At 67.4% G+C, this 109234-nt stretch carries 107 protein-coding genes, 3 tRNA genes and 3 pseudogenes (2 of these 113 only partly in view); 74 read left to right on the forward strand and 39 right to left on the reverse strand.

All coding sequences use genetic code 11. The annotated features are described in order from the left end of the window. A protein-coding gene (locus tag ACY5J6_RS02035) for an MFS transporter (RefSeq protein ID WP_462845741.1) crosses the window boundary here: on the reverse strand, positions 1 to 560 show its 5' portion. It extends 634 nt beyond the left edge of the window; 560 of the gene's 1194 nt are visible here — the first part of the coding sequence; the start codon lies at positions 558 to 560; the stop codon falls past the left edge of the window. A gap of 43 nt (positions 561 to 603) precedes the next feature. Beyond that, a complete protein-coding gene (locus ACY5J6_RS02040; protein WP_462845742.1) occupies positions 604 to 2316 on the reverse strand; it encodes a hypothetical protein in 1713 nt (570 codons plus the stop codon). 25 nt (positions 2317 to 2341) lie between these two features. Between ACY5J6_RS02040 and ACY5J6_RS02045 the strand changes: the two genes are divergently transcribed. The 8 genes from ACY5J6_RS02045 to ACY5J6_RS02080 all read left to right on the forward strand — a co-directional run bounded on the left by ACY5J6_RS02045 (position 2342) and on the right by ACY5J6_RS02080 (position 13018). Further along, positions 2342 to 3097 carry a PP2C family protein-serine/threonine phosphatase gene (locus ACY5J6_RS02045; protein ID WP_462845743.1) on the forward strand — a complete coding sequence of 252 codons (756 nt, stop codon included), beginning with the start codon at positions 2342 to 2344 and terminating at the stop codon, positions 3095 to 3097. Further along, positions 3097 to 5052, forward strand: coding sequence for a protein kinase domain-containing protein (locus tag ACY5J6_RS02050; RefSeq protein ID WP_462845744.1), 1956 nt, complete (start codon positions 3097 to 3099; stop codon positions 5050 to 5052). The genes ACY5J6_RS02045 and ACY5J6_RS02050 overlap by 1 nt, the downstream gene beginning before the upstream one ends. Continuing rightward, entirely contained in the window at positions 5049 to 5693 is a 645-nt protein-coding gene (locus ACY5J6_RS02055) for a response regulator transcription factor (RefSeq protein ID WP_462845745.1), read from the forward strand. Before ACY5J6_RS02050 ends, ACY5J6_RS02055 begins: the two co-directional genes overlap by 4 nt. Next, the gene (locus ACY5J6_RS02060) at positions 5668 to 6969 is read left to right on the forward strand and encodes a sensor histidine kinase (protein ID WP_462845746.1); all 1302 of its coding nucleotides are present in this window, start codon (positions 5668 to 5670) and stop codon (positions 6967 to 6969) included. Before ACY5J6_RS02055 ends, ACY5J6_RS02060 begins: the two co-directional genes overlap by 26 nt. 25 nt (positions 6970 to 6994) lie before the next feature. Then, positions 6995 to 7543, forward strand: coding sequence for a hypothetical protein (locus ACY5J6_RS02065; protein ID WP_462845747.1), 549 nt, complete (start codon positions 6995 to 6997; stop codon positions 7541 to 7543). A 79-nt stretch (positions 7544 to 7622) separates the two neighbouring features. Next, positions 7623 to 8030 (forward strand): hypothetical protein, encoded by a 408-nt coding sequence (locus tag ACY5J6_RS02070; RefSeq protein WP_462845748.1) that lies wholly within the window; start codon positions 7623 to 7625, stop codon positions 8028 to 8030. A 147-nt stretch (positions 8031 to 8177) separates the two neighbouring features. Further along, positions 8178 to 10406, forward strand: coding sequence for a PD-(D/E)XK nuclease family protein (locus ACY5J6_RS02075; protein ID WP_462845749.1), 2229 nt, complete (start codon positions 8178 to 8180; stop codon positions 10404 to 10406). Further along, positions 10403 to 13018 (forward strand): UvrD-helicase domain-containing protein, encoded by a 2616-nt coding sequence (locus ACY5J6_RS02080; RefSeq protein ID WP_462845750.1) that lies wholly within the window; start codon positions 10403 to 10405, stop codon positions 13016 to 13018. The genes ACY5J6_RS02075 and ACY5J6_RS02080 overlap by 4 nt, the downstream gene beginning before the upstream one ends. On the opposite strand, the gene rpsI is transcribed toward ACY5J6_RS02080, so the two are convergent. Together rpsI and rplM are read right to left on the reverse strand one after the other, a co-directional pair. Beyond that, entirely contained in the window at positions 13015 to 13401 is a 387-nt protein-coding gene (rpsI, locus tag ACY5J6_RS02085) for a 30S ribosomal protein S9 (RefSeq protein WP_462845751.1), read from the reverse strand. The two genes, ACY5J6_RS02080 and rpsI, sit on opposite strands and share 4 nt — an antisense overlap. Continuing rightward, a complete protein-coding gene (rplM, locus tag ACY5J6_RS02090; RefSeq protein ID WP_462845752.1) occupies positions 13401 to 13826 on the reverse strand; it encodes a 50S ribosomal protein L13 in 426 nt (141 codons plus the stop codon). The genes rpsI and rplM overlap by 1 nt, the downstream gene beginning before the upstream one ends. Positions 13827 to 13955: 129 nt before the next feature. Here rplM and ACY5J6_RS02095 point away from each other — a divergent pair, with 129 nt between their 5' ends. The 3 genes from ACY5J6_RS02095 (at position 13956) to ACY5J6_RS02105 (ending at position 16745) form a co-directional block, all read left to right on the forward strand. Next, positions 13956 to 15605 (forward strand): CTP synthase, encoded by a 1650-nt coding sequence (locus ACY5J6_RS02095; RefSeq protein ID WP_462845753.1) that lies wholly within the window; start codon positions 13956 to 13958, stop codon positions 15603 to 15605. 234 nt (positions 15606 to 15839) lie between these two features. After that, positions 15840 to 15965: a hypothetical protein gene (locus ACY5J6_RS02100; protein WP_462846480.1), complete on the forward strand. Its 126-nt coding sequence runs from the start codon at positions 15840 to 15842 to the stop codon at positions 15963 to 15965. A 141-nt stretch (positions 15966 to 16106) separates the two neighbouring features. Continuing rightward, entirely contained in the window at positions 16107 to 16745 is a 639-nt protein-coding gene (locus ACY5J6_RS02105) for a dihydrofolate reductase family protein (RefSeq protein ID WP_462845754.1), read from the forward strand. 43 nt (positions 16746 to 16788) lie between these two features. Here the strand turns inward: ACY5J6_RS02105 and ACY5J6_RS02110 are convergent, their stop codons facing one another. The 6 genes and pseudogenes from ACY5J6_RS02110 to cycA form a co-directional block, all read right to left on the reverse strand. Beyond that, on the reverse strand, positions 16789 to 17814 hold the full coding sequence (locus tag ACY5J6_RS02110) for a DUF815 domain-containing protein (protein WP_462845755.1): 1026 nt from the start codon (positions 17812 to 17814) through the stop codon (positions 16789 to 16791). Positions 17815 to 17858: 44 nt separating this feature from the next. Further along, positions 17859 to 17934, reverse strand: a tRNA-Lys gene (locus tag ACY5J6_RS02115). A gap of 72 nt (positions 17935 to 18006) precedes the next feature. Next, positions 18007 to 19097 (reverse strand): annotated as a pseudogene (locus tag ACY5J6_RS02120) (ISAs1 family transposase). A 32-nt stretch (positions 19098 to 19129) separates the two neighbouring features. Then, positions 19130 to 19738, reverse strand: a complete 609-nt coding sequence (locus ACY5J6_RS02125) for a thiamine diphosphokinase (RefSeq protein ID WP_462845756.1) — start codon at positions 19736 to 19738, stop codon at positions 19130 to 19132. Next, on the reverse strand, positions 19735 to 20766 hold the full coding sequence (locus tag ACY5J6_RS02130) for an ABC transporter ATP-binding protein (protein WP_462845757.1): 1032 nt from the start codon (positions 20764 to 20766) through the stop codon (positions 19735 to 19737). The genes ACY5J6_RS02125 and ACY5J6_RS02130 overlap by 4 nt, the downstream gene beginning before the upstream one ends. A 57-nt stretch (positions 20767 to 20823) precedes the next feature. Next, on the reverse strand, positions 20824 to 21270 hold the full coding sequence (gene cycA / locus ACY5J6_RS02135; protein ID WP_462845758.1) for a cytochrome C-552: 447 nt from the start codon (positions 21268 to 21270) through the stop codon (positions 20824 to 20826). A gap of 229 nt (positions 21271 to 21499) precedes the next feature. Between cycA and ACY5J6_RS02140 the strand changes: the two genes are divergently transcribed. From ACY5J6_RS02140 to ACY5J6_RS02250, 23 genes are all read left to right on the forward strand, one after another. After that, positions 21500 to 21928 carry a SoxW family protein gene (locus tag ACY5J6_RS02140; RefSeq protein WP_462845759.1) on the forward strand — a complete coding sequence of 143 codons (429 nt, stop codon included), beginning with the start codon at positions 21500 to 21502 and terminating at the stop codon, positions 21926 to 21928. Next, positions 21921 to 22373 carry a thiosulfate oxidation carrier protein SoxY gene (soxY, locus tag ACY5J6_RS02145; RefSeq protein WP_462845760.1) on the forward strand — a complete coding sequence of 151 codons (453 nt, stop codon included), beginning with the start codon at positions 21921 to 21923 and terminating at the stop codon, positions 22371 to 22373. The genes ACY5J6_RS02140 and soxY overlap by 8 nt, the downstream gene beginning before the upstream one ends. A gap of 11 nt (positions 22374 to 22384) precedes the next feature. After that, complete coding sequence (gene soxZ, locus ACY5J6_RS02150; protein WP_462845761.1) at positions 22385 to 22711, forward strand: thiosulfate oxidation carrier complex protein SoxZ; 327 nt, start codon at positions 22385 to 22387, stop codon at positions 22709 to 22711. Positions 22712 to 22755: 44 nt separating this feature from the next. After that, positions 22756 to 23529, forward strand: coding sequence for a sulfur oxidation c-type cytochrome SoxA (gene soxA, locus ACY5J6_RS02155; protein ID WP_462845762.1), 774 nt, complete (start codon positions 22756 to 22758; stop codon positions 23527 to 23529). A gap of 9 nt (positions 23530 to 23538) precedes the next feature. Continuing rightward, positions 23539 to 24111 (forward strand): sulfur oxidation c-type cytochrome SoxX, encoded by a 573-nt coding sequence (soxX, locus tag ACY5J6_RS02160; RefSeq protein WP_462845763.1) that lies wholly within the window; start codon positions 23539 to 23541, stop codon positions 24109 to 24111. Further along, complete coding sequence (gene soxB / locus ACY5J6_RS02165; protein ID WP_462845764.1) at positions 24108 to 25829, forward strand: thiosulfohydrolase SoxB; 1722 nt, start codon at positions 24108 to 24110, stop codon at positions 25827 to 25829. Before soxX (ACY5J6_RS02160) ends, soxB begins: the two co-directional genes overlap by 4 nt. Further along, on the forward strand, positions 25826 to 26380 hold the full coding sequence (soxX, locus tag ACY5J6_RS02170) for a sulfur oxidation c-type cytochrome SoxX (protein ID WP_462845765.1): 555 nt from the start codon (positions 25826 to 25828) through the stop codon (positions 26378 to 26380). Before soxB ends, soxX (ACY5J6_RS02170) begins: the two co-directional genes overlap by 4 nt. 3 nt (positions 26381 to 26383) lie before the next feature. Then, positions 26384 to 27178: a sulfur oxidation c-type cytochrome SoxA gene (soxA, locus tag ACY5J6_RS02175; RefSeq protein WP_462845766.1), complete on the forward strand. Its 795-nt coding sequence runs from the start codon at positions 26384 to 26386 to the stop codon at positions 27176 to 27178. A 2-nt stretch (positions 27179 to 27180) separates the two neighbouring features. Further along, a complete protein-coding gene (locus ACY5J6_RS02180) occupies positions 27181 to 27612 on the forward strand; it encodes a rhodanese-like domain-containing protein (protein WP_462845767.1) in 432 nt (143 codons plus the stop codon). After that, a complete protein-coding gene (locus ACY5J6_RS02185) occupies positions 27609 to 28463 on the forward strand; it encodes a translation initiation factor 2 (protein ID WP_462845768.1) in 855 nt (284 codons plus the stop codon). The genes ACY5J6_RS02180 and ACY5J6_RS02185 overlap by 4 nt, the downstream gene beginning before the upstream one ends. Positions 28464 to 28472: 9 nt before the next feature. Further along, positions 28473 to 29762: an FAD-dependent oxidoreductase gene (locus tag ACY5J6_RS02190; RefSeq protein WP_462845769.1), complete on the forward strand. Its 1290-nt coding sequence runs from the start codon at positions 28473 to 28475 to the stop codon at positions 29760 to 29762. Between the two features lie 69 nt (positions 29763 to 29831). After that, a complete protein-coding gene (gene soxC, locus ACY5J6_RS02195; RefSeq protein WP_462845770.1) occupies positions 29832 to 31115 on the forward strand; it encodes a sulfite dehydrogenase in 1284 nt (427 codons plus the stop codon). Continuing rightward, a complete protein-coding gene (locus ACY5J6_RS02200) occupies positions 31108 to 31656 on the forward strand; it encodes a c-type cytochrome (RefSeq protein ID WP_462845771.1) in 549 nt (182 codons plus the stop codon). The genes soxC and ACY5J6_RS02200 overlap by 8 nt, the downstream gene beginning before the upstream one ends. Positions 31657 to 31665: 9 nt before the next feature. Continuing rightward, positions 31666 to 32334 carry a cytochrome c biogenesis protein CcdA gene (gene ccdA, locus ACY5J6_RS02205; RefSeq protein WP_462845772.1) on the forward strand — a complete coding sequence of 223 codons (669 nt, stop codon included), beginning with the start codon at positions 31666 to 31668 and terminating at the stop codon, positions 32332 to 32334. A 51-nt stretch (positions 32335 to 32385) separates the two neighbouring features. Next, positions 32386 to 32955: an ABC transporter ATP-binding protein gene (locus ACY5J6_RS02210; RefSeq protein ID WP_462845773.1), complete on the forward strand. Its 570-nt coding sequence runs from the start codon at positions 32386 to 32388 to the stop codon at positions 32953 to 32955. A 32-nt stretch (positions 32956 to 32987) separates the two neighbouring features. Beyond that, on the forward strand, positions 32988 to 33653 hold the full coding sequence (locus ACY5J6_RS02215) for a heme exporter protein CcmB (protein WP_462845774.1): 666 nt from the start codon (positions 32988 to 32990) through the stop codon (positions 33651 to 33653). Between the two features lie 52 nt (positions 33654 to 33705). After that, positions 33706 to 34392, forward strand: a complete 687-nt coding sequence (gene ccsA, locus ACY5J6_RS02220; RefSeq protein ID WP_462845775.1) for a cytochrome c biogenesis protein CcsA — start codon at positions 33706 to 33708, stop codon at positions 34390 to 34392. Positions 34393 to 34483: 91 nt separating this feature from the next. Continuing rightward, positions 34484 to 34912, forward strand: a complete 429-nt coding sequence (ccmE, locus tag ACY5J6_RS02225; protein WP_462845776.1) for a cytochrome c maturation protein CcmE — start codon at positions 34484 to 34486, stop codon at positions 34910 to 34912. Then, positions 34909 to 36840, forward strand: coding sequence for a heme lyase CcmF/NrfE family subunit (locus tag ACY5J6_RS02230; protein ID WP_462845777.1), 1932 nt, complete (start codon positions 34909 to 34911; stop codon positions 36838 to 36840). The genes ccmE and ACY5J6_RS02230 overlap by 4 nt, the downstream gene beginning before the upstream one ends. Beyond that, positions 36837 to 37373, forward strand: a complete 537-nt coding sequence (locus tag ACY5J6_RS02235; RefSeq protein ID WP_462845778.1) for a TlpA family protein disulfide reductase — start codon at positions 36837 to 36839, stop codon at positions 37371 to 37373. The genes ACY5J6_RS02230 and ACY5J6_RS02235 overlap by 4 nt, the downstream gene beginning before the upstream one ends. Continuing rightward, positions 37370 to 37789 carry a cytochrome c-type biogenesis protein CcmH gene (locus tag ACY5J6_RS02240; RefSeq protein ID WP_054638077.1) on the forward strand — a complete coding sequence of 140 codons (420 nt, stop codon included), beginning with the start codon at positions 37370 to 37372 and terminating at the stop codon, positions 37787 to 37789. The genes ACY5J6_RS02235 and ACY5J6_RS02240 overlap by 4 nt, the downstream gene beginning before the upstream one ends. Beyond that, the gene (locus ACY5J6_RS02245; protein WP_462845779.1) at positions 37786 to 38766 is read left to right on the forward strand and encodes a c-type cytochrome; all 981 of its coding nucleotides are present in this window, start codon (positions 37786 to 37788) and stop codon (positions 38764 to 38766) included. The genes ACY5J6_RS02240 and ACY5J6_RS02245 overlap by 4 nt, the downstream gene beginning before the upstream one ends. Positions 38767 to 38768: 2 nt before the next feature. Further along, positions 38769 to 39323 carry a Rieske 2Fe-2S domain-containing protein gene (locus ACY5J6_RS02250; RefSeq protein WP_462845780.1) on the forward strand — a complete coding sequence of 185 codons (555 nt, stop codon included), beginning with the start codon at positions 38769 to 38771 and terminating at the stop codon, positions 39321 to 39323. On the opposite strand, the gene tyrS is transcribed toward ACY5J6_RS02250, so the two are convergent. After that, on the reverse strand, positions 39320 to 40618 hold the full coding sequence (gene tyrS, locus ACY5J6_RS02255) for a tyrosine--tRNA ligase (protein ID WP_462845781.1): 1299 nt from the start codon (positions 40616 to 40618) through the stop codon (positions 39320 to 39322). The genes ACY5J6_RS02250 and tyrS overlap by 4 nt on opposite strands. Positions 40619 to 40640: 22 nt before the next feature. Here tyrS and ACY5J6_RS02260 point away from each other — a divergent pair, with 22 nt between their 5' ends. Genes ACY5J6_RS02260 through ACY5J6_RS02270 form a run of 3 tightly spaced genes read left to right on the forward strand, consistent with a single transcriptional unit; the run spans position 40641 to position 41471 of the window. Next, positions 40641 to 41018, forward strand: a complete 378-nt coding sequence (locus ACY5J6_RS02260) for a hypothetical protein (protein ID WP_462845782.1) — start codon at positions 40641 to 40643, stop codon at positions 41016 to 41018. Between the two features lie 58 nt (positions 41019 to 41076). Further along, positions 41077 to 41376: a 30S ribosomal protein S20 gene (gene rpsT, locus ACY5J6_RS02265; RefSeq protein ID WP_054638082.1), complete on the forward strand. Its 300-nt coding sequence runs from the start codon at positions 41077 to 41079 to the stop codon at positions 41374 to 41376. An 11-nt stretch (positions 41377 to 41387) separates the two neighbouring features. Further along, positions 41388 to 41471, forward strand: a complete 84-nt coding sequence (locus tag ACY5J6_RS02270) for a 30S ribosomal protein THX (protein ID WP_008632889.1) — start codon at positions 41388 to 41390, stop codon at positions 41469 to 41471. Between the two features lie 68 nt (positions 41472 to 41539). Here ACY5J6_RS02270 and ACY5J6_RS02275 read toward each other — a convergent pair whose 3' ends face one another. From ACY5J6_RS02275 to ACY5J6_RS02285, 3 genes are all read right to left on the reverse strand, one after another. Next, positions 41540 to 42280: a DUF4388 domain-containing protein gene (locus ACY5J6_RS02275; protein ID WP_462845783.1), complete on the reverse strand. Its 741-nt coding sequence runs from the start codon at positions 42278 to 42280 to the stop codon at positions 41540 to 41542. Beyond that, positions 42265 to 43143 carry a homoserine kinase gene (gene thrB / locus ACY5J6_RS02280; RefSeq protein ID WP_462845784.1) on the reverse strand — a complete coding sequence of 293 codons (879 nt, stop codon included), beginning with the start codon at positions 43141 to 43143 and terminating at the stop codon, positions 42265 to 42267. The genes ACY5J6_RS02275 and thrB overlap by 16 nt, the downstream gene beginning before the upstream one ends. Positions 43144 to 43210: 67 nt before the next feature. Next, the gene (locus ACY5J6_RS02285; protein WP_462845785.1) at positions 43211 to 44659 is read right to left on the reverse strand and encodes an NAD(P)H-hydrate dehydratase; all 1449 of its coding nucleotides are present in this window, start codon (positions 44657 to 44659) and stop codon (positions 43211 to 43213) included. A 22-nt stretch (positions 44660 to 44681) separates the two neighbouring features. On the opposite strand from ACY5J6_RS02285, the gene ACY5J6_RS02290 reads away from it, so the two are divergent. Further along, positions 44682 to 45446, forward strand: coding sequence for an SIR2 family NAD-dependent protein deacylase (locus tag ACY5J6_RS02290; RefSeq protein WP_462845786.1), 765 nt, complete (start codon positions 44682 to 44684; stop codon positions 45444 to 45446). Here ACY5J6_RS02290 and der read toward each other — a convergent pair. After that, a complete protein-coding gene (der, locus tag ACY5J6_RS02295; protein WP_462845787.1) occupies positions 45399 to 46691 on the reverse strand; it encodes a ribosome biogenesis GTPase Der in 1293 nt (430 codons plus the stop codon). The genes ACY5J6_RS02290 and der overlap by 48 nt on opposite strands. A 78-nt stretch (positions 46692 to 46769) precedes the next feature. Here der and ACY5J6_RS02300 point away from each other — a divergent pair, with 78 nt between their 5' ends. Next, a complete protein-coding gene (locus ACY5J6_RS02300) occupies positions 46770 to 47339 on the forward strand; it encodes a lysophospholipid acyltransferase family protein (protein ID WP_462845788.1) in 570 nt (189 codons plus the stop codon). After that, positions 47339 to 47710 (forward strand): DUF4870 domain-containing protein, encoded by a 372-nt coding sequence (locus ACY5J6_RS02305; RefSeq protein ID WP_462845789.1) that lies wholly within the window; start codon positions 47339 to 47341, stop codon positions 47708 to 47710. Before ACY5J6_RS02300 ends, ACY5J6_RS02305 begins: the two co-directional genes overlap by 1 nt. Here the strand turns inward: ACY5J6_RS02305 and ACY5J6_RS02310 are convergent. Beyond that, positions 47688 to 48065: a 4'-phosphopantetheinyl transferase superfamily protein gene (locus ACY5J6_RS02310; RefSeq protein WP_462840491.1), complete on the reverse strand. Its 378-nt coding sequence runs from the start codon at positions 48063 to 48065 to the stop codon at positions 47688 to 47690. The genes ACY5J6_RS02305 and ACY5J6_RS02310 overlap by 23 nt on opposite strands. Before the next feature lie 52 nt (positions 48066 to 48117). On the opposite strand from ACY5J6_RS02310, the gene rsmF reads away from it, so the two are divergent. Further along, complete coding sequence (rsmF, locus tag ACY5J6_RS02315) at positions 48118 to 49488, forward strand: 16S rRNA (cytosine(1407)-C(5))-methyltransferase RsmF (protein WP_462845790.1); 1371 nt, start codon at positions 48118 to 48120, stop codon at positions 49486 to 49488. 144 nt (positions 49489 to 49632) lie between these two features. On the opposite strand, the gene ACY5J6_RS02320 is transcribed toward rsmF, so the two are convergent. From ACY5J6_RS02320 to ACY5J6_RS02370, 11 genes are all read right to left on the reverse strand, one after another. Beyond that, positions 49633 to 50679, reverse strand: coding sequence for a 3-dehydroquinate synthase (locus ACY5J6_RS02320; RefSeq protein ID WP_462845791.1), 1047 nt, complete (start codon positions 50677 to 50679; stop codon positions 49633 to 49635). Further along, entirely contained in the window at positions 50657 to 51211 is a 555-nt protein-coding gene (locus ACY5J6_RS02325; RefSeq protein ID WP_462845792.1) for a shikimate kinase, read from the reverse strand. The genes ACY5J6_RS02320 and ACY5J6_RS02325 overlap by 23 nt, the downstream gene beginning before the upstream one ends. A 4-nt stretch (positions 51212 to 51215) precedes the next feature. Continuing rightward, the gene (aroC, locus tag ACY5J6_RS02330) at positions 51216 to 52367 is read right to left on the reverse strand and encodes a chorismate synthase (protein WP_462845793.1); all 1152 of its coding nucleotides are present in this window, start codon (positions 52365 to 52367) and stop codon (positions 51216 to 51218) included. Between the two features lie 62 nt (positions 52368 to 52429). Next, positions 52430 to 54694 carry a secretin N-terminal domain-containing protein gene (locus ACY5J6_RS02335; protein WP_462845794.1) on the reverse strand — a complete coding sequence of 755 codons (2265 nt, stop codon included), beginning with the start codon at positions 54692 to 54694 and terminating at the stop codon, positions 52430 to 52432. Beyond that, positions 54691 to 55614 carry a competence protein gene (locus ACY5J6_RS02340; protein WP_462845795.1) on the reverse strand — a complete coding sequence of 308 codons (924 nt, stop codon included), beginning with the start codon at positions 55612 to 55614 and terminating at the stop codon, positions 54691 to 54693. Before ACY5J6_RS02340 ends, ACY5J6_RS02335 begins: the two co-directional genes overlap by 4 nt. Beyond that, positions 55611 to 56198, reverse strand: coding sequence for a type IV pilus inner membrane component PilO (locus ACY5J6_RS02345; RefSeq protein WP_462845796.1), 588 nt, complete (start codon positions 56196 to 56198; stop codon positions 55611 to 55613). Before ACY5J6_RS02345 ends, ACY5J6_RS02340 begins: the two co-directional genes overlap by 4 nt. Further along, positions 56188 to 56811 (reverse strand): flagellar protein FliT, encoded by a 624-nt coding sequence (locus tag ACY5J6_RS02350; protein ID WP_462845797.1) that lies wholly within the window; start codon positions 56809 to 56811, stop codon positions 56188 to 56190. Before ACY5J6_RS02350 ends, ACY5J6_RS02345 begins: the two co-directional genes overlap by 11 nt. Beyond that, positions 56804 to 57937 carry a type IV pilus assembly protein PilM gene (pilM, locus tag ACY5J6_RS02355; RefSeq protein ID WP_462845798.1) on the reverse strand — a complete coding sequence of 378 codons (1134 nt, stop codon included), beginning with the start codon at positions 57935 to 57937 and terminating at the stop codon, positions 56804 to 56806. Before pilM ends, ACY5J6_RS02350 begins: the two co-directional genes overlap by 8 nt. Positions 57938 to 58141: 204 nt before the next feature. Then, positions 58142 to 59146, reverse strand: coding sequence for a homoisocitrate dehydrogenase (locus tag ACY5J6_RS02360; protein WP_462845799.1), 1005 nt, complete (start codon positions 59144 to 59146; stop codon positions 58142 to 58144). Between the two features lie 64 nt (positions 59147 to 59210). Beyond that, complete coding sequence (locus ACY5J6_RS02365) at positions 59211 to 59705, reverse strand: DUF5317 domain-containing protein (protein WP_462846481.1); 495 nt, start codon at positions 59703 to 59705, stop codon at positions 59211 to 59213. Positions 59706 to 59755: 50 nt separating this feature from the next. Further along, positions 59756 to 61168: an HD-GYP domain-containing protein gene (locus tag ACY5J6_RS02370; protein ID WP_462845800.1), complete on the reverse strand. Its 1413-nt coding sequence runs from the start codon at positions 61166 to 61168 to the stop codon at positions 59756 to 59758. Between the two features lie 691 nt (positions 61169 to 61859). Here ACY5J6_RS02370 and guaB point away from each other — a divergent pair. After that, complete coding sequence (gene guaB / locus ACY5J6_RS02375; protein WP_462845801.1) at positions 61860 to 63344, forward strand: IMP dehydrogenase; 1485 nt, start codon at positions 61860 to 61862, stop codon at positions 63342 to 63344. A 5-nt stretch (positions 63345 to 63349) separates the two neighbouring features. Here the strand turns inward: guaB and ACY5J6_RS02380 are convergent, their stop codons facing one another. Continuing rightward, entirely contained in the window at positions 63350 to 63586 is a 237-nt protein-coding gene (locus ACY5J6_RS02380; RefSeq protein WP_054638280.1) for a hypothetical protein, read from the reverse strand. A gap of 39 nt (positions 63587 to 63625) precedes the next feature. Between ACY5J6_RS02380 and ACY5J6_RS02385 the strand changes: the two genes are divergently transcribed. Continuing rightward, on the forward strand, positions 63626 to 64084 hold the full coding sequence (locus ACY5J6_RS02385; RefSeq protein WP_054638279.1) for a hypothetical protein: 459 nt from the start codon (positions 63626 to 63628) through the stop codon (positions 64082 to 64084). Positions 64085 to 64407: 323 nt separating this feature from the next. Further along, positions 64408 to 67797: a helicase-related protein gene (locus tag ACY5J6_RS02390; RefSeq protein ID WP_018110568.1), complete on the forward strand. Its 3390-nt coding sequence runs from the start codon at positions 64408 to 64410 to the stop codon at positions 67795 to 67797. Between the two features lie 163 nt (positions 67798 to 67960). Here the strand turns inward: ACY5J6_RS02390 and ACY5J6_RS02395 are convergent. Then, a protein-coding gene (locus tag ACY5J6_RS02395; RefSeq protein ID WP_244346638.1) for an IS5 family transposase occupies positions 67961 to 68802 on the reverse strand; the annotation gives its coding sequence in 2 pieces (ribosomal slippage) (positions 67961 to 68439 and positions 68439 to 68802; 843 coding nt in all). Beyond that, positions 68792 to 70066, reverse strand: coding sequence for an IS256 family transposase (locus tag ACY5J6_RS02400; RefSeq protein WP_462845802.1), 1275 nt, complete (start codon positions 70064 to 70066; stop codon positions 68792 to 68794). The genes ACY5J6_RS02395 and ACY5J6_RS02400 overlap by 11 nt, the downstream gene beginning before the upstream one ends. Positions 70067 to 70078: 12 nt before the next feature. On the opposite strand from ACY5J6_RS02400, the gene ACY5J6_RS02405 reads away from it, so the two are divergent. The 7 genes from ACY5J6_RS02405 (at position 70079) to ACY5J6_RS02435 (ending at position 77950) form a co-directional block, all read left to right on the forward strand. Then, complete coding sequence (locus ACY5J6_RS02405; protein ID WP_126164695.1) at positions 70079 to 70915, forward strand: transposase; 837 nt, start codon at positions 70079 to 70081, stop codon at positions 70913 to 70915. 333 nt (positions 70916 to 71248) lie between these two features. Beyond that, positions 71249 to 72517: an RNA-guided endonuclease InsQ/TnpB family protein gene (locus tag ACY5J6_RS02410; protein WP_231291389.1), complete on the forward strand. Its 1269-nt coding sequence runs from the start codon at positions 71249 to 71251 to the stop codon at positions 72515 to 72517. Then, positions 72465 to 72704 (forward strand): helix-turn-helix domain-containing protein, encoded by a 240-nt coding sequence (locus tag ACY5J6_RS02415; protein WP_014516141.1) that lies wholly within the window; start codon positions 72465 to 72467, stop codon positions 72702 to 72704. The genes ACY5J6_RS02410 and ACY5J6_RS02415 overlap by 53 nt, the downstream gene beginning before the upstream one ends. 97 nt (positions 72705 to 72801) lie before the next feature. After that, positions 72802 to 74286: a hypothetical protein gene (locus ACY5J6_RS02420; RefSeq protein WP_014516140.1), complete on the forward strand. Its 1485-nt coding sequence runs from the start codon at positions 72802 to 72804 to the stop codon at positions 74284 to 74286. 265 nt (positions 74287 to 74551) lie between these two features. Then, positions 74552 to 76027 (forward strand): radical SAM protein, encoded by a 1476-nt coding sequence (locus ACY5J6_RS02425; RefSeq protein ID WP_014632236.1) that lies wholly within the window; start codon positions 74552 to 74554, stop codon positions 76025 to 76027. Continuing rightward, a complete protein-coding gene (locus ACY5J6_RS02430; protein WP_003043751.1) occupies positions 76020 to 77216 on the forward strand; it encodes an MFS transporter in 1197 nt (398 codons plus the stop codon). Before ACY5J6_RS02425 ends, ACY5J6_RS02430 begins: the two co-directional genes overlap by 8 nt. Before the next feature lie 200 nt (positions 77217 to 77416). After that, entirely contained in the window at positions 77417 to 77950 is a 534-nt protein-coding gene (locus ACY5J6_RS02435) for a hypothetical protein (protein ID WP_014516139.1), read from the forward strand. 373 nt (positions 77951 to 78323) lie between these two features. On the opposite strand, the gene ACY5J6_RS02440 is transcribed toward ACY5J6_RS02435, so the two are convergent. After that, positions 78324 to 80054 carry a family 1 glycosylhydrolase gene (locus ACY5J6_RS02440; RefSeq protein WP_245537212.1) on the reverse strand — a complete coding sequence of 577 codons (1731 nt, stop codon included), beginning with the start codon at positions 80052 to 80054 and terminating at the stop codon, positions 78324 to 78326. A gap of 200 nt (positions 80055 to 80254) precedes the next feature. Here ACY5J6_RS02440 and ACY5J6_RS02445 point away from each other — a divergent pair, with 200 nt between their 5' ends. Beyond that, positions 80255 to 81379 carry a transposase gene (locus ACY5J6_RS02445; protein ID WP_008632315.1) on the forward strand — a complete coding sequence of 375 codons (1125 nt, stop codon included), beginning with the start codon at positions 80255 to 80257 and terminating at the stop codon, positions 81377 to 81379. 6 nt (positions 81380 to 81385) lie between these two features. Here ACY5J6_RS02445 and ACY5J6_RS02450 read toward each other — a convergent pair. Then, positions 81386 to 82624 (reverse strand): annotated as a pseudogene (locus ACY5J6_RS02450) (IS256 family transposase); the annotation flags it as partial. 35 nt (positions 82625 to 82659) lie between these two features. On the opposite strand from ACY5J6_RS02450, the gene ACY5J6_RS02455 reads away from it, so the two are divergent. The 8 genes from ACY5J6_RS02455 (at position 82660) to ACY5J6_RS02490 (ending at position 92078) form a co-directional block, all read left to right on the forward strand. Further along, positions 82660 to 83595 (forward strand): DUF1156 domain-containing protein, encoded by a 936-nt coding sequence (locus ACY5J6_RS02455; protein ID WP_462845803.1) that lies wholly within the window; start codon positions 82660 to 82662, stop codon positions 83593 to 83595. After that, complete coding sequence (locus ACY5J6_RS02460; protein ID WP_462844384.1) at positions 83576 to 84586, forward strand: transposase; 1011 nt, start codon at positions 83576 to 83578, stop codon at positions 84584 to 84586. Before ACY5J6_RS02455 ends, ACY5J6_RS02460 begins: the two co-directional genes overlap by 20 nt. 127 nt (positions 84587 to 84713) lie before the next feature. Then, complete coding sequence (locus ACY5J6_RS02465; RefSeq protein WP_462845804.1) at positions 84714 to 86687, forward strand: DUF1156 domain-containing protein; 1974 nt, start codon at positions 84714 to 84716, stop codon at positions 86685 to 86687. A 42-nt stretch (positions 86688 to 86729) separates the two neighbouring features. Beyond that, positions 86730 to 87092, forward strand: a complete 363-nt coding sequence (locus ACY5J6_RS02470; RefSeq protein WP_018110665.1) for a type II toxin-antitoxin system RelE/ParE family toxin — start codon at positions 86730 to 86732, stop codon at positions 87090 to 87092. A 14-nt stretch (positions 87093 to 87106) separates the two neighbouring features. Further along, entirely contained in the window at positions 87107 to 87520 is a 414-nt protein-coding gene (locus ACY5J6_RS02475; protein ID WP_018110666.1) for a helix-turn-helix domain-containing protein, read from the forward strand. Positions 87521 to 87524: 4 nt separating this feature from the next. Then, complete coding sequence (locus ACY5J6_RS02480; RefSeq protein ID WP_018110667.1) at positions 87525 to 88076, forward strand: helix-turn-helix domain-containing protein; 552 nt, start codon at positions 87525 to 87527, stop codon at positions 88074 to 88076. A 56-nt stretch (positions 88077 to 88132) separates the two neighbouring features. Further along, entirely contained in the window at positions 88133 to 91420 is a 3288-nt protein-coding gene (locus ACY5J6_RS02485) for a Swt1 family HEPN domain-containing protein (RefSeq protein WP_028494585.1), read from the forward strand. Then, a complete protein-coding gene (locus ACY5J6_RS02490; RefSeq protein ID WP_018110669.1) occupies positions 91401 to 92078 on the forward strand; it encodes an HlyD family secretion protein in 678 nt (225 codons plus the stop codon). The genes ACY5J6_RS02485 and ACY5J6_RS02490 overlap by 20 nt, the downstream gene beginning before the upstream one ends. Here ACY5J6_RS02490 and ACY5J6_RS02495 read toward each other — a convergent pair. Then, the gene (locus ACY5J6_RS02495; RefSeq protein WP_018110670.1) at positions 92075 to 92767 is read right to left on the reverse strand and encodes a thermonuclease family protein; all 693 of its coding nucleotides are present in this window, start codon (positions 92765 to 92767) and stop codon (positions 92075 to 92077) included. The two genes, ACY5J6_RS02490 and ACY5J6_RS02495, sit on opposite strands and share 4 nt — an antisense overlap. Positions 92768 to 92797: 30 nt before the next feature. Continuing rightward, positions 92798 to 93112, reverse strand: coding sequence for a helix-turn-helix domain-containing protein (locus tag ACY5J6_RS02500; RefSeq protein WP_211207069.1), 315 nt, complete (start codon positions 93110 to 93112; stop codon positions 92798 to 92800). A gap of 422 nt (positions 93113 to 93534) precedes the next feature. On the opposite strand from ACY5J6_RS02500, the gene ACY5J6_RS02505 reads away from it, so the two are divergent. From ACY5J6_RS02505 to ACY5J6_RS02520, 4 genes are all read left to right on the forward strand, one after another. After that, complete coding sequence (locus ACY5J6_RS02505) at positions 93535 to 93795, forward strand: bifunctional DNA primase/polymerase (RefSeq protein WP_026174959.1); 261 nt, start codon at positions 93535 to 93537, stop codon at positions 93793 to 93795. Between the two features lie 112 nt (positions 93796 to 93907). Then, on the forward strand, positions 93908 to 94831 hold the full coding sequence (locus tag ACY5J6_RS02510) for a DNA primase (protein WP_244922446.1): 924 nt from the start codon (positions 93908 to 93910) through the stop codon (positions 94829 to 94831). Continuing rightward, positions 94822 to 95985, forward strand: coding sequence for an AAA family ATPase (locus ACY5J6_RS02515; protein ID WP_018110672.1), 1164 nt, complete (start codon positions 94822 to 94824; stop codon positions 95983 to 95985). Before ACY5J6_RS02510 ends, ACY5J6_RS02515 begins: the two co-directional genes overlap by 10 nt. After that, complete coding sequence (locus tag ACY5J6_RS02520) at positions 95973 to 96560, forward strand: hypothetical protein (protein WP_018110673.1); 588 nt, start codon at positions 95973 to 95975, stop codon at positions 96558 to 96560. Before ACY5J6_RS02515 ends, ACY5J6_RS02520 begins: the two co-directional genes overlap by 13 nt. Positions 96561 to 96755: 195 nt before the next feature. Here ACY5J6_RS02520 and ACY5J6_RS02525 read toward each other — a convergent pair whose 3' ends face one another. Both ACY5J6_RS02525 and ACY5J6_RS02530 read right to left on the reverse strand, forming a co-directional pair. After that, complete coding sequence (locus ACY5J6_RS02525) at positions 96756 to 97262, reverse strand: hypothetical protein (protein ID WP_462845806.1); 507 nt, start codon at positions 97260 to 97262, stop codon at positions 96756 to 96758. After that, positions 97263 to 98045, reverse strand: a complete 783-nt coding sequence (locus ACY5J6_RS02530; RefSeq protein WP_460376775.1) for a ParB N-terminal domain-containing protein — start codon at positions 98043 to 98045, stop codon at positions 97263 to 97265. Positions 98046 to 98442: 397 nt separating this feature from the next. Here ACY5J6_RS02530 and ACY5J6_RS02535 point away from each other — a divergent pair, with 397 nt between their 5' ends. Beyond that, positions 98443 to 99618, forward strand: a complete 1176-nt coding sequence (locus ACY5J6_RS02535; RefSeq protein ID WP_018110676.1) for a tyrosine-type recombinase/integrase — start codon at positions 98443 to 98445, stop codon at positions 99616 to 99618. Positions 99619 to 99694: 76 nt separating this feature from the next. Here ACY5J6_RS02535 and ACY5J6_RS02540 read toward each other — a convergent pair. Next, positions 99695 to 99771, reverse strand: a tRNA-Ile gene (locus tag ACY5J6_RS02540). A 99-nt stretch (positions 99772 to 99870) separates the two neighbouring features. Further along, a tRNA-Pro gene (locus ACY5J6_RS02545) sits at positions 99871 to 99947 on the reverse strand. A gap of 89 nt (positions 99948 to 100036) precedes the next feature. Here ACY5J6_RS02545 and ACY5J6_RS02550 point away from each other — a divergent pair. Then, positions 100037 to 101047 carry a transposase gene (locus ACY5J6_RS02550; RefSeq protein WP_462844384.1) on the forward strand — a complete coding sequence of 337 codons (1011 nt, stop codon included), beginning with the start codon at positions 100037 to 100039 and terminating at the stop codon, positions 101045 to 101047. 164 nt (positions 101048 to 101211) lie between these two features. On the opposite strand, the pseudogene ACY5J6_RS02555 reads toward ACY5J6_RS02550, so the two are convergent. Further along, positions 101212 to 102302 (reverse strand): annotated as a pseudogene (locus tag ACY5J6_RS02555) (ISAs1 family transposase). A gap of 46 nt (positions 102303 to 102348) precedes the next feature. Here ACY5J6_RS02555 and ACY5J6_RS02560 point away from each other — a divergent pair. The 8 genes from ACY5J6_RS02560 to ACY5J6_RS02595 form a co-directional block, all read left to right on the forward strand. Beyond that, positions 102349 to 102666 (forward strand): cupin domain-containing protein, encoded by a 318-nt coding sequence (locus ACY5J6_RS02560; protein WP_462845807.1) that lies wholly within the window; start codon positions 102349 to 102351, stop codon positions 102664 to 102666. 42 nt (positions 102667 to 102708) lie between these two features. Continuing rightward, positions 102709 to 103482, forward strand: a complete 774-nt coding sequence (locus ACY5J6_RS02565) for a sensor histidine kinase (RefSeq protein ID WP_462845808.1) — start codon at positions 102709 to 102711, stop codon at positions 103480 to 103482. Further along, the gene (locus ACY5J6_RS02570) at positions 103403 to 104872 is read left to right on the forward strand and encodes a tetratricopeptide repeat protein (RefSeq protein ID WP_462846482.1); all 1470 of its coding nucleotides are present in this window, start codon (positions 103403 to 103405) and stop codon (positions 104870 to 104872) included. The genes ACY5J6_RS02565 and ACY5J6_RS02570 overlap by 80 nt, the downstream gene beginning before the upstream one ends. A 5-nt stretch (positions 104873 to 104877) precedes the next feature. Beyond that, a complete protein-coding gene (locus ACY5J6_RS02575; protein ID WP_462845809.1) occupies positions 104878 to 105081 on the forward strand; it encodes a response regulator in 204 nt (67 codons plus the stop codon). Between the two features lie 21 nt (positions 105082 to 105102). Next, positions 105103 to 106275, forward strand: coding sequence for a HEAT repeat domain-containing protein (locus tag ACY5J6_RS02580; protein ID WP_462845810.1), 1173 nt, complete (start codon positions 105103 to 105105; stop codon positions 106273 to 106275). Then, a complete protein-coding gene (locus ACY5J6_RS02585; RefSeq protein WP_462845811.1) occupies positions 106272 to 107687 on the forward strand; it encodes a glycosyltransferase family 2 protein in 1416 nt (471 codons plus the stop codon). The genes ACY5J6_RS02580 and ACY5J6_RS02585 overlap by 4 nt, the downstream gene beginning before the upstream one ends. A 72-nt stretch (positions 107688 to 107759) precedes the next feature. Further along, positions 107760 to 108614 carry an NAD(P)H-dependent flavin oxidoreductase gene (locus ACY5J6_RS02590; protein ID WP_462845812.1) on the forward strand — a complete coding sequence of 285 codons (855 nt, stop codon included), beginning with the start codon at positions 107760 to 107762 and terminating at the stop codon, positions 108612 to 108614. Between the two features lie 199 nt (positions 108615 to 108813). Then, a protein-coding gene (locus ACY5J6_RS02595; protein WP_462845813.1) for a hypothetical protein crosses the window boundary here: on the forward strand, positions 108814 to 109234 show its 5' portion. 74 nt of this gene lie beyond the right edge of the window; only the first 421 of its 495 coding nucleotides appear in the window; its start codon is at positions 108814 to 108816; the stop codon falls past the right edge of the window.

Raw genomic sequence — 109234 nt, forward strand, 5'->3', positions numbered from 1 at the left:
CTTAGGGAGGGGAGGCCGGTGAGGAGGAGGCCTGAGGCCAGGTAGGTGGCGGCGTCCAGGTAGAAGGCGAAGGCCGGCCCCACCGCCGCCACCAAAACCCCGGCCGCCCCCACGAAGAGGACCTCCGAAAGGCGGTCGGCCAGGAGGATGAGGCTGTTGGCCTCGTCCACCTCCTCCTTGGGCACCAGGTCGGGGACCACGGCGTTCTGGATGGGGTCGTGGAGGTCGCGGAGAAGCTCCATGAGGAAGACGAGGAGGAGGAGGACGGGGAGGCTCTTGGCGCCCAGGAGGGGGATCAGGGCCACCAGGGGCGCCCTGAGGAGGTCGGACCAGACGAGAAGGCGCTTGCGGTCCTGGGTGTCGGCCCAGGCGGAGAGAAGGGGGGAGAAGACCACGGTGCTGAGGAGCTGGACCCCCAGGACCAAGGAAACCCAGAGGGCCTTTTCCGTAAGGAGGTAGACCAAAACCAACAAGGCCACCCGGTGGACCCTGCTTCCCGCCTGGGACACCAGGTAGGAAAGGATGAGGCGGGCGAAGGCTGGGTGTCTTAGGGCCTTCATAGGAATCTCCTTGGGGAGGATTTTACCCAAAGAGGTTCCAGCGTCAAGGGTTTCCCACCACCAGGTAGGCCACCCTGCGCCCTTCCCGGGCGAGCACCAGGGTGCCCTCGGGGAGGCGGTAGAGGAGGAGGTCCCTGAGGCGCCGGGGCACCTCCCCCGCTTGGCCCACATAGGCCGCGTCCTCCCTCAGGCGGAGGGAAAGGACGCTGTGGCCCACCTTTAGGGCCTGGGGTTCGGGGGAGAGGGAGAGGAGGTGCACCTCGGCCCCCAGGGTTTCCCGGGTGGGGGGGCGGCGGCCCAGGTATTCCCGCAGGGCCTCGGCCAGGGCCTGGGCTTCCTCGTTTAGGTCCAGGGCCCGGCCCACCTCCAGGAGGAAGGGGAGGGGATCGGCGGGCCCCAGGCGCTTTAGGGTCAGCTCCAGGCCCTTGCGGGCGAAGTCCAAGAGGGCCTCTTCCGGGGCCTGGCGGTACTTTTCCGCCAGGGCGGGGCCGAAAGCCTCGGGCTGGAACTCCCCCTTGAGCCTGGCGGAGAGGGCCCGGAGGAGGCGGAGGTGGGCGTAGCCCTTCTCCGGGGAGAGGAGCCGGGCCAGCACCCTTCCTTCCGAGAGGAGCTCGTAGAGCCGGGGGGCGCTCCGGGCCTCGAGGCGGAGGTGGAGAAGGTTCCCCTCCCGCACCGCCCAGACCTCCAGGTCTTCCCAGGGGAGGACCAGGGTTTCCTCCAGGGGGTGGTCCTCCCCGGCGAGGCCCAGGTGCCAGACGCCTTCCGCCTGGCTCAGGGTGAGGGAGAGAGGCCCGAGCTGGACCCGGCCGGGCCTCAGGGGTAGGGTGGCCAGGTGCTCCCGGACCTCCCCCGGAGGGGGCACCTCGGGCCAGGGGGTTTCCCCCTGGGGGGTGGGGAGGAGGTTGAGGAGGGCGAGCACCTTTTCCAGGGCCACCCGGAAGCGGCGCCTCTCCTCCTCCAGGAGAAGCTCCCGCCGCCTCTCCTCCAGGGCCTCCTTCTTGAGGCGCTCTTCCAGGCGGGCCATCTCCTGGGGGCTCGCGCCAAGCCTTTTGGCCTCCTCCAGGGCCCGCCGTAAGGCGGCGAGGTCCCGCCGGGGGGGGAGGCCGTAGGCCCCGTCCCACTCCAGGAGGCGGTTGAGGAAGCGGCGCAGGTAGGTGCGGGTCTCCTCCGGGGGCAGGGGGAGGTCCTGGGGCAGGTGGAGGGCGGTTTCCAGGTACTCCAGGAGGAGGGCCTCCGCCACCTTGGGGTCCTCGAGGTCCAAGAGGGTATCGGAAAGGGAAGGGATGGGGTGGCTCGGGGCGAAGCGGGAAAGGTTGAAGTCGCGCCGGAAGCCCTCCGTTTCCCGGTAGGCCTGGTAATTTTGCAAAAAGGCATGGATAAGCCTGAGCTCTTCCCGCCTTCCGGAGAGAAACTCCTTGGCCTTGGCCCGGGTCTCCCGGAGGGCCAGGAGGCGCCAGACCTTGAGGGCCAGGTTCTTAAGGTCCAGGGGCTTTTCCTCGGGCTCCGAAGGGGCGGCCTCCTCCAGGAGGGGAGGGAGGTCCAGGGGGGGCGCCTCGGAGGGCTTCCCGCCCCTAAGGGACCGGAAGCGTGCGTCCGCCTGGCGGAAGCGCTTGGCGAGGGGAGCGGGGAGCCGGCTTTGGGCGAGGAGGGAGCGGAGCTCCAGGAGGGCCCGTTTGCCTCCCTTGGGGGTGCGGCCTTGGAGGAGGTCCTCCACCCGGTACTCGTAGAGGTCCACCAGGTCGGCCAGGCGTTCCACCCCTTCATCCTATACAATGGGGCCGATGCGCCTTGCTCCCCGCCTTCAGGTGGCCGCCGTTTCCCACGTGGGGCGCCGCCAGAACAACGAGGACTTCCACCGGGTCCTCCGCCTCGAGGTTCCCCCGGGCCACCTCTTCCTCCTGGCGGTGGCCGACGGCATGGGGGGAATGGAGGCGGGGGAGTGGGCGAGCAAGGTGGCCATAGAGGCCCTCTCCGAGGCGGTGCGGGCCTACGCGGAGCACCTCAAGGGGGGGCGCCCCGCTGTGGGGCTTCCCCGGGTGATGGAAAAGGCCTTCGCCCTGGCCCAGAGGCGGGTGGAGAAGGAGGCGGAAAAGCCGGGCCGGCGGGGGATGGGCACCACCCTCACCGCCTTCCTCTACGCCGACTGGCTCAAGGAGGGCGTGGTGGGGCACATCGGCGACTCCCGGGCCTACCTCCTGGGCAGGGGGGGGCTTCGCCGCCTCACCGAGGACCACTCCTGGGTGGCGGAGCGCCTCAAGGAGGGGGTGTTGACCCCCACCGAGGCGGAGCGCCACCCTTACCGCCACGTCCTTACCCGGGCCTTGGGCCTGCCTGAGGCCCGCTTTGACCTTTTCCCGGTACGCCTCGCGCCCGGGGAGGGGGTCCTCCTAGTGACCGACGGCCTCTACGGCCTGGTTCCCGAGGAGGAGTGGAGGCTGGAAAGGGATCTGCAAGGAAGCCTCGAGGCCCTTCTCTCCGAGGCCTTGCGCCGGGGCGGGGACGACAACATCACCGCCGTGGCCCTGAGGGTGGAGTGATGCCCCTGCTTTTGGCCTTCCTCTTGGTTCTCCTCACCGCCGCCCTGGCGGTGCGCCTTTCCCCCTGGCCCTTGGCCTTCCTCCTCGCCCTCCTTTCCGGGGCCGGGGTGGCCCTGGGGGTGAGGCTCGAGGTGGCCCTTCCCTGGCTTCTCCTGGCCGTGGGGGCCCTGGCGGCGCCCCGGGTGTACCTGGGTCCGAGGCGTAGGCCCCCCCGGCGGAGGCCCGCCCGGGAGAAAAACCCCACCCACACCAGGACCACGGAGGAAGAGCAGGTCCTCTCCCAGCGTTACGAGATCCTGGAAAAGGTGGGGATCGGGGGGATGGCCACCGTCTACAAGGCGAAGGACAAGAAGACGGGCCGCCTGGTGGCCCTAAAGGTGCCTCAGGAGCGCTTTGTGGGCGACCCCCGCTTCGTGCGCCGCTTCCACCGTGAGGCCGAGGTGCTGGCCAAGATGGACCACCCCAACATCGTCAAGGTCTACGACCACGGCCAGGTGGAGGGGGTCCACTTCATCGCCATGGAGTTCCTGGAGGGGGAGGGCCTGGACAAGCTCATCGAGGAAAGGCGCCTCAACCTCAGGCAGGCGGCCTCCGTCCTCGCCCGGGTGGCGGATGCCCTCCGGCACATCCACGCCCAGGGCATCGTCCACCGGGACATCAAGCCGGGAAACATCATGGTCCTCAAGGGGGCCTTGAGGGAGGGGGGGGTGGACCCCCGGGGGGTGCGCCTCATGGACTTCGGCATCGCCGCGGGGAAGGTCCTCACCCGCCTCACCATCACCGGGGCCCGGATCGGCACCCCCGTGTACATGAGCCCCGAGCAGGCCAAGGGGCAGAAGCTGGACCACCGCTCGGACATCTACTCCCTGGGCATCGTCCTCTACGAGGCCCTCACCGGCCAGCCTCCCTTCACCGGGGGATACGAGACCGTGATCCACCAGCAGATCTTCCAGATGCCCACCCCTCCCAAGCAGCTCCGGCCGGAGATCCCCCAGGCCCTCTCCGACCTGGTGCTCAAGATGCTGGAGAAGGACCCGGCCAAGCGGCCGGCCCTGGAGGAGGTCATCCGGGTCCTGGAAGGCCCCTGGGACGAGGAGCGGGGCCTGCCCCACCCCCACTACCTCCTCCTGGGGGTGGAGGCCAAGAAGGGCACGGTGCGCCTCCTGGACCTGGAGGGCACCCCGGCCCGCCTCCTTTCCGGCATCGGCTCGGCCCCCGGCCACTTCCCCGCCCCGCCCCTGGCGGTGGCCGCCGACCCCGAGGGGGGGATCTGGGTCTCCGTCTTTGAGCACGGGGCCAAGCTGCTCCACCGCTTCTCCCCCGAAGGGGCCCTTCTCCTTTCCACCGGTCCTTACGGGATGAAGCCCGGGGAGTTCCTCTTCCCCCTGGGCCTAGCCGTGGCCGACGGCGCCCTCTTCGTCCTGGACGGGGAGACGGCCACCATCACCCGCCTGGACCTCGAGGGCCGCTACCAGGCCCGCTTCGGGGGGCACGGCCCGGGCCGAGGGAGCTTCCAAGACCCCAAGGCCTTGGTGGCCTCGGGGGAGTTTCTCTTCGTCCTGGACTACGGCAACCGCCAGGTGCAGCGCCTTTCCCTGGACGGGCGCTACCTTTCCCGCTACGCCTTCCGCCGCCATAGGGAAAGCGAGGAGCTCAGGCTCCTGGGGGGCGTGGGGGCGGCGGGGGAGAGGCTTTACCTTTACGACACCGAGGCGGGCAAGGTGCGGGAGCTGGACCTTTCCGGAAACCTTTTGGGGTCCTACGCCCTACCCCTTCTGGAAGGGGAGGACCGCATGAGCCTGGTGGAGCTTCTTCCCTTCGGGGGCATCCTCTACGCCGCCCGGCGGGGAAGCCCCCGGGTGCACCGCATTGACCTGAGGACCGGGGAGGCCCTCGCCCCCCTGGAGGCCTACGCCCCGGTGCGGGCCCTGGCCCTTTGGCGGAATCCGGCATGAGGGTGCTTGTGGTGGAGGACGATCCCGGGGTGCGGGAGGCCTTGGAGCTAGGCCTCTCCCTGGAAGGGCACCAGGTGCGGGCCGTGGACCGGCCCAAGGAGGCCCTGGAGCTTCTCCCTTGGGCCGAGGCGGTGGTCCTGGACATCCTCCTGCCCGAGGGGGACGGGTTTTCCCTCCTCAAGGAGATCCGCGCTCGCTCGGAGGTGCCGGTCCTGGTCCTCACCGCCTTGGAAGAGGTGGAGTGGCGGGTGAAGGGCCTAAGGGAGGGGGCGGACGACTACCTGGTGAAGCCCTACAGCCTCCAGGAGCTCCTCGCCCGCCTCGAGGCCCTGGCCCGCCGGGCCCGCCGCGAAGGGGAGGTCCTGGCTTATAAGGACCTCCGCCTTTACCCAAGGCGCATGGAGGCCTACCGCGGGGAAAGGCGCCTTTCTCTCACCCCCAAGGCCTTCCTCCTCCTCAAGGCCTTTCTGGAGAGCCCGGAGGAGGTGATCCCCAAGGAGGCCCTGATGCGGAAGGTTTGGGGAGAGGTGGTGGAGCCCGCCACCCTCGAGGTCCACCTTTCCGCCCTCCGCAAGGCCCTGGGGGAGCCCAGCCCCATCCAGACGGTGCGCGGGTATGGCTACCGCCTTTCCCTCCCTTAAGGGGAGGCTTCTCGCCCTCCTCCTCCTTTCCCTCTGGCTCTTCCTCCTCCCCTTGGCCTGGCTTTCCGTTCGGGAGGCCGAACGGGCGGCCAGCGAGGACCTCAGGCGGGCCCTCTTCACCCGGCTTTATCTCCTCAGGGAGGAGGCTTTCCCGGAGGAGGCCCTTCTTCCGGAGCTTTTTCGCCTGGTCCAGCTCTTCGGGGGAGGGGTGGGGTTCGTGGTTCAGGGGGAGGAGGCCCGCTTCACCCAGCTTGCCCCCTGGCCCTTGCCCCAGGAGCTCTTCCAGGCCCTGAAGGAGGGGCGGCCTTACCAGGGGGTCTGGCGGGGGAGCCTCTACGTGGCCCTTCCCGGGAGGGGGCTCGCCTTGGGGGTGGCGGTGCCTTTGGAGGGGGTTTCCGCCTTGGGGCGGAGGCTTTCCCTCCTCTACGCCACCTGGGGCGGAGGGCTTCTCCTCCTGGTCTTCCTCCTCGCCGCCTGGGGCTTCTCCCTGGCCCTGCGTCCTCTGGGGCGCCTGGAGAGGCTTCTAAAGGAGCGCTCCCCGGAGGACCTTAGCCCCCTCCCCGACCCCGGCCTGGCCGAGCTTCGCCCAGTGGTGGCCGCCCTCAACGCCCTCCTTTCCCGGGTGGAGGGGCTTTTGGCCGAGCTTTCCGAGAAGGAGACCCTGGCCCGGCGCTTCGCCCGCCACGCCTCCCACGAGCTCAGAACCCCCCTGGCCGCCCTCAGGGGCTACCTGGAGGTCCTCAGGCGCAAGCCGGAGCCCAAGGCCCTGGAAGGGGCCCTTCGGGAGGCGGAGCGCCTGCAAGGGCGGCTTACCGGCCTTCTGCGCCTTTCCCGCCTCGAGGCCGCTCCCCTTTCCCCAAGGCCCCTGGACCTAGGGGCTTTCCTGCGGGAAAGGGGAGTGGAGGTGGAGGGGGAGGGGGTGGTCCTGGCCGATCCCGAGCTTCTGGCCCTGGCGGTGGAGAACATCCTGGAAAACGCCAGGCTCCACGGCAAGCCCCCCGTGCGGGCGCAGCTTTTGCGGGAGGGGGAAGGGGTGTGGCTCTGGCTCACCGATGCGGGGCCTGGCTTCCCCCAGGACCTCCTGCCCCGGGTCTTTGAGCCCTTCGTCCACGGGGGGAGGGGCACGGGGCTCGGCCTCGCCCTGGTGGCCGGGGTGGCCCGGGCCCACGGGGGAAAGGTGCGGGCGGAGAACCGCCCGGGGGCGGCGGTGGGGCTTTTCCTGCCTTTGGGTTCCCTTAAGGTTTCCCCCGGTGCGCCCTTTGGGGAAGGGGGCTAGCCTAGGTCTTTGGAGGTGATCGGGGATGAGGAAAGCCTTGGTGGGCGTGCTGGCTTTGGTGGCGGGCCTCTCTTTGGCCCAGCAGGTGGACTACCGGGAAGCGGCCCGCTCGGCGGCGGCCCTGGCGCGCCTAGAGAGCGTGGCCCAGGGGGCCACGGGGGAGGAAAAGCTCCTCGGGTGGGCCCAGGCGGTGAAGGCCCGGGCGGAGAAGAGCTACCAGGCCAAGGACCACTTCAGGGCTCTGCGGGAGGCCCAGGCGGCCCTTCTCCTCTACCGGGCGGCCCCGGGGGAGCCCCAGTTCCGGGCCCGGTCCCAGGTCCGCATGGGCTTCCACCACGGCTTCGGCCCCAGGGGCTGGGGTGGGAAAGGCGTGGACCTTTCGGCCCGCCTCAAGGCTCGGGCCCAGGCCGCCCTGGACCGGGCGGAGAAGGAGCTCGCCTACTACCGGGGCCAAGACCCCTTGGTGAAGGACCTGGTGGCCGAGGCCAAGAACCGGCTGGAAAAGGAGCCCGGCCGGGCCTGGATGCTGTCCCGGGCGGCCTTGGCCTTGATCTCGGCGGAGCGGGGCTTCTAAGTACCCCGCCGCGGCTTTCGCCGCGGTGGGGCACTTAGCTTGCGCCAGCATGGGAGCCCCGAAGGGTAAAGTTTAAGCCGTGCGCTGGCCTATGCTCCTCCTCCCTTTCCTGGGGTTGGCCCTGGGGGAGGAGCCTAGGCCGTTTTCGGGGGAGGCCGTGCTCCTCCGCTGCGCCCAGGTGGTGCGGACCCTCGAGGTCCTGGCCCTTTACCAGGAGGGGCGGGCTACCCTGGTCCTCCTGGGGCGGGAGAGCCCCCTTCTTCTTCTGGCGCTGGAGGAGGGGCGGCCCTACCCCCATCTGGGCCCTCCCCGGGGCAGGCCCCTTCCCCGGAGGCCCCTGCCTTTCCTGAGGGAACTCTCCCTGGCCCGGCGGGTGGTGGCGTTGCCGGGGGAGTACCGCTGCTTCGTTCTCCACCGGGGGCGGGTGGTGGGGGTGGTGCGCCTGGGGGAGGACCTCCGTCCCCTACCCCTGCCCCCGGGCCCTTGATACCACCCCATGCTGGCCCAAGCCGGCATGGGGGCCCCGGCCCAAAAGGCCCGCAGGGCTTCCGTACCTGGGCTTGGGCGGAGGATTCACGCCAAAGGGGTATGAGGGGAACCCTGGGGCGGCTTCCCGGCGTACAATGCCCCTCGTATGAAGCCCGCTTTGGGGCCCGGACTCTATCCCCTTTGCGGCCCGCCCGCCTCGGGGAAGACCCGGCTGGCCCTAACCTACGCCCTGGAGGTCCTCCGGGAGCGGGGACGGGTGTGGTGGGTGGGCCTGCCCCACCAGCGCGTTTACGTTCTGGAGCTTTTCGGCAGGGAAGGGGCCTTTTTGGGCCTGGAGTACCTCTCCTTCCAGGCCCTCTACTACCGGGCGCTGGCCGAGGCGGGGCGCCTTGGGCCCCTCCTGCCGGGGGCGGGGCGGGTGGCTCTGGTGGCCGAGGCCCTGCGGGAGCTTTACGGTCCCGGCGTGGCCCCCGGGGAGGCCCGGCTTTTCGCCCGGGCCATCGCCGAGCTCAAGCGCTTTGGTCTTTCCCCTTTCGCCCTGCCCAAGGAGGGGGAGGCGGGGAGGCTGAGGCGGGTCTACCTGATGTATGAGCGCCTGAAGCGGGGAAGCCTGGACTACGACGACTTCCGCCGCCTGGCCCTGAAGGTCCCCTTGCGCTTCTTCCCGCGGCCCCACCTGGTGGTGGTGGACGGCTTCCGGGAGGTGGGTCCCCTGGATTTGGCCTTCCTCCGCCGCCTGGCCCAGGAGGTGCCCGTGCTCCTTACCCTCGAGGTCCTGCCCCCAGGCCTGAAGTCCTGGGAAACCCTTCCCCCCAGGCCCCTCCGCAAGGAGGTGTGGCGCCTGGCCAACCCCGTGGAGGAGGCCCGCCACCTCCTCCGGGCCCTGAAGCAGGCCCTGGCTCCCCGGGAGCTTGGAGGGGAGGGCCTGGCCCCGGAGGAGGTGCTGGTGGTGGCCCCGGAGGAGCGCATCGGAGGGCTCCTCCTCCTCAAGGAGGAATACGGCCTCCCTCTGGAGGACGGCCGGGAGCAGGCCCTGGCGGATACCGAGGACGGGGAAAGGGTCCTGGCCCTCCTGAGCCCCTTTCCCACGGGGCGGGACCTCCTGGCCCTGGGGTTCGCCGCCCTGGGCCGAAGGGCCCTGCGCTTAGGGCTTGCGGGGGAGGAGGCCCTTGGGGCCCTGGCCGAGCGGGAGGGCCTCCTGGCGGAGTGGGAGGCCTTCCGGGCCCTGCGCACCCCGGGGCCGGACCCCTTGGCCTGGGCGGAGGAGGCCTTGGAAAGGGTGGGGGTTTCCGCCAAGGAGCCCTTCCTTTCCCGGCTCCGCTTGGCCCTCCGGGTGGACCGGGAAAACCCCCTCGCCTGGTGGCGGAGCCTCCTCCTGGACGAGGCCCTGCCTCCGGGAGTGGGCCGGGGCATCCCCCTCCTCCCCCCCTTGCGGGCGATGGGGGTGCGGGCCAGGAGGGCTTACGTGCTGGACTGGGTGGCGGGGCGGTACACCCTGGGGGAGGGGGAGGACTACTTCCTCCTGGAGGAGCTCAGGGAGCGAGGGCTTCTTTCGCGGCTTCCCCGGCGCCTCCGGGGCCTGGACCCCCTCTTCTGGGAGGAGGTGGCCAGCCGGGGGGAGGAGGTCTTCCTCCTCTACCCGGAGGCCGGGCCCTCCGGCCTCTACCCTCCCATGGAGGCGGGAAGGAGGCCCGACCCCCTGCCCCCGGCGAGCCGCCTCGAGGCCCTCCCCCACACCCCCTTCCGGCCCCCTTGGCCCTCGGGAAGGGGAGGGACCCCCTTCCTGGAAACCCTGAGGCGCCTTCTGGAGTGCCCCTTCCGGGCCTATATGGAGCGCTTCCCCTTGCGGGAGGAAGAGGACGGCCCCTGGGGATGGTCCCTTCTGGCCCAGGGGGGGGAAGGGCTTTGGGGCCACCCGGAGGTGGGGCCCTGGCTTGAGCGGCACCGGGGCCACCTGGAGGGGATGCGCTTCTTCGTCCTCTGGGAGCGGGAAAGGTACCGGCTACGCCTGGACGGGGTGCGGCGGGAAGGGGAGGCCCTGCACCTCTACCGCTTGTTGCCGGCGGGGGCCGAGCCCCAAAGGGATTTGGGGAGGCGCTGGACGGAATGGAAGGCTGTGGAGGAGCTCCTTAAGGGCAGGTTCAAGACCAAGGTGGAGGAGGTGCACCTCTGGGCCTGGCCCTGGCTGGGGGAGCCCGTCCCCTACCGCAGGCGTCCCTTCCGCCGAGGGGAGAGGCTTGGGCCCCTGGAGGCCATCGGGCCCAGGCTGGAAGAGGCCCTGGCCCTATGGCAAGAGGGCCCTTACCTTCCTAGCCCCGGGAGCCACTGCCACCCCTGCCCCTACAAGGACGTCTGCCGGAAGGAGGAGCTGTGAGGCTTTACGTGGCCTCGGCGGGCACGGGCAAGACCCACACCTTGGTGGAGGAGCTGTTGGCCCTGGTGAAAAGGGGGGTTCCCCTAAGGCGCATCGCCGCCGTCACCTTCACCCGTAAGGCGGCGGAGGAGCTCAGGGCCCGGGCCAAGGGGGGGGTGGAAAAGCTCCTAGAGGCCGAGCCCTGCGAGGAGGCCCGGCGGGAGGTGCACGGGGCGGTCTTCACCACCATCCATGGCTTCTTGGCCGAGGCCCTCCGCCACGTGGCCCCCATGTTCTCCTTGGACCCGGACTTCGCCCTTTGGGACGAGCTGGTGGCCGAAGCCCTTTTCCTAGAGGAGGCGAGGAGCCTCCTCTACCTCCGGGGCCTGGACCCGGACCCGTGGACCGAGGTCCTCCACGCCCTTTACCAAAAGCGTTCCCTGGCCGAGGGGTTCACCCCCCTCCCAGGGGCGGAGGAGGCGGTGGGTCTTTTCCAGGAGGTTTGGGAGCGGTACCGCCGCCGCAGCGGGGAAGCCCTGGGGCCGGGGGACCTGGAGGCCTGGGCCCTCCGCCTCCTGGACCATCCCGGGGCCCTTAAGCGGGTGGTGGAGCGCTTTCCCCATGTTCTCGTGGACGAGTACCAGGACCTGAACCCCCTGCAGGGCCGCTTCTTCCAGGCCCTGGAGGAGGCGGGGGCGGAGGTGGTGGCCGTGGGGGACCCCAAGCAGTCCATCTACCTTTTCCGCAACGCCCGGGTGGAGGTCTTCCGCCAGGCCCTGGCCCGTGCCCGGGAGGTGCGCACCCTGAACCGCACCTTCCGCCACGCCCGGGAGGTGGCCCGCTTCCTCAACCGCTTCGTGGCCCTTTTCCCCGAGAAGGAACGGGTTTTGGTGGTTCCCGAGCGCCCTGAGGAGGGACGGGTGGAGGTCCACTGGGTGGTGGGGGAGGGGGACTTGGAAGGGAAGCGCAGGCGGGAGGCCCTTCTTCTGGCGGAGCGCCTTCTTGCCCTGAGGGAGCAAGGCTTTGCCTTTTCCCAGATGGCCGTCTTGGTGCGAAGCCGCTCGGGTCTTCCCCACCTGGAGACGGCCTTTCGCGCCCGAGGGGTGCCCTATGGGCTTGGGCGGGGGCGGAGCTCCTTCAACCGCCCCGAGGTGCGGGACCTCTACCACGCCCTGCGCCTGGCCCTTCTGGAAGGCTCCCCGGGCCCGGAGGAGCGCCTTTCCCTTTTGGCCTTCCTGCGGGGGCCCTGGGTGGGGCTGGACCTGGCCCAGGTGGAGGAGGCCCTGCGGGCGGAAGACCCCCTTCCCCTCTTACCCGAGGCCGTGCGGGAGCGGCTACTCTGGCTGAAGGGGCTGGCCGGGAGCAAGCCCCTGGAGGCCCTGAAGGCCTTGGCCAGGGAGGAGAGCTTCCTGAGGAGGCTTTCCCCCCGGGCCCGGGCCAACCTGGACGCCCTGCTCCTCATGGCGGCCTCCGAGCGTTTCCCCGACCTCGAGGCCCTCCTGGAGTGGCTAAAGGTCCGCGCCCAGGACCCCGAGGCCAGCGAGCTCCCCGAAGGAGGGGAAGGGGTGAGCCTCCTCACGGTGCACGCCGCCAAGGGGTTGGAGTGGCCCGTGGTGGCGGTCTTTGACCTGGCCCGGGAGGACCCCCCCTTCCGGGGCCCCCTGGCGGTGGGCCCCGAGGGCCAGGTGGCCCTGCGGGGGACGGAGGCCTTCGCCCGGGTGCGCAAGGCCTGGGCCCAGGCCGAGGAGGAAGAAAGCCTCCGCCTCCTCTATGTGGCCCTTTCCCGGGCTAGGGACGTGCTTTTGCTGACGGGAAGCGCCTCGGGCCGCCCAGGGCCCTGGGCCAGGGCCTTGGGGCGGCTCGGCCTGGGGCCGGACTCCGAAGACCCTTGGGTCCACCGGCACCCCGTGGGGGAAGCCCCCCTCTTGGGGCCCCCCACCTCTTTCCCCCCGCCTCCGGAGCCTGCGCCCTACGCCGCCTTGGCCTTTCCCGGCCGACCCCTCCCCCGGGTCTACTCCCCCAGCGCCCACCGCAAGGCCCAGGAGGAGCCCCTTCCCCTGGCCGAGGCCCTGGAGGAGGAAAGGGCTCCGGAGTTCGCCCGGGCCCTGGGCACCCTGGTTCACTACGGCATCGCCCGCCACCTGGACCCCGAGGACGAGGAGGCCATGGCCGCCCTCCTCCTCCAGGAGGTGGCCTTCCCCTTCGCCCCGGAGGAACGGGAGGCGCTTTTGCGGGAGGCCCGCCTCCTCCTCCGCCACTACCGGGCCATGCTGGGAAGCCTCCTCCCCCCCTTGGAGGCCCGGGAGGAGGACCACGCCGAGCTTCCCCTGGTCCTGCCGCTTCGGGGAACGGTTTGGTACGGGGTTCTGGACCGCCTGTACCGGGTGGGGGGGACCTGGTACCTGGAGGACTACAAGACCGACCGGGAGGTGCGCCCGGAGGCCTACCGCTTGCCCCTCGCCCTCTACCGGGAGGCGGTGCGGCGGGCCTGGGGGGTGGAGGCCGAGGCCCGGCTGGTCTACCTCCGTTCCCAGGAGGTCTACCCCTTCTCCCTCGAGGAGCTTAGGGCGGCCCTGGCGGAACTGCCAAACCCCCCAGGGGAGGCCCTGGGGGGGGAGGAAGGCCAGGCCTAGCGCTTGGAGTACTGGGGAGCCCGGCGGGCCTTGTGCTTGCCGTACTTCTTCCGCTCCACCACGCGGGCGTCCCGGGTGAGGAAGCCCAAGGGCTTGAGCTTTGCCCGGTAGTCGGGGTTGTACCGGAGAAGGGCCCGGGCCACCCCCAGCTTGATGGCGTCCACCTGGCCGCTTTTCCCACCCCCCTTCACGGTGATGTAGGCGTCGAAGCGGCCTAGGGCGTCCACCACCCTAAGGGGTTCCAGGGCCGCCACCGCCCGCACCAGCCCCTGGAAGTATTCCTGGAAGTCCTGGCCGTTCACGGTGACCTTACCGCTTCCGGGCCTCAGAAAGACCCGGGCCACCGCCTCCTTCCGCCGTCCGGTGCCGTAGTACTGCTCCATCACTTGACCTCCAGCTTCTCGGGCTTCTGGGCCTGGTGGGGGTGGGTGGGCCCGGCGTAGACCTTGAGCCTTTTGAAAAGCCTCCGGCCCAGAGGCCCCTTGGGCAGCATCCCCTTCACCGCGTGGGCCAGCACCCGCTCGGGGTGGGTGGAAAGCATCTTCTCCAAGGGGATCTTCTTAAGCCCCCCGGGGTAGCCGCTGTAGCGGGTGTAGACCTTCTGCGCAAGCTTCTTCCCGGTGACGCGGATTTTGTCGGCGTTGACCACCACCACGAAGTCCCCCATGGCCACGTTGGGGGTCCAGTCGGGGCGGTGCTTGCCCCGAAGGAGGGTGGCGATCTGGGTGGCGAGCCGCCCCAGGGTCTTGCCCTCGGCGTCAATCAAAACCCAGCGGGGTTCCGTTTCCTTAGGTACGTACGTCTTCACCAGGGCCCTCCTTATGGCTTGGGCGAGGCTTCCGCTCTTGGCGGGGGATCGGGGGACCCCGCAAGAACGCCAAAGGTAACTTTACCACATCCTTGGGGCCTATGGGTAGATGTGGTAGGCTGAAGACCCGTGAACGGGGTTTCCCAGCCTCCAGCCAAGCCCAGAAAATACATCTTCGTCACCGGGGGGGTGGTTTCCAGCCTGGGGAAGGGGATCCTGACCTCTTCCCTGGGGGCGCTCCTCCGGGCCCGGGGCTACCGGGTCACGGCCATCAAGATTGACCCCTACGTGAACGTGGACGCGGGCACCATGCGCCCCTACGAGCACGGGGAGGTCTTCGTCACCGCCGACGGGGCCGAGACCGACCTGGACATCGGCCACTACGAGCGCTTCTTGGACCTGGACCTCTCCCGGGGCAACAACCTGACCACTGGGCAGGTCTACCTCTCGGTGATCCAGAAGGAGCGCCGGGGGGAGTACCTCTCCCAAACGGTCCAGGTCATCCCCCACATCACCGACGAGATCAAGGAAAGGATCCGCAAGGTGGCGGAGGAGCAGAAGGCGGAGATCGCCGTGGTGGAGGTGGGGGGCACGGTGGGGGACATCGAGAGCCTGCCCTTTCTGGAGGCCATCCGCCAGTTCCGCTTTGACGAGGGGGAGGAGAACACCCTTTACCTCCACCTCACCCTGGTCCCCTACCTGGAGACCAGCGAGGAGTTCAAGACCAAGCCCACCCAGCACTCCGTGGCCACCTTGAGGGGCGTGGGCATCCAGCCCGACATCGTGGTCCTCCGCTCCGCCAAGCCCGTGCCCGAGGAGGTGCGGAAGAAGGTGGCCCTCTTCACCAACGTCCGCCCGGGCCACGTCTTCTCCAGCCCCAACGTGGAGCACCTCTACGAGGTGCCCCTCCTCCTCGAGGAGCAGGGCCTGGGCCGGGTGGTGGAGCGGGCCTTGGGGCTGGAGCCCGTCTTCCCCAACCTGGCCTTCTGGCAGGAGGCGGTGCGGGTCCTCAAGCACCCCGAGCGCACCGTCAGGATCGCCATCGCCGGGAAGTACGTGAAGATGCCGGACGCCTACCTTTCCCTCCTCGAGGCCCTAAAGCACGCCGGCATCAAGAACCGGGCCCGGGTGGAGGTGAAGTGGGTGGACGCCGAGGCCCTGGAGGAGGCGGACCTGGACGAGGCCTTCGGCGATGTTTCCGGGATCCTGGTCCCCGGGGGGTTTGGCGTGCGGGGCATTGAGGGCAAGGTGCGGGCGGCCCAGTACGCCAGGGAGCGCAAGATCCCCTACCTGGGCATCTGCCTCGGCCTGCAGATCGCCGTCATCGAGTTCGCCCGCAACGTGGCGGGCCTCAAAGGGGCCAACTCCACGGAGTTTGACCCCTACACCCCCCACCCGGTGATCGACCTCATGCCCGAGCAGCTGGAGGTGGAGGGCCTCGGGGGCACCATGCGCCTTGGGGACTGGCCCATGCGCGTCAAGGAGGGCACCCTCCTCCACCGCCTCTACGGCAAGGAGGAGGCCCTGGAGCGCCACCGCCACCGCTACGAGGTGAATCCCCTTTACGTGGACCGGCTGGAGCGGGCGGGCCTCGTGGTCTCCGCCACCACCCCGGGGATGCGGGGCCGGGGGGCGGGGCTGGTGGAGGCCATTGAGCTCCAGGACCACCCCTTCTTCCTCGGCCTCCAGAGCCACCCCGAGTTCAAGAGCCGCCCCATGCGCCCCTCCCCGCCCTTCGCGGGCTTCGTGGAGGCAGCCTTGCGGCGGGCGACGGTCTAACAGGTTCGCGAGTCCCTCCTCCGCCAGGCCTTTTGACGGTTCGTGTACCCCGTCCTGGGGCCGGGGTAGGGCCCCGGAGGGGAGGTGTTCACCTCGCCTCTGGCCTTGACGAGTATACCGTCCAGACGGTATAGTTGCCCCAGAGGAGGTAGAAATATGCTCCAGGGTGCGCCTACCGATGCCCGTGCCCGGATCCTCGAAGCCGCTTCGGAGGTGCTGCGGCGAGAGGGAGTCATGGCCCTCACCCTGGACGCCGTGGCCCAGGCGGCCCGGGTGAGCAAAGGGGGTCTTCTTTACCATCTTTCCCAGCAAGGAAGCGCTGGTGCGGGCGCTCTTGGAGCACCATCTGGATGCGTTTGAGCGTGCCTTGGCGGAAAGTGGGAAACCTTACGGCGCACGGCGGCTTGAGTGACTCTCCGTGACGCCGCTTCGCAACGGCGCGGTTGTCCTTCACTACCGGCGGGCCGACGGCGGCCGCGATGGGGATAGTCTAGGAGAACCATGAGCAAGGTGTTCGTCAGCGTTTCCCTGAGCCTGGATGGCTACCTGGCGCCGGAAGGGATGACCATGGAGCACTTCCACGACCCTGGGTACAAAGACTGGGGGGCCAAGTGGGGTGCGCTCATGGCCTGGGCCTTCAACACGCGGTACCTGCGCGAGAGGCTTGGGCTCGGCCCGGGCGGCGAGACCGGTCCCGCGGACGAGGTGGTGCGCCGTGCCTTTGAGCGCACCGGCGCCTACATCATGGGCAAGCGCATGTTTGCGGGCGGTGAGCGCGGCTGGCCAGAGGAACCGCCCTTCCGCGCCCCGGTTTTTGTCCTGACCCACGAGAGGCGTAAGCCCTGGGTGCGGCCGGGCGGGACGACCTTCTACTTCGTTAGCGAAGGTCCGGGGCGCGCCCTAGAGCTCGCGCGGGAGGCCGCGGGTGGGCGCGACGTCCGCATCTCCGGCGGGGCGAACACGATCCAGCAGTACCTGAACCTGGACGCCGTGGACGAGCTGGAGGTAGCGCTGGTGCCGGTGCTCTTCGGGGGCGGTGTGCGCCTTTTTGAGAACCTCCGCGAGCCCCTGCCCCGATTCCGCATTGCCGAGGTGATCCACACCCCCCTTGCCACGATCGTGCACTACGTGCGTTCGTGAGGCGGCCCGGAACGGGTTTTGGCCCACGGGCTTCCGGGCAGGCCTATACCAGCGTCCTTGCGAACTGCCTCGCCACCCGCCCGGAGAAGCCCCGCTCCAGGGCGAAGCGGAGGGCCTTGGCCTCCTCCTCCGCCGCCAGGGGGCGGCCCAGGTGGTGGGCTACGGCCTTCAGGTAGAGGGCCTTGTCAAAGGGGGGGAAGGTGAGCACCAGGCCGAAGCGCTCGGCCAGGGCCAGGGTGTCCTGGAGGGCGTCCCAGGCCTCGGGGGCCTCGCCGGGGAGGGGGTTTTCCCCCAGGCGGCGCACCAGGTGGCGGCGGTTGGAGGTGGCGAGGAGGAGGACGTTCTCCGGGGGCCCCTCGAGGCTTCCCTCCAGGAGGGCCTTGAGGTGGTGAAACGCCTCGTCCTCGGGGTCCAAGGAGAGATCGTCCAAAAAGAGCAGGTAGCGGTGGGGCAGGGAGGCGAGCTGCTCCAAAAGCGCCCCCAGGCGGGGCAAGGCCCCCTTTTCCACCTCCACCATGCGGGCCCCGGGCAGGTGGAGGAGGCTCTTGGCCGCGGTGCTCTTCCCCGTGCCCCGGGCCCCGTAGAGGAGGGTGTGGAGGGCGGGCTTGCCGGAGAGGAAGCGCCGGGCGTTGGCCTTTAGGGCTTCCCGCTGGGCCTCGTAGCCCAGGAGCTCGTCCTCCCGGGGGAGGCGGGGGTGGGGGAGGGGGTGGAGCTCCCCATCAAAGCGGAAGGCCCGGTAGAGGGCGAAGGGCCAGGGGCCGTGGGCCTGGAGGACGGCCACCAGGGCTTCCGGGTCGCGGGCCAGGAGGGCCTTCAGGGCCCCTTCCTCCGCCGGGTGGGCCGGGCGCTCCCCCAGGCTTCCCAGGGGGTTTTGCTCCCGCAGGCGATGCAGCTCGGCAAAGAGGGCCTCGAGATCCAGGCGCACCAGGTCCAAAAGCCCGGGGGTGGGCCTCAGGGCCCGCCAAGCCCAGGGCGCCTTGAGGAGGGCCTGGGCCAGGGCGTAGCCCCAGGGGTCGCCCTGGGGGAGGTCCAAAGAGAGGAGGTCCAGGGGCCGCTTGGGCAGCTCCATGGGCTCCATCATAAGGGCTTCCCCCGGGTTTCCCCCGGGGGCCTTGGTGGGCCGCACAGGACTCGAACCTGTAACCCACCGATTAAGAGTCGGTTGCTCTACCGGTTGAGCTAGCGGCCCAAACGCCAAAGGCTAGTGTAGCCCCCCTTTTCTCCCCTGTCAAGGGAAGAGGTAAAGGAGCAGACTTGACCGCTATACTGCATAGAGCCCCAGGAACTTGAGGGCGGAGAGGGGATGGAAGGAGAAGGCCTCCATGGCCGCCTTCTTCTCCCTGACCCCTCGGCGGTGGAAGAGGGAGACCAGAAAGGCCCGGAGGACCGCCAAGACCCGCGCCCCCACCCCCCGCACCTGGCAGGCGTCTTCACGGAAGAGAACGTCCCGCACCCAAAAGGACCGGTTCTCCACCTCCCACCGGGAAAGGAGAAGCTCCCCAAGCCGCCTCGCCTCCGCCACCTCCGGCCCCAGGCTGGTGAGGGCGTAGCTCACCGCGCGCCGCACCTCCCCCGTCCCCTTGTGCACCACCTCCCGCTCCAGCCGCACCACCTGCCGGCACGCGGGAAAGGCGCGTATCTCTTCCGGCAAGTGGGGGGAGGCCCAGACCCGGTAGGTCCACACCTCCCCGTCCCGCGCCAGATTCCACACCGCCTCGGTCTCCCCGGGAAGCCGCCTCTCCTCCATCCCCTTGAACACCTCCAGAGCCCACTCCAGCAGTTCCCCCTGGTTGGCCTTCAAAAGGAAAAGGTAGGCCCCCCTTTTTGCACCACCTTCCCCGCCACCTCCGGGTACAGGTACCCCGCGTCCCCCACCACCACCTTCCCCTTGAGCCCCTCCGCCCCAAGGCGGTCCAGGAGCTCCAAGAGGGCTTGATCCTCCCTCCCCTCCGCCTGGGCCTGGGCCAGGGTGGTCCGCAGACCCAGGGCCAGGACCTCCACCAGCCTGACCTGGGGGCTTTTCCCCTTGCCGCTTCCCCGAAGGTGCTTCCCGTCCACCACCAGGACCTCCCCCAGCTCCACTTCGGGAAAGACCTTGAGCAGGGCTTCCTGGAGCTTATGGGGGTCCAGGCGGTGCAGGAGAAGGGTGAGGATGGTGTGGCCCGGGGGCTTGCGCAGGCCGAGGTGGGGCAAGAGGTGAGGGTTGGCGCGGGCGAAGCGTTCCACGCCCCTCAGGGAGTCCACGCGGGAAAGGAAGGCCACCAGGATGAGGGCCAGGAGGCCCCACAGGGGGTACCGCCGGTTGCGGGCCCGGGGGTCGGGGATCTGGGACAGGGCTTCGCGTAGGGTCATGCCTCTTCTTTACCCCAGGGGCCGTATATAGGTCAAGTCTGGTAAAGGAGGGCCCGCCCCCTTTCCACGCGGACCTTCAGGGGCCCCAGGGCCTGGTTTTCCAGGGTGCGGGTGGTGGCCCGGAGGAAAGTGGGAGGGAGGTCCCAGCGGGCCCCTTCCACCCCTAGGGTGGCCTCGGGGAAGGGGAGGAGGCTGAAGGGGCTTCCCGGCCTCACGGGGAGCCCGTGGGTCCCGGGCAGAAGGGGGAAGGCCCAGGTGAGGCCGTCGGTGAGCGCCACCCGGCTTCCCCTCTCCGCCAGGAGAAAGGCCAGCTCCAGGTGGGCCAGGGTGTGGTCCAGCCGCCCGCCAAGGGCCCCAAGACCAAGCACCTCCTCCGCCCCAAGCTCCAGGGCCTTGCGGAAGAGGGCCTCCCCGTCGGTGAGGTCCTTGTCCCGGGGCAGGACCTCCTTGGGCACGGGAAGGGCTTCCTGGAGCCAGGGAGGGCTCGAGTCCATGTCCCCCAGCCAAAGCTCCAAGGGAAGCCCCAGGGCCAGGGCGTGCCGGGCCCCCGAGTCCGCCGCCCAGAGGCGAAAACCTTCCAGCCTTTCCCTTAGCCCCTCCGTCGCCAAGAGGGGGCCTCCGAGGAGGAGAGCGAGCTTCATCCCTCCAAGGCTACCGCCTGGGCGAGGTCCAGGTGAAGGCCTGTCCCTTCCCCCTCCCTTGGGCCCTCGGGGGCCTCGAGGTAGAGCCTAACCCCCTTCGTACCCCTTTGGCGTGAACCCTTCGCCGAAGCCAGGGCGTGGAGGTCTTGCGGGTCACCGGAGCCAGCATGGGGTGGTATCACCCGCACCCAAAGCCCCACCCGGGGACCAAAGAAGAGGCGCTCCTCCACCACCCCTGGCCAAGGCCCCCCCAGGGCGAGGGCCCTTGGGGGAAGGAGGTGGGCCTTGGGAGGAAGCCCGAGGGCCTGGCTCTCCTCGGGGGAGAGGAGGTTCTTGTGCCCCAGGAAGCGGGCGGCCCAAAGGTCCTTGGGGCGGGCGTAGACCTCCTCGGGCCGGCCCACCTGGACGAGCCTCCCCTCGCGCAGAAGGGCCACCCGGTGGGCGAGGAGGAAGGCCTCCCCCTGGTCGTGGGTCACCAGGAGGGTGGTGACCCCTTCCTCCTTCAGGGTCTTGCGGAGGAAGAACAGGAGTTCCTCCCGAAGCCTTAGGTCCAAGGCCCCCAAGGGCTCGTCTAGGAGGAGGAGCCTGGGCCTAGGGGCCAGGGCCCGGGCCAGGGCCACCCTTTGTTGCTCCCCTCCCGAAAGCTCCTTGGGGCGCTTCCCGGCGTGGGGGGTGAGTTCCATCCTTTCCAAAAGCTCTGCCACCCGGGCTTCCCGCGCTCCCTTGGGCCAGCGGGCCTCCACCAGGCCGAAGGCGATGTTTTCCGCCACCGTGAGGTGGGGAAAGAGGGCGTAGTCCTGGAAGAGGAAGCCCACCCTCCGCCTTTCCGGGGGAAGGGGGGTGAGGTCCTCCCCGCCAAAGCGCACGAAGCCCCCATCGGGCCTAAGAAGCCCGGCGATGAGCTTGAGGAGGGTGCTCTTCCCGCTTCCCGAAGGCCCGAGAAGGGCCAGGGTCTCCCCCTCGGCCACGGAAAGCCTCACGGATAGGCGGAACCCGGGGAAGGCCTTTTCCAAGGAAAACTCCAGCACCCTCCCATTAAATCAGGAGGGCCCGGGGGGCTTCCCCGGGCCTCCCCTTGGCCGGCCTTACTTCAGGCCGAGCTTCTTCCGCTCCTCCAGCACCTGCTGAGGGGTGAGCTTCTTGTCCCGGAGGGCCTTCACCTCGGCCGCGGTGAAGGGCTTGAAGCCCTGCACCTTCTTGTCGTCGCCCCAGGCGGTGGCGATGTGGGTGAGGAGGGCGGCGATCTCCTCGTCCTTGAGGCCATTGAAGGCGGGCATGGCCCCGTTGTATTTCATGCCCTTCACCTCGATCTGCCCCTGCAGGCCCCAAAGGAGGACCTTGATGAGGTACTCCCGCCCCCCCTGCTTGGAGAGGATCTCCGCCACGTGGCCCGCCAGGGGCGGGAAGGCCCCGGGGATGCCCTGCCCGTTCGCCTGGTGGCACCCCGCGCACTGGGCGTAGAGCTTGGCGCCGTCCGCCTGGGCCAGGGCCAGGCCGCCGAGAAGGAGGAAAGCCATAAGGGTCCGCTTCATCTTTACCCTCCGGGGTATAGGGTAGTTTGTCCCTGGTGTCCCGTCAAGGGGTGTACCTTTAGCCTAGCTTAAGGCGCTTACCCCTTGGGGTATCAACAGGAAGGTGTCGGGATAAGGGAAAGGGGGCTTGTGAATAAGTACACAGAAGTTTGCACCCCAGGCCCTTGATTTTTCCCTGACCTGCGGGTATGGTACAAATGTCCTTGGGTGTACCCAGGCGGTGTGGAGTATGTACGTATACCGGGTACTTTGGGCGCTCCTCCTCACGGGCTTGGCCCTGGCGGCCCCGGACTTCGGCCGCTGGTACCCCTTGCCCCAGGCCCAGGCCCTGGCCCAGGCCCACGGGCGGGTGGTCATGGTCTACTTCCACAGCCCCCACTGCCCCTACTGCGACCAGATGAACACCTTCGTCCTCTCCGACCCCGCCGTAAGCCGCCTTTTGGAGGAGCGGTTCGTGGTGGCCTCCGTGGGCACCGAAACCCCGGAAGGGCAGGAGCTTGCCCGGCGCTTCCGGGTGCCCGGAACCCCTACCTTTGTCTTCCTCGTTCCCCGCAAGGGGGCGTGGGAAGAAGTGGGCCGGCTTTTTGGCAGCCGGCCCCGGGCGCAGTTCCTGGAGGAGTTGCGCCAGATGTGTGCCAAAGGAGGTGCGTGTGAATAGGCGAGCGTTTTTGAAGGCAACCGGCATGACCCTGGGGGCCGTGGTCCTCTCGGGGCTTCCCGTAAGGGCCCAAGGCCTCGAGGGCGAGGACCTGGCCAAGCTGGAAAAGGCCCTGCAGGAGACCCTGGGCAAGGGCTTCAAGGACCTCACCCCCTCCGACCTGGTGAAGCTCACCATGCCCGCCATCGCCGAAAGCGGGGCCAACGTGCCCGCCGAGGTGGAGGTGAACCTGCCTTCGGCCCAGGTGAAGGCCGTCCACCTCTTCGCCGACAAGAACCCCACTCCCCTCCTGGCGAGCTTCATGCCCATGAAGGCCCTGCCCTACTACGCCACCCGGGTGCGCCTGGCGGAGACCACGGCCATTCGGGCGGTGGTGGAGACGGCGGAGGGGAAGCTCCTTCTGGCCTCGGCCAGCACCCGGGTCACGGTGGGCGGGTGCGGTTAAGGAGGTGAGTCATGGCGATTCGCGTGATCGTACGCACGACCCCGGCCAAGCCCAAGGCGGGCGAGGAGTTTAAGCTCCAGGCGGTGGCCCAGCACCCCAACGAGCCCGGCACCCGCCGGGACGCCGAGGGGAAGCTCATCCCCGCCAAGTACATCAACCTGGTGGAGGTCTACTTTGAGGGGGAGAAGGTGGCGGAGGCCCGTCCCGGGCCCTCCACCAGCGCCAACCCTCTCTACGGCTTCAAGTTCAAGGCGGAGAAGCCCGGGACCTTCACCGTCAAGCTCAAGGACACCGACGGGGACACCGGCGAGGGCACGGCCAAGCTGGAGCTGGCCTAGGGCGGGCGCCCGGGTTTTCCCGGGCGCCCTTATGGAGGTGGCGTATGCGGAGAACGGTATGGGTGGCGCTTCTCCTCCTGGCTGTGGCCCTAGCCCAGGGGGATGTGGACCCCAGGGAGGAGGCCAAGCGCCAGAAGGAGCTTTTGCTGCAGACCGCGGGCATCCTCCCCACGGAGCTGGTGGTGGCGCAAGGGGAGGAGCTTTTTAACCGCAAGGGGCCTTCGGGCAAGACCATGGCCGAGTGCGACTTCGGCCTGGGCAAAGGGGTCCTGGAAGGGGCGGCGGCGAGGCTTCCCCGCTACTTCCTGGACACGAACCGGGTGGAGGACCTGGACAGCCGCATCCTCACCTGCATGACCCGGGTCCAGGGCTTCAAACCCGAGCAAATCAAGCGCTCCGAGGTGGTGGCCATCGCCTTTTACATCGCCAGCAAGTCCACGGGGCATAAGATCCAGGTGCGCCTCCTCTTCCCGGAGGAGCGGGAGCTTTACGCCCTAGGGGAGAAGCTCTTCTGGGCTCGCTCGGGGGCCCGGGACGTGGGGTGCGCCACCTGCCACGTGACCTACGTGGGCCGGCGCGCCGGGGTCCTGCCCTATGCCGACGTCCTGGGCAAGGACAAGTCCTGGACGCACTGGCCCGCTTACCGCTACTCCAACGATCAGATTTGGACCATGCAGGACCGCATCCGGGCCTGCTACGGCAACATCGCCCACCCCCAGCCTGCCCTTTACTCCCAGCCCATCCTGGCCCTGGAGCTCTTCCTGGCCTACCGCGCGAACGGGGCCGTGGTGGAGGAGTGGCCCGCCTTCGTGCGGTGAGGAGGAAGCATGCGGAAGGTTCTCGTAGCCCTTTTCGCCCTGGGTCTGGCCTTCGTCCTGGCCCAGCGCTACTTCGCCGAGGAGGAGCTTAGGGGGGTTGCCGCCGGGGGGAAGGCCTACGCCGAGGTCTTCGCCAACCAAAGGCCCGACCAGGCCCTGTGCTCCCTCCACCGAAACCGTCTCCCCGCCGACCTCCTCCCCAAGTTCCTGGAAGAGCAACGCGCCCTGATCAAGTACCCCGCTTCCGGGAAGCTCATGGGGGACTGGAGGAAGGGCGGCGCCATCTTCAACAACCTGCAGAAGGCCAACTGCTTCTCTTGCCACTACGGCTCCCCGGTCCACCTGGGGGGAGACGTGGGGCCGAGCCTGGAGAAGTACGGCCTAAAGCGGGGCCAGTCGGAGGCGGTGCAGCGCTACACCTACGAGGTGATCTACAACGCCTGGGCCTACTTCCCCTGCACGGTCATGTACCGCTTCGGGGCCCAGGGCCTTCTCACCCCGGAGGAGATCGCCGACGTGGTGGCCTACCTCCTGGATCCCGAAAGCGACTTCAACACCAAGCCGGCGGTGGGGTCCAGATGAACCGCAGGGAGTTCCTTCAGCTTCTTTCCGCCCTGGCCGTCCTGGGGCCTAGGGGAGCGGCGAAGGCCCTGGAAAACCCCCAATCCCTCTACGACCTCCCCCCTTACGGGGACGCCACCCTCCTCTACTTCTCCGACCTCCACGGCCAGGCCTTTCCCCACTACTTCATGGAGCCCCCGAACCTCATCGCCCCCAAGCCCCTCATGGGCCGCCCCGGTTACCTCACGGGGGAGGCCGTCCTCCGCTACTACGGCGTGGAGCGGGGCACGCCCCTCGCCTACCTCCTCTCCTACCTAGACTTCGTGGAGCTCGCCCGCGCCCTTGGGCCCATAGGGGGGATGAGCGCCCTCACCGCCCTCATCCGACACCAGAAGGCCCTTGTGGAGGGGGAAGGAGGGCGGGCCCTGGTCCTGGACGGCGGGGACACCTGGACCAACTCCGGGCTTTCCCTCCTCACCCAAGGGGAGGCCATCGTGGCGTGGCAGAACCTCGTGGGCGTGGACCACATGGTCTCCCACTGGGAGTGGACCCTGGGGCGGGAGCGGGTGGAGGAACTCCTTAGGGTTTTCCGGGGAGAGTTCCTCTCCTACAACATCGTGGACGAGCTTTTCGGGGACCCTCTCTTCCCCGCCTACCGCATCCACCAGGTGGGGCCTTACGCCCTGGCGGTGGTGGGGGCGAGCTACCCTTACGTCAAGGTCTCCCACCCCGAGGCCTTCACGGAGGGGCTTTCCTTCGCCCTGGACGAGAAGAGGCTCCAGGAAGCGGTGGACAAGGCCCGCGCCGAAGGGGCGAACGCCGTGGTCCTCCTCTCCCACAACGGGATGCAGCTGGACGCCGCCTTGGCGGAGCGGGTCCGGGGGATTGACCTCATCCTCTCCGGCCACACCCACGACCTCACCCCCAGGCCCTGGCGGGTGGGGCGGACCTGGATCGTGGCGGGAAGCGCCGCCGGGAAGGCCCTGATGCGGGTGGACCTGAAGCTCTGGCGGGGGGGGATCGCGAACCTTCGGGCGCGGGTGCTCCCCGTTCTTGCGGAGCACCTGCCCAAGGCCGAGGACGTGGAGGTCTTCCTCGAGGCCCAGCTCGCCCCGCACCGGGACCACCTCTTCACCCCCCTGGCGGTCTCCGAGACCCTCCTCTACAAGCGGGACACCCTCTACTCCACCTGGGACCAGCTGGTGGGGGAGGCGGTGAAGGCCCTCTACCCCGAGGTGGAGGTGGTCTTCAGCCCGGCGGTGCGCTGGGGGACCACCGTCCTGCCCGGGCAGGCCATCACCCGGGACCACCTCTACGCCTTTACCGGCTTCACCTACCCCGAGCTCCACCTCTTTTACCTGCGGGGGGAGCAGATCAAGGGCCTTCTGGAGGACATCGCCAGCAACGTCTTCACCCCTGACCCCTTCTACCAGCAGGGCGGGGACGTGAGCCGGGTCTATGGCCTCCGCTACGCCCTGGACCCCGACGCCCCCACCGGGGAGAGGGTCCGGGAGGTGGAGGCGAACGGCAAGCCCCTGGACCCGAACCGCCGCTACCTGGCGGCCGCCTACGGGGGGAGGCTCCAGCGGGTGGGGGAGGCGAAGCCCGGCCACGAGCCCAGGCCCATCTACGAGGTCTTGGCGGACTACCTGAAGTCCGTGGGCCGGGTGCGCGTCCCGCCCGAGCCTAACGTCAAGGTTTTGGGGCGCAACTACCGCGTGCCGGAGGTGTGGGAATGAGAAAAGCGGTTTTGGCCGTGAGTCTTCTGCTCTTAGGCCTGGGGCTTTCCCAGGGGCCTTTCCGGGCCCGCCTCGAGGCCGCCATCCAAGGCGGAGGCCCCGAGTTCGCCAAGGTGATGCTTTCCCAGGACAAGGGGCAGGCCCTTTGTTCCCAGTACCGGGACCGGTTGCCACCGGACCTCGTACCCCAGTTCCTGGCGGAGCAGAAGGCCCTGATCCGCTACCCGCAGGGCGGAAAGCTCATGGGGGACTGGAAAAACGGGGAGAAGGTCTTCACCGACCCCAAGCGGGGCAACTGCTACGCCTGCCACGCCGGGGTGCCGGGAGAGGTGGCCCACGGCACCATGGGGCCAAGCCTCACGGGATACGGCCAGCGGGGGCAGTCGGAGGCGGTGGTGCGCTACACCTACGAGAAGATCTACAACGCCTGGGCCTTCGTGCCCTGCTCCCTCATGTACCGGGGCGGGGTCCACGGCCTCTTCACCCCCGAGGAGACCGCCGACCTGGTGGCCTTCCTTCTTGACCCCGAGTCCCCCATCAACCGGAGGTGAGCCGTGAGGAAGCGTCTACTCGCGTTGGGCAGCCTGGCCTTGGCCGCCTTGGGCCTCTTCGCCTACACCCAAGCGCCTAAGCCCCTGGACCCCTTTGAGGAGGCCATGCGCCAGCGGCAGATGTACCTGGAAACCTTTGGCGTCCTCCCCGGAGACCTCTTCGTCGAGGAGGGGAAGGAGCTCTTCCACCGGAAGGGTCCCTCGGGCAAGACCCTCGAGGCCTGCGACTTCGGCAAGGGCCCAGGGGTCCTGGAAGGGGTCTACGCCCTCCTCCCCAAGTACTTCCCCGACACGGGAAGGGTGGAGGACCTGGAGACCAGGGTCTATACCTGCATGCAGCGGGTGCAGGGCTTTAAGCCCCAGGAGATCAAGCGGGACGAGGTGCGGGCCATCACCACCTACATCGCTTCCTTCTCCTCCAAGGCCAAGATCCAGGTGGTGCCCAAGCACCCCCAGGAGCTCGCCATGTACAACCTGGGCCGGGAGCTCTGGTACACCCGCGCCGGTCCCCGGGACATGAGCTGCGCCGTCTGCCACGACCAGTACGCCGGCCAGCGGGTGCGGCTTTCCCCGGTGCGGAGCCCCAAGCAGGGCCTGGGCAACGAGTGGCCCGCCTACCGCTTTGAGGAGGACCGCCTCTACACCTTTGAGGACCGCATAGACTTCTGCTACGAGTCCATCGGCATTCCCAAGCCCGAGTTCTACTCGGACGTTCACATCGCCCTCGCCACCTACATCCTGGCCGAGGCCACCAAGGCCGGGCACTCCTTTGAGGAGCTGCCCTTCTTCACGAGGTAAGGATGCGCCGCCGGGACCTCCTCGCCTTTCTGCCTCTCCTCGCCTTGGGGAAGGCCCAAGGGGAAGGGGAATGGACCCAGGCCTTCGGCCGGTTCCTCAAGCGGGTGCCCCCGGCGAGCTACCTGGTCTACCCCACCGAGGCCCGGGACCTCCTCCTCTTTGAGCCCTTCCTCCTGGACGTGCGCACCCTGGAGGAGCGGAAGAAGGGGTACATCCCGGGCTCGGTGCACATCTACGCCGGGGAGGTCCCGGACCGCCTGGCGGAACTTCCCCAGGACAAGGGGGCGCTCATCCTTGTCTACTGCAACTCGGGGAGCGTTTCGGCGGTGGTGGCGGCGTTCTTGCAGGCCATGGGCTACAATAATGCGAAGAACATAGCTCACGGCTTCAAAGGCTGGCTGGACGCCGGCCTTCCTGTGGAGGGAGGATCATGAGGAAACTGGTTGCTCTTTTGACGCTGGCCTTAGGTTTGGCCTCCGCCCAGTCCTTGGTGGTGGAGGTCCAGGGTTCCTTGGAGGAGGTGGAGGCCAAGACCCTTCAGGCCCTCAAGGCCTCGGGCCTCGAGCCCGACCGGGTCCTGAACCTTGGCGAGCAGGTGCGCCAGGTGACGGGCCCGGGCTTCCCCGACTACCGCCTCATCGTGCTCAAGCCGGAGAAGGGAAGCGTGGAGGCAGTGAGCAAAAACCCCATGGCCGCCATCGTCCTGCCCCCCACGGTCTTCGTCACCGGGGAGGGGAGGCGGTACACGGTGGGCACCTTTGACGGCAGGCTCCTCTTCTCCATGCTTGGGGTCTACGGCGGGGAGGTGGAGCGCCTTACCTGGCGCCTCGAGGCCGCCTTGGGCCGCCTCGGCCCCGTGAAGCGGGTGGCCCCCGCCGTGATGCCCGACCCTCAAAGCGGCATGATGCCCGCCCTCCTCTACCGCGTGCCCTCGGCCAAGGTGGAGGACGTGGTGCTCCTGGTGGAGTCCGAGCTCACCGCCAACGGGCTCAACCTCCTCCCCAACGTCAAGGTGGGCCCGGTGACGGTGATCATGCCCTGCAAGAGCGAGTGGGCCCGCATCATGTTCCTCACCCAGCCCGCCGGGGGCTTCGCCGCCCCCTGCCGCTTCTTCGCCATGCAGATGGGGAAGGACGTGCTGGTGGGGGCCATCGAGCCCATGCTCATGACCATCATGCCCGGCGTCATGGGTAGCCCGGCGGTGTCCATGCTGCAGGAGGCGAAAGGGGTCATGACGGAGATCCTGGAGGCCACGGGCGGCACCCCCTACCGCCCTGGGCAATGAGGAGGAAGTATGGCGAAGGTGAAGCGTAGGGATCTTTTGAAGGCAGGAGCGGCCATGGCGGTGGCCGGGGCCCTGGGTGGCCAGGGCCTGGCCCAGGAGTTCTACGCGAGCCCCCCCACCCTCCTCCCCCGTACCCGGGCCCCCCGGGTGGTGGTCATCGGGGGCGGCTGGGGCGGGACCACGGTGGCCCGCAAGGTGAAGCAGCAGGCCCCCGAGGTGGAAGTGGTCCTGGTGGAGCAGAAGCCCATCTTCATGTCCTGCCCCATGTCCAACCTCTTCCTGGCGGGGGTGAAGCCTTTGGAGTGGCTCGTTTTTGACTACACCAACGTGGTCAAGGACGGGGTCATCTTCGTCCAGGAAAAGGTCCTGGACATCCAGCGGGACCGCCGCCTGGTGCGCACCACGGGGGGCTACCTGGCCTACGACCTCTTGGTCCTGGCCCCGGGCATCGACTACATGTACGAGGCCATCCCCGGCTACGCCGAGGTGAAGCACCTCCTGCCCGTGGGCTTCAAGCCCTTTGAGCACATCGCCCTCCGCCGCATGCTGGACCGGTTTGACGAGACCGGGGGCGATCTGGTCCTGTACATCCCCAACCCCCCCTACCGCTGCCCCCCTGGGCCCTACGAGCGGGCGGCCATGCTGGCCTGGCGGCTCAAGACCAAGGGGGTGAAGGGGAAGGTCATCGTTCTGGACGCTAACCCCCAGCCCGTTTCCAAGGCCCCCGGGTTCCTCGCCGCCTACAACGAGCTCTACAAGGACTACCTGGAATACCACCCCAACACCCGCATCACCGGCCTGGACTACGGGAAGAAGCTGGTCTTGACCGAGCTTGGGGAGGTGCCCTTCGCCCTGGCGGACATCATCCCCCCCATGAAGGCGGGGGAGCTGGTGCGCACCGCGGGCCTCGGAGAGCGCTGGGCCAACGTGCGCGTGCCCTACTTCCTCTCGGAGAAGGACGACCGCGTCTACCTGGTGGGGGACATCACCGGGAACACCCCCTACCCCAAAAGCGGCATGGTGGCCTACGTCTCCGGCACCATCGTGGCCCGGCAGATCGTGCAGCGCCTGAAGGGCAAGCCCCTCTCGGAGATCCCTCCCGAGCTTCCCAACAACATCTGCTACTCCTTCGTGGACTCCGAGGAGGCCATCTGGGTTTCCGCCAACTACTCCTGGGACGAAGCCGCCAAGCAGATCAAGGCCCAAAGCGCCGTGGACAACCAGCGCTCCCAGGCCAACGGCATCGCCGCCATCGGCTGGGCCACGGGGCTTTGGAACGACATGTTCGGCCCGGCCTGAGGACCTGGCTCCCCGTCCCTTTAGGGGCGGGGTTTTTCCTTGCCCCATGGGCATACACTAGGAGGGTATATGGACCGAAGGAGGTTCTTTCGGCTTTTGGGCGCCGGGGGGCTCTTGGGCTTCCTCAAGGGGAGGGCCCAGGGCCTCCCCTGGACGGAGGAGACCTTCGCCCCTACCAAGACCCTGGGGGCGCCCCTTTCCGAGTACGGGGAAAGGAGCCCCTTTGAGGCCGAGGTGGTGCGCTACATCTCCCCCAACCTGCGCACCCGCCACTCGGGGGCGGACTTCGCCCCCCTGGAGAAGCTGGAGGGGGTCATCACCCCCAACGGCCTCCACTTTGAGCGCCACCACGCCGGGGTGCCCCAGGTGGACCCCAAGGCCTACCGCCTGGTGATCCACGGGATGGTGGAAAGGCCTTTGGTCTTCACCCTCGAGGACCTCAAGCGCTTTCCCTCCGTCACCCGCACCTACTTCATAGAGTGCGCCGGGAACGGGCAAAACGGCTACCGCAACCCCCCGGACCCCAACCTCACCGCCACCCGTAGCCGCGGCCTCGCCTCCAACGCCAGCTGGACCGGGGTGCCCTTGGCCCTCCTCCTCAAGGAAGCGGGGGTGAAGCCCGGGGCCAGGTGGCTCATCCCCGAGGGCATGGACGCCGCCATGTACACCCGCTCCCTCCCCCTGGAGAAGGCCATGGAGGACGTCCTGGTGGCCTACGCCCAAAACGGGGAGGCCCTAAGGCCCGAGCAGGGCTACCCCGTGCGCCTGGTGGTGCCGGGGTGGGAGGGGAGCATTCAGGTGAAGTGGCTAAGGCGCATCCTGGTCACGGACCTCCCCGCCATGAGCAAGGACGAGACCAGCGAGTACACGGACGTCATGGCCGACGGGCGGGTTTTGGCCTTCACCTGGGTCATGGACCCCGAGTCCATCATCACCTACCCCTCGGGCCTGCAGAGGATCCAGCCCGGCTTCCACGAGATCCGGGGCCTCGCCTGGAGCGGCCACGGGCGCATCGTCAAGGTGGAGGTCTCCTTGGACGAGGGCAGGACCTGGCGGGAGGCCGCCCTCGAGCCCCCCGTGGAGCGCTACGCCTTCGTGCGCTTCAAGATGCCCTGGTACTGGAAGGGGGAGGAGGTGGTCCTCTGGAGCCGGGCCTGGGACGAGAAGGGGAACACCCAGCCCACCCGGGAGGAGTTCTTCAAGAAGTGGGGGAGGAACAACCGCTACCACTACAACGCCATCCAGGCCTGGCGCATCCTGCCGGACGGCCGGGTGGTGAACGGCGACCGCCCCCTGGGAGGCCAGGCCTCTGGCCCCGCCGGGGGGTGCGGGGGGGAGGTGTTTGATGTTTAGGCGCGTGCTCTTGGTCCTGGCCTTGGCCAGTCTGGCGGTGGGGGCCCGGTACCAGCTGGGCACCCCCATCGGCGAGGACCTCGCCGCCCGGTACGACCTGAGGCCCGTGGTCCTGCCCGACGGCCGCGGCCTGCCCCCGGGGGAGGGGAGGGTAGAGGAGGGGGAACGGATCTACGCCGAGAAGTGCGCCTCCTGCCACGGGGCCCGGGGGGAGGGGTACCCCTTCAACCGCCTGGTGGCCGAGCCCTTCCCCATCACCCCCGACACCGAGCCCGTGGAGTACGCCATCGGCAACTACTGGCAGTACCCCACCACCCTCTTTGATTACATCCGCCGGGCCATGCCCTTTGGGCAAGAGGGGACCCTCACGGACGAGGAGGTTTACCACCTGGTGGCCTTCCTCCTCTACATGAACGGCATCATCGAGGCCGACACCCCCGTCAACCAGAAGACCCTGCCCACCATTAAGATGCCCGCCCGGGAGCTTCTCCACCTGGACCCCGAGACCCAGCGCCGCTTTCCCTGGCTCACCCTGCCCTAGGATGGAGGCATGAACCTTTCCCTGGCGGCGGCCTTTTTTGCAGGGGTGCTCTCCTTCCTCTCCCCTTGCGTCCTTCCCCTGGTGCCCACCTACCTCTTCTACCTGGGGGGGGAAAGGGGGCGCCCCCTTTTCAACGCCCTCTTCTTCATCCTGGGCTTTGGGGCGGTCTTTTTCCTCCTGGGCCTGCCCTTCACCTTCCTCGGGGGGCTCCTCTTTGAGCACCGGCAGACCCTGGCCCGCATCGGGGGGGTGGTCCTCGTCCTCTTCGGGCTCTACATGCTGGGCCTGAGGCCCAGGTGGGGGGTTTCCCTGCGCTACGAGGGGGAGACAGGCCGCCCCTTGGGGGCCTTCCTCCTCGGGGCCACCTTGGGCCTGGGCTGGACCCCCTGCATCGGTCCCATCCTGGGGGCCATCCTCACCCTCACCGCCGTGGGCGGGGGGGTGGGGTTTCTCCTGGCCTACATCCTGGGGCTTGCCGTTCCCTTTCTCCTGGTGGCCCTCTTCGCCGAGCGGGTGAAGGGGTGGCTAAGGCGGGCGGGGCGCCTTTCCTACTACGTGGAGCTCTTCGCCGGGGTGGTCCTGATCCTGGTGGGGGTCCTGCTCCTCACCGATACCTTCACCGCCCTCAACACCTTCTTCCTGCGCATCACGCCGGAGTGGTTGCAAAAGTACCTGTGAGGCCCCCGGAAGGGCTTTTCCCCTGTTCATGAGGTTTAGACTGGGTTAGGCATGCTCCTTCGCCTCGAGGCCCTCTCCAAACGCTTCGGACGGGACTGGGTGGTCCGGGACCTGAGCCTCTCCCTGGACCGGGGGGAGGTGGTGGCCCTCCTCGGCCCCAACGGCTCGGGCAAGACCACCCTCTTAAGGCTCATGGCGGGGCTTTTGAAGCCCACCCGGGGCCGGGTGGAGCGCCGAGGCCGGGCCCTCTTCCTCCCCAACCCCCCGGCCTTCCACCGGCGCCTCACCGCCCGGGAGCACCTCCTCTTTGACCTGGCCTTCCACGGGGCGGGGGGGGACTGGAAGGGGGCCTTGGCCCGGTTTGGCCTCCCCGCGGACCTCCCCCTTTCCGCCTTTTCCAGCGGGATGAAGAAGCGCCTGGCCCTGGCCCGCCTCACCCTCTTGCGGCCGGACCTCTGGCTTCTGGACGAGCCGGAAACCGCCCTGGACCAGGAGGGGAGGGCCCTTCTTCTGGAAACCCTCCGGGAGGCCCGGAAGGGGGCGGCGGTGGTCCTGGCCACCCACGACCGGGCCTTGGCCGAGGCGGTGGCCCACCGGGCCCTGGAGCTGGGGGGGGCGTGATACCGCCCCATGCTGGCCCCGGCAAAATCCCTGTGAGGCGGGTCTGGCTTTTGGCCCTTCGGGACCTGCGCCTCGAGGTCCGGGACCGCTCCGGCCTCCTCTCCCTTCTGGCCTTCCTCGGGGTGAACCTGTTCGTCATGGCCCTGGCCCTGGGGCCCGAAGAGGCCCTTCTGCGCCGGGCGGCCCCCGGGGTCTTGTGGGTGGCCCTGGCTTTCCTCGCCACCCTCCTCTCCACCCGGGCCTTCGCCTTGGAGGTGGAGGAGGGCACCCTGGAGGACCTGCTCCTCGCCCCTGGGGGGAAGGAGTGGATCTACTTCGGCAAGCTCCTTTTCCAGATGCTCCTCCTCCTGCCCGCAGGCCTTCTCGCCCTCCTCTTGGCCGCAGGGCTTTTCTACCTGCCCCTGGAAAAGGGGCTTCCTCTCCTCCTCACCCTGGCCCTGGGTACCCTGGGCTACGCCAGCGTGGCCACCTTCTACGCCGGGCTTCTCGCTCGGCTTAGGGGGCGGGAGGCCCTTCTGCCCCTTCTCCTCTTCTCCCTGGTGGTCCCCGTGGTCCTGGCCTCGGTGCGGGCCACGGCGGGGCTTTTGGAGGGGCTTCCTTTGGGGGAGGTGGCCTCCTGGTGGCAGCTTCTCCTGGTGTTTGACGCCGTCTACGTGACGGCCAGCGCCCTCCTCTTTCCCCTAGTGATGGACGGGTGAGGCCACAGACTTCTAAGCCAAGGAGGGCCTATGCTGGAAACGGAGGAACGCGATGCTGAAGGCAGCTTACCCGGAACGCCCCGATGCCCTGACCTGGGTTTTCCTGGGCCTGGGGCTTCTCCTTATGCCCCTGGGCCTCTACCTGGCCCTGGCGGCCCCGCCCGACGTGAACCAGGGCTATTTGGTCCGCATCATGTACCTGCACGTGCCCGGGGCCTGGCTCGGCTACCTGGCCTTTCTCGTCACCTTCCTCTACTCCCTCCTCTACCTCTTCCGCCAGGACCCCCGGTACGACCGGGTGGCCAAGGCCAGCGCCGAGATCGGCCTGGTCTTCATGGGCCTGGCCCTGGTGACGGGGATGCTTTGGGCCCGGCCCACCTGGGGGGTTTACTGGACCTGGGAGCCTAGGCTCACCACCACCGCCATCCTCTTCGCCGTCTATGTGGGCTACTTCCTCCTGCGGGGGGCCATCGAGGACCCCGAGCTTCGCCGCAAGGCGGCGGCGGCGGTGGGTGTTTTGGGCTTCCTCAACGTGCCCATCAGCTACATGTCGGTGAAGTGGTGGCGGAGCCTGCACCAGACCCAGTCCATTGACCTCACCACGGGCAAGGTCCACATGGCCCCGGAGATGCTCCAGGCCCTCCTTTTGAATCTCCTGGTCTTCACCTTGCTCTACCTGGGCTTCGTGCGCTTCCGGGGTTTTCTGGCCGCCCTGGAGGAAAGGAAGGAGGAGGCGTGATGGAGGTCTTCGTCACCTGGGTCTACGCCCTCACCTACCTCACGGTCTTCGGGTATCTGGCTTACCTCTTCTTCCGCTATAGGAGGGCGCGGTGAGGACCAAGTACGCCCTTGGGCTCTTGGTGATCCTCGGGGCCCTGGCCTACCTCCTCTTCGGGGGGCTCGGGCAGAACCTGGTGTACTTCCTCACCCCCTCGGAGTACCTGCAGGACCAGGCCAGGTACCAGAACCGCCCCGTGCGCCTGGGGGGCTTGGTGAAGCCCGGAACCGTCCGCTACGACAAGGACCTTCTGGAACTCCGCTTCGTCCTCACCGACGGGGTGGCGGAGGTGCCCGTCCTCCACAAGGGCACCCCCCCGGGCATGTTCAAGGAGGGCCAGGGGGTGGTGGTGGAGGGGCGGTTTGAAGGCGGGGTCTTCCAGGGCACCAACCTCTTGGTGAAGCACTCGGAGACCTACCAGCCCCCCAAGGAGGGCTGGACCCCGGAGGACGTGCGCAAGCTCATTGAGGAGGCCAAATGACCCCGGCCCTGCTCGGCAACCTAGGGGTGAGCCTGGCCCTGGCCTTCAGCCTCCTGGGCCTCGCCCTGGCCCTCCTCGCCTACCTCCAGGGGGACGGGCGCTTCCTAAGGGGGGCGAGGGCCCTCGTTTTCCCCGCCTTCCTCGCGGCCCTCGCCGCCTTCCTCGCCCTGGAGTGGGCCCTTCTCGCCCACGACTTCAGCCTGGCCTACGTGGCCCGGAACCACTCCACCAAGGACCCCCTCTGGGTGACCCTGGTGACCCCCTGGGCGGCCCTCGAGGGCAGCATCCTCCTCTGGGGCCTCCTCCAGACCCTCTACACCCTCCTCGCCAGCAAGAAGCCCCTGGACCCCTGGCGGGCCTCCCTGGTCCTCGCCGTGCTCTACGGCATCCAGGTCTTCTTCTTCGGGGTCATGGCCACCATCGCCAGCCCCTTTGAGACCCTCCCCAACCCTCCCCAAGACGGCGTGGGCCCCAACCCCCTCCTCCAGAACCACTGGATGATGGCCGTCCACCCCGTGCTCATGTACCTGGGCTTCGTGGGCCTGAGCGTGCCCTACGCCTACGCGGTGGCGGCCATGGCCACCCGCCGCTACCAGACCTGGGTGGAGGAGACCCGGTGGTGGACCCTCATCGCCTGGGGCTTCCTCACCGCCGGGAAGGTGGCGGGGATGTGGTGGAGCTACGAGGTCCTGGGCTGGGGGGGTTACTGGGCCTGGGACCCGGTGGAAAACGCCAGCTTCATCCCCTGGCTCCTCGCCACGGCCTTCCTCCACACCGCCTTCGTCCAGCAGACCCGGGGAGCCTTCAAGGCCTGGAACTTCGCCTTCGTGACCCTGGCCTTCGCCGCCACGGTCCTCGGCACCTTCCTCACCCGTAGCGGGGTGATCCAGTCGGTGCACGCCTTCGCCGAGGGCCCCGTGGGGCCTGCTTTCCTGGGTTTCTTCCTCCTGGCCACGGGCCTCGGCCTGGGGCTCCTTTCCCGGGTTTCCCGGGAGGTGCAAGACAGCGCCCTTTTCCACCCCCTTTCCCGGGAAGGGGCGCTTCTCCTCGGGGCCTTCTTCTTCGCGGGCTGGGCCCTGGTGGTCGTCCTGGGCACCTTCTACCCCCTCTTGGTGGAGGCCTTTAGCGGGGCCAAGGTGAGCGTGGGGGCGCCCTTCTTCAACCAGGTCTCCGCCCCCTTGGGGGCGGGGATCCTCCTCCTCATGGGGGTGGGGCCCATTCTCCCCTGGCGCAGGACCCGGAAGGAGGTCTTGAAGAACCTCTTCCTCCTCTTCCTCGTCCTCGCCTTGGGGACCCTATTCGGCCTCCTCCGGGGCTACACCTTGGGGGCCTCCTTCGCCCTGGGGCTTTTCCTCTACAACGCCGCCGCCATCTACCTCCTGGCGCGGGAAGGGGTTCTGGCCCGGGCGCGGGCGGGGCTTTCCCCCTGGGGCTTTTTGCAAAACCGGAGGCGGGTGGGAAGCCTCGTGGTCCACTTCGCCGTGGCCCTCATGGGCTTGGCCATCGCCTTCAGCCAGACCTACCGCCTGGAGAGCGAGAAGACGCTCCACCGGGGCGAGGCCTGGGAGGTGGGGGGGGTGCGCATGGAGTTCCAGGGGGTGCGGGCCTTGGACGAGGGGCGGCGCTTCGCCGTGGAGGCCCTGCTAAAGACCGACCGCTTCGGGGAGGTGCGGCCCCGCCTTCACTTCTACCCCCAGATGAATAGCCCTCTTCCCGCCCCCAAGGTGGTCTACACCCCGGGGAACGACTACTACTTCCTCCTCATGGATTTTGATCGGGAGAAGGGGGAGTGGGCCTCCATCCGGCTCATCGTCACCCCCTTGGTCTTCTGGATGTGGGTGGCGGGGGGGCTTATGGCCCTGGGTACCCTTTACCTCCTCTGGCCGGCGGCGAGGGCCGAGGAGCTTAAGGGGGTGAGCCCGGCGTGAGGGGGTGGCTCTGGCTCCTTCTGGTTCTGACCCTGGGAGGGCTTTTCTGGTGGGGGATGCAGCGAAACCCCAAGGAGCTTCCTTCCGTGCTGGCCAAAGAGCGGAGGCCCGCCCCGGACTTCACCCTGCCCCTCCTTCCCCCCTACCGGGAGGCCTGGGGGGAGACCTTCCGCCTGGCGGACCACCTGGGGAAGAGGCCCATCGTCCTCAACTTCTGGGCCAGCTGGTGCTACCCCGCCTGCTACGAGGAGGCGCCGGTCCTCGAGGCCTCCTGGCGGCGCCACAAGGAAGAGGTGCTTTTCGTGGGGGTGAACACCCAGGACAAGGAGCCCGAGGCCCTGCGTTTCGTCTCCCAGTTCGGCCTCACTTTCCCCCAGGTGTACGACCCTCGAGGCCGGGTGGGGGTGGACTACGGGATGTACGGGGTGCCGGAGACCTTCTTCGTAGACCGGGAGGGCCGGGTGGTGGCCCGGCACGCCGGGGCCCTTGACGAGGCCACCTTGGAGCGGTACCTGGCGGAGGTGTTGCCATGAGGTGGTTCCTGTTCCTTCTGGCCCTTTCCCTCCCCGCCCTGGCCCAGGAGGGCCCGCCCCCGGACCTGCCTCCCGAGGTCTTCCAGATCGCCCGCACCCTGCGCTGCCCCGTGTGCCAGGGGGAGTCGGCCGCCGAGAGCAACTCGGGGGTGGCGGTGGAGATGCGCCGGATCATCGCCGAGATGCTCAAGGAGGGGAAGACGAAGGAGGAGATCCAAGCCTTCTTTGTGGACCGCTACGGGGAGTGGATCCTCTACGAGCCTCCAAGGCGCGGGACGACGCTTTGGGTGTGGCTTCTGCCCCTTTTGGGGCTTCTTCTCCTCGGCCTCGGCCTTTTCGCCTACTTCCGGCCTAAGCCGCTTCCCAAGGAGCTTCTGGAGGAGGCGGAGCGCCGCCTAAAGGAGCCTCCAAGATGACGGCCACCCTGCTCTTTCTCGCCCTTTTCCTCCTCGGCCTCCTCCTCGCCCTAAGGCCCCTCCTCGGCCCCAAGGAGCCCTTCCCCGAGCCCCCTAGACGGGAGGAGCTCCTCAAGGAGCTAGAGGTCCTGAAGGGGGAGGTGGAGGCCCTCGAGGGGGAGGAGAGGAAGCGGGCCCTGGCCCGCCTGGTGGCGGTGGAGAGGCTCCTCGAGGGCTACCGCCCCCCCGCTCCGCGGCCCTTCAACCCCTGGCCCGTGGCCCTGGCCCTGGGGGTGGTGGTGCTCATGGGGGTGGGCCTTTGGCGTTACACCCTCCCCCGCCTTCCCGGGGAGACCACCGTGACCCAGCGCCAGGAGGCCCGGGAGCTCAAGGCCTTGGCCGATAAGGCGAAGCGCACGGGGGCGGTGGAGGACCTCCTCGCCTGGGGGCGGAGGGCTTTTGAACTCCAGGCCTTTGACCAAGCGGCGGAGGCCTACCTGGAGGTCCTCAAGAAGGACCCCAAGAACGTGGAGGCGGTGCGCCGGGTGGGGATCCTCCTCTTCATGGGGGGCAGGCTGGAGGAGGCCCGGCTCTTTCTGGAGATCGCCCAGCACGCCGACCCCAAGGCCGCCGAAGGGTGGCTCTTCCTGGGGAACCTCTACTTCCAAGAGGGGCGAAGGCAGGAGGCCATCGCCGCCTGGGAGAAGTACCTGGAGGCCGGGGGGGAGGCCCGGGAGCGGGTGGAGGGCCTCATCGCCATGGCCCGGGCCCAGGCCCAGGGAGGAAAGGACGGGAAGAGCGTCTACCAGGCCCGCTGCGCCGCCTGCCACGGCCTCCAGGGGGAAGGGGGTGTGGGACCGAGGCTTAAGGGGAACCCCATCCTAAAGGCCCCGGAGGCGGTGCGGGAGGTCGTCCTCAAAGGTCGTGGGACGATGCCCGCCATACCCCTTTCCCCGGAGGAGCTCACGGCCCTCCTGGACTACCTGGGAAGCCTCTAGCCATGAAGCGGCGCGACCTCGTCTTCTACCTCCCCGTGGCCGTGGCCGGAGGGTTCTTCGCCTGGTTCGGGGTGCGGACCTACAACCTCCGCTTCCGCCCCCGCCCCGAGGCGGGAGAGCCCACTTGGAGGGAGGGCCCCAAGGTGGCCGTGGCCCGGCTGGGCGAGCTTGGGGTGTGGCAGGCGAAGCCCTTCCTCTACCCCCTTCCCCTCGGGGAGCTCAAGGCCTTCCTCCTCCGCCTGCCCGAGCCCGTCCCCGGGGGGCTTTCCCTGGGGGAGGAGCACTACGCCGCCTTTAGCCGCATCTGCACCCACCAGGGGTGCACCCTGAACTACGTGCCCGACCCCGAGGCGGCTTCCCTCCTCTACAACTTCCGCTACGAGAGGCCCTTTTTGGGCTGCCCCTGCCACTTCGGGGCCTTTGACCCCCTGCTTGGGGGAAAGGCGGTCTACGGCCCCCCCCGGTTTCCCCTCCCCAGGCTCCGCCTCCAGGCCGAGGGGGAGACCCTCTACGCCACCGGGCACGAGGTGCCCCTAAGGCCCATGGAGGGCGGTTAGCCTCCGAGCCGCACCCGCACGAACCGGTCCCGTCCCCGCTGGAGGATGCGGGGGCGGGAGAGGTCCACCTCGAGGCTCGGGTCGGTGAGGACCTCCCCGTCCAGCCTCAGGCCCCGGTTCTGGATGAGCCTCCTCGCCTCGGCGTTGGAAGGGGTGAGGCCCGCTAAGGTGAAAAGCCTCGCCACCCAGATCCGGCCTTCCTTCAGCTCCGAGGCGGGGATGGTGACCTCGGGGATCTCCTCGGGGATTCCCCCTTTGGCCACCTCGTCGTAGCGGGCCTCCGCCCTTCGCACCGCTTCGGGGCCCGCCTCCTTGTCCTTCCCGAAGGCCTCCCAGGCGTAGCCCAGGCCCTCGTAGAAGGCCCGGTCTATCCGGGGGGGGATCTTCGGCAGGGCGTAGGCCGCGGTGAGGAGGCGGGCGAGGACCCGGTGGGCGGGAACGGGGCCCGCCTTCAGGAGGGCCTCTATCTCCTCCTCCTCCAGGTCCGTGAGGAGGCGGAAGTAGCTCGGGAGGAGAGGGTCCGGCACCCGCATGAGCTTCTTGAACATCGCCTCCGGGGGCTCGGCCACCCCGATGTAGTTGTCCAGGCTCTTGCTCATCTTCTCCCGCCCGTCCAGGCCCACCAAAAGGGGCATGAGGAAGCAGACCTGGGGGCTTTGCCCGTAGGCCCGTTGCACCTCCCGGCCCACCAGGAGGTTGAAGCGCTGGTCCGTGCCCCCCATCTCCACGTCGGCCCTTATGGCCACGGAATCGTAGGCCTGGGCGAAAGGGTAGAGGAACTCGTGCAGGGAGATGGGGACCCCCTCCTCGTAGCGCTTTTTAAAGTCCTCCCTCTCCAGCATCTGGGCCACGGTCATGAGGGAGGTGAGGCGCACCACCTCCTTGAAGGTGAGGCCCTCCAGCCACTCGGAGTTGTAGCGGAGCTCAAAAAGCTCCGGCTCCTGCCTCAAGATCTTCCCCGCCTGCTCCACGTAGGTTTTGGCGTTCTCCCGGGTCTCCTCCAGGGTGAGGGGGGGGCGGGTCTTGGATCGGCCCGAAGGGTCCCCGATCATCCCCGTGAAGTCTCCAATGATGAGGACCACCTTGTGGCCGAGCTCCTGGAACTGGCGCATCTTCCTCAGGACCACCGCGTGGCCCAGGTGGAGGTCGGGCCGTGTGGGGTCGGCCCCCAGCTTCACCGTGAGGGGCCCGCCTTCCCTTAGCTTTTCTAGAAGCTCTTCCTCGGGGAGGATCTCCTCCGCTCCCCGCTTCAAAAGGGCCAGGGCCGCTTCCGGGGAAAGCCTTGGGTCCGCCATGAGGCCAAGTATACTGAAGGCAATGCGGAGCCTGCTCCTTCTCGCCTTGGCCGCCCTGGGCCTTTACTGGTACGCCGAGCGGTACGGCCTGGCCGTGGGTTACCCCCCCTTCCTGCCCGTCTTCTACTGGAAGTACACGGGGGAGGCGGTGTATCCCCTTCGGGTCACAGGGCTTTACGACACCGTCAAGGTCAAGGTCTCGGGCAACCTCGAGGAGGGCCGCCTCCAGGTGGCCTTGCTCAAGGGGGGGAAGCCCGTGGGGGAGAGGACCTTTGCGGGTACCTTCCAGCAGGAGCTCCGCTTTCCCGTGGAGGCCGGGGAGTACACCCTGCGCTTCCGCTTAGAGGGTGCCAAGGGCCGGGTGCGCTACGACTGGGTGGCCACCAAGTTTGCCCCCTAGGCGCTGGATGTGCTACACTGGGCTCTGGTTTGCCCTGAGGGGCACGAAGGGGAGAGAGATGGCGCAGAAGAAGCCCAAGAGGAACCTGTCCGCCCTCAAGCGGCATCGGCAGTCCTTAAAGCGTCGGCTTCGCAACAAGGCCAAGAAGTCGGCCATCAAGACCCTGAGCAAGAAGGCCATCCAGCTGGCCCAGGAGGGCAAGGCGGAGGAGGCCCTCAAGATTATGCGCAAGGCCGAAAGCCTCATCGACAAGGCGGCCAAGGGCTCCACCCTGCACAAGAACGCCGCCGCCCGCAGGAAGTCCCGGCTGATGCGCAAGGTGAACCAGCTCCTCGCCGCCCAAGGGGCGAGCGCCTGAGGAGGTGGGGCATGGGTAAGGGCGACCGCCGCACCCGCAGGGGCAAGATCTGGCGGGGCACCTACGGGAAGTACCGCCCCCGCAAGAAGAAGTAGCCCGGAGGGGGTTTCGCTCCGGGCCGTCCCTTTGAGGTTCCCGCCGCAACGAAAGGTAGGGGGGAGGCTTAGTTTTCCCCCTCTTTTTCCATCTCCCAGGTGAGGTCCCGGAGGAGCCAGCCCCGGCCTGGGGGGGCGATCTCTCCGGAAGCCAGAGCCTGGACCAAATAGCGGCGCACCAAGTCCACAGGCACCCCCTGGGCGATGACCTCGCCGAGGTTGCGGGTGCCGTCCAAAAGGCCCTGGAGCTGACCGAACTCCTCCAGGGTCTTGCTCTTTCTTCCCTGGTAGCGGATGCGCAGGGCGTACCAGGCGTAGCGGCGGAGGGGGTAAAGGTCCCCTTCCCGCACCCCCATGTAGGCCCGTTCCATGGCGATGAGGAGGGGGACGCCCCAGGCCTTAGCCGCCGCCCGCACGCTTTTTCCTCCTTGGAAGACTTCCAGAGGGGGCTTGGGGCGGAGGGCTTCCAGCACGCGGCTGGGCGAGTCTATGAGGGAGCGGAAGCGATCCCACTCGTCGTTGACCCGGGCCCATTCCCCGAGGAGGGTGGGGAAGGGTAGAAGGGGAGGTTCCGGGGAGGCCGGTCCCGGTTGGAAGCGGAAAGTGCCTTCCTGGGGGTGCAAGGGGAAGGTGAAGAGGGCCTCGAGGCCTTCCCAGTCCAGGATGGCCGCCTCCACCACCTCGCCCTGGGCGAAGCGGAGGGTGAGGGGAAGGGGGCCAGCCTGCACCTCCAGGGTGCCGGAACGGCGGTGGCCGTGGATGAGCTCCAGGACCTCCGTGAGGGGAATGAGGCTCAGGTTTCCTTCCACCGGTATCCCTCCCCAATGTTCAAGACCAGGGTACGCCCCTCTCCCCGGTAGGGGGCAAGGGCCTTCATGGCCGCCCCCTCTTCTCCCTCCCGCACCAGGGCGGCCAGGGTGGGGCCCGCCCCCCCCACGAAGGCCGCCAGGGCCCCGACCTTAAGGGCGTTTTCTATGGCCTCCAGGACCCCGGGCATGAGGTGGGCCCGGTGGGGCTGGTGGAGGCGGTCGCGGCAGGCCTCCCGTAGGGCCTCGAGCCTCCCCGAAGAGAGCGCCGCAGGCCAGAGGGCGCTACGGGCCAGGTTGTAAATGGCGTCCTCCAGGGGCACCTCCCGGGGCAGGGCCTCCCGGGCCAAGGGGGTGGGGACCTCGTAAGGGGGCACGGCCAGGACGAAGCGCACCCCTTCGGGCCTAGGAAGCGGGATGGCCAAGGGGGGGTCGCTCAGGGCGGCCACGAAGCCCCCAAAGACCGCCGGGGCCACGTTGTCCGGGTGGCCCTCGAGCCCCGCCGCTACCCGGAAGACCCCTTCCCGCCCGAGCCTTCCCCCCGAAAGGCGGTCCGCCAGGGCCACCCCGGCCACTAAGGCGGCGGAGGAGCTCCCCATCCCCCGGGCCAGGGGGATGGGGTTGAAGGCCCGCACCCTTAGGGGAAGGGGCTCAAGGCCCAGGGCCCGCATGCCCGCGCGGTACCCCTGGTGGATGAGGTTGTCCGTGCTCTCCACGCGGCCTTCCCCCTCGTAGAGGAAGGCGTCCTCCGGAGCGGGGTGGGCCTCCACCTCGAGGTAGAGGTCCAGGGCCACCCCCAAGGCGTCAAAGCCCGAGCCCAGGTTGGCCAGGGTGGCGGGGACGTAGAGGCGGGGAAGGGGCTCCATAGGTCCCGCCCCAGCATACCAGGGGTTTCCTAGGATTTTGGCAAAGCGTGGAACTCGAATCCCAAGGCTACCGGAGGAGGTAGGCCGAGGGCACCTGACCCTTCTGGAGGAGCCTTCGCGCCTGGGGCAGGGCCTCCGCCACCTCCCGGGCGAGGAGGCCCACCCCCTTCTCCTCGGCCAGGAGGTCCCCGGCGAGGCCGTGGAGAAAAACTCCAAGCCTGGCCGCGTCAAAGGGCCTAAGCCCCGCGGCCAAAAGGGCGGCGATGGCCCCCGAAAGCACGTCCCCCGTGCCCCCGGTGGCTAGGGCGGGGTTCCCCGTGGGGTTCACGGAAAGCCTTCCCCCTTCCGCCACCACCGTGGGGTTCCCCTTGAGGACCACGGTGAGCCCTGTCTGCTCCGCCAGGGCCCGGGCCGCCTCCAGGGGGTCCTTCGCCACTTCCTCCGGAGAAAGGCCCAGAAGCCTACCCGCCTCCCCCGCGTGGGGGGTGAGGACGGCAGGGACGCCCGCCTTCCGGTAGGCCTCGGCCACCTCGGAGTGGAGGGCGTCGGCGTCTAAGACGGTGGGAAGGCGGGCCTCCAGGGCCTTTAGGGCCCACTCCCTTCCCCAAGGCCCCCCGCCCATCCCCACGGCCAGGGCCTCCACCCGCATGGAGGGAAGGGTGGGGTAGGAAACGGGGTGGAAGACGGCCTCTAAGGGCTCAAGAGGAGTCCCCTCCGGGGCCACCAGGTGCACGAGCCCCGCTCCCATGCGGTAGGCCCCGAGGCTGGCGAGAAGGGGCGCCCCGGCGTAGCGGAGGCCCTCTCCCCGATACCCCCCCAGGACCCCCACCCGGCCCACGCTTCCCTTGTGGGCGGTGAGGGGGCGCTGGGGGAGGAGGGGCCTTAGGGCCTCAGGGGTGGCCACCTCGGGGAGGTCCTCGCGCTCTAGGAGGGCTTTGGGCAGGCCGATCTCCGCCAGGTAAAGCCTCCCGCAGGCTTCCCGCTTTAGGAGGTGGGGAGTCTTGAGGGCGGCGAAGGCCACGGTGGCCGTGGCCCGGACGTGGGGGCTGTAGGGGAGGCCCGAGGGAAGGTCCAGGGCGAGGACGGGAAGGCTTTGGGCCTTCACCCGCTCCACGAGCCCCGCATAAAAGCCCGTGAGGGGCCCCGTGAGCCCGGTGCCGAAGAGGGCGTCCACCACCACCTCCCCTTCCTGAAAAAAGGCCTCTTCCAGAGGCCTTACCTCCACCCCGTGGGCGAGAAGGGCTTGCAGGGCGAGAAGGGCGTCCCCGGTTTGCCCTTGGGCGGCGTGGACCCGCACCCGCACCCCTTCCAGGAGGAGGTGGCGCGCCAGGACCAGCCCGTCGCCGCCGTTATTTCCCTTGCCCGCCAGGACCAAGGCGGGGGCCTTGCCGAAAAGCTCCCGGTAGACCCTCGCCGCCTTCATCCCCGCCCACTCCATGAGGAGGAGGCTGGGGTAGCCCAGCGCCACGGCCTTCCGGTCCGCTTCCCGCATGGCCTCGGAGGTGAAGAGCCTCATGGGTTAAGGATACGATGGGGACATGGAGCGCCTGAAGGAAGCCCGGAAGCGCCTGGAGGAGGCGAGGCGGGTGGCGGTCCTCACGGGGGCGGGCATCTCCAAGCCCTCCGGCATCCCCACCTTCCGGGACGCCGAGGGCCTTTGGAAGAACTTCAATCCCTTGGACTACGCCACCCCCGAGGCCTACGCCCGGGACCCGGAGAAGGTCTGGTCCTGGTACGCCTGGCGCATCCAGAAGGTGCGGGAGGCCAGGCCCAACCCGGCCCACCACGCCCTCGTGGAGCTGGAAAGGCGGGTTTTGGCCCGGGGAGGAAGCTTCCTCCTCGTCACCCAGAACGTGGACGGCCTCCACGCCCTCGCGGGAAGCCAGAACCTGGTGGAGCTCCACGGCAACATCCTTCGGGCCCGGTGCGAGGCCTGCGGGAGGCGGTTCCCCCTGCCGGAGGCTTTCACCCCACCCCCCTTCTGCCCGGCCTGCGGCCACCGGGCCCGGCCCGACGTGGTCTGGTTCGGGGAGCTTTTGCCGGAAGGGGCCTGGGAGAGGGCGGAAAGGGCCTTCGCCGAGGCCGACTTTGCCCTGGTGATCGGCACCAGCGCCGAGGTGGAGCCCGCGGCCTCCCTGGGCCGGATCGCCTTCGCCTCGGGGGCCTACCTGGCGGAGGTGAACCCGGAGCCCACCCCCCTTACCCCCCTCGCCCACCTCTCCTTGCGCACGGGGGCGGTGGAGGGGATGGCGCTCCTACTCCCGCCTGCCCCGGAAGACCAGGCGGAAGGGCACCTCCCTTAGGCCCAGGTCCTCGCCGATGCGGTTTTTTAGGTAGTTCTCAAAGGCCCGGGTGATGAAGTCGGGGTGGTTGACGAAAAAGACGAAGGTGGGGGGGGCCACCTGGGCTTGCGTGGCGTAGAGGATCTTTAGGGGCTTGCCCCTGAAGTTGGGCATCTGGACCCGACTGGTCCACACCGCCAGCCAGCGGTTGAGCTCCGAGGTGGGGACGCGGGTGTGGTTGAGCTCGTAGAGGCGCACCGCCTCGCGGAAAATCTTGTCCAGGTTCTGTTTGGTGAAGGCCGAGGTGTATACCCAGGGGAGGTGTTCCAGGTGGGCCAGCCTTCCCCGGAGCTCCCGGCGCACCTTGGGGGCTTCCTCCTTGGCCACCAGGTCCCACTTGGTCACCACCAGGAGGACGGGTTTGCCCTGCTCCAGGGCGTGGTTGGCCAGTTTAAGCTCCCGGTCCCCCACCTGGAAGGGGTCCACCACCAGGAGGACCACGTCCGCCTCCTCTATGGCCCGGAAGCTTCGCTTGATGGCCAGCTCCTCCACCAGGCTTTCCGGGCGCTTGCGGATCCCGGCGGTGTCCACCAGGACAAAGCGCTGGCCCCCGAAGAAGAACTCCACATCGATGGCGTCCCGGGTGGTGCCGGCCTCCTCGGAGACGATGACCCGTTCCTCCCCCAGAATGGCGTTTAGAAGGCTGGACTTCCCGGCGTTGGGCCGGCCCACGATGGCGAGGCGGATGCCCACCACCTCGGGCTCGGTTTCTATCTGCCGGACGGGGAGCTTCTGCCAGATGGCCTCGATCAGCTCCTCCAGCCCCCTTGCGTGCTCGCTAGAGGTGGGGATGGGATCGCCGAAGCCCAAGGCGTAAAGGGGGCCCAGGTAGTGCTCGTGCTTGGGGTCGTCCACCTTGGTGGCCACGAGGATAACCGGCTTCCCCTTCTTGCGCAGGTACTCGGCCACCTCGTAGTCCGCCTGGGTGAGCTCGGCCCGCCCGTCCACGGCGAAGAGCACCACCTCGGCGTCCTCCAAGGCCCGGTCCACCTTCTCCTGGATCTTCTTCTCCCACTTGTCCCCCGACCAAAGCCCCCCGGTGTCCACCAAGAGGAAGCGGCCCTGGTCGGTTTCCACCACCCCCTCTTTGAGGTCTCGGGTGACCCCGGGTACATCGGCCACCACCGCACTCCTTTTTTTCAGGAGGCGGTTGAATAGGCTGGACTTGCCCACGTTGGGCCTTCCCACGATCACGACCTTGTGCATCTTGACCCCACAAAAAGAGGCGGGGAGGCCCCCGCCCGCGCTGGCCCTAGTATAGCACACCGGGTATACTCTTAGGGCATGCGGCGGTTGGCCCTCTTTTTGCTCCGCCTCTTGGGCTGGACCTTGAAGGTGGAGCCTCCTCCCAAAAAGCGGTATGTCCTCATCGGGGCGCCCCACACCTCCAACTGGGATTTCGTGGTGGGGATTCTGGCCCTGTGGGGGGCGGGCATCCCCGCCCGGTGGCTCGGCAAAAAGGAGCTTTTTAAGCCCCCCTTGGGCTTCCTCATGCGGGCCCTGGGGGGGATTCCCGTGGACCGCTCCCGGCGGAACAACCTGGTGGACCAGGCGGCACGGATTCTTCGGGAGCGGGAGGCGGCCATCCTCATCACTCCCGAGGGCACCCGGGGCAAGGCCCCCTACTGGCGCACAGGCTTTTACCACATGGCCCTGAAGGCGGGGGTGCCCATCGCCCTGGGTTATGTGGACTTTCCCCGCAAGGAGGTGGGCATCGGGGGCTACCTCTACCCGACCGGGGACCTCCTTAAGGATTTCGCCGCCATCCGGGCCTTTTACCAGGACAAGACGGGCCTGAGGCCGGAGAAGCAGGGGCCCATCCGCATCCGGGAAGAGGTTGAGGGGGTGGCCTGATGCCCGTACCCGAGCCCCTTGCCCCCTCGCAGGAGGAGCGGACCTGGGCGGCGGTGGCCCACTTGGCGCCCTTGGTGGGCTACCTCGTCCTCATCGGCCAGTTTCTCGTTCCCTTGGGGGTGCTCTTCTTCGGGCCCAAAACGCCCTTCGTCCAGGACCACGCCAAGGAGTCCCTGAACGGCCAGATCAGCTACACCCTCTATGGGCTTGTCCTCTTTCTCCTGGCCCTGACCGTGGTGGGGGTGGTCCTGGTTCTTCCCCTTGGCGTCTTTCTCCTAGGCCTCGCCCTTTACAACATGGTGCGGGGAGCTCTCGCGGCCGGGCGGGGAGAAGGGTACCGCTACGCCCTCATCCTTCGCCTCGTGCCCTAGCCTCGAGGACCACCACCGCCAAGGCGTGGCTCCGCTCGTGGCTTAGGGAGAGGTGGGCGAAAAGCCCCTCCTCCGCCATGCGGGCTTCTATTCGGGGGGCGAAGCGAAGGGCGGGCCGCCTGCCCTCCATCCCCACCCAGACCTCCCTCCAGGAGAAGCTTTCCGGCCAACACTTCTGAAAGGCCTCCTTGGCCGCGAGGCGGGCGGCGAGGCTCGGGAAGGGGTTTTGGCGGGCGAGGGCGTAGGCCACCTCCTCCTCGTGAAAAAGCCGCCTCAAGGCCCTCTCCCCGTGGCGGGAAAGGAGCTTTTCCACGCGGGCGATCTCCACCAGGTCGGCCCCCAGGGCGACGATCATGGGCCCATGGTATCCCTTGAGGCCCCTGGGCCTTCCGTGCTAGGGTACACGGGTGCTGCCCAAGGCTTTCCTTTCCCGCATGGGCCATTTGCTGGGCGAGGAGTTTCCCGCCTTCCTCAAGGCCCTCACGGAGGGGAAGCGCACCTACGGCCTCAGGGTGAACACCCTGAAGCTTTCCCCCCAGGCCTTCCAGAGGATCTCCCCCTGGCCCCTTGGGCCCATCCCCTGGTGCCCGGAGGGGTTCTACTACGAGGAGGAGGCGAGGCCAGGGCCCCACCCCTTCTTCTACGCCGGGCTCTACTACATCCAGGAGCCCAGCGCCCAGGCGGTGGGGGTCCTCCTGGACCCGAGGCCCGGGGAAAGGGTCTTGGACCTGGCGGCGGCCCCGGGGGGCAAGACCACCCACCTGGCCGCCCGCATGGGGGGGAAGGGGCTTCTTTTGGCCAACGAGGTGGACGGGAAACGCATAAGGGGCCTTCTGGAGAACGTGGAGCGCTGGGGGGCACCCCTCGCCGTGACCCAGGCCCCTCCCAGGGCCTTAGCCGAGGCCTTCGGGGCCTACTTCCACCGGGTCCTCCTGGACGCCCCCTGCTCGGGGGAGGGGATGTTCCGCAAGGATAGAGAGGCGGTGCGCCACTGGGGGCCCTCGGCGCCCAAGAGGATGGCGGAGGTGCAGAAGGCCCTCCTGGCCCAGGCGGCGAGGCTGGTAGGCCCTGGGGGGGTTTTGGTCTACTCCACCTGCACCTTTGCCCCCGAGGAGAACGAGGGGGTGGTGGCCCACTTCCTCAAGGCGCACCCGGAGTTCCGCCTCGAGGACGCCCGCCTCCATCCCCTCTTCGCCCCGGGGGTGCCGGAGTGGGGGGAGGGGAACCCGGAGCTCCTCAAGGCCGCGAGGCTCTGGCCCCACCGCCTCGAGGGGGAGGGCCACTTCCTGGCCCGCTTCCGCAAGGAGGGTGGGGCCTGGGGCACACCCTCCAAGGAGCGCCCCCCTTCCCTTTCCCCGGAGGCGAGGCGGGTCCTAAGGGCCTTCCTGGAGGAGGCGGGGCTTTCCTTGGAAGGCCCCCTATGGGAAAGGGCGGGCCACCTTTACCTCCTCCCCGAGGAGCTTCCCTCCCTCTCGGCCCTCAAGGCCCCCGCCCCTGGCCTTTACCTGGGCAAGGTGCAGAAGGGCCGCTTTCTTCCCGCCAAGGCCCTCGCCCTGGCCTTCGGGGCCACCCTCCCTTGGCCCGAGGGGCTTCCCCGCCTCGCCTTGGCGCCGGAAGACCCTAGGGCCCTGGCCTTCGCCACGGGGGAAGGGGTGGCCTGGGAGGGGGAGGACCATCCGCTGGTCCTCGTGGTCCTGAGGACGGAGGTGGGAGAGTTTCCCCTGGACTTCGGCAAGGCCAAGCGCGGGGTGCTGAGGCCCCTGGGGATGGGGCTTTAGGTACCCCGCCGCGGCGGGGCCCCCAAAAGCCCTCTCCTAGCCCCATTTCGGGCATCTCGTGTCGCGAAACCAAAGTGCGGGCACGGAATACCACCCCATGCTGGCCCAAGCCAGGGCGCCCCCGCGAAACCCCGGTGCGGGTGCTTAGCGAAGGAGGCCAAGCCCTTTCAGCTCCTCCTGCCAGGCGGCGAAGGCCTCCTGGAGGAGGGCTTCAGGGAGAGGCCTGACCGCAAGCCTCCCCGGGGCCAGGGGCACCACCCAGTGGAGGCTTTCCGAGACCTTCTTCTTGTCCCGGAGGAGGTAGGGGAGGAGGTCCTCCCAGGCCAAAGGCGGCAGGGGAGGGGGGGAGAGCCAGAGGAGGAGGCGGCGCACGGGGGGCAAAAGGTCCTCGCCCCCGAGGGCCCTTCCCAGAAGGGCGGCGTAGAGGAGGCCGTAGGCCACGGCCATCCCGTGGGGGAGGGCGTGGCGGGTTTTGGCCTCCAGGGCGTGCCCTAGGGTGTGGCCGAGGTTCAAAAGGCGCCTTTTCCCCTTTTCCAGGGGGTCTTCCTCGGTGACCCGCACCTTCACCGCCACCGCCTTGGCCAAGAAGGCCTCGAGGCGGGGACTTTGCGGCGTGAGGTCCTCTACCTTGAGAAGGGCCTCGTCCCCGGCGATGAGGCCGTGTTTAAAGGCCTCCACCAGGCCCTCCTTGAAGGTGGGGAGGGGGAGGGTCCTCAAGGCCTTGGGTTCGGCGTAGACCCCTTGGGGGAAGTGGAAGGCCCCCACCAGGTTCTTCCCCTCGGGAAGGTTGATCCCCGTCTTGCCCCCCACGCTGGCGTCCACGATGGCCAAGGTGGTGGTGGGGAAGGCGAGGTAAGCCACGCCCCTTAGGTAGGTGGCGGCCACGAAGCCCCCGAGGTCGGTGAGGGTCCCGCCCCCCACCACCAGGAGGGTGGCGTTCCTGGGTAGGCCTTTCGCGGCGAGCCAAGAGAGCACTTCCCCGTAGACCTTAAGGCTCTTGGCCTCCTCCCCGCCTTCCACCCCCAGGCGGAGGCGAACCCCCAAGGCCTCGGCCACCTCCAGGGCGAAGCCCTCCACCTGGCGGTCAAAGAGGAGGGCGGTGGGGCCCGCCAGGGGGGGTACCTCCCGAAGGGCCCCCTCCCCGATGACCACGGGGTAGGGAACGGGATTACGGACGTCTAGCCTTCGCATAGGCCCAAAGCTTTTCCACGATCTCCGCCACCACCTCCTCCACCTTCCGATGGTCGGTGGAGACGTGGATGGGGGCTTCCTGGTAGATGGGGGTGCGGGCTTCCAAGAGGGCCCGGATGCGCTCCAGGGGGTTTTCTACCTGCAGTAGGGGTCTTTCCCCCGGCTTGCGCAGGGTTCTTTCCAGAATGGTCTCGGGGCTTGCCCACAGGGCCACCACCGGTCCCCTGGCGAGGAGGGCCTTCCGGTTTTCCGGGTCCACGAAGGTGCCGCCGCCCAGGGAAAGCACCAGGAAGTCCTTCTCCAATAGTTCCCGCACCGCCTCCCGCTCCATCTTACGGAAGGCCTCCTCCCCCAGGTGGCGGAAGATGTCGGGGATGGAAAGCCCCGTGCGCCTTTCTATGTAGCGGTCCAGGTCGATGAAGTGGAGCATCAGGGCCCGGGAGAGCTCCTTGCCGATGCGGCTTTTCCCCACCCCCATGAAGCCGGTGAGGCTCACGAAGGTGGCGGGGCGGGGGATCTCCAGGCGGGCCATGGGGTTAGTAGGCGCGCGCCCGCTCCTTGTAGCGCTCCACGCGTTCCTGGATTTCCTCCAGAGTATCTCCCCCAAACTTCTCCAGGTAGGCCTGGGCCAGCACGATGGCCGAGAGGGCGCAGAGGATGACGCTGGCCGCGGGCACCGCCGTGGTGTCCGAGCGCTCCCTGGCGGCGTCCTTGGGCTCGTGGGTCACCACGTCCACGGTGGGGAGGGGCCGCATCAGGGTGGCGATGGGCTTGAGGGCGGCGCGGATGACCAGCTCCTCCCCCGTGGTCATGCCCCCCTCGAGGCCCCCGGAGCGGTTGGTCTTTCGGTAAAAGCCCCGTTCCGGGCTCCAGTAGATGGCGTCGTGCACCTCCGAGCCGCGCCTCATGGCGTTCTCAAAGGCCGGGCCGATCTCCACCCCCTTCACCGCAGGGATGGAGAGGGCCATCTGGGCCAGGCGGCCGTCCAGCTTCCGGTCCCAGTGGACGTGGCTGCCGAGGCCCGGCACCAGGCCCCGGAAGCGGGCCTCGATCACCCCTCCCAGGGTGTCCCCCTCGGCCTTGGCCTGGTCTATGCGGCGGATGACCTCGGCCTCGGCCTCGAGGTCGGTCATGCGTAGGGGGCTTTCCTCAATGCGGGGCAGAAGCTCCCAGGAGAAGGGGACTTTGGCCCACACCCCGGCCATCCCCGGCACGTACCCCACCCCTTCCACCCCCAGGAGGGAGAGGAGCTTCAGGGCCACCGCCCCCACCGCCACCCGCATGGCCGTCTCCCGGGCGCTGGCCCTTTCCAGCACGTCCCTTAGGTCCTTGTGCCCGTACTTGATGCCCCCCGCGAGGTCGGCGTGGCCCGGCCTGGGTGCGGTGAGGGCCCTCTTGCGGGGCTCGTTCCCCGGGGCGGGGTCCATGATCTCGGCCCAGTTCCTGAAGTCGGCGTTCTTGATGGCCAGGGCCACGGGGGCGCCCGTGGTGCGCCCGGCCCTCACCCCGGCGCGGAACTCCACCCGGTCGCGCTCAATGACCATGCGCCGGCCCCGCCCGTAGCCCTTTTGCCGCTTCTCCAGCCAAGGGTTGATGTCCTCCTCGGTGAGGGGGAGCCCGGCGGGAAGCCCTTCGATGATGGCCAGGAGCTCGGGGCCGTGGGACTCGCCTGCCGTGAGGAACCTCATGGGCCCATTGTAGGGAAGGGGCCGGGGTAAAACCACCCCCGGCCCCAGGACCCCTTGGGGGCTCAGGGCCTTTGCGCCTGTTCCTTGAGGACGTCGGCGGTGATGACCACCAGAAGCTCCCGGTCGGTGGTCTCGTTGGTCCTTTGCTTGAAGAGCTCCCCGATGAGGGGGATGTCCATGAGGAGGGGCACCCCTTGCTGGGTCTGGTTGTTCTCCTGGGAGGTGAGGCCTCCCAGGACCACGGTCTGGCCGTCCCGCACCCTTAAGGTGGTGGTCACCACCTGCTTGGTGAAGCGGTCCACGTCCCCGTCCACGGGGTTGCGCTGGACGTTCCCCGAGACCTCGGCCTTGATGTTGAGGAGGATCTGGCCGTCGGCGGTGATCTGGGGGGTGACCTCCACGATGATGCCGATGTCAAAGGGCACCCGCTCCACCTGGTCCCCCACCACCCGGCGGATGAGGAAGGTTTCCCCCGACTGCAGGCGGGCGGTCTGGTTGTTGAGGACCGTCTGGTTCACGTCCCGGAGGGCCCGGGAAAGCCCCTGGCGCTGGAGGGCCTCGAGGGTGGCCAGGATGTTGAGGGCGGCGAGGCTACGGGTGGAGTCAAAGATGAGGGAAAGGCCCGAGTCCAGAACGCTGGCCACCACGTTCCCCCCGGCCACGGTGTTCCACTTGAGGCCCAGGTTCCGGGTGAGGTTGGACTGCACCTCCTGGATGCGCACCCTTAGGTTCACCTGGGGCACGGCCTGGTCCAGCTTGGGGATGAGGCCTTCCACCAGGGCGAGGTCCTCCTGGGTGCCGGTGACGATGAGGGTGTTGGTGCGCTCGTCGGCCACCACCGTGGCCTGGCGGGTTGGGGTTTGGGCCTGGCCCTGCGCCTGGGGCCGTTGCGCCTGCAGGGCCTCCTGCAGGACCTTGGCGAGGTCGCTGGCCTTGGCGTTGGAGAGCTGGTAGGCCCGCTGGAAGACGGGGGGGCCTTGCTCGGGGGCCCGGTCGATCTGGGCCAGGAGGCTTTCTACCTCGGCGAGCTGCCTTTCCGTGCCCCTCACGGAGAGGACGGGCTGGCCCGGGACGGTCTGCACCACGATCCCCGGCACTTCCCGGGCGAGGAAGGGGGCCACCTTCTCGGCCTCGGCGAAGCGCAAGGGGTAGAGGCGGCGCAAGGTGGCCTCCTGGGGCGCGGTGGGGGTCTGGGCAGGGACGTCCAGGGCCTTCAGGATCTCGGCGAAGAGGGCGTGTTCCGCCTCGGGGGCCTCGAGGAGGAGGGCCTTGGGGTTGCCGGGGAGGCTTTCCAGGCGGGCCCCCTTGAGCTCTTTTTCCAGGAGGGGCTTGAGGCGGTCCTGGGCCTCCGCAAAGGTGAGGTTCTGGAGGGCGTAGACCCGCCGGACGGTCTTGGGGACGTCGGCGGTCTTCAGGAGCTCCGAAAGGCGGGCATGCTCCTCCTCGGTGGCCAGGACCACGGCCCTTTGGGGGTTGGTGGGCACCACGCTCACCTGGGCCCCGGGGACGCGGTTTTGCAGGAAGGAGAGAAGCTCGGGGAAGGTGGCGTAGGTGAGGGCGTAGGTCCTTTCCACCTGGGGCTTGGGCGCTGCGAGGGCGGGAAGGGGCCGGAAGTCGATCCCGGCCCGCTGCAGGATATCGGCGAAGCGGGCGTGCTGCTCGGGGGTGGCCAGGACCGAGAGGATGGCCTTGACCCGCCCTCCCTCCTCCACCACGATCCAGTTCACGTTGAGCCCGGCGGCCTCCCGGGAGAGGAAGGGGAGGAGGTCGTTTTGCACCCAGGCCTTGGCCCCCTCGAGGTTCACCACGGTCCGGGCCTGGCCCTGGGCGTCGGTTTCGGTGCGCTTGTAGGCGATCTCGGGGACGCCCACCAGGTAGGGCCTCCGCTCCATGGCCCCGGTGCGGCTCGGGGCGTCCACCAGGGCGGTGATCACCTGGGTGGGGGCCACCACCACCACGTCGGGGGGCAGGAAGAGGTAGTCCAGGTTGAACTGGGCCCCGTAGGTGGCGAAGAGGAGGTCCCACACCTCCCGGAAGGGTTTGCCCTGGAAGTCCAGCTTGACGTTGGGCAGGGGGGGCTGGGCCTTGGCCGGGTCCCCGCTGGGGTCAAAGGCCCGGTAGATGAGGGGTTGCAGGCCCACGCTCCGCGCCAGGGCCTCCAGGGCCACGTCCAGGGGCAGGGTGAGGCCGGCCCGCACCTGACTTTCCGAGACCTTGAGGTCCACCTTGGCCCCGAAGCGGGGCTCGTCGGGGAAGCTTCCCGCCAGGGCCGAAAGACCCAGGGCCAGGGAGGCCCAGATCAGGGGCTTCGTAAGGGTTCCTTTCACCGTCCACCTCCAGCCTGCGCGCTTACGAGAGGGATGTCCAAGGTTTCGCCCTCGAGGGCCAAGACCACGCGGTCGCCCTCTATGCGGCGGATCACCGCTTCGCTCCCGGGGATGGGGCTTCCCGCCGGAAGCACCAAGTAGCCCTCCTTGCTCTCCAAGATGGCCACGCTCACGGGCCCGAGGAGGGTTCCTGCCAGCTTAAGCCCCCTTTCCTCCACCAGGGCCTGCAAAGGGGTCTTGGGGGTGGTGGGGGCCTGGCCTTCCGGCTTCGCCTCGGAAGGTTCGGGTAGGGGAGCTTCCACCAGGCCCGCCGGGGCGGAGGGGAGCACCGGGGGTTCCGGGAGGGGTGAGGGCGCTTCGGCCCTGGGCCTGGGGGCCAGGACCTTGGGGGCGGGTAAGGCCCCGGCGGTCCCGGGAAGGGGTCTTGGGGAGGCTGGTCCGGGGGAAAGGCTCGGCGTGGGGAGGGGGGTGCCCGGGCTTACCCGCACCGGGGGCCCCGTGGGCACGGGCTTTGGGCTTGGGGAGGGCATAGGGGGAGGAGAGGGCGGGGTTTCCACAAAGAGGGGCACGAAGGGGTTAGGAGGCGGGGCTTCCTTCTGGGCCTGGGGCAGGGGAAGCCCCTGGGGCTGGGTTTCCGGGGGGGTGGGGGTTTGGGCCTTGGGGGCGGGGGTGGGCGGGGTGGCCTGTGTGGGGGCGGGTTCGCTCAGGGGAGGGATGGGGGCGACCTCGAGGGCCTTGGGCGTCTCCTGGGGAGCGGGGCTTGAAACCTCCGCGCTGGCCGGGGGCACCTGGGCGGGGAGGTAGAAGCCCACGTACCAAAGGCTCACCGCCCCTACCATGAGGAGCCCCGCCAGGAGGAGCTTGGTGGACTGGGGAAGGTTTTTCCAGGAAGCGGCGAGGCGGGTCAAAAGGTCCTTCACCGGGTACCTCCTTCCTGCGCCTGGGTGGCCTCGAGGTCCTTGGCCAGCATGTAGAGGGTGAGGGTCAGGCTGGTGGAGAGGATGGGGTTCACGTCCTGGCCCTGGACGCTCAGGTTGAGCCCGGAGAGGGAGCTAAAACGGGAGAGGCCCTCCAGGCGCCTGAGGTAGGCGTAGGTTTCCGGGAAGGGGCCTTCCAGGGACAGGGCCAGGTTCACCGCCCGCACCTCGGGCACGGGGGCGGTGGTGGGGGAGCGGGTGAAGGAGCGCACCGTGACCCCGCTCCGGTTGGCTTCCCCCAGGATCTCCGAGAGCACCTCCGCAAGGCGCTCTTCCCTGGGGAGGGCCCGGAGGAAGGCTTGCTTTTCCGCCTGCAGGAGGGCGATGGCGGCCCGGAGCTCGGGTAGGGCCCTTTGGGCCCGGCGGCCCTTATCCCGTTCAGGGAGGAGGGCCGCGATCTCCTGGCGCACCGCCTCCGTCTCCTGCCGCAGGGGCAAGATGCCCAGGTAGTACCAAAGGAGGCCCACCGCCAGGGTGAGGACCATGGCGAGAAGGGCCCACTCCCGCTGCCCTAGCCTAGCGAGCACCTTGCTCACCTCCCACCACGCCCACCCGGGCGCTAAAGGTGTAGAGCCCCCGGTTCGGGTCCAGGGAGGCCCCTTGGAACTCTATGCCAAAACGGGGAGAGGTCTCAAAGGCCCGTACGAAGCGCACCAGAGCCCCTTGGTTCAGGGCTTCCCCTTGCAAGGTAAACTCCACCCGCACCTTTTTGCCGCCAAAGGCCCCGTTTTGGGCCTGGGTGTTGGCCTCCTCCTCCGAAAGGGCCCGGGTTCCTACGGAGCGCAGGGCCACGGGAAGCCGCCCCCCTTCTTTGGGAATCTGGTTGATGAAGGCGGCGAGGTACAGGGACCAGGGGACGAAGTTCTTCTGGAGCCCCTCGCGGATGGCGAGGAGGGCCTCGAGGGTCTTCCTCTCCTGCACCAGGCGGTTCTGCTCCTCTATGAAGGGCTTCAGGGCCTCCACCTCGGCCTTCAGGGCATCCCGCTCCGACCTGGCCAGGGAAAGCTCGGTGTAGGCGGTGTAGTGGAGGAAGCCCAGGGTGCCAAGGACCACCAGGGCAAAAAGGGCCGCCGCCAGCCGCCACCAACCGGGCTCCACCCGGCGGCGAAGGTTCTTGGGAAGGAGGTTCAGCCTAATCAAGGGGACTCACCCCCCTTAGGGCCAGCCCCACGGGCACCATCCACTCGGGGCCAAGTTCCTGTAGTTTTTCCAAATCAAAGCGCCTGGGGTCAACCCGGAGGCCTTCCCAGGGATTGGGCGTGAGAAAGCTCACCCCAAGCACGTCCGTGAGGAGGGTGGAAAGCCCCCGGAGGCGGCTTCCCCCCCCGTAGAGGAAGCCCACCTCGGGTTGGATGTCCCCCAGCTGCACGCGGAAGAACTCCAGGCTCCGGCGGATCTCCTGGGTGAGGTCCACCAGAACCGGGCGGATGGCGTCGTAGATCTTCCCGGGGCTATACCGCTCCCTTTCGGCGTCAAAGTCCAGGAGGAGCTCCTCGTCCTCCGTGGGGATGGTGGCCAGGCCGTAGGTGCGCTTGACCTCCTCGGCGGTGAGGAAGTCCAGGCCAAAGCCCTTGGCGATGGCCTCGGTGAAGTCCTTCCCCGAAAGCGTGAGGATGCGGATGGCCAGGGGGCGATCCCCCTTGAGGAGAAGGAGGCTGGTGCTCTCCGCCCCGATCTCTATGGCCACCGCCACCCGATCCGGCTCTCCCCTTAGGGTTTCCTCCAAAGGGTAGAGGCCAGCGAAGGGCTTCACGTCCAGGACCACGGGGATAAGCCCCGCCCCCCGCAAGGCCTCAATCAAAGAGGCCACCGCTTCCTGCCTTGCGGCGGCCACCATGACCTCCACCTGTTCCCCCTCGGCCACCTCGGCCAGGGGATCCAGGGGAGCGAAGTCCAGGACCACCTCGTCAATGGGGAAGGGAATGTACCGCTCGGCCTCCCAGCGCACCGCCTCCTCCATCTCCTTGGGAGACATCTTGGGCACCTGCAGGGTGCGCAAGATCACGCTGGGGTTGGGAACGGCGGACACCACGTAGCGCTTCCGGGTGCGGGCCTCGGCGAGTAGCTCCCGGATCTCCTGGCTTAGGGCCTGGGGCTCCGTGACCACCCCTTCCGTCAGGGTTCCCGGAGGTAGCGGGCGGGTGGCCAGGGCGGTGAGGGTGGGGGGAAAACCCCGAAGCTCCACCAGCTTGAGGGCGTGGGCCCCTACCTCCAAACCCAGGGCCTCCACCCGGGGCCGGAATAGCTTGCTAAAACCTGGAAACACGGCGCCTCCTCCGCTTTCTCGGCCAAACCTGAAGTCATACCCTAACCTAGCCCTATTGTATGGCCACCCCCACAAAAGGGGAAGAGGCCAAAGCTTTGGCCTCTTACTTTTGGCGTGAAGCTTTCGCCCAAGCCGAGGCAAAAGGGCTCTGTGGGCGTCCTTTACCGGGGCCCCTATGCTGGCCCAAGCCAGCACGAGGTGGTATTAAAGGGATTGCAAGGCCGCCACCACCGCCTGGGTGAAGGCTTCCGTGGTGGCGTTGCCCCCGAGATCCGGGGTGCGGGGGCCCTTCTCCAGCACCCGGTCCACCGCCTCTTCCACCCGCTTGGCGGCTTCCTTCTCCCCCAGGTAGTCCAGCATCATGGCCGCCGAAAGGATGGCCGCCGTGGGGTTGGCGATGCCCTTGCCCGCGATATCCGGGGCGGAGCCGTGGACGGGCTCAAAGACCGCCGTGGTATCCCCGATGTTGGCGGAAGGGGCGAGGCCCAAGCCCCCCACGAGCCCGGCGGTGAGGTCGGAAAGGATGTCCCCCAGGAGGTTGGTGGTGACGATGACGTCAAAGCGCTCGGGACGCATGACGAGCTGCATGGCGCAGTTGTCCACGATGATGTCCTGCACGTTCACCAGGGGAAAGTCCTTGGCCACTTCCTTGACCGTGTCCAGGAAGAGCCCCTGGGTGAGGGGGAGGACGTTGGCCTTGTGGGCGATGTGGAGGGTCTTGCGGGGACGGCCCTCGGCGATCCTCAGGGCAACCCGGCCGATGCGCTCGCTGGCCTTCCGGGAGATCACCGCATCGGCGATGGCCACGTCCAGGTAGCGCCTTTCCTGCTCCACGTAAAGCCCTTCGGTGTTCTCCCGCACGATGACCAGGTCCACCCCGGGGCGGCTTTGGGGAATGGGGCGGCTTTTGGCGGGGCGGACGTTGGCGTAGAGGTCTAGCCTGCGCCTCAGGTAGCGAATGGCCCCGAAGAAGCCCGGCACCTTGCGCGTGGGGCTCGTGGCCGCCCCGAAGAGGGTGGCGTGGCAGGAAAGGATCTTCTCTACGGTTTCCTCGGGGACGGAGGTGCCTCTTCGCTCAAAGGTTTCCCAGCCCGCCTCGGCCTCCACGAACTCCAGGGGAAGGCCGGTGGCCTCCAAGACCTTCCTCGCCGCCGGAACCACTTCGTGCCCGATGCCGTCGCCTTCGATCAAGCAGATGCGGTACGCCATCTGTCCTCCGGGTCAGGGGTATGACCCCCTTACGGGACTATACACTACACCGCCGGGAGAAGGGTTAGGAACGGACCGCTAAAAAGCTCAGGACCAAGGTCAGGTAGACCAGGGTCCGTAGGGCCGCCTGGCGCGGGGAAAGGCGGAAGCCCCCGGCCTTCAGGGCGCCTTCCACCACCACGCCCATGAGGCCTAGCAGAATGAAGGCATCCCCCAGGCTGATGACCTTGCGCAAAGGGGGCAGGGCGATCGCGTCTCCCAGGAAGGGCAGGCGGGTGGTCTCGTCCAGAAGGGCGTGGACCGCGTCCCCTTTGGTGCGCAGGATGGCCTCAAACTCCCCGATGCCCGCCCGGTGGAGGGCGGAAAGGCTCACCGGCATATGCCCCCCGTTGGCGAAGATCACCAGGGTGTTGAGGAAAAGGCCCAACAGCACCAGGTAGAGGCTTTTCAGGTGGCGGTTCTGGTAAAGCCCGTAGCCCACCAGGAGGAGCACCAGGACCTTGGCCAGAGGCCCTGCCACCTCCGGGGGAAAGAGCCCCCGATAGGTGCCGTAGGCCAGCCCTCCTTCCAGAAGGGCGGCTAGAAGAAAGGCCCAGGCCGCTCTAAGCTCTATCCCTCCGAAGTCCTTGAGCCGGGCTCCGAGGGCGAGGGCGAGGCCGAGGCCGAAGAGGGCTGCGAGAAGGTAGAGCGTGATACCGATCCCTCCTTTGCCGCCAGGTAGGCGTGGCGGTCGCGCCAGATGGGGTTCTGCTCCCAAAGCTCGGCGAAGGCCTCCACCAGCCTGGGGTCAAACTGGTGGCCGGAAAGCTCCTGGATCTCCCTTAGGGCTTCCTCGGGGGACTTGGCCTTGCGGTAGGGCCGCCCCGCGGTCATGGCCTCGTAGGCGTCGGCCAGGCCCACGATGCGGGCCTCCTCGGGGATCTCGTGCCCGGCGAGGCGCTTGGGGTAGCCCCGGCCGTCCCAGCGCTCGTGGTGGTGGAGGATGACGTTGTAAACGAGCTGGTCAAAGGCCACCTTCCGGGCCGGGGAGAGGAGCTCGGCGCCCTTGGTGGTGTGGCTTTGGATAAGGGTGAACTCCTCTTGGGTGAGGGTTCCGGGTTTGAGGAGGACCCGCTCGGGGATGGCGATCTTGCCGATGTCGTGGAGCCGGGTGGCCCGGTAGATGGCCTGGGCGTAGGCCTCATCCCCGTTTTTTACCTTCCGAGCTAGGTCGCGGGCGATGTCCGCCACCCGTTCGGAGTGGAGGCGGGTCATGGGGTCCTTGGCCTCCAGGGCGTTCATGAGGAGCTCCAGGGTGGTGTCAAAGGCCTGCTCCAGGCGCACCTTCTCGTCCCAGTAGAAGCGGCTGTAGTAGAGGGGGATGAGGAAGAAGAGAACCGTCCACCCGCCCCAGTTGGCAAGCAGGGGTGTTTCATACGCCTGGGCGAGGAGGAGGGCGATGGGGGAGAGGAGGAGGTAGCTCAGGGCGAGCCAGCTGAAGTTTTTTCGCCACGCCTCACGCCAGCTAATCTTGTTGGCGAGGGAAATGGCGGTGGTTACCAGGGTGGTGTTGGCGAGAAAAAAGGCCAGGGAGGCCGCGGCGATGCCCACCCCCGCGGATAGGTTCCAGGAACCGAGGTAAACGGGATTTTGCTGGAAGAACTGCCAGGCTAAGGCCGCCAGGGCGGTGGCCAGGCCGTCCTGGGAGCGGTTGAAGAGCTCCTTGTACCAGGCCTTGCCTCGCCACTGGGCCAGGAAGACAAGTAAGGGGGGAAACCAGGGAGGAGTGAGCACGACCAGGGCCAAGGCAAAGAGGAAGAGCTGGCTCATGCTGGCGCTCAGGGGGAGACGAACCTCTACACGGATGCTCCACACCAGGAGAGCAGTCCAGAAGAGAACTTCCCACAGGGTCAGGGTTAAGGGGAGGTCGCCGAATACCCTAAGCAGAAAACCCTCTGAGGCAAGAAAAGCCCCAAAGGTACTCGCTATCAGCAGAAAAAGGTTTCTAGGTGGCCAGTCTATCCTGAAGGATTGCCGGGTCATTCCGACCCAAGCTTACCATAACTGGGGGTGAACAAAGAAAAAGGTGGCCAGCGAACTGGCCACACCTCTTTAGTCCCAGTGCGCAGAAGCCCCAGCCGCAAGCCCGAGCGCGATCAAGCTGCCGAGAAGAACCAACACACGCGCGACCAGCTTCTTCATCTTCATCCCTCCTTTTTCTTCCGCTTCCGGGGGGTCGGCCCCGTTTGCTTGTCTTTCACTTTAGGGGGTGGCGTCAATGCTGTCAATAGGGGAAGAATAGGTATTGGAACGGTAAAAACTGCTTGCTCGGTCACATATGCTTGGAACCAGTAAGATTTTCACTACCCAGCTTAGCACACCCGGTGCCGGCTGGGTAGGGGTCTGGTCCAGCGGGGGGAAGCCTTCGGGGTTTGGGGGAATGGCTTACAAAATACAGGGGCCCGTGGGGAGGCAGGCCCCCACACGGACCCAAGAATGGCCTAGCTTGAACGTATCCCCAGAATGCACGGGCAATACCAGAAAATACCTTGCGAAAGCGCCCTAAGAATGCCCAATCCAAATACCGCCCCGAAATGCTGAAGACTTCCTTCGGCTTCCCACCCCCTTCGGGGGCATTGTACCAGACCCTCTGGGTGCCAGGCTACCCTCTTGGGATCCAGGACCAAAAGGGCGCCCCTAGACCTTTCCCTTTGGGCCTTGTACCCTGAGGAGCATGTACGAGGGGAAGATCCTCTACGAGGGGCTAACCTTTGACGACGTGCTCCTTTTGCCCGGCTATTCGGAGGTGCTGCCCAAGGAGGTTTCCGTCAGGACCCGGCTCACCAAGCGGCTTTACCTGAATATCCCCATTCTCTCTGCGGCCATGGACACGGTGACCGAGGCGGAGATGGCCATCGCCATGGCCCGGGAAGGGGGGCTTGGGGTGATCCACAAGAACCTCTCCATAGAGGCCCAGGCGGCCATGGTGCGCAAGGTGAAGCGCTCCGAGGCGGGTATGATCCAGGACCCCGTGACCCTTCCCCCTACGGCCACCCTCGAGGACGCCGAGCGCCTCATGCGGGAGTACCGCATCGGGGGGCTTCCCGTGGTGGACCTCTACGGGAAGCTTTTGGGCCTGGTCACCAACCGCGACCTGCGCTTTGAGCGGGACCTCAAGCGGCCCGTCACCGAGGTCATGACCCCCCTGGAGCGCCTGGTCACCGCGCCCCCCGGGACCACCCTCGAGGAGGCCGAGGAGATCCTCAGGCGGCACAAGGTGGAGAAGCTCCCCCTGGTGGACGAGTCGGGGAGGCTAAGGGGCCTCCTGACCCTAAAGGACATCGTCAAGCGCAAGCAGTACCCCAACGCCGCCAAGGACCCCTTAGGCCGCCTGCTGGTGGGGGCGGCGGTGGGGGCCAGCAAGGACCTCCCCGAGAGGGCCCAGGCCCTGGTGGAGGCGGGGGTGGACGTTTTGGTGCTGGACTCGGCCCACGGCCACTCCAAGGGCATTCTGGAGGCTCTGGCCTACCTCAAGGAGACCTTCGGCGAGAAGGTGGAGGTCATCGCGGGGAACGTGGCCACCCGGGAGGGAGCCCGGGCCCTTGCCAAGCGGGGGGCGGACGCGGTGAAGGTGGGCATCGGGCCCGGTTCCATCTGCACCACCCGGGTGGTCACGGGGGTCGGGGTGCCCCAGATCTCGGCCATCCTCGAGGCGGTGGCCGGGGTGGAGGACCTGGACGTCCCCGTCATCGCCGACGGGGGGGTCAAGTACACCGGGGACGTGGCCAAGGCCCTGGCCGCCGGGGCCCACACGGTGATGCTGGGGAGCATGCTGGCGGGCACCGACGAGGCCCCGGGAGAGGAAGTCCTGAAGGACGGGAGGCGGTACAAGCTCTACCGGGGCATGGGCTCCTTGGGGGCCATGAAGCAGGGTTCCGCCGACCGCTACTTCCAAGACCCGGGGAAGGGCGGGGAGACCGAGGCCAAGAAGCTCGTGCCCGAGGGGATTGAGGGCATGGTGCCCTACAAGGGGCCGGTGGCCGACGTCCTCTACCAGATCGTGGGGGGCTTGAGGAGCGCCATGGGCTACGTGGGGGCGCCCGATATTGAGACGTTCCGAAAGAAGGCCCGCTTCGTGCGCATGACCATGGCCGGACTCATCGAGAGCCACCCTCACGACGTGGTGGTGGTCAAGGAGGCCCCCAACTACTGGCGCTAGGGCCCCTAGGGCTCGCTCCCGAAGAGCTTGTCAAAGGCCGCCTTGTCCCCCTTCTTGGGGGCGAGGCGGTAGGTGCCTTCCTTCTCCTCCACCCTGCCCTCCTGTACCAGGGCCTTCAGGGTGTCCAGAAGCTCCTTTTTGGAGAAGGGCTCCCCCTCCTCGTCCAGGTAGCGCTGGATTTCCTGGAAGGTGGCGAAGCGGAGGGCCTCGAGGGCGCGCATGACCCAAGCCTTGCGGTCCATGGCACCATCCTATCCCTCCCACCGTGGCATCCTGGGGGCATGGACCCCTACCGGGAGTACCAGGACTACGTGGTGGCCTCGAGGCTCCTCGTGGCCCAAGGGCTGTCCCTGGAGGTCCTCTCCCTATCCCGGTACGCCCGTCTGCGCCTGAAACGGCTGGAGCTTGTAAAGAAGGGCCAGTGGGGGGCTTTGGAAACCCTGGACGAACGCCTGCGCTACGGCTTTTGGACCAATCCTTGGCGGCTCAAGGAGGCCCTGAAGCGCCTGGGGAACGCTCCCTACCTGACCTCCCCCGAGGCCTTTGAGAGGCTCCTTTTCCCCGAGGAAAGGGCCCGGCTCCACTACCCCGGCCAGGCGGGGGAGTACTACCTGGGCTTTTTGCGCCTCCCCTCCCTGGTGATGGACCCCTTGGCCTTTGAGGAAGCCCTGCGGGAGCAGGAGGCTCGAGGCGAGGCCCTCCCCCTTTTCCTGAACGCTTTCCACCGCGTCTTGGGCTGAAAAGAGCCCCCGGGGGGCCTTAAAGCGTTCCCCCCCACGCTACCGTGGGGGGAAGCTTTGTGTCCTGGAGCTGGTGGGCGATGGTGGACTTGAACCACCGACCTCACGCTTATCAGGCCCAAAAGGTACATACGTACCCGTACGGATAGCTACGGGATATCCCGTCCTTATGATTACTGTATTCCGGTATAGTACGGGAGTATCCCCCTACTTCCGGCTCCAACAGCCCCCCAAATAGCCCCCCGTTTCTGGTCCTTTTCCACAAAATGGCCCATGTTCGGATTGACCCGACAGGTACACCCCCCTTGCCCTAAGCTGTTCTCATGGCCCTCGAACCTTCCCTAACCCCCGAGCGGGTGCGCCCAGGGGTACGCCTCCTGGGCCTTTTGCCTGGGAAGGGCGTGATGGTGGAGCACGTGCGCTTCTTGGGGGAAACCCTCCAGGTGACCTACCGCGACCCAGACGGCCAGCTGGGGGAAGCCCTCCTCTATCCCGAGGACCTGGCCCTGCTCCAGGTGGAGGAAGCGCCTCGCTTTCCCTTGGATGCCCCGGGGGATCTCTTCCGCCTAGCCGCCGAGGCCAAGCGCATCCGCTTGGCTTACCTCTTTGATCCCATGATGGCGGTACACGCTTCCTTGGTGGAGCCTCTCCCCCACCAGATCGAGGCCGTTTACGGCCACCTCCTCCCCAAAACCCCCCTTCGCTTCCTCCTGGCCGATGACCCCGGGGCAGGCAAGACCATCATGGCTGGGCTCTACATCCGGGAGATGGCCCTCCGGGGGGCCCTGGAGCGGTGCCTGGTGGTGGCCCCCGGCGCCCTGGTCCTCCAGTGGCAGGAAGAGCTATGGGAGAAGTTCCGCCTCGACTTCCGGGTCTTCTCCCGCTTCACCCTCGAGACCTCCCAGGGCAACCCCTTCCGCGAACACCCCCTCTGGATCGCCCGCATGGACGGCTTAGCCCGCTTTCCCGAGGTGGCGGCGAAAGCTCTCGAGGTGGACTGGGACCTGGTGGTGGTGGACGAGGCCCACAAGATGGCCGCCTCCTACTACGGCCAGGAGGTGAAAGCCACCCGCCGCTACCGCCTGGGGCAGGAGCTTTCCCAGCGCGCCAAGCACTTCCTCCTCCTCACCGCCACCCCCCACCGGGGCAAGGAGGAGGACTTCCGCCTTTTCCTCGCCCTCCTGGACCCCGACCGCTTCCTGGGCAAGCCCCGGCCCAATAGCCCCCCGCCCGACGCCCAGGGGCTATGGCTCAGGCGGCAGAAGGAGGACCTGGTGCGCTTCGATGGCACCCCCCTCTTCCCTGAGCGCCGGGCCTACACGGTGGCCTACAGCCTCTCCCCCGAGGAGATGGGCCTCTATGAGGCGGTAACGGACTACGTGCGGGAGGAGATGAACCGGGCCGAGGCCCTCGAGGAAGGCCAAAGGCGCACCGTGGGCTTCGCCCTCACCCTGTTGCAAAGGCGGCTCGCCAGCAGTCCCCTGGCCATCTACCGCTCCCTGGAGAGGCGCCGGAAGCGCCTCGAGGCCCGCCGGGAGGAGGTGCGCCGGGGCCTCCTCGCCTTCCCCACCCTGGAGGAGGAGGACATCGAGGAGAAGGAGGAGTTTCCCGACGAGGAACTGGAAGCCGCCCCCGAGGTGCTGGACCAGGCCACCGCCGCCCGCACCCTGAGCGAGCTGGAGGCGGAAATCGCCACCCTAAGGCGCCTCGAGGCCCAGGCCAAGGCCCTCCTCCGGGGGCAGCAGGACCGGAAGTGGCAGGAGCTGCAGACCCTCCTGGAGGACAAGCGCATCCGCGGGCGCAAGCTCATCGTCTTCACCGAGCACAAGGACACCCTGGACTACCTGGAAAGCCGCCTCCAGGCCTACCTGGGGCGGCCCGAACAGGTGGTGGCCATCCACGGCGGCCTCTCCCGGGAGGAGCGCCGCCTGCGCCAGGCCCGCTTCACCCAGGACCGGGAGGTCCTCATCCTGGTGGCCACGGACGCCGCTGGGGAAGGGGTGAACCTGCAGCAGGCCCACCTCCTCATCAACTACGACCTCCCCTGGAACCCCGCCAGGCTGGAGCAGCGTTTCGGCCGCATCCACCGCATCGGCCAGACCGAGGTCTGCCACATGTGGAACCTGGTGGCGGAGAACACCCGGGAGGGGGAGGTCTACCTGCGCCTCCTCAGGAAGCTGGAGGAGGCCAGCCAGGCCCTGGGGGGGCGGGTGTTTGACGTGCTGGGCAGGCTCTTTCAGGAAAGGCCCCTCAAGGAGCTTCTCCTCGAGGCCATCCGCTACGGGGAGGACCCCCAGGTGCGGGCCCGGCTCTTCCGCCAGGTGGAGGGGGCGGTGGACCGGGAACGGCTGGAGAAGCTCCTGCAAAACGCCTTAGCCGCTGAGGTCCTGGACCCCAAGCGCCTGGAGGCCCTGCGCCTGGACATGGAGCGGGCCGAGGCCCGCAGGCTCCAGCCCCACTACCTGGGAAGCTTCTTCCGCGAGGCCCTGGAGGCCCTGGGGGGCACCGCCTACCTCCGGGAGGAAGGGCGGATGGAGGTGAGCTTCGTGCCCGCCAAAGTACGGGAGGCCAGGCCGGGGGTCCTGCGGAGCTACACCCGGGTCACCTTCCATAAGGGCAAGGTGAGCCTTCCTGGGAAGCCGGTGGCGGACTTCCTGGTGCCGGGGCACCCCTTGCTGGAGGGCGTTTTGGATGCAGTCCTCCGGGAATGGGGCCATAACCTGGAGCGAGGGACGGTCCTGGTGGACGAGAACGCCACAACCCCCCGCCTCCTCCTGGCCCTGGAGCACGAGGTGCGGGACGCCCACGGCCCTGTTTCCCGCCGCTTCCTCTACCTGAGCCTCAGCCCTAAGGGAGAGGTGCGGGAGGAGGGGCCCGCCCCCTACCTAGACCTACGCCCGGCCACGGAGGAGGAGCGAGCCGAGGCTTTCGGGCTTTGGGAAGGCTGGGACACGGCTGGGCTTCTGGCCCAGGCGGAGGCCTACGCCACCGCTAGGCTGGCCAAGGAACACCTCGAGGAGGTGCGCCGCTTCCGCCAGGCGGAGGTGGACCGCACCCTCCGGGCGGTGCGGGAGAGGCTCCTTTCGGAGATCTACCATTGGGACAGCCTGGCCGCCAGGGAGGAAGAACGGGCCAAGGCGGGGAAGACGGGGGCCTCGGGCCGGGCGGAGGCGGCCCGCCGGAGGGCGGACGAACTAAGGGAGCGTCTAAAGCGGCGGGAGCGGGAGCTGGAGGCGGCCAGGCACCTTCAGTCCCTCCCGCCCCGCCTCTCCCAGGCCATCCTGGTGGTGCCCCCGCTGACGCCCAAGGTGGAAGCCCCCGAGTTGGAAGCGCAAAGGCGCCTGGAGCGGCTGGCGGTGGAGGCGGTCCTTCTGGCGGAGCGGCGGCTGGGCCACGAGCCCAAGGAGATGCCCCCCGGATGGCCTGGCTACGACGTGGAGTCCCGTACCCTCCAGGGCACCCTCCGCTTCATCGAGGTCAAGGGCAAGGGGCCGGGCTCGGAGGTGGTGACCCTTTCCCGCACCCAGATCCTCACCGCCCTCAACAAGCCCACCTCCTGGTTCCTGGCGGTGGTGGAGACGGACGGGGAGAAAGCCTTGCGAGTGCACTACATTCCCACCCCCTTCGTGCGGGAGCCCGACTTCGGGGCCACCAGCGTGAATTACGATTTGAAGGAGCTTCTGGCCAAGGCGAAGCAGGTGGTGGTCCTGTGATATGCCCATATCCCAAAGCGGAGCTTGGGATACAAAAATGAGGGGTTTGTATCATATACCCCGTGCACCCCGAGGAGCTATTCGCTGGAAATCCTGGAGGCCTAGCCCAGGTCGTGTCAAGAGTTATGTGTAAGAGGCTGTCGTAAAAGTCCTCCACGGCCAGCTACGCGGCCCTAGCCAGCCGCTTCACCAACAAGCGTAGCATGCCCAGATACACCCAGGCCTCGCTCACCCGAGGGTTAGCTTCGTAGTCCTTGGCAAGCCGCCGATTCCGCCCAAGCCAGGCGAAGGTCCGCTCCACCACCCACCGCTTGGGCAAGGGCTTGAACCCCCTCTCCCGCGGAAGCTCCGGCGCCTCCTCCCCCTCCCGCACCCAGACCCCACGCACCCCCGCGTAGGGACGGGCCACCACCTCAAGCTCCAGCCCCAGGGAAGAAGCGAGCCCCTTGAGGCCCCTGTACCCCCAGTCCACAAAGAGCTTCCGCACCCTTGGCCAAAGGGAGAGGTCCATCCCCAGGAGCAAGGCCTCCCCACCCCGCTTATCGTGCTCGTTGGCCGGGTGCACGAAGGCCTTCAGCAAGCGACCCCCCGTGTCCGTCAAGATTTGGCGCTTTCTCCCCTTGACCTTTTTCGCCCCGTCGTTCCCTCGGGGCCCCCTTTTTCCGTGGTCTTGACGGACTGGCTATCCATCACCAGAGCGCTGGGCGAAGCTTGCCTCCCTTCTCGCTCCCGGTCCTGGCGGGCCAGGGCCTGGACGGCCTTCTCCCAAATGCCTTCCTTCTGCCACTTGCGGAAGTAGTGGTAGACGGTGGACCAGTGGGGCAAGTCATGGGGCATAGCCCGCCACTTGATGCCGTTTTCCAGGACGTAAAGGATGGCGTTAACGATTTCTCTCCTCGGCACCTTGGCGGGTCGGCCGCCGGGCTTGGGGGCTGGGATGAGGGGCTCCAGGAGGGCCCACTCCGCATCGCTGAGGTCGCTGGGGTAAGATCGTCTAGAGCTCATCCCTCAAGAATACCACCCTTTTACGACAGCCTCTAAGAGTCTGTGTGCGGGGGGCATACCGCTCCTGAAGCATCTTCTCCAGCACCTCCTTCACCTCCGAGAACCCCTTTAGTTTCCGTTCTGCCCACCTCCCTGCAAGATGTTCGCTTCGCGAAGCAGCCTGCCTCTCCGACTCCAGGTAAAGGAGCTTGTATACCGCCTCCGCCTTGGGAAACTTGTGGTCCCGCACCTTCGTCCCCCGCCGTAGCTCCCGGATAAACCGCTCCATCAGGTTGGTGCTCCGCAAGTACGGCCAAAGCACCTTGGGGTACCCGTAGAAGCGCAGGAAGGCTCCAGACTCCTCCACCCAAAGCCCCACCACCCCCGGGTACCGCGAACCCCAGGCGGCCTTCACCTCCTCCAAGGCCCCAAGAGCTTCTTCCCGGCTCTCCGCCCCGTACACCCGCCTCAGGTCCTCCGCCAGCAGGCCCCGGTCCCGCGCCCGCACCTGGGACAGGCTCCACCGCACCCCGTGCACCACGCACCGCTGCCATTCCGCCTGAGGGTAGACCCTGCGGATCGCCTCGGGAAGCCCGGGCAGCCCGTCGGTGATGAAGAGCAATACCCGCCGCAGGCCCCGCTGCCAAAGCTCCCCCAGGACCCCCTCCCATCCCAGGGCGCTCTCCGTGGGCAACAGCCAAAACCCCAGGACCCGCCTCTCCCCATTAGGGGCGATGCCCAGGGCCACATACACGCTTTCCCGTACGATCCCTTCTCCTTCCCTGAAGACCTTTAGGGAAAGCCCGTCCAGGTAGACGAAGGCCATCTCCTCGGGCAAAGGCCGGGTGCGGAAGGCTCCTGCCGCCTCCAGGACCTCGTCCGTCAGGGCGCTCAGGGTCTCGTGGGAGTAGCGGTGGCCTAAGAGCAGGCTCAGTATCTCGGCCGCCTTGCGCTGACTGACCCCGGCGGCGTAAAGGGCTACCGCCACTTCCCCCACGTCCACCAGGCGGCGGACGTAGGGCTTAAGGAAAGCCGGATAATACCGAGATTCCCGATCCCTAGGGACCTTCAGGTCCACCTGGCCGAAGGTGGTCTCCAGCTTGCGGGGGTAGTAGCCGTTCCTGCGGCCTCCGTGCACCTGCAAGAAGGCCGTCCGGTCCAGCTCCAGAACCGTCTGCAGAACCTCGGCTACTGTCTCCCGCACCGCTTCCCTCAGCAAGATCCGCAAGGTATCCTGGTCCACGGGGCACCTCCTCGTGCTAAGGTGTGCCCCCCTATTAAACACGGGCCCTTACACATAAATCCTTACACGACCTACTATCTTGACGCAGAAACCCTTCTGGTGGCTACCTATGTCTGGGTAGACGATGAACTCAAAGCTCTGCAGGCTCAAGGTATCGGCCTCCCCCGAAAGCAAAAGCACCAAAAGGCTACCCTCGCCGAGCTCCTAACCCTCGCCATCTTCCTCCTTTTGCAAGGTCAGGACCTGGCCAAAGGGTATCTGGCCGCCAAGTCCACCCTGAAGGCCTACTTCCCCCAGCTCCCCCACCTCACCCGCTTCTACCGGGTGCTGCAAAAAGCCCACCGCCTCCTGGCCCACCTGGCCCTGCGCCTTTCCGGGGGAGAGGGACACCTTCAGGTGGTAGACCTAAAACCCATCCCCCTGGCCCACGGCCATCGGATACACGGCTTTGACCTCCCGAAAGCTGCCGTGGGGGTAGGCCCCCTGGGGGCCTTCGCTGGGTACACCCTGGTGGCGGTGATGAACGAGGGGAGGCTTTTCTTCCGCTGGGCCGTGTTGCCCGGTAATGCCAGGGAGGCATGGGCCGAGGGGTTGTTGACGGGCCTTCCTGCGGTTCTTGGGGACCGGGGCTTTCGCTTTGTGGAGGGGGTGAAAACGCCTCCTTACCGGGTCAGGGGCGGGAAGGTGGTACAGACGGGGTGGAAAGGGTGGATGGGGAGGGTACGCAACTGGATAGAGACCCGGTTCAGCGTGATGGTGCGTTCTTTGGGGCTCCACCGGATTGAAGCCCGTTCCTACTGGGGGTTTCTGGCCAGGGTGAACCTGGTGCTGTTGGCCCACAACCCCATCCGGAGCCGGGTCCTCCCCAGGATGGCGGGGGTGGAGATGTAGGTAGCACACGAAGGGATGACGCCTCCTAGCCTGGCGTCCACCAAGGCCCCCAGCTCCCCAGGAACCTGGTGTTGAAGCGCCTTCCCAACCCTAGTAACTTGGCTTTAGAGAAAAGAGGGGGCGTGGGGGAGCTATAATCCCCTGGACTTTCAGTCCGTGGGATACATGGACTCCCCCACGTCCGCCGGAGACGCTGGTTTCGCCGCGTAGCGGGGAGGCGGACATAGCCTAGTGGGCGGCGGATGCGCTATCATATGCACGTGCCTGAAGAACGCACCACGCGCCAGGTGATCGAGCGCTACATCCAGGAGCAGCGCAAGCATCAGGTAGACGATGCATAAGGCGTTCAAGTACCGACTCTACCCCACCCGGCCCCAGCAAAAAGACCTGGAGCGCACCCTTGCGCTGTGCCGCAGCCTGTACAACGCCGCCTTGCAGGAGCGTAGAGATGCCTACAAGAAGGGCGGGAGGACTGTCGGCTTCTACGAACAGAAGAGGTATCTGCCCGAGATACGGGCCGAGCTGCCGGAGTACAAGCGCATTCATTCCCAGGTCTTGCAGAACGTCATCGAGCGGGTGGACAAAGCCTTCCAGGGCTTCTTCCGACGGCTTAAGGCCAAGGGGAAAGCGGGCTATCCCCGCTTCAAGGGGCAGGGGCGCTACGACTCCTTCACCTTCCCCCAAGCGGATAAAACAGGAGTCAAGGTTCAAAAGGGTCGGGTACTGTTGTACGGCATCGGCTCGGTCAAGTGCAAGTTCCACCGTCCTCTGGAGGGGAAACCGAAGACCGCCACGGTCAAAAGGGAGGGGGAAGAGTGGTACATCGTCTTCGTCTGCGAGGTGGACCCCAAGCCCCTTCCCTCCAACAACCGGGCCATCGGGATAGACCTGGGCACCAACCCCCACTTCCTCGTCACCTCCGACGGGGAGATGGTCGAGGCCCCCCGGTACCTCCACAAGGCGCAAGCCAAACTCGCCGCCGCACAGCGCAGCCTTGCCCGCAAGAAGCGGGGCAGCCGTCGTCGCGAGAAGGCCAGAAAGCGGGTTGCCAAGCTGCACCGCAAAATCGCCAACCAGCGCAAAGACTTCCACCATAAAATTGCAAGGAGGCTGGTCAATACCTATGGAACCATCGTTCACGAGAATCTGAACATCCAAGCCCTATCCCGCTCCCGTCTATCCAAAGGAGTTCTGGATGCGGGTTGGGCGCAGTTTCTCCAAATCCTCGCCTACAAAGCGGAAGAAGCTGGTAGGCGGGTCGTGGGGGTAGACCCCCAACATACAAGCCAGGACTGTCCAGTGTGCGGCCACCGGGAAAAGCGTCCCCTCTGGGTGAGGGAATTTACCTGTCCGGGTTGTGGGACTCCCCTGCATCGGGATGTGGCCGCCGCGCTGAATGTTCTGGCAAGGGCCTGGACGGGGCCTTCGGGGATGGGTACGGCGTGGGCCGTCCCGTGGTCACGGGCGAAGCCCGTATCTTGGGAACCGAGAAGCCTCGGACTTCAGTCCGAGGAGTCGTCACAGGACCAAGGAGAAGGGGGAGAACGCCATGGGAGGAAAGTTCGAGGGCAAGGTCAAGATCACGGAGGAACTCCTCTTTGATGAGGAGTTCATCGCCGAGCTCAAGCGCAGGCGGGAGACCCTGGGAGTCTCCGCCACCCGGTTCGCCCGGATGCTGGGCCTCCGGCCCCACTGGGTCTTGCGGGTGGAGCAGGGCAAGGACTACCTGGCCCGCAAGCCCTACTACCTGGTGAAGCGCTACCTCCGGGCCCTGGGCTTTGACGAATAGCTCCGGGGCGCAAGGGGCCGTGCAGGGAGCTGGCATAGGTAGGGGGTACGGGTGCCCATGGCCCGCGGGCCCTGGGGCGGGCCGTTAGGCTGGTCCTATGGACCCATCCCGCCTCCCCATCGCCCTCCGCCTCCTGGAGGGGGGAAAGGACCGGGAGGCCCTGGCCCTCCTCCAAACCCCCCAAGAAGGCCTCCCCGAGGCGGAGCGCCTGGCCCTCCTGGGCTTCCTGGAGGGCCGCAAGGGGGACTGGGGAGGGTACCGGGCCCTGGCCCTGGAGGCCGCCCGGAGGGCCCAGACCCCCCTCACCCTCTACCACCTGGGCCTCGCCCTGCCCCCGAGGGAAGGGGCGGTGGCCCTGGAGGAGGCCCTCCACCGCTTCCGGGGGAACTCCCAGGCGGAGGCCCGGCTCCACCTGGCCCTGGCGGTGGTCCTGGAGCGCCTGGGCCGTCCCGAGGCCCTGGCCCATGCCGCCTTGGCCCGCCTCAAGGCCCCTTCCCCCTGGACCCGGCTCCACCACCTCCGCCTGGAGCTCTTCTTCGGCGCCCTTCCCCTCCCCGAGGTCCTGGAAGAGGGGGAGGAGTTCCTGCTCCACGAGCTGCCCGGGGTGCGCCTCCTGGCCGGGCACACCCTGGCCCTGGCCCACCTCCTCCGGGGCCAGCCCCGGCGGGCCCGGACCCTCCTCCAGGGCCTCCTTCCCCTCCTGGGCCCGGGCAGCCTCCCGAGCTTCCTGGTCCTTGGGGCCTTGGCCCTGGAACCCCTTAGGGCCCGGCTCCTCCTGGAAGCGGCCCAGGCCGGCCCCCAGGCGGGGTGGTCCCAGGGCTTCCTCCTCCTGGCCCAGGGGCTCCTGGAAGGGGGGGAGGCGGCCAGGGATCTCCTCCTCTCCGCCCACGGCCTCCTCCGGGAGGACGGGGCCCTCTACGCCCTCCTGGCCGAGGCCCGCCTCAGGGCCCTGGGGGCGGAGGTAGAGGCCCCACTGGCCCCCCGCCTGGCCCCCGCCCTCCGCCCCGAGGCCCGGGCCTTCCTGCTGGGCCGAGGGGAGGAGACCTCCCTCCGCCTCCTTGACGGAGGTCCCCTACCCTCCTTAGGGCCTAGGGGCACGGAGGCGCTGGCCCTCCTCCTTGCCCACGAGAAGGGCATATCGGGAGAAGCCCTGGCGGAGGCCCTCTACGGGGAACCCAACCTAGGGGCCTTGAAGACCCTCCTCCACCGCCTGCGGGCCAAGGGCTTCCGGATCTCCTGCGCCCCCTACCGTCTGGAAGACCCTCCTCCCTCGGACCTTTTGGCCTTTCTCAGGGCCCTTTCCGGGAGAGACCTGGAACAGGCCCTTGCCCTTTACCAGGGCCCCCTCCTCCCCTGGAGCCAGGCCCCGGGGGTGGAGGCGCTCCGCCTAGAACTGGAGGAGACCCTGCGCCGGGCGGTGCTGGCCTCGGGGGACCAGGAGGCCCTCTTCCTCCTCGCAGAGCGCTTGGGGGAGGACCTGGAGGTTTGGGAGGCCCTCCTGGAGGGGCTATCCCCCGAGGATCCCCGCTACCCCATCGCCCGGGCCCGGGTGGAGCGGCTTCGCCGGGAGTACGGGGTGTGAACCGGGAGGGAAGCAGTCGGGACTCCAGCAGGCCAGGGAAGGGGCGGGACCAGGGCCTCTTAGAAGGGCCAGGAGAAGCCATCCCACGAGGAGAACCCAAGGCCACCTGTGCCTCATGCTTCCAGGGTGCCAAGGGGGAGGTTACGCGGGGAGTCCAAGGTTACGCGAGGTTACGCAGGGGCCATCGTTGGGAAGAGCTTCCACGTAACCTGGACGTAACCTCCCCCCTGCTACCCTGGGGCTAACCCGTAAGGGGGTGGAAGAAATGCACGAGAGGGGTTTACAACTTCCAAAGGTCGTAGGCCAGCAGCATGATTTCCTGATGGTTGCCATTGATACAGGCAATTTTATATTGGCTTACGAGGAGGACCTCGAAGAAGGATTAGGCTCGGAATACGAAAGGCTTTGGGTCGAAGACGTGCCCCTTGTCCTTGCCAGCGACGCTAGCGTTGTCCTACGCAGAGAGCGGTTCGGGGGAATACTCTACGGCTTTAAGAGGGGCATTTTTCTCAATCAGGAAGCCTTCGACCTTGTTAGATCCTTTGTAGTTGCTACTAGGCCATCGCTGGCCCTCAAGCAAGTTCTCAAAGAAGGAGGCTTAAGTGAAATTACCAAGGGATTTGTAGAGGCAGCGGGGCATTTAATCCTTTACTTGATTGCCGAGGGATACCTTCGCCCTTCTCAAGAAGGGCTGGAATCTAAAGCTTTGTTCCTAGACGATCAACACTTCTCCGATGACCGGTACTATAGGCCTCTATCCATGGAAATCGAGCTCACGAATAGGTGCTATAGGCGTTGTGCATACTGTGCATACGAATCCGGCCCTGAACCCAAAATACCTCTTCGGGAAGAGCTGACTTTCGATGAGTGGGGATATATCTTGGATTCCATAAGAAAGGAAGGGGTCTTCTACCTTGAATTCACAGGAGGTGATCCACTGAGTAGGCCAGATGGATTGGAGATCATCCGCCTAGCGGACGAGCTAGGGTTTAGCGTTCAAGTTAACACCGACTTGTCCGTGTTGCGAGATAGCGACTTAGATAAGATTGCGTCCACAAAAAATCTGAACTTCGTGGGTACCACTTTAGACGGATCTAGTCCGGATAGCCACGATTTGCTTCGGGGTAAGGGGGGATTTAAGACTACCTTGCGGCAGATAAGTCTCATTGCCAAAGCCGGTATCCCTCTGGCTGTCTTCACGGTAGTTCACAAGAAGAACTACACTGAGATTAGAAAGATAGGTGAAATCGCAACACAAAACAACGCTATGTATGGGATTGCGCCCATGTATCCCGCAGGGCGCGGGGCAAGCTTGAATCATCTCGTTCTTAGCCAGGAAGAGTGGGACTTCGCTGTAGGGGAATACATGGACATGGTTAGATTAGGTGCGATTAAGCCCCACCAAAGGCTGTGGTATAAGCTTTCTAGAGAACTTAGATCGGAAAACCCGGCCCGCGATCAGATATGGCTTACCTCTAGGGGTAATCGTGCTCTTCGCGTAGATCCGAGGGGTAATGTCTACGTTTCTGCCAAATTGCGTGAGTGGCGGCCCAGGTATTCGTTCTTCGGCAACCTTCTAACGAGCACTTTAGCCGACATTTGGGAGAATTCGCCTCTACTGCAAGAGCTACGGAAAATACCTGTTCAACCGAACTTCTTTGATGCCGTGGACATTCGGACTATCCCCAATTACACCAGCGAAATCCCTCTAGCTGATGGCTCAGCGTCCCAGCATGGCTAAGGATTTAACTCCGCCCTCGGGTACCTTCTCCTTCTTCCTCCTCGCCTTCCTTCTAACCCTGACCGGCCAGGGCCTGGTGGTGGCGGGCCTATGGCGGTTCCTGGAAGCGGGAGCCTCGGGGCTACAAACTTCGGTCCTCACCCTGGTTCAAGCCTTAGCGAGCATCCTGACCCCCTTTCTCCTCCAATCCTGGCTTGAGACCAGGCCCCAAATGGTGCTCCGCCTCCTCGCCTTTGGCCTTGGGGTAGCGGCCCTCCTCGCCCTGGGAAGCCCTGGCCTTAGCACCTTTCTTCTCCTTTACGCCGCCTTGCTCGCCCTCTTCCTCTTCCTTACGGCTGCTCTGGCCATCTACGGCGTTTTACTGGGAAGCGCCCTGCCCCGCCTCTTCCCTAAGGAGGCCCTGTCCCAGGCCAACGCCCGCTGGGAAATGGCCAATACCTTGGGCCTGGTCCTGGCCCCCCTCATAGGGGGCTTTGCCGTGGACCGCCTGGGGCCCTACGCCCTTCCCCTCTTCGCCCTTCCTCTGGGGGTGGCCCTGGTCCTCCTCCTGGGCCTGAAGGCCCCTCCTCCCCTAGGCCCTTCCGAAGGGAGGCGGAAGGCCTTTGGGGGTGTACCCTTGGGTGTTCTCCTCCCCGTTGCTCTACCTGCCCTTCTCCCTGCCCTGGCCCTCACGGGGGGCGGGGTCCTCACCGCTCTTCTCTTCCACGACCTCAAGCGGCCCGAGGGGCTAGGTATCGCCTGGGCGGGCTTTAGCCTGGGGGGCTTCCTTGTGGCCCAGGCCCTTACCCGCGTCTCCCTCCCCCCGGTCCTTGGCCTCCTCGGGGGGCTTGGCCTCCTGGGCCTGGGCAACCTGGGGAACGGCCTCCTCCCTTACCCCCACCTCCTCCTCGGGTCTTTGGTCTCGGGGGCGGGGGTTTCCGTGGCCCGGATCGCCTTCCGGACCTTCCTCCAGCGGCTTGCCCCCCCGGAGACCCTGGTGGGCCTCTTTGCCTACGTCAACGTCCTCACCCAGACGGCCCGGGTCCTGGGCTCCCCCTTGGGCGGGGGGCTTGGGGACCTCCTGGGGCCCAGGGGGGCCTTCGTGGCCTTTGGGAGCGTTTTCCTCCTGGCCTCCCTTCTCTTTCCCCCTCTCCTCCGCCTCTCCCAAAGGGTTCTCTCCCCTCGTGGTGACGCCGAGGGGCGTGGGTGAGGCCCTCCTGGGCTCCACGGGCGGTATTCCCCTGCTGCTACTCTGGGGCTAACCCGTAAGGGGGTGAATGGCGATGCTCAAGGAGGTGCAAGAGGTCAGGGTCGGCGGCCGGACGCGGCGGGTGTACGTGCGCCCCTTTGCCATGCCTGCTCCATTACAGGTGGGGTCATCTGGATGGTGGAAGGGTTCGCTCTAGAGGCTTGAACCCGGTCTGGAAACTGGCCTTTCTTTCCGAGGCCCTGGGCGACCTGGGGGCCGCCCTGGGCTTCAGCGCCTTGAGCCTGGAGGTGGCCCGCACGGGGGAGGCCTTCTGGGTAGGCCTCTTCGCTGCCCTCGGGTACTTCACCCTAGGCCCTTTGCTCCTCCTGAGCCCCCGGCTGGACCGGGGAGACCCGGTGAGGGCCCTCCTCCTCCTGGCCCTTCCGTTCCCTCCTTTCCTCGCGGGGGGCCTGCTCTATGGGTTTGCCGTCGGGGTCACGGGCGTCCACCTGCGGGCCGTGCGGGGGTGGTTGCTGCCCGAGGAGGCCCTGGCGGGGAGCCTGGCCGCCCTGCGGGCCCTGATCTACGGGGCGGGCGCCTTAGGGGGAACCCTCTCGGGGGTCCTGGGGGGGATCGGCGTGACCCTGCCCTTGCGGGTGGCCCTGGCCTCCTTCCTGGCCTTCTACCTCTTCGCCCTTGGCCCGCTCCATCCCAGGCGCCTGGAGGAGGTAGAGGCCATGGGGAGAGCCTCCTAGCCGGTGCGAAGAGGGCTTGGTCTTATCGCTAAGCTTGTTTCCCGCAAGGCTGACCCTCCCCTGAGGCCCGGGTGGACCGGCCCTACCCATGGGGGTGGGGGGTAACACTACCTTGGAAGGGCGCAGATGGGCGGAGGGGGAACGGAGTCTCGGGAAAACGGCGGGAGGATTCCTGAGCCGCTTTGGCGTGGGGGTTTGGGCGTATCCCCTCAGTTTGTGGTGGTGGGAGGGACCTGGTGCCCACGGCTCTGGGCCGGGTAGCTTGAGCCCGGGCCCCCCACCAAAAGAGCTGGAAAGGGCACCCCCGAAGGGAAGGGGTCTACTCCCTGGAGGCCTCCGGGACCCCCTTCACCCTACAGTTTTAGGCTCCCCTTCACCCCGAGGGCGGAAGCGGCACCTCCAGGGAAGAGGCCTCCTCCTCCCGGGGGGCCTTGGACAGGCTTTCCTCCGCCTCTAAAAGCCTGAGGAAGCCCATCAGGTCCACCGCCGCCAGGTCGTAGAGGAAGGCCTCCACCACCCGCTCCGGCACCACCCCCTCGCCCCCTCGCACCGCGTACCCCAGGGTCCTCAGGCTCTGGGCCACCGTGGCCGCAAGCTGCTGCTCAAAGGGCACCGGGGCCGCAGGGAAGAGGATCCGCACGGGGCTCTTCATTCCAAGGCGCACCACCCGGCCCAGGACCTGGTCCAGCCCCGTGGCCGTCCAGGGCAGGGTGAGGACGATCTGGGCCGTAGGTCTCTTCCCCGTGGTGTCGTGGAAGGAGAGGCCCACACCCCCCTTGCCCGCGGTGGCCAGGAGGAGGCGCACCCTCCCCTCGTCCCAGGCCGCCTTGGTCCTCCTGAGGGCGCTTCCCGTCTCCGCCCCGGTGTAGAAGGCGAGGTCCTCTCCCAGCCCTCCGAAGGCCTCCCGGACCATCGCCACGGGGGAGGGGAGGGTGAGCCCGAGGCCCTTCAGGGCCGGGGCCAGGTGGCGGTGGAGGGCCCCCTTGAGCCCCCTCTCCTCGGCGTCCTGGAGGAAGGCCTCCACCGCCTCGGGGCTCGTGAGGTCCAGGGTCTTGTCCGAGCGGTACTGGACGAAGAGCAGGACGTGCCACCCCTCCTCCAGGAGGCCGGCCACCAGGGGAAGGGCCGCCCTCAGCTTGATCCTCTCCAGGATGGCCCGGGAGAGGAGGGTGCGCTGGGCCATGACGATCCCCCGCTCCTCCTGGGGGGCCCGGTAGGCCGCCGCCTTGAGCCGCCTCCGCACCTCCGCCAGGAGGGCCTTCGCCTCCTCGGGGACCTCCAGGAGGGGGACCTCGTAGGCCACCAGGCCCTCTGGGGGGCGGAAGAGGCGCTTGGTGAGGAGGTTGCGGTCCCGGAGGTACCCGTGGAAGCGGGCTAGGTCCTCAATCCCCCCCGCGAAGTAGAACTCCCTCCCTCCCCGGTACCGCTCCCGGGTGTAGACGGCGAACTGGCGCATGAAACGGGTGAAGAGGCGGTAAGGGACGAAGCCCGTGGGCTCCAGGAGGTAACGGGCCTCCCAGGGCCGGTCAAAGGGGGTGGCGGTGGCGTAAAGGGTGAAGAGGGCCCGCCAGGCGGCCTCCACGTGGGCCTCGAGGTAGGCCACCCGCTCGGGGTCCTCCACGACGGCCTCTCCCGTCCAGAGGTCGGGGTAGGCGGCCCCGTTTTCCGTGATGTAAAGGGGCCAGGGCACCTCCCGGCCGAGGTGCTTCAAGAGGTGGTAAAGCCCCTCGGGGTAGACCTCCCACCCCATGGCCGTGACCGGCCCCTCCGGGGGAAGGTAGCGCACGGGCAAAGGCCCCGTCCCCGGGGCCACGCGGACGGGGGCGTAGTAGTTCACCCCTAGGAAGTCCAGGGGCCTTGCGACGAGCTCCAGGTCACGGGAGAGGTTGGGAGTGGGCGGGGGGTCTTGAAAGGGGCTTTCGGGATACCCCCTGCCCAGGATGGGGTCCAGGAAGTAGCGGTTGTGGTAGCGGTCAGCCACGTCCACCGCCTCGGGGTCCTCGCCGTACACCGGGGCGAAGTTGAGGACGATCCCCACACGCTTCGTCCCCGCTGCCCTCAAGGCCTCCACGGCGAGGCCGTGCCCCAGGAGGGGTCGTGTCAAGAGTTATGTGTAACAGGACTTTACCCACATCTCCGTTTCGTGGTAAAGTAAATCTCCCCTTGCGGGCGCAGCCCGTATCTGGTACCGGGGGTGATCCATGGACATGCTCAAGGTGGCCGAGGCCAGGCTCCAGGAGTTCACGGGCCGTTTTGCGAGCGTTTTCCCCCGATAAGCGCCTCCACCGACGGTTTGAAGAGGTGGTGCGGGGCGCCTTGGCCGCAGGCTCAGCCCGGGTGAGCGAGATGGTGGCCTCGCTCCCTTCTCCCCTCCAGAACCGCTTCCACCAGGCCAAAGCCCTTTACCGCTTCCTGTCCAACCCACGGGTGGAGGCAGAAGCCCTCCTTGACCGGGTCTATCAGGAGAGCGCGACTGCCCTGGAGGGTGAGGAGGTTCTGGTCCTCCTGGACCTGAGCCCGGTGGCCAAGCCCTATGCCCGGGCCCTGGAGGGGATAGCCCGGGTGGGGAAGGATAGGCGGCCCGGGTACGAGCTCCTCACCGCCCTGGGGTTGGACCCCGCGGGGCGGCTGGCCCTGGGGTACGCCCACCTGGTGGCCTACGGGGAGAGGGGGTTTGCCAGCCTGCCCAAGGAGGTGGAGGGAGCCATTGAGGCGGCCCGGGAGCGATTGGGGGGCGTGGGCAGGAGGCTGGTGTATGTGGCGGACCGGGGGTTTGACGACCGGAAGGTGTTTGGGCAGGTGCTGGCCCTGGGGGAGGAGTTCGTGGTGCGGGTCTACCGGGACCGGAAGCTTGGGGAGGGGGGTTCTCTGGCGAAGGTGGCTTCTTCCCTGGCCCTTCCCTGTGGGGAGGAGGTGGAGCTGAGGGTAGGGGGCAGGTACCAGCGGGTGCGGCTCCACTTCGGATGGAGGGAGGTGGAGGTGGAGGGGAGGCGGCTCCACCTGGTGGTCTGCCGGGTGCCAGCCCTGGGGCGGCGTGGGGAGTGGTGGCTACTGACCAGCTTGCCGGTGAGGGGGAGGGAGGAGGCGGCGCAGGTGGTGGAGGCGTACCGCAGGCGGTGGGAGGTGGAGCGGTTCTTCCGGCTTTTGAAGACGGGGCTGGGGCTTGAGACCTTCCAGGTGCGGGGGCTTGCCCGGATCCGGAAGGTGGTGGCGGTTTTGCTGGGGCTGGCGGTGTTCCTTTGGGAAGTTGAGCGGTTGGGGGATCCGTTCAAGGGGTTTCTTTTGCAGCTCGGGGGCAAGCTGGGGCTGCCCAGCGAGAGGGATGGTCCGTACCTGCTCCTGAGGGGCCTGGTTCGCCTGCTCAACTATGAAGTCACCCAAGAACTCTTGAAGCAGGCTAAGGGAGGGCGAGGAAGGAGTTTTGGGTAAAGCCCTGTTATGTGTAAGAGTCTGTGTACGGGGGGCATACCGCTCCTGAAGCATCTTCTCCAGCACCTCCTTCACCTCCGAGAACCCCTTTAGTTTCCGTTCTGCCCACCTCCCTGCAAGATGTTCGCTTCGCGAAGCAGCCTGCCTCTCCGACTCCAGGTAAAGGAGCTTGTATACCGCCTCCGCCTTGGGAAACTTGTGGTCCCGCACCTTCGTCCCCCGCCGTAGCTCCCGGATAAACCGCTCCATCAGGTTGGTGCTCCGCAGGTACGGCCAAAGCACCTTGGGGTACCCGTAGAACCGCAGGAAGGCCCCCGAATCCTGTACCCAAAGCCCCACCACCCCCGGGTACCGCGAACCCCAGGCGGCCTTCACCTCCTCCAAGGCCCCAAGAGCTTCTTCCCGGCTCTCCGCCCCGTACACCCGCCTCAGGTCCTCCGCCAGCAGGGCCCGGTCCCGGGAGCGCACCTGGGACAGGCTCCACCGCACCCCGTGCACCACGCACCGCTGCCACTCCGCCTGAGGGTAGACCCTGCGGATCGCTTCAGGAAGCCCGGGCAGCCCGTCGGTGATGAAGAGCAATACCCGCCGCAGGCCCCGCTGCCAAAGCTCCCCCAGGACCCCCTCCCATCCCAGGGCGCTCTCCGTGGGCAACAGCCAAAACCCCAGGACCCGCCTCTCCCCATTAGGGGCGATGCCCAGGGCCACATACACGCTTTCCCGCACGATCCCTTCTCCTTCCCTGAAGACCTTTAGGGAAAGCCCGTCCAGGTAGACGAAGGCCATCTCCTCGGGCAAAGGCCGGGTGCGGAAGGCTCCTGCCGCCTCCAGGACTTGGTCGGTCAGAGCGCTTAGGGTCTCGTGGGAGTAGCGGTGGCCTAAGAGCAGGCTCAATATCTCGGCCGCCTTGCGCTGACTGACCCCGGCGGCGTACAAGGCCACAGCTACTTCCCCCACGTCCACCAGGCGGCGGGCGTAGGGCTTAAGGAAAGCCGGGTAATACCGAGATTCCCGATCCCTAGGGACCTTCAGGTCCACCTGGCCGAAGGTGGTCTCCAGCTTGCGGGGGTAGTAGCCGTTCCTGCGGCCTCCGTGCACCTGCAAGAAGGCCGTCCGGTCCAGCTCCAGAACCGTCTGCAGAACCTCGGCTACTGTCTCCCGCACCGCTTCCCTCAGCAAGATCCGCAAGGTATCCTGGTCCACGGGGCACCTCCTCGTGCTAAGGTGTGCCCCCCTATTAAACACGGGCCCTTACACATAAATCCTTACACGACCAGCCCATGAGAAAGCTCATTGAGGTTGCCCTACCCCTCGAGGCCATCAACCGGGAGTCCTTAGAAGAGAGATTTTCTTTTCACGGCCACCCGTCCACCCTGCACCTGTGGTGGGCCAGGCGGCCTCTGGCCTCGGCCTGGGCGGTCCTCTTCGCCAGCCTGGTGGACGACCCTGGGGAGTACCTGCCCGAGGAGGAGGCCAAGGCGGAGCGCCAGCGGCTCTTTGGGCTCTTGGAGCGCTTGGTGAACTGGGACAGCGTGAAAGACCCCGAGGAAGCGGAAAAGGACAACGGGGTCATCGGGGAGGCCCGCTACGAGATCGCCAAGAGCCTGGCCCGTGCCCTGGGGGAGGAGCCCCCCGCCTCTTCCAGGGACAAGGAGCGGATCCAAGCCCTCCTGGAAAAGGCCCCGCCGGTCCTGGACCCCTTCGCCGGTGGAGGCACCATCCCCCTCGAGGCCCAGCGCCTGGGACTGAGGGCCTTTGCGGGAGACCTGAACCCCGTGGCCGTCCTCATCAACAAGGCCCTGATAGAAATCCCCGCCCGCTTTGCCGGGTTGCCCCCGGTGAACCCGGAGTACCGGGCCAAGCCCATAGGGAATGGTGCCTTTTCCCGAGCCGCAGGCCTGGCCCAGGACGTGCGCCACTACGGGGCCTGGATGCGGGAGGAGGCCAGGAAGCGCATCGGGCACCTTTACCTGGACCTGGACGGGGAAACGGTCATCGCCTGGCTCTGGGCCCGCACCGTGGCCTGCCCCAACCCCGCCTGCGGGGCGGAGGCCCCCCTGGTGCGCTCCTTCTGGCTCTCCAAGAAGGCGGGCAAGGGGGTCTACGTGGTGCCCGAGGTGCGGGAGGGCCAAGTCCAGTTCCGGGTGGAGCGGGGGGAGACTGGCCTCCCCCTTTTGGTTCGGACATCATGTAGGCATGAGGAGGTTACCCTTTGAGCCAGAGGCTTTGAGGCCCTTTGTGAGCCCTTTGCTGGACCCGTGGCTTTGGCGGTGGGAAGACAAGGTGGCCCGTTTGCTGTGGTCCATCCTGGCCTCGGGCTCGGCTCGGAAGAGCGACTGGGCCAGGGCTTACCGGGAGGAGGCCAAGGAGGAGGCCAACTACAAGGCGATAGACCGCCTCTTGCCCCTCTTGGAGCCCAAGCGCTACCTCCTGCGGCTTCTGGACCCCAAGACGCCCTTTCTCCTGGTGGACCCCACGGAGGTCCCCCGTCCCCAGGCCAGGCGCACCCCCTACGTGGGACGGCTTTCCGATGGCAAGACCCTGGGTTTTTGGGCGGTGGTCTTTGCCCAGCCTTACGGGGGCCGGGCGGTGCCGGTGTACGTGGGGAGCTACTGGGAGGGGAAGGGGGAGGGGAGGAACCGGACCTGGGAGGGACTGGTGGAGGAGGTGGTGGAGTACGTGGAGGAGGGGACGGTGTGGGTGTTTGACCGGGAGTTTTCCTTCGGGGGGTGGCTGGAGGCCCTGGAGCGGTGGGGGGTGAGGTACGCGGTGCGGTTGAACCTGGGGACGAGGCCCAGGCTTTTGTGGCGTGGGGAGCGGCTTATTCCCTGGGTGGACCGGGGTCGGGAGGTGAGGTACGAGGGGGTGTGGTACCGGGGTGAGGTGGAGGTGAACCTGGTGGGGGTGTGGCGGGAGGGGATGAGGGAGCCCCTTTGGGTGATGGGGAACCTTCCCCCGGAGGAGCTTTTGCGGGTCTACGAGGAGCGGATGAAGATTGAGGAGGGGTTTAGGGACCTGAAGGGGCACCTGGGGTTGGGTGGGGTGATGAGCAAGGGATGGGAGGCCATGGAGAAGACCCTGGCCCTGGTGGCCTTGGCTTACGGGGTAGGGTTGATGGTGGGGGAGGAGGCGCGGGGGCGCCTGAAAGGGGGGGCTCAAAGGGGAGGCGGAAGTGGGGGGCTTACTCCGGGCTCTTTGTCCTCTTGAGGCAGCCGGTGCGCTTTTCCCCAGAGGAGTGGGTAGACATCCTGCGCCGCGCCCTGGAAGCCTGGCTGCAAAGGTTGTTCCCTACCCCCGTTTCCCCCGGGCAGGGGGCAGATGTCCGAACCTAAAGGTGGAGCTCAGGGGGGAGAAGCCCCCCGTGGAGGGCACCGTGGGCAGGCGGGGCGGGCGGTGTCTGGTGTGCGGGGCCCACATCCCCCTGGACCACGTGCGCAGGGAGGGGAAGGCGGGCCGCCTGGGGGCCAGGCTGATGGCCATCGTGACTGCGGGCGAAAAGGGGAGGAACTACCACGCCCCCACCCCAGAGCACGAGGAGGTGGCGAGGGGGGCGGTGCCGAGGTGGAGGCCGGACACGAAGCTTCCCGAGCAGGCCCTTGGCTTCCGGGTGCAGAACTACGGCCTCAGCACCCACGCCGACCTCTTCACCCCCCGCCAGCTGGTGGCCCTCACCACCTTCGCCGACCTGGTGGCGGAGGCCAGGGAGCGGGTGTACCAGGATGCCCTCGAGGCGGGCCTGTCCGATGACGGCATCCCCCTGGCGGAAGGGGGAAGGGGGGCCAAGGCCTATGCGGAGGCGGTGGGGGTGTACCTGGCTTTTGTCCTGGATCGCCTTGCAGAAAGTGGTAACTCGCTATCGAGATGGCAAAGCGGCGGAGAGAAAGTTGGTGGGGTCTTTGGTCGTCAAGCCCTCCCCATGGTTTGGGACTTCTCCGAGGTAAACCCCTTCTCTGATTCCACGCGCAACTTCATGGATGCAGTTGAATGGGTGGCCAAAGCCTTAGAAGCCCTCCCCGCCCACCCCGAGGGCCAGGCCCGCCAGGGGAACGCCCTGGACTCAGTAAACGGGGTGCCCACCCCGCCCCTCATCTCCACCGACCCGCCCTACTACGACAACGTTCCCTACGCCGACCTCTCTGACTTCTTCTACGTCTGGCTCCGCAAGTCCCTAGGGGACACCTACCCCAGCCTCTTCCGCACCCTCCTCACCCCCAAGGCCGAGGAGCTGGTGGCCGACCCCTACCGCCAGGGAGGCAGGGAGGCCGCCAAGCGCCACTTCGAGGAGGGCATGCGCCGGGTCTTCCAGAACCTCCGGGCCAAGGCCCACCCCCACTACCCCCTCTCCCTCTACTACGCCTTCAAGCAACAGGAGACCGAGGAGGGGGAGGAGGAAGAAGGAGGCACGGACAGGGTGGCCTCCACGGGTTGGGAGACCTTCCTGCAGGGCCTGGTGGATGCGGGCTTCCAGATCACCGCCACCTGGCCCATGCGCACGGAGCGCACTAACCGCTCCAGGGGGCAGAACTCCAACGCCCTAGCCTCCTCCATCGTCCTGGTCTGCCGCCCCCGGCCAGAGGACGCCCCCACCGCCACCCGCCAGGACTTCCTCCGGACCCTCCGGAGGGAGCTTCCTGAGGCCCTGCGCAAGCTCACCCAAGGAAGCATTCCCCCCGTGGACCTGGCCCAAAGCGCCATCGGCCCCGGCATGGCGGTCTACAGCCGCTTTGGGGCGGTGCTGGAACCCGATGGCCGGGCCATCCCCGTGCGGGAGGCCCTGGCCCTCATCAACCAGGTGCTGGACGAGTTCCTGGCCGAGGAGGAGGCCGAGCTGGACGCCCCCACCCGCTTCGCCATCGCCTGGTACGACCAGTACGGCTACGGCGAAGGCCCCTACGGGGACGCGGAAACCCTGGCCAAGGCCAAGAACGTCTCCGTGGCCGCGGTGAAGGAGGGGGGCATCCTGCGGGCCAAGGGAGGAAAGGTGCGCCTCCTCCGCCCCGAGGAGTACACCGCGGGCTGGGATCCCGCCCAGGACCGCCGTCTCTCCGCCTGGGAGGTGGCCCACGGGCTCATCAAAGCGCTGAAGGAGCAGGGGGAGAGCGCCGCCGCGAGCCTCCTGGCCCGCACCCCCGAGGCCCTGGCGGAAGGGGCCAGGGCATTGGCCTACCGCCTCTACGGGCTTGCCGAACGCAAGGGCCGCCTGGCGGAAGCCCAGGACTTCAACCTCCTGGCAGGAAGCTACGGCCACCTGAGCGTGGAGGCCCGCAAGACCCGGCGGGCGATACAGGAAGAGCTTTTCCGAGGTTAGCATTGACTAACCTTTTGGGTAGGTATACCATGGGGGTGTGAGGTGGGGCGCTACCGGGTGGTCTTCTACGAGGACGCCAGAGGGCGCTCGCAGGTGCGGGACTGGCTGGAAGACCTTAAGCGCCACAACCCCAAGCTCCACACTTTCGCCCTACGCCTGCTCTGGACGCTGGGGGAGCAAGGCCCGGACCTCCGCCCGCCTCTGGCCAAGCCGCTTGCTCACCTGGAAGCGCCCATCTGGGAACTCCGCCACCGCACGGGTATACGCCTCTACTACTGGCGCCAGGAAGAGCTTCTCTTCGTGGTGGCAGCGGGGGAGGTCAAGGACCAGGATAGCCCGGACCCCAAACTCCTCAAGCTGGCTGTCCAAGCCTATAAGGCCATGAAGAAGGGAAAGGTGAATTGATTATGGGCCGGCACATGGACTTCCGCCATTACTTCCAGGAGTCTCTGAAGGACCCCGAAAGCGCTCGCCTCTACCGGGAGGTTCTGGACGAGGAGCTTTCTTGGCTCCTGAGCTACCTGCGGGAGCTCAAGGGGCTTTCCCAGAAGGAGGTGGCCGAGCGCCTGGGGGTTTCCCGGAGCCGCGTGAGCCAAATGGAAACCTCCGCCGGGCTTTCCATGACCCTCGAGGGGCTGGCCCGCTACGCCCAGGCCCTGGGGCTTTCCCTGCGCCTGGAGTTCACCGACGAGGAGGGCGAGGTCCTGGCCCGCTTTGATCTGGGCGCGGACGAGCCCTTGGCTGCAGGTGCGGCTAAGGGCTGGGAGCCGGTGGCGGAAACCTGGACCACCCTGACCCAGAAGAGGAAGCAGGCGTTTGAGGAAATCGCCTAGGCCGATGGAAAGTAAGTCTGCCACCATCCGCAGGCTCTACCAGGAGGGCAAGAGCGTTTCTGCCATTGCCAAGGAGCTTGGCCTCACCTACCAGCGGGTCTACAACACCCTGCGCCGGGCGAAGCTCCTCCCCACCAAAGAGGGCGGAGAACCTTCCCCGGAAGCCTACGCAGACTTCATCGCCGGCCTGGAGATCCTGGGGGTGGAGCTCCTCGAGGTCCACGCCAAGCTGGAACGGTCGCCCCAGGGCTCCAAGCGCTTCGGCCCTCCTCCGGATGGGCTTTCTACCTTCGGCCCCACGAAGACCGAGGAGGGCTTCCAAGCGGGCCTGGAGCTTAGGCTGGAGTTCCAGGACGACGAGGGGAGCTTCGGCTTCGTCCACCTGCGCGTGGCCGCCCGCTACCGGTGCACCACTTTCCCCGACGAAGCCCTCTTCCAGGTCTTCCGGGAGCGCAACCTGCCCCTTAACCTCTGGCCTTATCTGAGAGTCTACGTGGACTTCCTCACCGCCCAGATGGGCCTGCCCCGGCTAGTGCTGCCCGCCATGAAGCTCTAGGCCCTCCGTGCCCATTTGGCCAGGCTTCCGGAGCCTGGCCGCGTATTCTTAGGAATATGGCGCTTAGCAACCGGGAAATCGTGGGGCGGGGCCTGGACCTTCTGAAGGCGGGCCTCGGCCCCTTCGTGGAGCGGGAGTACCGCCGGGTGTACGGGGAGGAATGGGCCCGGCAGGCCCTCGAGGTGCTGAAGGGCGACCGAGACAAACTGCAAGACCCCGACGCCCAGGCCCTCCTGAAGCTCATGGATTACCGCTGGCACGAGGTCTTTGACGAGAAGCTGGGTCAGTGGGGGCGCACCCTGGTGAAGGAGCTCATTGAGGTGCGCAACCGCCACGCCCACCAGAACGCCTTCACCCTGGAGGACGCCCACCGGGCCCTGGACACCATGACCCGCCTTCTGGAGATGGTGGCCGCAGAGGAAGCCCAGGAGACCGGGCGCCTAGCCCGGGAGCTTCTGCGCCGCCGCTTCGAGGAGGAGGCCAAGCGGGAGGTGGAGCGGGCGGCCAAGCTGCCCCAGCTACCCACCCCGTCCGGCCTCAAGCCCTGGCGGGAGGTGGCCACTCCCCACCCTGACGTGGCCTCGGGTCGCTTCAGCGAGGCCGAGTTTGCTGCCGACCTGGCCCAGGTCCTCCGGGGGGAGGCGAGCCCAGAGTACGGCGACCCCCTGGAGTTCTACCGCCGCACCCACCTCACGGGGGGGCTCAGGCGCCTCCTGCTGAACGCCCTCAGGCGCCTTTCGGGAGAAGGAGGCGACCCGGTGGTGGAGCTGCAGACGGCCTTCGGTGGCGGCAAGACCCACTCCATGCTGGCCCTCTACCACCTCTTCGGCGGAGGGCTCGACCCCCACGAAGTGCCCGGGCTGGAAGAGGTGTTGAAGGAAGCGGGCCTCACTCAGGCCCCCAAGGCCAGGCGGGCGGTGTTGGTGGGCACTGCCTTAGACCCTGCCAAGCGCCGCCCCAAGACGGAGGGAGTTGTGGTCCACACCCTCTGGGGGGAGATGGCCTACCAGATCGGCGGGGTGGAGGGCTACCGCCTGGTGGAGGAAGGGGACCTCCGGGGCGTGGCCCCAGGCTCCGACACCCTCAAGGAGCTTTTTGACCGCTTTGCCCCCGTCCTGGTCCTCATCGACGAGTGGGTAGCCTACCTGCGCAACCTCTACGGGGAGGAGGACCTCCCTGCGGGTACCTTCGACCAGAACCTCACCTTCGCCCAAGCCCTCACCGAGGCCGCCAAGCGGAGCGGGCGGACCCTGGTGGTGGCCTCCCTCCCCGCCTCCGACGCCGAGGTGGGGGGCGGGGGTGGGCGGGAAGCCCTCCTCCGTCTGCAGAACGTCTTTGGCCGCCTGGAGAGCGTCTGGCAGCCCGCCACCCAGGACGAGTCCTACGAGATCGTACGCCGCAGGCTCTTCCTGCCCCTCTCCGCCGAGGGCTTCCGGGACCGGGACGCCGTGGTACAGGCTTTCATGCGGCTTTACCGGGAGCACAAGGGAGAGTTCCCAGCGGAAACCGCCGAGGCCGACTACGAGCGCCGCATGAAGCTGGCCTACCCCATCCACCCCGAACTCTTCGACCGCCTCTATGGGGACTGGTCCACCCTCGAGGGCTTCCAGCGCACCCGGGGAGTACTGCGCCTGATGGCCGCCGTGGTCCACACCCTGTGGACCCGGGGGGATCCTTCCCTCATGATCCTGCCGGGAAGCCTACCCCTCGATGCCGGAGGGCCCCGGTATGAGCTCACCCGCCACCTCTCCCGCTTCCAGGAGGGCTTCGACCAGGTGCTGGACACGGACGTGGACGGCCCCAATGCCAAAGCCTTCCTCCTGGACAAGGAACGGCCTAACCTAGGCCGCCACCAGATGGCCCGGCGCACCGCCCGGGCGGTCTTCATGGCTACCGCCCCCGCCGCCGCCCCCATTGGGCGGCCTCGGGGAGTAGAGGGCATCCGGGTGCGCCTGGGGGTGGTCCAGCCTGGGGAGAACCCCTCCTTTGTGGGGGACGCCCTCAAAGCCCTCACCGACCAGCTCACCTACTTTCACGCGGAGGGGGACCGCTACTGGTTCGATACCCGCCCCAGCCTCAACCGCTTGGCCCAGGACCGGGCCGCGGCCTTGGACCCGGAGGAGGTGCGCCGGGAGCTGGTGGGTCGCATCCGTGCCTGGGCCAAGGAGCGTCCCAGCCTCTTCGCCGCCGTCCACGCTGTCCCCGAAGGTAGCGGGGACGTGCCCGACGAGCCCGCCCTACGCCTCGTGGTCCTGCCCCCCTGGGCCTCCCACACCAAAGGGGAATCGGAAGCGGAGCGCCTGGCGCGGGAGATCCTGGACCGGCGCGGGCAGGCTCCCAGGCTCTACCGCAACACCCTTCTCTTCCTAGCGGCGGAAGCCACCTCCTGGCCCGACCTGGAGGCGGCCTCGAGGGGCTACCTAGCTTGGAAGTCCATCTTGGAGGAAGCTCCCAGCCTGAACCTGGGGGATATGGACAGGGCCCAGGTGCGGTCGCGGCTTGTCGAGGCAGAGAACACCCTAAACACCCGCTTGGAAGAAGCCTACCGCCACCTCCTCAGCTTCCACCAACCCGACCCCAAGGCCCCCGACCTCGAGCTCCAGGCCCTCCGCCTCCAGGGAAGCGGCAAGCCCCTTGAGCGGGCGGCGAGCAAGGCCAAAAACGAGAGCCTAGTCTACACCGAGTGGCACCCCCGGTTCCTGCGGGACACCCTGGAACGCTACCGCTTCTTCACCGCCCGGGATTCCCAGGGCATCTTGCCCTTGCGCTGGCTTTGGGAAGCTTTCTGCACCTACCCCTACCTGCCCCGGTTGAAGGACGAGGAAGTCCTCCTGGCCTCCGTGCGGAAAGGGGTGGAGGACGGATTTTTCGGCTACGCAGAGCGCCTCGAGGGGGAGCACCCCAAGGGGGTGCTTTGGCGCGAAGGCGGGTTTGCCCCCAACCTGGCGGGGTTCCTCCTGGAGCAGGAGGTGGCGGAAAGGGCCAAGGCGGAGGAGAAGCCCCACCCCCCCGAGACCACAATGGAAAATACTGAAACTGCAACGCCAAACACGTTAGGAGGTGGATCTACCATAGCCCCGCCCGTCCCGCCTCCTCCCCCACCCCAGCCCAAGCCCAGGCGGTTCTACCTAAAGAAGGAGGTTCCTGCCACCGACCTCCTGCGGGAGGCCGACCTCTTGGCCAAGGAAATCGTCCTCCAACTGGCCAAGGAACCTGGGGTGCGGGTGCGGGTGGTCCTTGAGGTGGAGGCGGAGGCCGAAGAGGGCTTCCCGGAAGATCTCGCCCGGGCCCTGCGGGAAAACAGCAACGCCCTCAAGGCGGAGTATGGCCTCGAGGAGGCGTGAGGGGCAAGCCGAAACCCGGCTTAGGGAATCCCCTTCCCTCAACCATCTTCTCAGCCCACCCTTCGATGCTTCGACCCACCTCCCGGTCCTGCCCCAGGTCCATCCCATCGTCATCCCCGACCTGCCCAGCCTCTCCGGCCTCCTGGTGCGCCCCGGGGACCGGGTGGAGGAGGGGGAGCCCCTGGCCCGGTATGTGGACGAGGCTCCCCTGGAGGAGCTGGCCGAGAGGGCGGGGGCCAAGCAGGAGGAAGCCTCACGCCTCGAGGCCGACCTGGCCCGGTTGGAGGGGCGCTTCCGCCTGGAGAGGGAAGTCCTGGAGGGGGAGCTTGCCCGGGCCCGGGAGGCCCGGGACCGCCTGCGCTACCTGGCCGCCCAGGGGGCGGAGCCCCGGCTGAAGCTCCTGGAGGCCGAGGCCCGGGTGGAGGAGCTTCTGGCCAGGCGGAAGCGCCTGGTCCTGGACTACACCGGGGAGCGGGCCCACCTGGAGGAGCGCCTGCGGGAGGCCAGGCTGGAGGCCTCGAGGCTGGAGCGGAGGCGGGACCGGGAGGCGGAGCGCCAGCTGGTGCGCTCCCCCGTGGCCGGCCGGGTAGCCGAGGTGAAGGTGCGGGACCTCACCCCCAAGGGGGTGACGGTGGAGGTGGTGTTGGTGGGGGATTAGCGGCTTTCACACCCCACCCCGTCCCCGTCCCGGTCAAAGCGGTGCGGGTCGGGGGGAAGCACCTTGAAGTTGCGGAAGGGTATGTCCCCGCAGTCCAGGTCCGGGGGCGGCGGAGGGATGCAGACCGCGGGATAAGCGGGGTCGCACTTCCCGCTTCCCGGCCTCGAGGCCCCCTGCGCGCTCTCCCCCCACATCCCCGCCCCCCTGGCCCGGGCCTCCCGCGCCGCCTGGAGGTAGAGATCGGCGTACCGGACATTGGGCGGCACCGTGTAGGGCTCGGCCCACCCGGCGCGCACCACCTCCAGGTTCACCTGGCGGAAGCGCCTGGCCCCATAGGTCCAGTCTCCCTTGGGATCCTCCAGGTACAGGTAGGCCAGCACCCGGCGGTAGCGGTCCCGCTCCTGGACATCCAGCTCCACCCAGACCCGCTTTCCCTGGAGCAGGCGGGTGAGAAAGGCCTTGGCCTCGAGGCCCAGCCGCACCTCCTCCGGACCCGAGGTCCTCCGGTTGTACCCCGACTCCGGCGCATCTATCCCGATGAGCCGCACGGCGCCCACCCCGGCCAGCTCCACCGTGTCCCCGTCCACCACCCGCACCACTTGAAGGGGCCCCTGGAGCCCGCCTTGGGGGCTGAGGGCCAGGGCCAGACCCAGGAGGACCGCCCACGCGAGACCCAAAAGGGGCCTCATGCCCTTAGGGTAGCCCAGGCCCTCCGAGGCTCACCAAGTTCGGCCTCGAGGTCCCTTTTGCTCCTCGGAGCCCACGTAACCCAGCCACTCTTCCAGTGCCCGGTGCGAAACAATCAGCCTTCCTCCCAGCTTGACGGCCCTCAGGTTCCCGGAGTGGATGGCCCTGTAGACCAGGTTCTTGCTCAGCCCGAGGAGCTCGGCAACCTCTGCCACGCTGTAGCCCATCCTGTTGCCTGTTGTCTTGAGGCGGCCTGTTCCCGCCATCCGCTCCAAAGCACTCACGGCGGCTTCGAGGCGTTCCAGAAGCTCCCGAAAGTCAGGGGTGGGAATTACTCGAAGTTCCATAGGCTTTGCCTCGCAAGATAGCATGCTCTGGCTCGCCACAACCTCCCCCGCCCCTTCCCCCCACCCCCCCTCCCGGGGCGTCACCCTTGGGGCTCACCACAAAAACTGCCCTAAAGGAGGCTCTATGGTCGTCCTGGACGACAAAATTTGTTTTTCAAGAGCCAAAAGACCATACGCTACTCTCCCAGTGTGAACGGAAACCGCCGCTTACTCACGGTTAACCAACTAAGACAGATGCTTGGGCCCGAAATTATTGGCCGGGACTTGGCGTACAAAATAGCTCGCCAGCACGGAATTCGAATCGGGCGCAGGCTCCTAATTCCAGTACGGGTAGCAGAGGCCCTAATTGACGGGCGGTTAGAGGAGCTGGTTACGGAAAAAACGTCGAGTGACGCCAGGAGAGGCAGGGAGGGCCTGCAGTGATGCATGCCACGTTGGGTTACGTCCGCCTAGGCTACACGGTTTTGCCGCTTTCGCCAGGGGAGAAGCGGCCCCACGGGCCGGAGGAAAGCCTGGTCACCATCCGCGCCTGGTGGACGCGGGAGCCCAAGGCCGGGGTGGGCATCCTGGCCCCGGAGGGGTTCCGCCTGCCCCAGGGGAAGCGGCTTTACATCGTCAGGACCTCGGTCGAGCGGCTCCTTGCAGGAGAAAAGGAGGCCCCCCGCGTGGAGGCGCGGGGGTAGCGGAAAGGAGACTCCTATGCAGAAGTCTAATCCCATTGTAGCCGTCACCCTGGCAAAAGAGCGTCGTTGGCTTGTGTGGCGTGCTGAGGAACGGGAAGGCGGGCCGACCAAGGTGCCCTACTCTCCCAAGGGCTCTCCCAAGCCCTACCGGGCTTCGGTACGCCGCCCGGAGGACTGGGGCACCTACGAGGAGGCTCTGGCCGCCCTGAGGCGCTACCCGGGCCGCTACTCCGGCCTGGGGGTGGTCCTGGGTGGGGGGCTGGTGGGCATCGATCTCGACTGGAAGGGGTGGCCCGGGGAGGGCATTCCCCTCGAGGCCCAGGAGCTTCTGAGGCGGTTTGGGAGCTACGCTGAGCTTTCCCCATCTGGCAGGGGTTTGCACATCCTCCTCTGGGCCCACCTGGAAGGGGACCGGGCCGCCCGGTTCACCCTGGGCCCCATGGGGGTGGAGGTCTACGCCTACAAGGAGGTGGGAGGGCGGTTTTTCACCTACACGGGACTCCTCCTCCCGGGCTTCCCCCCTGAGCCCCAGGAGAGAACAGCAGAACTTCTGGACTTCCTAAAGGAGGCCCTTCCCCGGCGAGAGGAGGTGAAGCCCCCCGCCCCTCCCGAGGGGACTTCTCCCCGGAGGCTGAGGGCGATCCTCGAGGCCTATGCGGACCGGGTGGCAAGCGCCCCCGTGGGCACCCGTCACAACACCTTGATCGCCTACGCCAGGGCCGCTGGGGGGCTCCTCCCCCACGGGCTAGACCCCCACGAAGCGGAAGAAGTCCTGGTAGCCGCCGCCATGCAGGCCGGGCTTCCTGAGCGGGAGGCCCGGGAGGCGGTGCGATGGGGCCTCGAGGTGGGAAGCCGGGCACCCCTCCACCTAGAGGATCGGGGGGATTTTGGGCCAAAAGAGGTATTTTGGGCCAGCCCCTTGGCCCAAAATCCTGCATCGTCCTGGACGGCAAAAACCCGATTTTGGGCCAACGAAACATCACAATATAAGGACCCCAATCCCTGGAAGAAAGGGGGTGATGAGGGATGGCGGTGAAGCGCCTTGCCCTTCCCCAGGAGCCTCCCGTGGTGGAGTGGTTTGTGGACGAGCTCATCCCCTCGGGTTATGTGAGCGTCCTTTTTGCCAAGCAGGGGGAGGGCAAGACCCGCCTGGTGGCCTTCCTCGCCGTCCAGGCCCTCCGGCCCCAGGGGCTCTTCGGCAAGCGCCCCGTGAAGCGGGGGAAGGTGCTCATTTTGGATGCAGACGATCCCGGGGGGCTGGGCTACGCTCTTTGGCTTTGTCGCTTCCTCCGGGCCTACGAAGATGCCGATACAGCCCTCCTGGACCTCCGGGCCGTGGAGGGAGGCCTGACCCCCGAGGACGTGCGGGCCCTCGAGGAGGAGCTTCGCCAAGACCCCCCGGCCCTCATCGTGCTGGACGCCTTCTCTTCTGCCTTCTTGGGGGTGGATGTGATCAAGCCCCAGCAGGTGCACGCCCCCATCCGTGCCCTGACCTCCCTGGCCCAGGCCACGGGGGCGGCCCTCCTCCTGCTGGATCACGTAGGGAAGCTTGCCCCCGGGCAGACCGTGGCCGAAAAGGGGCCATTGGGCTCTACCGCCAAGCTCTTCTCCCCTCGGGCGGCTTTTGCCCTGGACCGCATACCCCCCAAAGAGGTGGAGGGCAGGGACGTGGTGAAGCTCACCTGTGTGAAGCAGTCCTATGCCCCCCTGCCGCCGCCCATTGGCCTCGAGCTGGTGTGGCTTGCGGATGGGGAGGGGGCCTACTTCAGGCCCTATCCCTTGCCCGAAGCAGTCACCCTGGAGGAGCGGGCGGAGAAGGCCATCCTAGAGCTTTTGGCGGAAGCAGGGGAAGAAGGCCTCCCCCGGAAAGCCCTCCTGGAGGAGGTGGTCCAGCGGGGCAACGTCTCCGAGCGCACCGCCAAGCGGGCCCTATCCGGGCTCAGGGAACGGGGGCTGGTGGAGGAGGTGGCGCTTCCGGGGAGAGGAGCCCCTAAGGTTCTCCGACTCCCCCGCCCTAATCTCTCTATGCCCTTGGCCCAAAATCGGGAAAATGCCGTCCAGGACGAGGAAGGATTTTGGGCCAACTCCTTGGCCCAAAATCGGGAGCTTGGCCCAAAATCGTCCCCCCTCCCTCCCCCCGTGCCAACCCCCCAGTCTGGGCTTGAGGAGGTGGAAGAATGGAGCCCTTGACCGTGAACCTGCTGGGCGTCCTAGAGGAGGCCACCTACACGGTACGCCGGGAGGGGGAGCGGGTGGTCTTCTCCCCTGCCCCGCCCCCTGAGCACCGCCCTACCCTGACTGCCTGGAAGCATGCCCTTCCCCACGCCCTAGAGGAGGGAAAGCGTATTCCCGCCCGGGAACTCCTCCGGCTGGAGCGCCTGACCTGCATCCTCCTGGCCCGGGAGGGCGTCCCCGAACCCGTATGGGCCACCTTCTACTACCCGGCCCAGAAGGAGCCCGAGCGGGTCCTGGCCCCCGTCGAAAACCTCTTCCCCCACCTCCTCTGGCGGGCTCGGAATCTCCCCGCCCCCCGGAGGGTGCACCTAGGCTCTACCGATGGCAGGATGGTCTTGGACCTCGAGGCCCCCCTGGTGATCTTCCTCCGGGTGGAGAGGAGCGGGCGGGTGGAAATCTACGGGTGGCCCGATGCACGGATGCGGGTCTACACAGAAGCCGCTGCCCGGGGACGAATGAACCCCAACCACATACTGCTGGAACGACAGGGAAAGTCAGTACATGGTAGCTACTGGACAGATATCCTCTAGACCCTAGGTCGCTAGGGGACCCACCCTTTCCGGGCATAGTGCCCCCCACCATACCCTCGCCCCCCTATTTTTCTGCCCCTCTCCCTCCTCCGTTCAGGAGGTAACCAGTGACTCCGGAAACAAAAGGTGACGCGTACAACAAGAACTGCCCCTTTGCGGAAAAAGGGGCGATTTCGCTTGTCCTGGACGGGATTTCTAGGGCTTGATCCCTTCCTTATACAGCTTCCACATGTAATCCCGCTGGTGGCGGGTAAGTCCCTCGACCCTTCCCCGGGCCATCTCCATCAATAACCTCCGGTGTCGAATAGGCAGCTCTTCGGATTGCGCCAAGGTCCAGTAGTAACCTTGTCTAAGCATCCCCTTAGGCCACACCCTGCCAAAAAGCACTACAATCCTGCCAAATCCCGGTACGGCAACAACAGGAAAAGGAAACGGGCAAGGCGAGTCTGGATGGAGAACCCACTTTTCAATTACCTCCCCCTGGATCTCAGGGTACTCAAAATATTCCCAGAGCAACCGAGGGCGAAGGTACTCCAGAAGAGCCACGTCAGGTTCCTTTACCCAGTTTGCCACCCTCCCAATGCAGTTCCCCAAAAAGAGCGCCATGAGGTCGAAGGGCCGGCTCCTCACCCCGCTTAGGACCACAGGCACGGGCAAGCCGAGATCAATCGCGCGCCGCAACTCTCCGTAAGGGACTGCCATTTACTTGACCTCCTCAGGCGGCAGAGCCCGGAGCCAGTCGTCGAGGAGTTCAGCCAGGCGCTTCCAACCTCCAGCCCGCTTCGCCAGACGCCGAAGGCCCCGGTAGACAGACTCTTTTCGGGCCGCAGGGGTATCTGGGGCCACAATCGCACGCACCTCCCGGGCGAACGCTTTCTCATCTGGAATACCCCACTTCGCTCGTTCCAGAAACGTGCTGAACAGGGGATGCGCCCGTACCCTGCGCTGGGCCAAAACCCGAAACACCGGATCTCCAACCAGCCGCGCCTTAGCCAACTCGTAGAGGGCAGGTTCCTCCAAAAAGGTCCCCAGGTAGTAGACTGCCTTACTTGGCTTAAGACCAAACACTCCAAGCAACCTAAGGGTCAACGCATTAGGAACAAGGTCATGCTGATTGCCTTTAGACTTTGCCGATAGGATTTCTCGGAGCACAGCTACAAACACCCCTAGGGGTACGTCAGCCATAGAAAGCAGTGCGTCAATTTGCAGAGCGCGATCTAGATCGGAATGGGGAACAACCAAGCCAGAGTCTGCTGTAAAGCGAATTCCCAGAGCGTTGAACTGAGCCATGCCCGTCACGACCAGGACGGGCACCTTGAGGTCGCCCCCACCTTCTCGCTTCTCAGCGATGCGCTGGAGGGCGTAATAGCGGTAGTGACCATCGAGTAAAACGAAAGGCGGATTAACCAACGTCAGCCGTCGGTACACGACGAGAGGGTGGATAAGGCCGTTCCTGAGGATCGAGTCGCGGAACCGCTCGATCACCTCCCAGTTGTAATGAGCCCTGGGTGGAGTGGCGTTAGGCACGATTTGGCTGATGGGCACCCACTCAATGGGCGTGGAGGTGTCGCCAACCAACGTGACCCGCCCCTCAACGATCACTTCTCTTGGGGACAAAACCCTCAGGGTAGCCATGTGAAGGGCTTGCTGGTCCGCCTCAGGCCAAGCCTGGCTTTGGGCCTCGGTTTGGGGTGGTCTGAAGAGAGCCCCTAGCATATACCAAACCATAGTCGTCCCCATCCCCCAAACGCACTTTTCGAATAACCTCCCCCCTCTTAGGAAGACAGTCCATCTAAAGGAGCAAGGATTATAGCCCCGCTAGGTAGGATGTAGCCAACTATGGGAAAGGCTTTGCCTTTGCCAGAAGCGACGGGAGGAAAGCATGGCACGCGGTAAAGGAGGAGGCTCCACCTATTACGACGCCACCAAGAGCAAATGGGTGGCCGAGCTCAAGTGGGTTGATCCCGCTACGGGCAAGCTCCTCAAGGCGAAGCGCTACGCCAATAGCCGCCGCGAGGCGGAAAAGCTCTTAGCCGAGCTGGTAGACCAGAAATCCAAGGGCCTCCTGGCCGAACCCTCCAAGCAGAGTACCCGCGAGTTTGCCCTGGAGTACCTGAAGCGCCTGGAGCGGGAGGGCTTGCGACCAAACTCTCTCCGCCTCGCCAAAGAAGAACTCATGCGCGCTATGCCCTCCCTCAAAGACCCTTTTGCCCATGATCCCTTAGGCCGCATGCGCTTGCAGGAGGTACGCCCTGCCCACATTCGCGGGGTGCTAGACAGGGTCATGGAGCAGGGGTACTCGGCCAGAACGGTCGGCAAAGTCCTCATGCGCCTAAAGGCCCTCTTCCGCGAGGCACTCCGCCTAGAGCTGGTGGCCCGCAACCCCGCAGAGGCGGTGAGCCTACGCCTATCCCAGGGGGAGAAAGCCGCCCGGGCTCTGGAGCCCCACGAGGTGGCCCGCCTCCTGGAGGAGGCGGAGCGGTCCAAAAGCCCCGATATGGCCCTCCTCCTCCGCCTTATGCTGGCAACGGGGCTACGCCGGGGGGAGGCTCTTGCCCTGCAATGGCGGGACATCGATTTCACCCGAGGAGAACTGACGGTATGGCGTTCATGGACCAAAGTAGAGGGCAAGGGAACTTTCAGCGCTCCCAAGACCAGGCATGCCCGTAGAAAAGTCCCCTTACCCCGGGGACTACTCCTGCGCTTGCAGGAGCGCCGCCAGAAGCTTCTGGAGCGCCTAACCCCGGAGGAGCTTTGGGAGCTCTTCCTCTTCGGCGGTGGAAAACCTTATGACCCGGATGCCTTCAACCACTATCTCCGCCGCCTGGCAGAGAAGGCAGGCCTGGGTCGGGTGCGGGTGCACGACCTCCGACACACCTGGGCCTCCCTGGCCCTCTCCCGAGGCATCCCCCTGGAGGTGGTGAGTGAGCGCCTGGGCCACGCAAACCCCAACATCACCTTGGGCATTTACCGCCATCTCCTGGAAGAGGAGCGCCGGGGTTATGTAATAGACTTGGAAGACCTCCTAAAAAGCTCTGGAAACAGGCCCCTAGCCTGAGCAAATGGCCCTCCAAATAGCCCCCTAAAGCACTTCCCCCCTCGCTACCGAGGGGGGAAGCTTTGCGTCTTCATCGTGGTGGGCGATGGTGGACTTGAACCACCGACCTCACGCTTATCAGGCGTGCGCTCTAACCAGCTGAGCTAATCGCCCCCGCACGCAACGCTTAGCATACCGAGAAGGCGTGCCCGCGTCAAGATGGAGGGCGTGGTTCGCTCAAGGAAAAACCCCGCCCTCCGAGGGCGGGGGTTTTGGTCGGGGAGGCCGGATTTGAACCGACGACCACACGCACCCCAAGCGTGTGCGCTACCAGGCTGCGCTACTCCCCGGCGCGCAAAGGTTAGTGTAGCCCGCTCCAAGCCCCCCGTCAAGTAGACTTGGGCTGGCCTCCCCCTTTTGGTTCGGACATCATGTAGGCATGAGGAGGTTACCCTTTGAGCCAGAGGCTTTGAGGCCCTTTGTGAGCCCTTTGCTGGACCCGTGGCTTTGGCGGTGGGAAGACAAGGTGGCCCGTTTGCTGTGGTCCATCCTGGCCTCGGGCTCGGCTCGGAAGAGCGACTGGGCCAGGGCTTACCGGGAGGAGGCCAAGGAGGAGGCCAACTACAAGGCGATAGACCGCCTCTTGCCCCTCTTGGAGCCCAAGCGCTACCTCCTGCGGCTTCTGGACCCCAAGACGCCCTTTCTCCTGGTGGACCCCACGGAGGTCCCCCGTCCCCAGGCCAGGCGCACCCCCTACGTGGGACGGCTTTCCGATGGCAAGACCCTGGGTTTTTGGGCGGTGGTCTTTGCCCAGCCTTACGGGGGCCGGGCGGTGCCGGTGTACGTGGGGAGCTACTGGGAGGGGAAGGGGGAGGGGAGGAACCGGACCTGGGAGGGACTGGTGGAGGAGGTGGTGGAGTACGTGGAGGAGGGGACGGTGTGGGTGTTTGACCGGGAGTTTTCCTTCGGGGGGTGGCTGGAGGCCCTGGAGCGGTGGGGGGTGAGGTACGCGGTGCGGTTGAACCTGGGGACGAGGCCCAGGCTTTTGTGGCGTGGGGAGCGGCTTATTCCCTGGGTGGACCGGGGTCGGGAGGTGAGGTACGAGGGGGTGTGGTACCGGGGTGAGGTGGAGGTGAACCTGGTGGGGGTGTGGCGGGAGGGGATGAGGGAGCCCCTTTGGGTGATGGGGAACCTTCCCCCGGAGGAGCTTTTGCGGGTCTACGAGGAGCGGATGAAGATTGAGGAGGGGTTTAGGGACCTGAAGGGGCACCTGGGGTTGGGTGGGGTGATGAGCAAGGGATGGGAGGCCATGGAGAAGACCCTGGCCCTGGTGGCCTTGGCTTACGGGGTAGGGTTGATGGTGGGGGAGGAGGCGCGGGGGCGCCTGAAAGGGGGGGCTCAAAGGGGAGGCGGAAGTGGGGGGCTTACTCCGGGCTCTTTGTCCTCTTGAGGCAGCCGGTGCGCTTTTCCCCAGAGGAGTGGGTAGACATCCTGCGCCGCGCCCTGGAAGCCTGGCTGCAAAGGTTGTTCCCTACCCCCGTTTCCCCCGGGCAGGGGGCAGATGTCCGAACCTAAAGGTGGAGCTCAGGACTTGGGGCATGGCAGACTTGACCGCTATACTGCATAGAGCCCCAGGAACTTGAGGGCGGAGAGGGGATGGAAGGAGAAGGCCTCCATGGCCGCCTTCTTCTCCCTGACCCCTCGGCGGTGGAAGAGGGAGACCAGAAAGGCCCGGAGGACCGCCAAGACCCGCGCCCCCACCCCCCGCACCTGGCAGGCGTCTTCACGGAAGAGAACGTCCCGCACCCAAAAGGACCGGTTCTCCACCTCCCACCGGGAAAGGAGAAGCTCCCCAAGCCGCCTCGCCTCCGCCACCTCCGGCCCCAGGCTGGTGAGGGCGTAGCTCACCGCGCGCCGCACCTCCCCCGTCCCCTTGTGCACCACCTCCCGCTCCAGCCGCACCACCTGCCGGCACGCGGGAAAGGCGCGTATCTCTTCCGGCAAGTGGGGGGAGGCCCAGACCCGGTAGGTCCACACCTCCCCGTCCCGCGCCAGATTCCACACCGCCTCGGTCTCCCCGGGAAGCCGCCTCTCCTCCATCCCCTTGAACACCTCCAGAGCCCACTCCAGCAGTTCCCCCTGGTTGGCCTTCAAAAGGAAAAGGTAGGCCCCCCTTTTTGCACCACCTTCCCCGCCACCTCCGGGTACAGGTACCCCGCGTCCCCCACCACCACCTTCCCCTTGAGCCCCTCCGCCCCAAGGCGGTCCAGGAGCTCCAAGAGGGCTTGATCCTCCCTCCCCTCCGCCTGGGCCTGGGCCAGGGTGGTCCGCAGACCCAGGGCCAGGACCTCCACCAGCCTGACCTGGGGGCTTTTCCCCTTGCCGCTTCCCCGAAGGTGCTTCCCGTCCACCACCAGGACCTCCCCCAGCTCCACTTCGGGAAAGACCTTGAGCAGGGCTTCCTGGAGCTTATGGGGGTCCAGGCGGTGCAGGAGAAGGGTGAGGATGGTGTGGCCCGGGGGCTTGCGCAGGCCGAGGTGGGGCAAGAGGTGAGGGTTGGCGCGGGCGAAGCGTTCCACGCCCCTCAGGGAGTCCACGCGGGAAAGGAAGGCCACCAGGATGAGGGCCAGGAGGCCCCACAGGGGGTACCGCCGGTTGCGGGCCCGGGGGTCGGGGATCTGGGACAGGGCTTCGCGTAGGGTCATGCCTCTTCTTTACCCCAGGGGCCGTATATAGGTCAAGTCTGGGGGCATGGAGATCCGGGATTTGAAGAGCCTGGTGCGCTACGATCCGGAGAAGATGGCCAAGATCCCCATCTTCCATTCGGAAAGGATGTTTTACGACCTTTACGCCCTCCTTCCCGGGCAGGCCCAAAAGGTGCACGCCCACGAGGGCTCGGACAAGGTGTACTACGCTCTGGAAGGGGAGGTGGTGGTGCGGGTGGGGGAGGAGGAGGCCCTTTTGGCCCCGGGGATGGCCGTCCTGGCCCCGGCGGGCGCCCCCCACGGGGTGCGCAACGAGTCCGCAAGCCCCGCCCTTCTCCTGGTGGTCATGGCCCCCAAGCCCTAGGTTTTCACGGGGCTTTCAAGGGCCTCTCCTAAACTGAGGCCGATGGTTCAACCCCTCCCTGGGGACCTGGCTTTTCTGTCCGAGCTCTTGCGCCGCTATCCGGTGCAGGTGGTCTGGCGGGGGGCGGTTCTGCCCGAAGGCCCCTTGCGGGGGGAAAAGCTTCTGGAGGAGGGGGAGGCGGCCCTTTATTGGACGGGAAGCCGCCTTCCAGGTCCCGAGACCCTCGAGGCCCTGCGCCTCCTCCTCAGGACCTTACAGGAGGTTTTGGCCTTAAGGGAACGGGAACTCGCCTTCTTGCGGGCCCAGGACGAGACGGCAAGGCTTCTTAGGCTCCTTCTTCACGAGATCAAAAACCCCCTCATGAGCATCCTCGGGGCCTTGGAGCTTACCCTGGAGACCGAAGGGCTTCCGGAGGAGGCCAAGGAGCTTCTGGGGATCGCCGAGAGGAGCGCCCGGCGCATCCAGGAGCTTCTGCGAAAAGCCCAGGAGTACCTGAAGCTTGGCCAGGGGGTGCGGCTCAGGAGCGAGCGGGTGGACCTGAAGGCCCTCCTCCGCCAAGCGGCCGAGGAGGTGCGGCCTTTGGCCCGCCGGAAGGGGGTTGCCTTGCGGCTTACCCTCCCCCGGGGGGAGGCCTGGGTCTACGGGGACCCGGACTGGCTCTACCAGGCGGTGCTTAACGTCCTGAATAGCGGTGAAGTACACCCCGGAAGGGGGCCGGGTGGCGGTGCGGCTCCTGGTGGGGCGGGAGCGCTACGGCATCGCCGTGGCCGACACGGGGCCCGGCATTCCCAAGGAGGAGCAGGAAAAGGTCTTTGAGCCCTTCTACCGCGCCTCCACCCGGGGGGAGGTGGAGGGAACGGGGCTGGGGCTTGCCCTGGTGAAGCGGGTCCTGGAGGCCCACGGAGGGGAGGTGCGCCTCAAAAGCCGCCTCGGCCGGGGAAGCACCTTCCTCCTCCTCCTGCCGCGGCCCAAGCCCGGGCAGCGGGCCCCCGTGGGGCGGCTCCTCCTCCTCATGCTGGCCCTCCTGGCCCTGGCCCGCCTGCCCCTTTACCCGGCCCCTCTGGGCTCCCGGGCCTTTGGGGAGGTGCCTGCGGGGGAGGTGGTGCGCCTCCGCGGCCTGGAGCTGGCCTTCAGCCCTGAGGCCCGGGGGGAGGCCCGGCGCTGGCGGAGCCTTTGGGGTGGGGGGGAGCGGGTGCAGATCGCCCTGGGGGAGGGCGGGGTGGAGGCGGTGCGGGAGGCCCCGGTGCCCCTAGCCCTTTCCACCCCCGAAGGGGAGGTGAGGCCCCTGGGCACCCACCTGCGCCTCTTTCGGGAGGGGGGCGCGCGGCTTTCCCTTTACCGGGGGGAGGTGGCCCTGGGCCGGGAGCGGCTTCCCTCCGGGGAAGGGGCGGTGCTGGGCACGGGGGTGCGCAGGAAGCTCCTCCCGGCCCCCCTGGTGCGCCCAACCCTGGGCCCCGAGGGCGAGGTGGTCTTCCGCCTCCTGGGGCCGGAGGGGGCGAAGGGCTTCCGGGTGGAGGTGCAAAGCGGGGAGAGGGTGGTGCTCTCCACCAGGGTGGAGGGGAACCTCTTTCGCTACCTGCCGGAGGGGGACCGCCTAAGCCAGGTGCGGGCCTTGGCTCTGGACGAGGCGGGCCTCGAGGGCTACCCCTCGGATCCCGTGCCCTTCCGGGAGCGGCGGAGCTTCTACGAGGGAAGGCGCCGTCTGCCCCAGGACCCCAAGGGGGCGGAGGCCTTCCTAAGGCGGGCGGTGGCCGCCTTCCCCGACGACGCCGAGGCCATAGGGGAGCTCGCCTTCGCCCTCTACCTCCAGGGGCGGCGCGCCGAGGCCAAGCCCCTTTACGAAAGGGCCCTGGCCATTCTGGACAGCCCCGACGTGCGCGTGCGTTACGGGCGCCTCCTGTACCACCTGGGGCGCTACGCCGAGGCGGAGGCCAGCTACCGCCAGGTCCTGGCCCAGGACCCCGGGAACCTGGACGCCCGCTGGGGCCTGGCGGAGGTGGCCTTGGCCCTGGGCCGGGCCAGGGAGGCCGAGCTTTTGGCCCGGCAGGTGCTTTCCCTCAAGCCCGACTACCCCCTGGCCCGCTTCACCCTGGCCAAGGCCCTTTTGGAGCAGGGGAGGAAGGAGGAGGCCAAGGGCCTTTTGCGGGAGGAGCTTCGCCTAAACCCCGACCCCGAAGTAAAGGCCCTCTTGGCCCGGATAGAATGAACGCTGTGGCCCGGGTGCTGGTGGTGGAGGACGACCCGGCGGTGGCCGCCGTTTTGGAGATGGCCCTGAGGCGGGCGGGACACGAGGTCCTCCTGGCCCGGGACTACGCCTCGGGCAAGAGGGCCTTAGGAGAGGAGGTGGACGCCGTGGTCCTGGACCTCAACCTCCCCGGGGGCTTCGGTCTGGACCTCCTGCGCCACTTGCGATAGGAGCTTAAGCGGAACACCCCCGTGGTGGTGCTTTCCGGGCTCAAGCAGGAGCACCACGTCCTGGAAGCCCTCAGGCTCGGGGCCCAGGACTACCTCACCAAGCCCTTCAGCCCCAGAGAGCTTCTCCTCCGCTTGGTGCTGGTGTTCTCCGCCCGGCTTTTCTCCCTGCTGAGCGTCCCCCTCGCCTACCGGACCCTCTTCCAGGCCCTCCTCCTCACGGGGCTTTCCTTGGCCCTGCTTGCCGCCTATGTCCTCCTCTACCACACCCACACCGAGGCCAAGGAGAAAAGGGACCGGAGGGCCTACGAGGCGTGGCTTGGGCGCTTCGCCCGGGCCCTTTGGGCGGAGGAACCCCTGCCCCCGCCCCCCTGGCCAAGGCCTGCCCTGGAAGCCCTTTTGCACTTACGGGAGATGCTCCAGGGGGAGTTCGCCGAGCGCCTCGCCCTTTGGCTTCGCGAGGCCCACCCCCCTTGGGGCAGGGTGCTCCGGGGGCGGTTTTACTCCCGCCCCGCTCGCTTGGAGGCCCTCGAGGCCCTAGCCCAGGCCCGGCTTCCCGAGACCCTGGACCTGGTTCTCCCCTACCTGAAGCACCCGGACCCCGTGCTCCGCCTGGCGGCGGCCCGGGCCGGGGCCAGGATCGCCCAAGGGGAGGGGGTGGAGGCCCTGGCCCAGGCCCTCCTGGAGGCGGGCCTCCCCCGGGGGGCTCTCCTGGAGGCGCTTCTTCTTTTGGAAGACCGCGCCGGGCCGGTGGTGGCGCGCCTCATGCGTCAAGGCGGCAAGGAGGAGCGCTGGGCGGCCCTCGAGGCCTTGGGCCGCCTCAAGCTCCACCGCCTGGTGGGGGAGGTGGCCCCCTTTCTGGAAGACCCCGATCCCGAGCTCCGGGCGGCGGCCCTGCGCGCCCTTTGGCGCCTGGGTTTTGTGCCCTCTGGCCTAGAGGAGGCGGTCCTGGCCCACCTGCAGGCCCCCGAGGAGTTCCTTAGGCTCCAGGCCACCCGGCTTCTTCCCCTTCTCGGGGGGGCCCTCGCCCGGAGGGCTCTCTGGAAGGCCCTTTCCGATCCCTCCTTTTACGTGCGCCGGGCGGCGGCGGAGGGGCTTAGGGAGCTCGGCCTGGACGCCCTGGCCGAGGCGGCCCGGGCGCACCCCGACCCCTACGGCCGGGCCATGGCCCAGCAGGTGCTGGAGGAGGCGGCATGAACCTCCTTTCCTTGCTGCTTTTCGCCTACCAGGTCCTCGTTCTCTGGTACTTCGCCCTCCTCAACCTCCTCTACACCTTCTTCGCCTTCTTCGGCATCCGCATGGTGGCCCGCTACGCCCGGGAGCTTTCCGAACTGGCCCTAAAGGACCTGTTGGAGCGGGAGGCCTACCTCCCGGTTTCCATCCTCGTGCCCACCTACAACGAGGAAAAGACCATCGCCGCCTCGGTGCGCTCCTTTCTCTCCCTCCACTACCCGGAGTTTGAGGTCATCGTGGTGGCCGACGGGCCCAAGGACCGCACCCTGGAGGTGCTGAAGGAAGCCTTCCAGCTGGTACCGGTGGAGGTGGTCTTCCGCCGGGTGGTCCCCACCAAGCCCATCCGGGGGGTCTTTCGCTCCCTCCGTTACCCCAACCTCTTGGTGGTGGACAAGGAGAACGGCGGCAAGGCCGACGCCTTGAACGCCGGGCTGAACCTGGCCTGCTACCCCCTCTTTTGCGCCGTGGACGCCGACAGCCTTCTGGACGCCCAGGCTCTCCTCCGGGCGAGCCGGCTCTTCCTGGAGGACGACCGGGTGCTGGCCGTGGGGGGGACCATAAGGCCCCTGAACGGGGCCGTGGTGCGGGAGGGGGTGGTGGAGGTCCTGCGCCTTCCTCGAGGCTTTCTGGAACGGATGCAGGTGATTGAGTACGCCCGGGCCTTTTTCCTGGGTCGGGCGGGCTGGAGCGCCATGGACGCCCTCCTCATCATCTCCGGGGCCTTCGGGGTCTTCCGCCGGGCGGAGGCCCTGCGGGTAGGGGGGTACCGCACGGACACCGTGGGGGAGGACATGGAGCTGGTGGTGCGCCTCCACCGTCGGGCCCGGGAGGAAGGGAGGGAGTACCGCATCCTCTACACCCCGGACCCCATCTGCTACACCGAGGTGCCCTCGGACTGGGCCACCTTGAGGCGGCAGCGGGACCGCTGGCACCGGGGGCTTTGGGAGGTGCTTTGGACCCACCGGGCCATGCTCTTCAACCCCCGGTACGGGCGGCTGGGGCTTTTGGCCATGCCCTACTTCCTCCTCTTTGAGGCCTTGGCCCCGGTGGTGGAGGTGGTGGGGTATTTGGCCCTTCCCCTCTTCCACTTCCTCGGCCTCCTCAACCCGGAGTTCGCCCTTTTGTTCCTCCTCCTGGCCGTGGGCTACGGGATCCTCCTCTCCCAGCTGGCCGTGGGCATGGAGACCTTGCTCCTCAAGCGCTACCCTCGGCTTCGCGACCGGCTTTGGCTCCTCCTCCTGAGCGTGGTGGAGGGGCTCGGTTACCGGCAGGCCCTGGCCCTGGTGCGCTTTTGGGCCTCCTTCCAGGTGTGGCGCAAGCGGGGGGTGTGGGGGGAGATGCGGCGCAAAGGGCTGGAGGGCCCAGGAGGAGGGTAGCCCGCGGGTCGCCGCCTCCCAGATGGGGGGCTGGGGTTTTGCGCCATTCTTAGACCGGGTAAAATCCTCTTCGTGGAGACCGCCATCACCCGAATGCTGGGGATCCGCTACCCCATCGTGGCCGCGCCCATGTTCCTGGTGTCCAACGCCCCCCTCCTCCAGGCGGTGGCGGAGGCGGGGGGGATCGGGGTGATCCCCAGCCTCAACTTCCGCACCCACCAGGGCTTCCGGGAGTTTCTGGAGAGCTTCCCTGAAGGTGTGCCCTTCGGGGTGAACCTCATCTTGAAGGACAACCCCCGCCTCGAGGAGGACCTGGAGGCGGTGGTGGAGCGCCGGGTGCCCCTCGTGGTCACCTCCCTGGGGGACCCCACCCGGGTGGTGGAGCGGGTGAAGGCCTACGGCGGCGTGGTCTGGTGCGACGTGGTGGGCCTGAGGCACGGGAGGAAAGCGGTGGAGGCCGGGGCGGACGCCCTGGTGGCCGTGGCCTCGGGGGCCGGGGGGCACGCCGGGAGGGTGAGCCCCTTCGTCCTCGGGCCTTGGCTTAGGGAGGAGCTCGGGGTGCCCGTCCTCATTGCTGGGGGGATCGCCACCGGCCGTCAGGTCCTCGCCGCCTTGGCCCTGGGGGACGGGGTCTACATCGGCACCCGCTTCATCGCCACCCTGGAGTCGGGGGCGCCTTTGGAGTACAAGGAGGCCCTCCTGCGCGCCCAGCCGGAGGACATAGAGTACACCCCCGAGGTCACCGGGGTGCCCGCCAACTTCCTCAGGGAGTCCCTGGAGCGGTTCCGTCAGGGCGGGGGGAAGGCCTGGAAGGAGGTCTACTCCGCCGGGCACGGGGTGGCCTTTATCCGCGAGATCCCCTCGGCCAAGGAGGTGGTGGCCCGGCTGGTGGCGGAGTACCAGGAGGCCAAGCGGACCCTGCCCTAAAGGGAGCCCCGGGGTCTTCGGGTATGCGGGCGCTCCTTCTCCTTCTTCTGGTCCTGACCCCGGCCTGGGCCCCCTCGGGCGCCGGCTCCTCAACCAGCTCCTGCTGGCCCTGGGGGAGGCTGGGGTGGAGGGCCCGGAGGCCGTCTCCCGGGGGGAGGCCGCCGAGCTCCTCTTCCGCCTTCTGCCATAATGGGCGAAGGTGCTTGCGGTCCTGCTCCTGCCAAGCTTTTCCGAGCTGGAGGCGGCTTTGGCCCTGGAGGCCGCCCGGCGCCTGGGGATCCCCGCTTACACCGTGGCCAAGGGGCGGAAGGGCACGGAGGGTCTGGCGGGCTCGGTGTGGACCCCCACCTACGCCTTCCCGGCGGCCCCGCCTCCAAAAGCCCTCCTCATCCCTGGGGCCAGGAGGCCCGAGCGGCCGGCCCAGGACCCCACCTGGCTCGCCTTTTTAGAAGAGGTCTGGGAGGGCCTCGAGGCGGTCTTCTTAGGCTACAACGCCCACCTCTTCCTGGCGGAGGCGGGGAGGCTTCCCCAGGTGGTGTCGGCTGCGGGGGAGGTGGCGGAGGCCCTTCGCTCTCGGGGTTACCGGGTGGTGCCGGGGAGCTTCCACCGGGAGGGGAAGG

Source organism: Thermus sp. H19.2, from assembly GCF_054979525.1.

Coding starts and splice junctions, on each gene's coding strand:
- ACY5J6_RS02045 (WP_462845743.1), top strand. CDS start 2,342: ATGCGCCTTGCTCCCCGCCTTCAGGTGGCCGCCGTTTCCCACGTGGGG.
- ACY5J6_RS02050 (WP_462845744.1), top strand. CDS start 3,097: ATGCCCCTGCTTTTGGCCTTCCTCTTGGTTCTCCTCACCGCCGCCCTG.
- ACY5J6_RS02055 (WP_462845745.1), top strand. CDS start 5,049: ATGAGGGTGCTTGTGGTGGAGGACGATCCCGGGGTGCGGGAGGCCTTG.
- ACY5J6_RS02060 (WP_462845746.1), top strand. CDS start 5,668: ATGGCTACCGCCTTTCCCTCCCTTAAGGGGAGGCTTCTCGCCCTCCTC.
- ACY5J6_RS02065 (WP_462845747.1), top strand. CDS start 6,995: ATGAGGAAAGCCTTGGTGGGCGTGCTGGCTTTGGTGGCGGGCCTCTCT.
- ACY5J6_RS02075 (WP_462845749.1), top strand. CDS start 8,178: ATGAAGCCCGCTTTGGGGCCCGGACTCTATCCCCTTTGCGGCCCGCCC.
- rpsI (WP_462845751.1), bottom strand. CDS start 13,401: ATGGAGCAGTACTACGGCACCGGACGGCGGAAGGAGGCGGTGGCCCGG.
- ACY5J6_RS02100 (WP_462846480.1), top strand. CDS start 15,840: ATGGCCCTCACCCTGGACGCCGTGGCCCAGGCGGCCCGGGTGAGCAAA.
- ACY5J6_RS02105 (WP_462845754.1), top strand. CDS start 16,107: ATGAGCAAGGTGTTCGTCAGCGTTTCCCTGAGCCTGGATGGCTACCTG.
- ACY5J6_RS02110 (WP_462845755.1), bottom strand. CDS start 17,814: ATGGAGCTGCCCAAGCGGCCCCTGGACCTCCTCTCTTTGGACCTCCCC.
- ACY5J6_RS02125 (WP_462845756.1), bottom strand. CDS start 19,738: ATGAAGCTCGCTCTCCTCCTCGGAGGCCCCCTCTTGGCGACGGAGGGG.
- cycA (WP_462845758.1), bottom strand. CDS start 21,270: ATGAAGCGGACCCTTATGGCTTTCCTCCTTCTCGGCGGCCTGGCCCTG.
- ACY5J6_RS02140 (WP_462845759.1), top strand. CDS start 21,500: ATGTACGTATACCGGGTACTTTGGGCGCTCCTCCTCACGGGCTTGGCC.
- soxZ (WP_462845761.1), top strand. CDS start 22,385: ATGGCGATTCGCGTGATCGTACGCACGACCCCGGCCAAGCCCAAGGCG.
- soxA (WP_462845762.1), top strand. CDS start 22,756: ATGCGGAGAACGGTATGGGTGGCGCTTCTCCTCCTGGCTGTGGCCCTA.
- soxX (WP_462845763.1), top strand. CDS start 23,539: ATGCGGAAGGTTCTCGTAGCCCTTTTCGCCCTGGGTCTGGCCTTCGTC.
- soxB (WP_462845764.1), top strand. CDS start 24,108: ATGAACCGCAGGGAGTTCCTTCAGCTTCTTTCCGCCCTGGCCGTCCTG.
- soxX (WP_462845765.1), top strand. CDS start 25,826: ATGAGAAAAGCGGTTTTGGCCGTGAGTCTTCTGCTCTTAGGCCTGGGG.
- ACY5J6_RS02180 (WP_462845767.1), top strand. CDS start 27,181: ATGCGCCGCCGGGACCTCCTCGCCTTTCTGCCTCTCCTCGCCTTGGGG.
- ACY5J6_RS02185 (WP_462845768.1), top strand. CDS start 27,609: ATGAGGAAACTGGTTGCTCTTTTGACGCTGGCCTTAGGTTTGGCCTCC.
- ACY5J6_RS02190 (WP_462845769.1), top strand. CDS start 28,473: ATGGCGAAGGTGAAGCGTAGGGATCTTTTGAAGGCAGGAGCGGCCATG.
- soxC (WP_462845770.1), top strand. CDS start 29,832: ATGGACCGAAGGAGGTTCTTTCGGCTTTTGGGCGCCGGGGGGCTCTTG.
- ACY5J6_RS02200 (WP_462845771.1), top strand. CDS start 31,108: ATGTTTAGGCGCGTGCTCTTGGTCCTGGCCTTGGCCAGTCTGGCGGTG.
- ccdA (WP_462845772.1), top strand. CDS start 31,666: ATGAACCTTTCCCTGGCGGCGGCCTTTTTTGCAGGGGTGCTCTCCTTC.
- ACY5J6_RS02210 (WP_462845773.1), top strand. CDS start 32,386: ATGCTCCTTCGCCTCGAGGCCCTCTCCAAACGCTTCGGACGGGACTGG.
- ccsA (WP_462845775.1), top strand. CDS start 33,706: ATGCTGAAGGCAGCTTACCCGGAACGCCCCGATGCCCTGACCTGGGTT.
- ACY5J6_RS02230 (WP_462845777.1), top strand. CDS start 34,909: ATGACCCCGGCCCTGCTCGGCAACCTAGGGGTGAGCCTGGCCCTGGCC.
- ACY5J6_RS02240 (WP_054638077.1), top strand. CDS start 37,370: ATGAGGTGGTTCCTGTTCCTTCTGGCCCTTTCCCTCCCCGCCCTGGCC.
- ACY5J6_RS02245 (WP_462845779.1), top strand. CDS start 37,786: ATGACGGCCACCCTGCTCTTTCTCGCCCTTTTCCTCCTCGGCCTCCTC.
- ACY5J6_RS02250 (WP_462845780.1), top strand. CDS start 38,769: ATGAAGCGGCGCGACCTCGTCTTCTACCTCCCCGTGGCCGTGGCCGGA.
- tyrS (WP_462845781.1), bottom strand. CDS start 40,618: ATGGCGGACCCAAGGCTTTCCCCGGAAGCGGCCCTGGCCCTTTTGAAG.
- ACY5J6_RS02260 (WP_462845782.1), top strand. CDS start 40,641: ATGCGGAGCCTGCTCCTTCTCGCCTTGGCCGCCCTGGGCCTTTACTGG.
- rpsT (WP_054638082.1), top strand. CDS start 41,077: ATGGCGCAGAAGAAGCCCAAGAGGAACCTGTCCGCCCTCAAGCGGCAT.
- ACY5J6_RS02270 (WP_008632889.1), top strand. CDS start 41,388: ATGGGTAAGGGCGACCGCCGCACCCGCAGGGGCAAGATCTGGCGGGGC.
- thrB (WP_462845784.1), bottom strand. CDS start 43,143: ATGGAGCCCCTTCCCCGCCTCTACGTCCCCGCCACCCTGGCCAACCTG.
- ACY5J6_RS02285 (WP_462845785.1), bottom strand. CDS start 44,659: ATGAGGCTCTTCACCTCCGAGGCCATGCGGGAAGCGGACCGGAAGGCC.
- ACY5J6_RS02290 (WP_462845786.1), top strand. CDS start 44,682: ATGGAGCGCCTGAAGGAAGCCCGGAAGCGCCTGGAGGAGGCGAGGCGG.
- der (WP_462845787.1), bottom strand. CDS start 46,691: ATGCACAAGGTCGTGATCGTGGGAAGGCCCAACGTGGGCAAGTCCAGC.
- ACY5J6_RS02300 (WP_462845788.1), top strand. CDS start 46,770: ATGCGGCGGTTGGCCCTCTTTTTGCTCCGCCTCTTGGGCTGGACCTTG.
- ACY5J6_RS02305 (WP_462845789.1), top strand. CDS start 47,339: ATGCCCGTACCCGAGCCCCTTGCCCCCTCGCAGGAGGAGCGGACCTGG.
- ACY5J6_RS02310 (WP_462840491.1), bottom strand. CDS start 48,065: ATGATCGTCGCCCTGGGGGCCGACCTGGTGGAGATCGCCCGCGTGGAA.
- ACY5J6_RS02320 (WP_462845791.1), bottom strand. CDS start 50,679: ATGCGAAGGCTAGACGTCCGTAATCCCGTTCCCTACCCCGTGGTCATC.
- ACY5J6_RS02325 (WP_462845792.1), bottom strand. CDS start 51,211: ATGGCCCGCCTGGAGATCCCCCGCCCCGCCACCTTCGTGAGCCTCACC.
- aroC (WP_462845793.1), bottom strand. CDS start 52,367: ATGAGGTTCCTCACGGCAGGCGAGTCCCACGGCCCCGAGCTCCTGGCC.
- ACY5J6_RS02360 (WP_462845799.1), bottom strand. CDS start 59,146: ATGGCGTACCGCATCTGCTTGATCGAAGGCGACGGCATCGGGCACGAA.
- ACY5J6_RS02370 (WP_462845800.1), bottom strand. CDS start 61,168: ATGACCCGGCAATCCTTCAGGATAGACTGGCCACCTAGAAACCTTTTT.
- guaB (WP_462845801.1), top strand. CDS start 61,860: ATGTACGAGGGGAAGATCCTCTACGAGGGGCTAACCTTTGACGACGTG.
- ACY5J6_RS02380 (WP_054638280.1), bottom strand. CDS start 63,586: ATGGACCGCAAGGCTTGGGTCATGCGCGCCCTCGAGGCCCTCCGCTTC.
- ACY5J6_RS02385 (WP_054638279.1), top strand. CDS start 63,626: ATGGACCCCTACCGGGAGTACCAGGACTACGTGGTGGCCTCGAGGCTC.
- ACY5J6_RS02390 (WP_018110568.1), top strand. CDS start 64,408: ATGGCCCTCGAACCTTCCCTAACCCCCGAGCGGGTGCGCCCAGGGGTA.
- ACY5J6_RS02410 (WP_231291389.1), top strand. CDS start 71,249: ATGCATAAGGCGTTCAAGTACCGACTCTACCCCACCCGGCCCCAGCAA.
- ACY5J6_RS02415 (WP_014516141.1), top strand. CDS start 72,465: ATGGGAGGAAAGTTCGAGGGCAAGGTCAAGATCACGGAGGAACTCCTC.
- ACY5J6_RS02420 (WP_014516140.1), top strand. CDS start 72,802: ATGGACCCATCCCGCCTCCCCATCGCCCTCCGCCTCCTGGAGGGGGGA.
- ACY5J6_RS02425 (WP_014632236.1), top strand. CDS start 74,552: ATGCACGAGAGGGGTTTACAACTTCCAAAGGTCGTAGGCCAGCAGCAT.
- ACY5J6_RS02430 (WP_003043751.1), top strand. CDS start 76,020: ATGGCTAAGGATTTAACTCCGCCCTCGGGTACCTTCTCCTTCTTCCTC.
- ACY5J6_RS02455 (WP_462845803.1), top strand. CDS start 82,660: ATGAGAAAGCTCATTGAGGTTGCCCTACCCCTCGAGGCCATCAACCGG.
- ACY5J6_RS02460 (WP_462844384.1), top strand. CDS start 83,576: ATGAGGAGGTTACCCTTTGAGCCAGAGGCTTTGAGGCCCTTTGTGAGC.
- ACY5J6_RS02475 (WP_018110666.1), top strand. CDS start 87,107: ATGGACTTCCGCCATTACTTCCAGGAGTCTCTGAAGGACCCCGAAAGC.
- ACY5J6_RS02480 (WP_018110667.1), top strand. CDS start 87,525: ATGGAAAGTAAGTCTGCCACCATCCGCAGGCTCTACCAGGAGGGCAAG.
- ACY5J6_RS02485 (WP_028494585.1), top strand. CDS start 88,133: ATGGCGCTTAGCAACCGGGAAATCGTGGGGCGGGGCCTGGACCTTCTG.
- ACY5J6_RS02490 (WP_018110669.1), top strand. CDS start 91,401: ATGGCCTCGAGGAGGCGTGAGGGGCAAGCCGAAACCCGGCTTAGGGAA.
- ACY5J6_RS02495 (WP_018110670.1), bottom strand. CDS start 92,767: ATGAGGCCCCTTTTGGGTCTCGCGTGGGCGGTCCTCCTGGGTCTGGCC.
- ACY5J6_RS02500 (WP_211207069.1), bottom strand. CDS start 93,112: ATGGAACTTCGAGTAATTCCCACCCCTGACTTTCGGGAGCTTCTGGAA.
- ACY5J6_RS02505 (WP_026174959.1), top strand. CDS start 93,535: ATGCATGCCACGTTGGGTTACGTCCGCCTAGGCTACACGGTTTTGCCG.
- ACY5J6_RS02515 (WP_018110672.1), top strand. CDS start 94,822: ATGGCGGTGAAGCGCCTTGCCCTTCCCCAGGAGCCTCCCGTGGTGGAG.
- ACY5J6_RS02520 (WP_018110673.1), top strand. CDS start 95,973: ATGGAGCCCTTGACCGTGAACCTGCTGGGCGTCCTAGAGGAGGCCACC.
- ACY5J6_RS02525 (WP_462845806.1), bottom strand. CDS start 97,262: ATGGCAGTCCCTTACGGAGAGTTGCGGCGCGCGATTGATCTCGGCTTG.
- ACY5J6_RS02535 (WP_018110676.1), top strand. CDS start 98,443: ATGGCACGCGGTAAAGGAGGAGGCTCCACCTATTACGACGCCACCAAG.
- ACY5J6_RS02550 (WP_462844384.1), top strand. CDS start 100,037: ATGAGGAGGTTACCCTTTGAGCCAGAGGCTTTGAGGCCCTTTGTGAGC.
- ACY5J6_RS02560 (WP_462845807.1), top strand. CDS start 102,349: ATGGAGATCCGGGATTTGAAGAGCCTGGTGCGCTACGATCCGGAGAAG.
- ACY5J6_RS02565 (WP_462845808.1), top strand. CDS start 102,709: ATGGTTCAACCCCTCCCTGGGGACCTGGCTTTTCTGTCCGAGCTCTTG.
- ACY5J6_RS02585 (WP_462845811.1), top strand. CDS start 106,272: ATGAACCTCCTTTCCTTGCTGCTTTTCGCCTACCAGGTCCTCGTTCTC.